101 protein-coding genes and 3 pseudogenes (2 of these 104 running past the window's edge) are annotated in these 115343 nt (G+C 60.4%); 57 read left to right on the forward strand and 47 right to left on the reverse strand.

The annotated features are described in order from the left end of the window. Positions 1–601: the 3' portion of a hypothetical protein gene (locus tag AC0L3O_RS19440; RefSeq protein ID WP_023799543.1), read on the forward strand. The gene continues 44 nt to the left of window position 1, outside the view; 601 of the gene's 645 nt are visible here — the last part of the coding sequence; the start codon falls outside the window, past its left edge; its stop codon occupies positions 599–601. A 144-nt stretch (positions 602–745) separates the two neighbouring features. Here the strand turns inward: AC0L3O_RS19440 and AC0L3O_RS19445 are convergent, their stop codons facing one another. After that, positions 746–1804 carry a LacI family DNA-binding transcriptional regulator gene (locus AC0L3O_RS19445; protein WP_128167811.1) on the reverse strand — a complete coding sequence of 353 codons (1059 nt, stop codon included), beginning with the start codon at positions 1802–1804 and terminating at the stop codon, positions 746–748. A gap of 211 nt (positions 1805–2015) precedes the next feature. On the opposite strand from AC0L3O_RS19445, the gene AC0L3O_RS19450 reads away from it, so the two are divergent. The 7 genes from AC0L3O_RS19450 to AC0L3O_RS19480 all read left to right on the forward strand — a co-directional run bounded on the left by AC0L3O_RS19450 (position 2016) and on the right by AC0L3O_RS19480 (position 9603). Then, on the forward strand, positions 2016–3005 hold the full coding sequence (locus tag AC0L3O_RS19450) for an autoinducer 2 ABC transporter substrate-binding protein (RefSeq protein ID WP_287341707.1): 990 nt from the start codon (positions 2016–2018) through the stop codon (positions 3003–3005). Positions 3006–3094: 89 nt separating this feature from the next. Next, positions 3095–4609, forward strand: coding sequence for a sugar ABC transporter ATP-binding protein (locus AC0L3O_RS19455; protein WP_473616322.1), 1515 nt, complete (start codon positions 3095–3097; stop codon positions 4607–4609). Next, positions 4602–5603, forward strand: coding sequence for an ABC transporter permease (locus AC0L3O_RS19460; RefSeq protein WP_128245285.1), 1002 nt, complete (start codon positions 4602–4604; stop codon positions 5601–5603). The genes AC0L3O_RS19455 and AC0L3O_RS19460 overlap by 8 nt, the downstream gene beginning before the upstream one ends. Then, positions 5600–6595 (forward strand): ABC transporter permease, encoded by a 996-nt coding sequence (locus tag AC0L3O_RS19465; protein WP_473616323.1) that lies wholly within the window; start codon positions 5600–5602, stop codon positions 6593–6595. Before AC0L3O_RS19460 ends, AC0L3O_RS19465 begins: the two co-directional genes overlap by 4 nt. Positions 6596–6600: 5 nt before the next feature. Then, a complete protein-coding gene (locus AC0L3O_RS19470; protein ID WP_473616325.1) occupies positions 6601–7449 on the forward strand; it encodes a sugar phosphate isomerase/epimerase family protein in 849 nt (282 codons plus the stop codon). A gap of 4 nt (positions 7450–7453) precedes the next feature. Continuing rightward, positions 7454–8914: an FGGY family carbohydrate kinase gene (locus tag AC0L3O_RS19475; RefSeq protein WP_473616327.1), complete on the forward strand. Its 1461-nt coding sequence runs from the start codon at positions 7454–7456 to the stop codon at positions 8912–8914. Beyond that, positions 8911–9603, forward strand: a complete 693-nt coding sequence (locus AC0L3O_RS19480; protein ID WP_287050189.1) for a class II aldolase/adducin family protein — start codon at positions 8911–8913, stop codon at positions 9601–9603. The genes AC0L3O_RS19475 and AC0L3O_RS19480 overlap by 4 nt, the downstream gene beginning before the upstream one ends. 74 nt (positions 9604–9677) lie before the next feature. Here the strand turns inward: AC0L3O_RS19480 and AC0L3O_RS19485 are convergent, their stop codons facing one another. Beyond that, positions 9678–10151 carry a phosphatidylglycerophosphatase A family protein gene (locus tag AC0L3O_RS19485; protein ID WP_473616328.1) on the reverse strand — a complete coding sequence of 158 codons (474 nt, stop codon included), beginning with the start codon at positions 10149–10151 and terminating at the stop codon, positions 9678–9680. Between the two features lie 325 nt (positions 10152–10476). Between AC0L3O_RS19485 and AC0L3O_RS19490 the strand changes: the two genes are divergently transcribed. Beyond that, a complete protein-coding gene (locus AC0L3O_RS19490; protein WP_353682297.1) occupies positions 10477–11103 on the forward strand; it encodes a CDP-alcohol phosphatidyltransferase family protein in 627 nt (208 codons plus the stop codon). A gap of 66 nt (positions 11104–11169) precedes the next feature. On the opposite strand, the gene AC0L3O_RS19495 is transcribed toward AC0L3O_RS19490, so the two are convergent. Further along, entirely contained in the window at positions 11170–11844 is a 675-nt protein-coding gene (locus AC0L3O_RS19495; RefSeq protein ID WP_473616329.1) for a protein-L-isoaspartate(D-aspartate) O-methyltransferase, read from the reverse strand. Positions 11845–12301: 457 nt separating this feature from the next. Between AC0L3O_RS19495 and AC0L3O_RS19500 the strand changes: the two genes are divergently transcribed. After that, on the forward strand, positions 12302–13294 hold the full coding sequence (locus tag AC0L3O_RS19500) for a glycosyltransferase family 2 protein (protein WP_287175325.1): 993 nt from the start codon (positions 12302–12304) through the stop codon (positions 13292–13294). 188 nt (positions 13295–13482) lie between these two features. Here the strand turns inward: AC0L3O_RS19500 and AC0L3O_RS19505 are convergent, their stop codons facing one another. Next, positions 13483–14757 (reverse strand): polysaccharide biosynthesis/export family protein, encoded by a 1275-nt coding sequence (locus tag AC0L3O_RS19505; RefSeq protein ID WP_473616331.1) that lies wholly within the window; start codon positions 14755–14757, stop codon positions 13483–13485. 135 nt (positions 14758–14892) lie between these two features. On the opposite strand from AC0L3O_RS19505, the pseudogene AC0L3O_RS19510 reads away from it, so the two are divergent. The 3 genes and pseudogenes from AC0L3O_RS19510 to AC0L3O_RS19520 form a co-directional block, all read left to right on the forward strand. Further along, a pseudogene (locus AC0L3O_RS19510) lies at positions 14893–15044 on the forward strand (molybdate ABC transporter permease subunit); the annotation flags it as partial. A 428-nt stretch (positions 15045–15472) separates the two neighbouring features. Continuing rightward, positions 15473–15688, forward strand: coding sequence for an exopolysaccharide production repressor protein (locus AC0L3O_RS19515; RefSeq protein WP_473533745.1), 216 nt, complete (start codon positions 15473–15475; stop codon positions 15686–15688). Positions 15689–16260: 572 nt separating this feature from the next. Further along, positions 16261–18129 (forward strand): Wzz/FepE/Etk N-terminal domain-containing protein, encoded by a 1869-nt coding sequence (locus AC0L3O_RS19520; protein WP_287175319.1) that lies wholly within the window; start codon positions 16261–16263, stop codon positions 18127–18129. 257 nt (positions 18130–18386) lie between these two features. On the opposite strand, the gene AC0L3O_RS19525 is transcribed toward AC0L3O_RS19520, so the two are convergent. The 5 genes from AC0L3O_RS19525 to AC0L3O_RS19545 form a co-directional block, all read right to left on the reverse strand. Then, a complete protein-coding gene (locus AC0L3O_RS19525; protein WP_473616332.1) occupies positions 18387–19490 on the reverse strand; it encodes a glycosyltransferase in 1104 nt (367 codons plus the stop codon). Between the two features lie 279 nt (positions 19491–19769). Then, entirely contained in the window at positions 19770–20735 is a 966-nt protein-coding gene (locus AC0L3O_RS19530; RefSeq protein WP_287175316.1) for a glycosyltransferase family 2 protein, read from the reverse strand. Further along, a complete protein-coding gene (locus tag AC0L3O_RS19535; RefSeq protein WP_287175314.1) occupies positions 20732–22012 on the reverse strand; it encodes an O-antigen ligase family protein in 1281 nt (426 codons plus the stop codon). Before AC0L3O_RS19535 ends, AC0L3O_RS19530 begins: the two co-directional genes overlap by 4 nt. Before the next feature lie 641 nt (positions 22013–22653). Continuing rightward, positions 22654–23355 carry a class I SAM-dependent methyltransferase gene (locus tag AC0L3O_RS19540; protein ID WP_287175312.1) on the reverse strand — a complete coding sequence of 234 codons (702 nt, stop codon included), beginning with the start codon at positions 23353–23355 and terminating at the stop codon, positions 22654–22656. 104 nt (positions 23356–23459) lie between these two features. After that, entirely contained in the window at positions 23460–25520 is a 2061-nt protein-coding gene (locus AC0L3O_RS19545; RefSeq protein ID WP_287175310.1) for a hypothetical protein, read from the reverse strand. Positions 25521–26183: 663 nt separating this feature from the next. On the opposite strand from AC0L3O_RS19545, the gene AC0L3O_RS19550 reads away from it, so the two are divergent. From AC0L3O_RS19550 to AC0L3O_RS19560, 3 genes and pseudogenes are all read left to right on the forward strand, one after another. After that, complete coding sequence (locus tag AC0L3O_RS19550) at positions 26184–27026, forward strand: hypothetical protein (protein WP_473533741.1); 843 nt, start codon at positions 26184–26186, stop codon at positions 27024–27026. A 105-nt stretch (positions 27027–27131) separates the two neighbouring features. Next, positions 27132–27818, forward strand: coding sequence for a class I SAM-dependent methyltransferase (locus AC0L3O_RS19555; RefSeq protein ID WP_473533740.1), 687 nt, complete (start codon positions 27132–27134; stop codon positions 27816–27818). Between the two features lie 406 nt (positions 27819–28224). After that, a pseudogene (locus AC0L3O_RS19560) lies at positions 28225–28368 on the forward strand (IS66 family transposase zinc-finger binding domain-containing protein); the annotation flags it as partial. A 442-nt stretch (positions 28369–28810) separates the two neighbouring features. Here AC0L3O_RS19560 and AC0L3O_RS19565 read toward each other — a convergent pair. The 6 genes from AC0L3O_RS19565 to AC0L3O_RS19590 all read right to left on the reverse strand — a co-directional run bounded on the left by AC0L3O_RS19565 (position 28811) and on the right by AC0L3O_RS19590 (position 35811). Further along, positions 28811–30076: a polysaccharide pyruvyl transferase family protein gene (locus tag AC0L3O_RS19565; RefSeq protein ID WP_473616333.1), complete on the reverse strand. Its 1266-nt coding sequence runs from the start codon at positions 30074–30076 to the stop codon at positions 28811–28813. 11 nt (positions 30077–30087) lie between these two features. After that, on the reverse strand, positions 30088–31674 hold the full coding sequence (locus tag AC0L3O_RS19570; protein WP_473533738.1) for a lipopolysaccharide biosynthesis protein: 1587 nt from the start codon (positions 31672–31674) through the stop codon (positions 30088–30090). A gap of 250 nt (positions 31675–31924) precedes the next feature. Next, complete coding sequence (locus tag AC0L3O_RS19575) at positions 31925–33175, reverse strand: glycosyltransferase (protein WP_473533737.1); 1251 nt, start codon at positions 33173–33175, stop codon at positions 31925–31927. Continuing rightward, positions 33172–33393: a hypothetical protein gene (locus AC0L3O_RS19580; protein ID WP_473616335.1), complete on the reverse strand. Its 222-nt coding sequence runs from the start codon at positions 33391–33393 to the stop codon at positions 33172–33174. The genes AC0L3O_RS19575 and AC0L3O_RS19580 overlap by 4 nt, the downstream gene beginning before the upstream one ends. A 13-nt stretch (positions 33394–33406) precedes the next feature. After that, complete coding sequence (locus AC0L3O_RS19585; RefSeq protein ID WP_473533735.1) at positions 33407–34654, reverse strand: glycosyltransferase; 1248 nt, start codon at positions 34652–34654, stop codon at positions 33407–33409. A 959-nt stretch (positions 34655–35613) separates the two neighbouring features. Further along, positions 35614–35811 carry a hypothetical protein gene (locus AC0L3O_RS19590; RefSeq protein ID WP_287177289.1) on the reverse strand — a complete coding sequence of 66 codons (198 nt, stop codon included), beginning with the start codon at positions 35809–35811 and terminating at the stop codon, positions 35614–35616. Between the two features lie 342 nt (positions 35812–36153). On the opposite strand from AC0L3O_RS19590, the gene AC0L3O_RS19595 reads away from it, so the two are divergent. The 5 genes from AC0L3O_RS19595 to AC0L3O_RS19615 all read left to right on the forward strand — a co-directional run bounded on the left by AC0L3O_RS19595 (position 36154) and on the right by AC0L3O_RS19615 (position 42294). Beyond that, positions 36154–38769: an SGNH/GDSL hydrolase family protein gene (locus AC0L3O_RS19595; RefSeq protein ID WP_473616336.1), complete on the forward strand. Its 2616-nt coding sequence runs from the start codon at positions 36154–36156 to the stop codon at positions 38767–38769. Next, the gene (locus AC0L3O_RS19600; protein WP_287177291.1) at positions 38766–39026 is read left to right on the forward strand and encodes an acyl carrier protein; all 261 of its coding nucleotides are present in this window, start codon (positions 38766–38768) and stop codon (positions 39024–39026) included. The genes AC0L3O_RS19595 and AC0L3O_RS19600 overlap by 4 nt, the downstream gene beginning before the upstream one ends. Before the next feature lie 8 nt (positions 39027–39034). Beyond that, positions 39035–40597: an amino acid adenylation domain-containing protein gene (locus AC0L3O_RS19605; protein WP_473616337.1), complete on the forward strand. Its 1563-nt coding sequence runs from the start codon at positions 39035–39037 to the stop codon at positions 40595–40597. Next, the gene (locus AC0L3O_RS19610; RefSeq protein WP_473533732.1) at positions 40597–41745 is read left to right on the forward strand and encodes an acyl-CoA dehydrogenase family protein; all 1149 of its coding nucleotides are present in this window, start codon (positions 40597–40599) and stop codon (positions 41743–41745) included. Before AC0L3O_RS19605 ends, AC0L3O_RS19610 begins: the two co-directional genes overlap by 1 nt. Before the next feature lie 126 nt (positions 41746–41871). Continuing rightward, complete coding sequence (locus AC0L3O_RS19615; protein ID WP_473616338.1) at positions 41872–42294, forward strand: polysaccharide pyruvyl transferase family protein; 423 nt, start codon at positions 41872–41874, stop codon at positions 42292–42294. Between the two features lie 169 nt (positions 42295–42463). Here AC0L3O_RS19615 and AC0L3O_RS19620 read toward each other — a convergent pair. Beyond that, positions 42464–42565 (reverse strand): annotated as a pseudogene (locus AC0L3O_RS19620) (IS5/IS1182 family transposase); the annotation flags it as partial. 91 nt (positions 42566–42656) lie between these two features. Between AC0L3O_RS19620 and AC0L3O_RS19625 the strand changes: the two are divergent. Continuing rightward, on the forward strand, positions 42657–43436 hold the full coding sequence (locus AC0L3O_RS19625) for a sulfotransferase family 2 domain-containing protein (RefSeq protein WP_353682324.1): 780 nt from the start codon (positions 42657–42659) through the stop codon (positions 43434–43436). A gap of 443 nt (positions 43437–43879) precedes the next feature. On the opposite strand, the gene AC0L3O_RS19630 is transcribed toward AC0L3O_RS19625, so the two are convergent. After that, positions 43880–45247: an exopolysaccharide biosynthesis polyprenyl glycosylphosphotransferase gene (locus AC0L3O_RS19630; protein ID WP_473533729.1), complete on the reverse strand. Its 1368-nt coding sequence runs from the start codon at positions 45245–45247 to the stop codon at positions 43880–43882. A gap of 391 nt (positions 45248–45638) precedes the next feature. Between AC0L3O_RS19630 and AC0L3O_RS19635 the strand changes: the two genes are divergently transcribed. The 4 genes from AC0L3O_RS19635 to AC0L3O_RS19650 all read left to right on the forward strand — a co-directional run bounded on the left by AC0L3O_RS19635 (position 45639) and on the right by AC0L3O_RS19650 (position 48192). Beyond that, complete coding sequence (locus AC0L3O_RS19635; RefSeq protein ID WP_287345894.1) at positions 45639–46361, forward strand: Crp/Fnr family transcriptional regulator; 723 nt, start codon at positions 45639–45641, stop codon at positions 46359–46361. A 313-nt stretch (positions 46362–46674) separates the two neighbouring features. Then, positions 46675–46968, forward strand: a complete 294-nt coding sequence (locus AC0L3O_RS19640) for a hypothetical protein (protein ID WP_287345895.1) — start codon at positions 46675–46677, stop codon at positions 46966–46968. A 253-nt stretch (positions 46969–47221) separates the two neighbouring features. Beyond that, on the forward strand, positions 47222–47551 hold the full coding sequence (locus tag AC0L3O_RS19645; RefSeq protein ID WP_353682553.1) for a Vgb family protein: 330 nt from the start codon (positions 47222–47224) through the stop codon (positions 47549–47551). Beyond that, a complete protein-coding gene (locus tag AC0L3O_RS19650) occupies positions 47491–48192 on the forward strand; it encodes a Vgb family protein (RefSeq protein WP_473616340.1) in 702 nt (233 codons plus the stop codon). Before AC0L3O_RS19645 ends, AC0L3O_RS19650 begins: the two co-directional genes overlap by 61 nt. A 174-nt stretch (positions 48193–48366) precedes the next feature. Here the strand turns inward: AC0L3O_RS19650 and AC0L3O_RS19655 are convergent, their stop codons facing one another. From AC0L3O_RS19655 to AC0L3O_RS19665, 3 genes are all read right to left on the reverse strand, one after another. Beyond that, positions 48367–50517, reverse strand: coding sequence for a GDSL-type esterase/lipase family protein (locus AC0L3O_RS19655; RefSeq protein WP_287345896.1), 2151 nt, complete (start codon positions 50515–50517; stop codon positions 48367–48369). Next, positions 50501–50902 carry a hypothetical protein gene (locus AC0L3O_RS19660; RefSeq protein ID WP_473616341.1) on the reverse strand — a complete coding sequence of 134 codons (402 nt, stop codon included), beginning with the start codon at positions 50900–50902 and terminating at the stop codon, positions 50501–50503. The genes AC0L3O_RS19655 and AC0L3O_RS19660 overlap by 17 nt, the downstream gene beginning before the upstream one ends. Before the next feature lie 535 nt (positions 50903–51437). Further along, a complete protein-coding gene (locus tag AC0L3O_RS19665) occupies positions 51438–52076 on the reverse strand; it encodes a hypothetical protein (RefSeq protein WP_128167800.1) in 639 nt (212 codons plus the stop codon). A gap of 54 nt (positions 52077–52130) precedes the next feature. On the opposite strand from AC0L3O_RS19665, the gene AC0L3O_RS19670 reads away from it, so the two are divergent. Together AC0L3O_RS19670 and AC0L3O_RS19675 are read left to right on the forward strand one after the other, a co-directional pair. Continuing rightward, positions 52131–53105 (forward strand): hypothetical protein, encoded by a 975-nt coding sequence (locus AC0L3O_RS19670; RefSeq protein WP_128167799.1) that lies wholly within the window; start codon positions 52131–52133, stop codon positions 53103–53105. A 142-nt stretch (positions 53106–53247) separates the two neighbouring features. Further along, positions 53248–54639: an SGNH/GDSL hydrolase family protein gene (locus AC0L3O_RS19675; protein ID WP_473616343.1), complete on the forward strand. Its 1392-nt coding sequence runs from the start codon at positions 53248–53250 to the stop codon at positions 54637–54639. 65 nt (positions 54640–54704) lie between these two features. Here the strand turns inward: AC0L3O_RS19675 and AC0L3O_RS19680 are convergent, their stop codons facing one another. Further along, positions 54705–55745: an EscU/YscU/HrcU family type III secretion system export apparatus switch protein gene (locus AC0L3O_RS19680; protein ID WP_473616344.1), complete on the reverse strand. Its 1041-nt coding sequence runs from the start codon at positions 55743–55745 to the stop codon at positions 54705–54707. Positions 55746–55829: 84 nt separating this feature from the next. On the opposite strand from AC0L3O_RS19680, the gene AC0L3O_RS19685 reads away from it, so the two are divergent. Continuing rightward, the gene (locus AC0L3O_RS19685; RefSeq protein ID WP_473616346.1) at positions 55830–56633 is read left to right on the forward strand and encodes a tetratricopeptide repeat protein; all 804 of its coding nucleotides are present in this window, start codon (positions 55830–55832) and stop codon (positions 56631–56633) included. A 239-nt stretch (positions 56634–56872) separates the two neighbouring features. Here the strand turns inward: AC0L3O_RS19685 and AC0L3O_RS19690 are convergent, their stop codons facing one another. The 7 genes from AC0L3O_RS19690 to AC0L3O_RS19720 all read right to left on the reverse strand — a co-directional run bounded on the left by AC0L3O_RS19690 (position 56873) and on the right by AC0L3O_RS19720 (position 62956). Continuing rightward, positions 56873–57322, reverse strand: a complete 450-nt coding sequence (locus AC0L3O_RS19690; protein WP_128245319.1) for a hypothetical protein — start codon at positions 57320–57322, stop codon at positions 56873–56875. Positions 57323–57335: 13 nt separating this feature from the next. Continuing rightward, on the reverse strand, positions 57336–58685 hold the full coding sequence (locus AC0L3O_RS19695) for a type II and III secretion system protein family protein (protein ID WP_473616347.1): 1350 nt from the start codon (positions 58683–58685) through the stop codon (positions 57336–57338). Positions 58686–58742: 57 nt separating this feature from the next. Further along, entirely contained in the window at positions 58743–60905 is a 2163-nt protein-coding gene (gene sctV / locus AC0L3O_RS19700) for a type III secretion system export apparatus subunit SctV (RefSeq protein ID WP_473616348.1), read from the reverse strand. Next, positions 60902–61213 (reverse strand): tetratricopeptide repeat protein, encoded by a 312-nt coding sequence (locus AC0L3O_RS19705; RefSeq protein WP_473616350.1) that lies wholly within the window; start codon positions 61211–61213, stop codon positions 60902–60904. The genes sctV and AC0L3O_RS19705 overlap by 4 nt, the downstream gene beginning before the upstream one ends. A gap of 23 nt (positions 61214–61236) precedes the next feature. Next, the gene (locus AC0L3O_RS19710) at positions 61237–61671 is read right to left on the reverse strand and encodes a hypothetical protein (RefSeq protein WP_287258403.1); all 435 of its coding nucleotides are present in this window, start codon (positions 61669–61671) and stop codon (positions 61237–61239) included. Beyond that, positions 61668–62657, reverse strand: coding sequence for a SctD/MshK family protein (locus tag AC0L3O_RS19715; protein ID WP_473616351.1), 990 nt, complete (start codon positions 62655–62657; stop codon positions 61668–61670). The genes AC0L3O_RS19710 and AC0L3O_RS19715 overlap by 4 nt, the downstream gene beginning before the upstream one ends. 119 nt (positions 62658–62776) lie before the next feature. Further along, on the reverse strand, positions 62777–62956 hold the full coding sequence (locus tag AC0L3O_RS19720) for a hypothetical protein (protein ID WP_023799517.1): 180 nt from the start codon (positions 62954–62956) through the stop codon (positions 62777–62779). Positions 62957–63170: 214 nt separating this feature from the next. Here AC0L3O_RS19720 and AC0L3O_RS19725 point away from each other — a divergent pair, with 214 nt between their 5' ends. Together AC0L3O_RS19725 and AC0L3O_RS19730 are read left to right on the forward strand one after the other, a co-directional pair. Continuing rightward, positions 63171–64031 carry a MurR/RpiR family transcriptional regulator gene (locus AC0L3O_RS19725; RefSeq protein ID WP_473616352.1) on the forward strand — a complete coding sequence of 287 codons (861 nt, stop codon included), beginning with the start codon at positions 63171–63173 and terminating at the stop codon, positions 64029–64031. A gap of 89 nt (positions 64032–64120) precedes the next feature. Beyond that, positions 64121–75796, forward strand: a complete 11676-nt coding sequence (locus AC0L3O_RS19730) for a LysM peptidoglycan-binding domain-containing protein (protein WP_473616354.1) — start codon at positions 64121–64123, stop codon at positions 75794–75796. Here AC0L3O_RS19730 and AC0L3O_RS19735 read toward each other — a convergent pair. Both AC0L3O_RS19735 and AC0L3O_RS19740 read right to left on the reverse strand, forming a co-directional pair. Continuing rightward, on the reverse strand, positions 75769–76746 hold the full coding sequence (locus AC0L3O_RS19735) for a LysR family transcriptional regulator (RefSeq protein ID WP_473616355.1): 978 nt from the start codon (positions 76744–76746) through the stop codon (positions 75769–75771). The two genes, AC0L3O_RS19730 and AC0L3O_RS19735, sit on opposite strands and share 28 nt — an antisense overlap. Positions 76747–76768: 22 nt before the next feature. Further along, the gene (locus AC0L3O_RS19740; RefSeq protein ID WP_473616356.1) at positions 76769–77488 is read right to left on the reverse strand and encodes a L,D-transpeptidase; all 720 of its coding nucleotides are present in this window, start codon (positions 77486–77488) and stop codon (positions 76769–76771) included. A gap of 220 nt (positions 77489–77708) precedes the next feature. Between AC0L3O_RS19740 and AC0L3O_RS19745 the strand changes: the two genes are divergently transcribed. The 17 genes from AC0L3O_RS19745 (at position 77709) to AC0L3O_RS19825 (ending at position 94790) form a co-directional block, all read left to right on the forward strand. After that, on the forward strand, positions 77709–78359 hold the full coding sequence (locus AC0L3O_RS19745; protein ID WP_287171955.1) for a type III secretion protein: 651 nt from the start codon (positions 77709–77711) through the stop codon (positions 78357–78359). Between the two features lie 20 nt (positions 78360–78379). Next, a complete protein-coding gene (locus AC0L3O_RS19750; RefSeq protein WP_473616358.1) occupies positions 78380–79042 on the forward strand; it encodes a hypothetical protein in 663 nt (220 codons plus the stop codon). 15 nt (positions 79043–79057) lie between these two features. Continuing rightward, positions 79058–79891: a type III secretion system inner membrane ring lipoprotein SctJ gene (sctJ, locus tag AC0L3O_RS19755; RefSeq protein ID WP_473616360.1), complete on the forward strand. Its 834-nt coding sequence runs from the start codon at positions 79058–79060 to the stop codon at positions 79889–79891. Between the two features lie 47 nt (positions 79892–79938). Next, the gene (locus AC0L3O_RS19760) at positions 79939–80511 is read left to right on the forward strand and encodes a SctK family type III secretion system sorting platform protein (RefSeq protein WP_473616362.1); all 573 of its coding nucleotides are present in this window, start codon (positions 79939–79941) and stop codon (positions 80509–80511) included. 5 nt (positions 80512–80516) lie between these two features. Next, a complete protein-coding gene (gene sctL / locus AC0L3O_RS19765) occupies positions 80517–81137 on the forward strand; it encodes a type III secretion system stator protein SctL (RefSeq protein WP_473607271.1) in 621 nt (206 codons plus the stop codon). Further along, on the forward strand, positions 81134–82492 hold the full coding sequence (locus tag AC0L3O_RS19770) for a FliI/YscN family ATPase (RefSeq protein WP_473616363.1): 1359 nt from the start codon (positions 81134–81136) through the stop codon (positions 82490–82492). The genes sctL and AC0L3O_RS19770 overlap by 4 nt, the downstream gene beginning before the upstream one ends. Positions 82493–82505: 13 nt before the next feature. Then, complete coding sequence (locus tag AC0L3O_RS19775; protein WP_473616364.1) at positions 82506–82967, forward strand: hypothetical protein; 462 nt, start codon at positions 82506–82508, stop codon at positions 82965–82967. Positions 82968–83118: 151 nt separating this feature from the next. After that, positions 83119–84093 carry a type III secretion system cytoplasmic ring protein SctQ gene (sctQ, locus tag AC0L3O_RS19780; protein ID WP_473616366.1) on the forward strand — a complete coding sequence of 325 codons (975 nt, stop codon included), beginning with the start codon at positions 83119–83121 and terminating at the stop codon, positions 84091–84093. Then, positions 84086–84739 (forward strand): type III secretion system export apparatus subunit SctR, encoded by a 654-nt coding sequence (sctR, locus tag AC0L3O_RS19785; protein ID WP_023799504.1) that lies wholly within the window; start codon positions 84086–84088, stop codon positions 84737–84739. Before sctQ ends, sctR begins: the two co-directional genes overlap by 8 nt. A gap of 18 nt (positions 84740–84757) precedes the next feature. Beyond that, the gene (locus AC0L3O_RS19790; protein WP_023799503.1) at positions 84758–85027 is read left to right on the forward strand and encodes an EscS/YscS/HrcS family type III secretion system export apparatus protein; all 270 of its coding nucleotides are present in this window, start codon (positions 84758–84760) and stop codon (positions 85025–85027) included. A 9-nt stretch (positions 85028–85036) separates the two neighbouring features. Then, positions 85037–85849 carry a type III secretion system export apparatus subunit SctT gene (sctT, locus tag AC0L3O_RS19795; RefSeq protein ID WP_128245332.1) on the forward strand — a complete coding sequence of 271 codons (813 nt, stop codon included), beginning with the start codon at positions 85037–85039 and terminating at the stop codon, positions 85847–85849. 161 nt (positions 85850–86010) lie between these two features. Beyond that, entirely contained in the window at positions 86011–86832 is an 822-nt protein-coding gene (locus AC0L3O_RS19800) for a D-glutamate cyclase family protein (RefSeq protein WP_128245333.1), read from the forward strand. Between the two features lie 267 nt (positions 86833–87099). Continuing rightward, on the forward strand, positions 87100–88491 hold the full coding sequence (gene eglC, locus AC0L3O_RS19805; protein WP_128172282.1) for an endo-1,3-1,4-beta-glycanase EglC: 1392 nt from the start codon (positions 87100–87102) through the stop codon (positions 88489–88491). Between the two features lie 84 nt (positions 88492–88575). After that, positions 88576–90330 (forward strand): type I secretion system permease/ATPase, encoded by a 1755-nt coding sequence (locus AC0L3O_RS19810; RefSeq protein WP_473616367.1) that lies wholly within the window; start codon positions 88576–88578, stop codon positions 90328–90330. Further along, on the forward strand, positions 90330–91640 hold the full coding sequence (locus AC0L3O_RS19815) for an HlyD family type I secretion periplasmic adaptor subunit (protein WP_128245334.1): 1311 nt from the start codon (positions 90330–90332) through the stop codon (positions 91638–91640). The genes AC0L3O_RS19810 and AC0L3O_RS19815 overlap by 1 nt, the downstream gene beginning before the upstream one ends. An 82-nt stretch (positions 91641–91722) precedes the next feature. Further along, a complete protein-coding gene (locus tag AC0L3O_RS19820; protein ID WP_128245335.1) occupies positions 91723–91992 on the forward strand; it encodes a hypothetical protein in 270 nt (89 codons plus the stop codon). Between the two features lie 251 nt (positions 91993–92243). Next, complete coding sequence (locus AC0L3O_RS19825) at positions 92244–94790, forward strand: NAD-dependent epimerase/dehydratase family protein (protein ID WP_473616369.1); 2547 nt, start codon at positions 92244–92246, stop codon at positions 94788–94790. 108 nt (positions 94791–94898) lie between these two features. On the opposite strand, the gene AC0L3O_RS19830 is transcribed toward AC0L3O_RS19825, so the two are convergent. Beyond that, on the reverse strand, positions 94899–95153 hold the full coding sequence (locus AC0L3O_RS19830; RefSeq protein WP_023799494.1) for a DUF982 domain-containing protein: 255 nt from the start codon (positions 95151–95153) through the stop codon (positions 94899–94901). A gap of 113 nt (positions 95154–95266) precedes the next feature. Here AC0L3O_RS19830 and AC0L3O_RS19835 point away from each other — a divergent pair, with 113 nt between their 5' ends. From AC0L3O_RS19835 to AC0L3O_RS19870, 8 genes are all read left to right on the forward strand, one after another. After that, positions 95267–95791, forward strand: a complete 525-nt coding sequence (locus AC0L3O_RS19835; protein WP_473616370.1) for a metallophosphoesterase family protein — start codon at positions 95267–95269, stop codon at positions 95789–95791. Positions 95792–96293: 502 nt separating this feature from the next. Continuing rightward, entirely contained in the window at positions 96294–97403 is a 1110-nt protein-coding gene (locus tag AC0L3O_RS19840; RefSeq protein ID WP_473616371.1) for a DUF3182 family protein, read from the forward strand. Between the two features lie 55 nt (positions 97404–97458). Continuing rightward, positions 97459–97863: a SpoIIAA family protein gene (locus tag AC0L3O_RS19845; protein ID WP_031255037.1), complete on the forward strand. Its 405-nt coding sequence runs from the start codon at positions 97459–97461 to the stop codon at positions 97861–97863. A gap of 20 nt (positions 97864–97883) precedes the next feature. Beyond that, positions 97884–98105, forward strand: a complete 222-nt coding sequence (locus tag AC0L3O_RS19850) for a hypothetical protein (protein WP_023799490.1) — start codon at positions 97884–97886, stop codon at positions 98103–98105. Between the two features lie 118 nt (positions 98106–98223). After that, a complete protein-coding gene (locus tag AC0L3O_RS19855; RefSeq protein ID WP_245277671.1) occupies positions 98224–98397 on the forward strand; it encodes a hypothetical protein in 174 nt (57 codons plus the stop codon). Between the two features lie 188 nt (positions 98398–98585). Then, a complete protein-coding gene (locus AC0L3O_RS19860) occupies positions 98586–99113 on the forward strand; it encodes a YciE/YciF ferroxidase family protein (protein WP_023799488.1) in 528 nt (175 codons plus the stop codon). Positions 99114–99388: 275 nt separating this feature from the next. Next, complete coding sequence (locus AC0L3O_RS19865) at positions 99389–99940, forward strand: hypothetical protein (RefSeq protein ID WP_245277670.1); 552 nt, start codon at positions 99389–99391, stop codon at positions 99938–99940. A gap of 143 nt (positions 99941–100083) precedes the next feature. Further along, on the forward strand, positions 100084–100647 hold the full coding sequence (locus AC0L3O_RS19870; RefSeq protein ID WP_473616373.1) for a sigma-70 family RNA polymerase sigma factor: 564 nt from the start codon (positions 100084–100086) through the stop codon (positions 100645–100647). Here AC0L3O_RS19870 and AC0L3O_RS19875 read toward each other — a convergent pair whose 3' ends face one another. After that, on the reverse strand, positions 100648–100830 hold the full coding sequence (locus AC0L3O_RS19875; protein ID WP_023801247.1) for a hypothetical protein: 183 nt from the start codon (positions 100828–100830) through the stop codon (positions 100648–100650). Positions 100831–101117: 287 nt separating this feature from the next. On the opposite strand from AC0L3O_RS19875, the gene AC0L3O_RS19880 reads away from it, so the two are divergent. After that, positions 101118–101333 carry a hypothetical protein gene (locus AC0L3O_RS19880; protein ID WP_027153519.1) on the forward strand — a complete coding sequence of 72 codons (216 nt, stop codon included), beginning with the start codon at positions 101118–101120 and terminating at the stop codon, positions 101331–101333. Here the strand turns inward: AC0L3O_RS19880 and AC0L3O_RS19885 are convergent. From AC0L3O_RS19885 to AC0L3O_RS19955, 15 genes are all read right to left on the reverse strand, one after another. Continuing rightward, on the reverse strand, positions 101330–102364 hold the full coding sequence (locus AC0L3O_RS19885; protein WP_128245341.1) for a class I SAM-dependent DNA methyltransferase: 1035 nt from the start codon (positions 102362–102364) through the stop codon (positions 101330–101332). The two genes, AC0L3O_RS19880 and AC0L3O_RS19885, sit on opposite strands and share 4 nt — an antisense overlap. Beyond that, positions 102361–103350 (reverse strand): GNAT family N-acetyltransferase, encoded by a 990-nt coding sequence (locus AC0L3O_RS19890; protein ID WP_128245342.1) that lies wholly within the window; start codon positions 103348–103350, stop codon positions 102361–102363. Before AC0L3O_RS19890 ends, AC0L3O_RS19885 begins: the two co-directional genes overlap by 4 nt. 9 nt (positions 103351–103359) lie before the next feature. Next, positions 103360–104424 (reverse strand): glycosyltransferase, encoded by a 1065-nt coding sequence (locus tag AC0L3O_RS19895; RefSeq protein ID WP_128245343.1) that lies wholly within the window; start codon positions 104422–104424, stop codon positions 103360–103362. Then, positions 104421–105272, reverse strand: coding sequence for a PIG-L deacetylase family protein (locus AC0L3O_RS19900; RefSeq protein WP_287237164.1), 852 nt, complete (start codon positions 105270–105272; stop codon positions 104421–104423). The genes AC0L3O_RS19895 and AC0L3O_RS19900 overlap by 4 nt, the downstream gene beginning before the upstream one ends. Positions 105273–105279: 7 nt before the next feature. Beyond that, positions 105280–106212 carry a glycoside hydrolase 5 family protein gene (locus AC0L3O_RS19905; protein ID WP_473616374.1) on the reverse strand — a complete coding sequence of 311 codons (933 nt, stop codon included), beginning with the start codon at positions 106210–106212 and terminating at the stop codon, positions 105280–105282. Next, entirely contained in the window at positions 106205–106966 is a 762-nt protein-coding gene (locus AC0L3O_RS19910; protein WP_473616376.1) for a TIGR04290 family methyltransferase, read from the reverse strand. Before AC0L3O_RS19910 ends, AC0L3O_RS19905 begins: the two co-directional genes overlap by 8 nt. A 2-nt stretch (positions 106967–106968) precedes the next feature. After that, positions 106969–107775: a sugar phosphate nucleotidyltransferase gene (locus tag AC0L3O_RS19915; RefSeq protein WP_027153514.1), complete on the reverse strand. Its 807-nt coding sequence runs from the start codon at positions 107773–107775 to the stop codon at positions 106969–106971. Further along, on the reverse strand, positions 107775–108890 hold the full coding sequence (locus AC0L3O_RS19920) for a CgeB family protein (protein ID WP_473616377.1): 1116 nt from the start codon (positions 108888–108890) through the stop codon (positions 107775–107777). The genes AC0L3O_RS19915 and AC0L3O_RS19920 overlap by 1 nt, the downstream gene beginning before the upstream one ends. 13 nt (positions 108891–108903) lie before the next feature. Beyond that, on the reverse strand, positions 108904–109500 hold the full coding sequence (locus tag AC0L3O_RS19925; RefSeq protein WP_473616378.1) for a histidine phosphatase family protein: 597 nt from the start codon (positions 109498–109500) through the stop codon (positions 108904–108906). Next, entirely contained in the window at positions 109497–110600 is a 1104-nt protein-coding gene (locus AC0L3O_RS19930) for an inositol-3-phosphate synthase (protein WP_091590805.1), read from the reverse strand. Before AC0L3O_RS19930 ends, AC0L3O_RS19925 begins: the two co-directional genes overlap by 4 nt. Before the next feature lie 163 nt (positions 110601–110763). Beyond that, positions 110764–110913, reverse strand: a complete 150-nt coding sequence (locus AC0L3O_RS19935; protein WP_202363653.1) for a hypothetical protein — start codon at positions 110911–110913, stop codon at positions 110764–110766. 159 nt (positions 110914–111072) lie between these two features. Beyond that, positions 111073–112119, reverse strand: coding sequence for a UDP-glucuronic acid decarboxylase family protein (locus AC0L3O_RS19940; RefSeq protein ID WP_473616379.1), 1047 nt, complete (start codon positions 112117–112119; stop codon positions 111073–111075). A gap of 23 nt (positions 112120–112142) precedes the next feature. After that, a complete protein-coding gene (locus AC0L3O_RS19945) occupies positions 112143–113252 on the reverse strand; it encodes a CgeB family protein (RefSeq protein WP_023801261.1) in 1110 nt (369 codons plus the stop codon). Beyond that, positions 113249–114343: a CgeB family protein gene (locus AC0L3O_RS19950; protein ID WP_236378475.1), complete on the reverse strand. Its 1095-nt coding sequence runs from the start codon at positions 114341–114343 to the stop codon at positions 113249–113251. Before AC0L3O_RS19950 ends, AC0L3O_RS19945 begins: the two co-directional genes overlap by 4 nt. Next, on the reverse strand, positions 114340–115343 hold the 3' portion of the coding sequence (locus AC0L3O_RS19955; RefSeq protein ID WP_473616381.1) for a CgeB family protein. The gene runs 127 nt beyond the window's last position; 1004 of the gene's 1131 nt are visible here — the last part of the coding sequence; its start codon lies off the right edge, out of view; its stop codon occupies positions 114340–114342. Before AC0L3O_RS19955 ends, AC0L3O_RS19950 begins: the two co-directional genes overlap by 4 nt.

Here is a 115343-nt window from a genome sequence, read left to right on the forward strand (position 1 = left end):
TTCAGTCAGTTCTGGACTCGCCGATGACAATTCTCCCTTTATCTATTTTGCGACCCAGGACCCTTTCGCAGACGGTTTGCCGACCAAGAATGATGTTTATGTCTTTGGTGGCGTCTTTGCGCACGGGGCCTTCGGGGACGCGATCAATGTTTTGGGTGCCGACTACACGGACAACTATATAATCGGAGCTGCATACGGTCGCGATTTCGTCGATATCGGCGCTGGCTTCGTTCTTGGTGGCGTCGCCGGCGCGGCCATAAGATTTGGCGAGGACGATGATACGACTGGCGAACTTTGGGCCGGAGCGCGACTGCGCCACCACGGCCTGGTCATTGGTGATTTGGCGATTGCGCCCGCACTGACTGCTGGATTCAGTGCCGTTACCGGCCCTACCGAGATCGAGCGCGAACGCGAAATCGTCCACGATGGCGATGCATCATTCCTCGGCTTCGTTGGTGCGGAGCTTTCGTTCAGAGTGAGGCAGGCTCCCAACGTCGAACTCGTCTACCAACTCCACCATAGATCCGGCGCCGATGGTACGTTTGGAGATATGACAGAGGGTTCCAATGCGAACGCCCTTGGAATCCGTTATCGCTTCTAACGCTCGGTGCTGTAGACCTTTTTACAGGCGCCTACGCACCCACCCAGTTGGCTCGTGCTGAGGACGGCGACACTCCCGTGAGAGTCGGCACGATGAACCACTGAAAATCTCAAGGCCGTGTCGCCCTATAGCGCCGGGTCACCCTCAGGCTATATCCTTCAGCGTATCCAGCGGCCCTTTCAATGCAGACCTGGGCTGGATCAACTCTGGCGCGATCAGGAAGGTCTGCGGTGCCGTCGGCGGTTCATCGATCAGCTCGAATGCCTTCGTGATCATCGCCTCAACATTTTGCCGCACCATGATCACGGGGAAGGGCAGGAAGGAGCCGAAGGGGTCATAGTCGTAGCAACCGACGACGAGTTCGCTGAACATTTCCGCCGGCCGGCCGGCCATGAAACGCAGCAGACCTTCCATATTGATCGACGAATTGATGAACAGCGCGCGCGGCAGCTTGCCACGGCATTGGTAAAACGCCTCGAAGGCACGCAAAGTTATATCAGGCGAATAGCCGGAGGACTGCACACCATCGTCAGGGTCGGCGCCCAGCAGCGCCTTCTTGGTCGCATGGAAAGCGGCGATGCGTTCGCGGCTGGCGTGGTCGTTGCGGCCGCCAAACAGAAACAGCTCGTCCGGCCGCAGAGGATCGTCGTTGCCGAAGTGGCGGATGATTGCTTCCGTCAGCATCCGCGCGCCCTGATAATTGTCGCTGATCACCGAATGCGCCTTCGCTCCCGGCAGGTCGATGTTGATATGCCTCAGCCCCGCCAGTTCGCAGACCTCGTGCACGCCATCGGGATCGGTGGCGCCGACGATGAAGAGCTGGTCGATTGAATAGGAGATCAGCGTCTCCGCGGTCCGCCGTTCCTCTTCGGGGTCGCGGCTGGCGCTAACCACGACCGGGCATTGGCCGCGGCTGCGCACATGCCCCTCAAACGTCTGCGCCATGGAGGAGAAGTAGCGATTGTCGTGGACGGGCAGCATCAGGCCGACCAGGCCCGATCGCGAGCGTCGCAAGCCTCGCGCTTGCAGATTGGTGGTGTATTGGTGGAGTTCGGCGAGACCGAGAATTGTTTGCGCCGTACTTTCCTTGATGCGGCGCTTGCGCCAAGTGCCGTTCAGGACGGCACTCACGGTCGACGGCGAACTGCCCGACAGCACGGACAGGTCATAGATCGTCGCCTTCTTCTTGACCCGCTGATCCATCTGGCGCCTCCGGCGCGTCTATTTAGAGCAATATCCCGCTTGACGAGAGCTTCTCGATGCACAATAGTTTCTGCACCATCGATTGTGCAAGCGAAAACCGGTGGATGATCGATGGGGAAGTGCCCCGTCTCTTTCGGGGAGGTTTCTAACGGCCGCCGTCGTTCGACGGCTCGAGTGTGTTCCCACTAGGAACGTTATGGGAGGAGTACAGATGAAAAAGCTCTTGATCGCGGCGCTTGCCGTGACCCTTATGATTGGCGGATCATTCGCTGCGATGGCACAGCAGGCCGGCAAGGTCGGCGTCGTCGTCAAGATCGGCGGCATTCCGTGGTTCAACGCAATGGAGGCGGGTATCAAGGAGCGCGGCGAGAAGCTCGGGATCGACGCATTCATGGTCGGCCCGACCAGCGCTGATCCAGCACTGCAAGTTCGCGCCATCGAGGATCTGATCGCGCAGGGCGTCAAGGTCATCGGCGTCGTGCCGAATGACGCGAAAGTGCTTGAACCGGTCCTGCAGAAGGCCAAGGACGCCGGCATCATCGTCATCACACATGAATCGCCTGGCCAGAAGGGCGCCGACTGGGATTTCGAACTCGCGTCCGCCACCGGCTTCGGCGAGGCTCACGCCAAGCTCCTGGCGGAGAAGATGGGCGGCAAGGGTGAGTATGCAGTGTTCGTCGGCTCGTTGACGGTGCCGCTGCACAATGCCTGGGCCGATGCGGCAATCGAGTATCTGAAGAAGAATAATCCCGACATGAAACTCGTCGGCGAACGTTATGGCGTCGCCGAGGATGTAGACAAGAGCCGCAGCACTGCGCTTGACCTGATCTCCGCAAATCCCGGCCTGAAGGGCTTCCTCGCCTTCGGCAGCCAAGGCCCGATCGGCGCTGGCCGCGCAATCGAAGAGCGCCGGAAGGTGGGCGAAATTTTCGTGCTCGGACCATTCTCGCCAGGCCAGGGCCGGAAGCTCATCAAAAGCGACGCGATCTCCGGCGGCTTCATGTGGAATCCGAAGCAGGCGGGCGAGGTTTTCGTCACGCTGGCCGACCATCTCATGAAGGGCAAAGAGATCAAGGACGGCGATACGATCGAAGGGCTAGGGGCAGTCAAGCCCGACTTCGAAAACCGTAACATCATCGTCGATCAGCTGGTCCCCATCAACAAGGACACTGTCGACGATCTCGCGGCGATGGGCTTGTAAAGCCTCCCAAGGCTAATGGCAGTCGGGCCCGGCCTCGAACCGGCCCGGCTGCAGGATTGCAAACGCGATTGGATCCAGGTTTCGACTCGATGGCTGATCAGGCACTCGATGGCGCCGCACCACGGCCGCTGCTGTCGCTCCGCAACGTCAACATGACGTTCGGCGGCGTGAAGGCGCTGAAGAATGTCAGCTTTGAGGTGCTGCCGGGCGAGGTGCATTGTCTTGCCGGCGAGAACGGCTCCGGCAAGAGCACGCTGATCAAGGTCATTACAGGCGTGTACAAGCCCGAGGCGGGCGCCGTGATCGACTATGATGGCCAGAGCTACTCCCATATGTCGCCGGTTACGGCGCAGGCCAGCGGAATTCAGGTCATCTGGCAGGATCTCGCCCTGTTTCCCGAGATGACTGTCGCCGAGAATATCGCGTTCCAGACCGTCATCGGCCGCTGGCCGCGGCTGGTGAACTATACCGAGATGCGCCGTATCGCGATCAACGCCTTGCAACGTCTTGGTGTTACCTTCGATGTCGATCTGGCACTCCACCACTTTCCCATCGCACAGCGGCAGATCGTAGCAATCGCCCGCGCCCTCGTCGGTGAGGCAAAGCTCGTCTTCATGGACGAGCCGACGGCGTCGCTCACCCAATCCGAAACCGACTATCTGCTGGACGTTGTGCGCAATCTGTCGGCGTCGGGTGTCGCCGTTGTGTTCGTCAGTCATCGCCTGGCGGAGGTTCTTGAAATCTCCAGCCGCGTCACCGTGCTGCGCGACGGCGCCCTGGTTGCCGTCTATCCAACCAAAGGCCTGACCCAGTCGCGCATCACCGAGTTGATGACGGGCAAGACCTTCGACTATTCCGTCCTGCATCGGGATTTGAGCAGGAGCCCAGTCATGCTTGAGGTCAAGGGACTGTCGCGGCCCGGCGAATTCGACGACGTGTCCTTGACAGTCCGGCGCGGCGAGACGCTCGGCATCACCGGGTTGCTCGGGGCAGGGCGCACCGAATTGGCGCTGACATTGTTTGGCATGCGCAAGCCGAAATCGGGCTCTGTCGTCCTGGATGGCAAACCCGTCCGCTTCGGTTCCAACCGTGACGCGATCGCCGCCGGCGTCGCCTATCTTTCGGAAGACCGGCTGTCGCTCGGTCTCATTCAGCCCCAGGCAATCGCCGACAACATGGTCATCGCCTCGCTGGACAAGATCCTTTCAGGCGGTTTCATTTCGAGCGATCGCAAGCGATCTCTGGTCAATCGCTGGATAAGGGATCTCGGGGTCAGGATCGGAAAGCAGGACGACGCGATCTCGACCCTGTCAGGGGGAAATCAGCAACGTGTCGCCATTGCAAAATGGCTGGCGACCGACCCGAAGCTGCTTATCCTCGACGCACCGACGGTCGGCGTCGATGTCGGCGCGCGCGCCGGCATTTTCGACATCGTTTCCAAGCTGGCGGACAGCGGCCTGGCCATTATCCTGATCTCGGACGAGGTGCCTGAAGTCTATTTCAACGCGGACCGTGTGCTGCACATGGCTCAGGGGCGCATTGTCGGCGAATTTACGCCGGGCGCTACGACCCTCCAGGCGATCGAGGGGGCGGTCTATGCGTAGGTTTGCCCGCTCCCACGCAACGGAACTGGCTTTGCTCGCCGTTATCGCAGTCATCTGCGTCTTCCTTTCGTTCGCGACAGACCGTTTCTTCACCCTCGGCAACGCGTTTGACCTTCTGAACACCAGCTCGGTCAACATCATCTTCGCCGTCGGCCTGCTGGTCGTGCTGATCGCCGGCGGCATTGACATTTCCTTCGCGGTTGCTGCCTCCGTTGTGCAATATCTGACCGCGACCGTCCTCGGCTGGATCGGCGGCGGGAATTGGATTGTCGGCTTCATCATCGCTGGCGCATTGGGCGTCGCGTTGGGCTGCATCAACGCCTTCCTGATCCACGGGTTCAGGATCATCTCGATCGTCGCCACGATTTCGACTTTCAACATTTTCTTCGGCTTGCTGATGTTTTTCACAGGCGGCGTGTCGATCTACAACCTGCCGGACTGGCTCACCACCCGCGTCGTGCTGTTCGAGCGAGAGATGGCTGACGGGACCTGGGCGGAGATCACCCTGCCTGTGCTCATTATGGCCATATGCGTGTTCGCTACCTGGGCGTTGATCACGCGCACCACCACTGGCCGCCAACTCTACGCATTTGGCGACAACCCGGAGGGCGCGCGCCGCTTCGGCATCAATATCGGTGCCATGCAATTTATCGCCTTCGGCTGGCTTGGCCTGATGGCGGGTATCGCCGGTCTCGTCCAGGCGCACTACGCGCAGGAGGTTGTGCCGAATGCCCTTTATGGGCGCGAACTCGACGTCCTGGCAGCGGTGGTCCTTGGCGGTGCGCGGCTCGGCGGCGGCAAGGGCAGCGTGCTCGGCTGCATTCTGGGCGTTCTGTTGGTCTCGATTACCCAGAACGGACTTAATTTGATGGGCGTGTCGCCTTTCGCGTTCAAGATGATCGTCGGCGCCATCATTCTTGCCGCAATCACGCTTTCGAATACCAGCATCGAACGCCTGCTGCCGTTCCTGAAAAGCCGACGGGTGCCTTCATGACGGTTTTGATTGAACGCGTCCGCAACGCGCTCGGCCCCGAACTTGCAGGTCCGTTTGCCGCGTTCGTAGCTGTCATGATCGTGTTCGGTTTTGCCGCGCCGAACTTTCTTTCCCGCGCTACCTTTGGATCCGTTGCCTTCCAGCTGCCGGAACTCGGCCTCCTCACACTCGCCATGCTGCTGCCGATCCTGACCGGCGGCCTGAACCTGGCCATCACCTTCACGGCCAACATGGCCGGCTTGACGCTGGCTTGGGTACTGCAAAGCCAGGGAGGCGTCGAAGCGGGCGTCGGCGCCTTTGTGCTTGGCTCGGTCCTTGCCTTCGCGGTCGGCGCACTGAGCGGGCTGATCATGGGGCTCGTCATCGCCTACACCAAGGCTCACCCGATCCTGGTCTCGCTGTCGATGATGATCTTCCTGCGCGGTCTCGGCGAATTCCTGACGCGCGGCGGCGACGTGTCCGGCATTCCCGGCTTCCTGGCGCCGATCGGCTACGGTTCGATTTTTGGCATCCCGGTGCCGTTGCTCATCTTCATCGCTTGCGTGCTGATGTGGCACGTCTTGCTGACGCGCATGAAGCTAGGCTTCAACACCTACATGATAGGCTCCAATATCGAGGCCACACGCTATTCCGGTATCAATACGCGCAAGGTGCAGGTTCTCGTCTACACATTGTCCGGCGCGATGTGCGCGGTCGCCGGCATCATCATGCTGGCGCGCTTCAATTCGGTGCGTGTCGGCCACGGCGAGTCTTACCTGCTGATCACCGTGCTTGCCTGCTTCCTTGGCGGGGTCAATCCGTTCGGCGGCTTCGGTCGGGTGATCCCGGTCTTCGTTGCGCTCGTCGTGCTCCAGCTTCTGTCCTCGGGACTCAATCTGATGGGCGCAAGCCAGCATCTTGCGACGGCAGTCTGGGGCATCCTGATGATCACGGTGATGATCCTGCGCTGGCTTGCCGGGCGCCTCAAATTCCTGAACACAAACAGAGGGTGAGTTAGATGCATGGTTTTGGGATCCACACCTCGATGTGGACGATGAACTGGGACCGGGCCGGCGCAGAGAAGGCGATCGCGGCTTCCGTCAAATACGGGATGGACTTTATCGAGATCGCGCTTCTGAACGCGCCGGCGGTCGATGCCGCACACACACGTGCCTTGCTCGAAAAGCACAATCTTCCTGCCGTTTGCTCACTTGGCCTGCCGGAGCGCGCCTGGGCCTCGGTGCGGCCGGATGCCGCCATCGAACATCTCGAAGTGGCGATCGACAAGACTGCTGAAATGGGCGCGCTGGCGCTTTCCGGCGTGATTTTTGGCGGTATCGGCGAACGCACCGGCCTGCCACCGACCGAAAAGGAATACGACAATATCGCCCACGTGCTGACCGTCGCCGCCAAGCACGCCAGGAAGCGCGGCATCGAGCTCGGAATCGAGGCGGTGAACCGCTACGAGAACCATTTGATCAACACCGGCGCGCAGGCCGTCTGGATGGTCGAGAAAGTCGGGGCCGACAACATTTTTGTTCATCTCGACACCTACCACATGAACATCGAGGAGAAAGGGGCCGCCAACGGCATTCTGGCTGCCCGCGACCACCTGAAGTACATCCACTTGTCTGAAAGTGATCGCGGCACACCAGGCACCGGCAACTGCCCCTGGGACGAGATTTACGCGACGCTGGCGGCGATCGGCTTCAAGGGCGGACTGGCCATGGAAAGCTTCATCAACATGCCGCCGGAAGTCTCCTACGGCCTCTCGGTCTGGCGGCCGGTTGCCAAGGACGAGGCCGAAGTGATGGGCAATGGCTTGCCGTTCCTGCGCAACAAGGCTCGCCAATACGGTCTGATCTGAGACGATGGGTGACGGGCAGAAGGCGGACGGCGCAAGGATCGCCGTCTTCGATGTCGGCAAGACCAACATAAAGCTCTCCGCAATGACGCTCGACGGCGTGCTCGTGGAGAGCCTCTCTGTCCGCAACGAAGTGCGGCCCGGTCCACCTTGGCGGCGGCACGATCTCAACGGCATTACCGACTGGCTGTTCGGCTCGCTCGCCACTTTGTGCCGACACCATCCGCTGGAAAAGCTGGTCGGCACCGGACATGGCTCCGCAGGGGTCTTGGTGAACGCAGATCCCGACGAGACTTGTGCCCTGCCGATGATTGACTACGAGCAGGATCTGCCGCCTGCAATTCGCGATGGCTACGCGCCGCTTTCGGGCGATTTCTTCGATCGCGGCAGCGCGATCATGCTGAAGGCTGCCCACCAGGCGCGTCAGCTGTACTGGATGCAGCAGGTTGATCCGGAGCGCGTCGCTCAGGCTCGTTGGTATCTGGGCTTGCCTCAATATTGGGCTTGGCGGCTGTCAGGCGTGCCATCGGCCGAAACGACGATCCTCTCGGCGCAATCCCATCTGTGGAACAATGTGCGCAAGCAGTGGTCGCCCATTGTGGCGGGGCAGGGATGGCAGCGCCTCATGCCACGATTCCATCCGGCCTGGGAGAGGCTGGGGCCAATCCGGCACGATCTGGCGCGCCGGCGCGGCATACCGGAAAAGCTGTCTGTCCTGACAGGCGGCCACGACAGCAGCCTGAACCTCTACCGCTACCAGGCGGCAGGCATGCGCGACGCCTGCGTGATCTCTACCGGAACCTGGATTGTCGGAATGTGCGCGGCGACACCTCTCGACCAACTCGATGAAAATCGCGGAATGGTGCTGAACAGCGACGTGACAGGACGCCCGGTCGGCGGCGTTTTGACCATGGGCGGACGTGAGTTCAGTCATGTAGCAGGGCAGGGGCAAGAAGGAACTGCGGCCGACGCTGCGCTGGTCAGCTTGCTGATTGAGCGCGGCACTTTCGCATTGCCGTCGTTCGGCGACGATGACGGCCTGTTTCCAGGCAGCGCTGGGCTCGGCCGGTTTGAAGGGCCGCCTGCAGAACCCCCTGCAGAGCGCAAGGCGCTCGCGGTGCTCTACGCCGCGCTGCTGACGGTAGAATGTATCGATGCGCTGAACGAAACCGGGCTGGTTGCATTGGATGGCACCTTCCTGCGAGACCCGCTCTACGCCACGCTGGTTGCGGCGCTGCGGCCAAACGCCGAAACGGTCTACAACCTCGACTCCTATGGCACCGCCTCGGGTGCGGCGCTACTTGGCGAACACGAAACGCGTGACACGCCGGCTCCGATCGCGCTCAGCCTGCCGACTGCCTTTGCCGGCGATCGTGAGACGCTCGCAGCCTATGCACAGCGGTGGCGCGACCTGGCGAAGCGAAACAACCTGCAACGGGCCAAGACCAGCAAAAGGAACGATCGATGACTGATGACAGCGCTCTGCGCCGCGAGATGGTGGATGCTTGCCGCCGGATGAACTCAAGCGGCATCAACCAGGGCAATGCCGGCAATTTGTCGGTGCGCTCTAGCGACGGTTTCCTGATCACGCCCTCGTCGCTGCCCTACGAAACGATGACGCCCGAAGACATCGTCGAGATGGGCTTTGACGGCACCTATGTCGGCCGACGGCCCTCCTCGGAGTGGCGCTTCCACCGTGACATTTTGAGGGAGCGGCAGGAGATCGACGTCGTGCTGCATTGCCACTCGCTCTACGCCACGACGCTGGCCTGCCATCACAAGACGATCCCGAGCTTCCACTATATGACGGGAGTGGCGGGCGGCACCACCATCCGCTGCGCGGAATACGCAACCTTTGGCACGCAGGCCTTGTCCGACAATGCCTTGGTTGCACTCAAGGATCGCCTCGCCTGCCTGCTCGGCCAGCACGGCCAGATTTCGCTTGGCAAGACCATGGAAGCGGCGTTGTGGCTGGCGAACGAGGTCGAAACCCTGTCGCGCATGTATGTCCAGGCGCTTAGCCTTGGCGAGCCGCCGGTCCTTTCCGACGAGGAGATGGCGCGGGTGATCGAGCAGATGAGGAAGATGAGCTATGGCCAAGCGCCGGACCCGGAGGGAACGAACGACCTGGCGCGGCCACGCGACGCTGCGGTCTAGCGCTGCTCCGGCAGATTTTAGTGAAGGAGGTCTTTCTTCGCGCTGGGTGGCAGGTGAAGACTGAGTTGTCCTCCTTACGGCAAACGGTGAATCAAATCGTTCAGCAAAAGCAGCGACGCACCGGCGAAGACAGCCGCAGCCGCGTCGTCCAGCATGATGCCGAGTCCACCCCTTACCTTCTCATGCACGATGCCGATGGGCCAAGGCTTGGCGACGTCGAAAAACCGGAAAACAAGGAAACCTGCTGCCCACCAGACCGGGTCTAGCGGCAGCATGGAAAGTGTTGCGGCGGTGCCGAAGGTCTCGTCAATGACGACGATCTGCGGATCCTCCGTCCTGGTATGGGAGACGACATGCGACGACGCCCATACTCCCACGGCGAATAAGCCCATATAGACTAGCACGATCAGCCAAGGCGATGCAGGTATCAGGACCGCGGCAACAGCCACTCCGACGCCTGCGCCGGCGGTGCCTGGCCATACCGGAGATAATCCCGCGCCGGCAGAGGTCGCGAGCAGGTAAGCAAACCTGGGCAGAAATCTACGCATGGCGTTTCGGACGGCTTCCCGGTGAATTGCGAATATGCGTTGTATCAGTCTTTCCGGTTACTGCCGCTAATGCATGTCGCGCAAAAGCAGGCCTGACCCGAGGGTGCGCATCGGTTTTGCGACAACGACGTGCGTAAAAACAAGAACTTGAAGCGCCTCGCATGAATCCATTCAGCCGCGACGCTTAGATCGCCAGTCGATTTGCGACAGCGGACACAGACGGACATTGCGCTGACCACCTCGATCGGCGCCGACCGGCTGGAACGAACCCTCAATTTGCCGGTTAAACGTCGCGGGGCGACATCATCGGAGGAGCCAAGTCATCATGATCGCCGGTCTCATGAAACGCCGTATCGACCCGCTATGGGAGCACGCCGCCTCTCCGCTGATCGGGATCGGCATGACCCCGAACCAGGTTACGTCAGGCGGGCTGGTGCTCGTCGCCCTGTCGTGCGCCGCCTATCTGTACCACCAGTCAAGCCTTGCCTTTGGCCTTTGCCTGGCGTTTGCGTTCACCTTCGACGCGCTCGACGGGGCGGTTGCTCGCCGCAGACATATGAGCACCAAGGCGGGTGGCTATTTCGACGCCATGGCCGACCGTTATCAGGAATTCGCCGTGTTTGCGGCAATAGGCTGGGTCGCCGATATGTGGGCAATCGCCATGATCGCGTTCGCCGGCGGACTCCTCACCAGCTACGCCAAGGCGCGGACTGCGATCGAAATCCCCATAGAAAACCAGGCATGGCCGGATTTCTTCGAACGGATGGAACGCCTGGTGTTCATTTGCGTGCTGTTGGTCGCCGACGGATTGGCGACCGCCATGGGCGCCGCTTCGCCCTGGATTCTGGCGGGCGGGTTCGCGCTGTACGCACTCGTGGCCAACGCGACAGCGCTGCAACGGATCAATCGCGCATTTGCGATGCTCAAACGAGCCGACGCGAAGCAGCCGTGAGACGGCGAAATCCCATAAGGATGAGGCGCCTGGCGCTCCCTGCGTGCCTGTTGTCCGCACCCCTCGTTAGACCGTTTCGAGCCGGCTGAACCGAACCGGGATGATTTTGCGGGTCTTCAGTTGTCCTGCCGAATCCTTGTCGATGACCGTCAGCAACTGCCCTTGTTCAGGGCCTACAGGCATAACCAGGCGGCCCCCCGGCTTGAGCTGCTCGAGCAAAGCCGGCGGCGCCCGCCCCGCCGCGACGCTGACCAGGATCTTGTCGAATGGAGCGTGCTCGGGCCAGCCGCGAGAGCCGTCCCCGACACGAATGCTGACATTGGATAGACCGAGGTCCTGCAGCAGAGCCTCGGCATGGCTTGCGAATTCCTCGATGATTTCGACGCTCCAAACCTGCCCGGCGAGTTCCGCGAGGATTGCGGTCTGGTAGCCCAGGCCGGTGCCGATCTCGAGCACCGCCTCGTGCGGTTGGAGAGCAAGGAGATCGGTCATGAGTGCGACGATGAACGGCTGCGAGACGGTTTTGTCGAAGCCGATCGGCAATGGCATGTCCTGGTAGGCATAAGGCGCGACCGAGCTTGGCACGAACAGATGGCGCGGCACCCGCTGCATCGATGCCATCACCCGTTCATCGAGCGCCGCCTTGCCGAGCTCTTCGCGTGCAAGGTCGGTATGGATTGCAATCATCTCGACCATGTGCCGGCGCAGCACTGCAAGATGCTCTTCGTTCATTGGCTTCATGACCGTCGGGCTTTCTTCAACCAGGCTTGCTGCCAGATACGCTTATATCCTGTTCGTCACAGCAACGCCCGTCATCGTTTCCAGTTGCGGGTGGCCCACGGCGACCGGAGGTAATTTTGGCGTTGCGTCTGGTCGATATCGGCGGCGGCCCTGGAGATCCGATGCCATGCCGCTATATCGGTATGTCCTGGATCGCGGTGATTGAAGGATGAACGGCTGGATCGCGTGCATGCGTGGGCAGCCGGCGATCTCGACGGGAGCGGTTCCTAAATATCCAGCTAAAGTCCGGAAGCCGCTACTTTATCGCTTCCAGGAGTGCTGAGTGGAACTCGCCGGGGCCTCTGCCTTGCCGCTCGGCCGCCGTGGTTGAATCCTCATCAGCTAAAGTAGTGAAATCTGATGGAACTACCGGCCCTGATGTGCCATTTTACCACGTCGTGAGAGAAGACGAAGGCAAATGAGCCAGCACAATGCCACTGTGATAGGCGTCGTGGTGCCCATGTTCAATGCCGAGAGAACCATTCTCCCGACGCTGACCAGCATCTGCCAGCAGAGCCACCAGGCGCTGGACATTATCGTAGTGGATGATGGGTCGACGGACCGGTCCGCGTCAATCGTGGCCGCCTATGCCGAGCAAGATCGGCGTATACGCCTTTTCAGGCAGCCGAACGCGGGTGTTGCGCACGCACGCAACAGCGGCGCCGCTGCCACCGATGCGGAGTTTTTAGCGTTCGTGGACGCGGATGATCTTTGGGCTCCATCCAAAATCACACTGCAACTGCGCGTCCTGCAGGAAGGAGGCTCGTCAGCTGGTCTGGCATATTGCTGGTTTGCGGAGATCGACGAGGACGGTCGGATATTTTCATTCAAACAGCCCGATGCCGATGGTCGCGTGCTGCAACGCATGTGCAGAAACAACTTTGTCGGTAACGGAAGTTCGATGCTTGTACGTCGCTCCGCATTCGAGCGGGCGGGACAGTTTGATCCTTCCCTGAGGGCGAGGAACGCACAAGGCTGCGAAGATCTTCTAATGTGCCTCAGAATAGCGGAGAATTACGAGTTTCGTGTCGTGCCCCAACATCTTGTGGGTTACCGGAGGACGATTGGCAACATGTCGAGCGATGTCATGCAGATGTTTCGTTCGTATGAAATTGTCCTAGCCGAGTTTCGCGAGAAATATCCGCAATTTGGGAGCGATCTCAATGCCCATCTGCTTGACACGATCAATGGGCTTGCCGTGAGGGCTTTGATTCAAGGGCGGCCTTCCGCAGCCTGGTACCTGTCGAAGAAGCTCTTTGTCCTGGAGCCGCGCACGGTCGTTTCACGTCTGCCTCACACGGTCGACGTCTACTGCCGGGGGCTGGTTCCTCGCTGGATCAAGGTTCGAGTGAACCGGATGCGAAACGCCGAGTCTCGGCCTCTTTATGAAAAGATTTATCTGGAGAGGTGAGCGCGTCCCTGTTCGGACGTACCGAGCCGGAGCTGTTGAAGCTAGATGCTTGATGCCGGGCTTTGGCGGCGCACGCGGCAATCACGTCACTGCCCGGAACCTGAGCGGCCACCAGAACGATTTGGCCCTGACCACATTTCCATAGGACACGTGCAATTACGCGCCGCCCCTATACAATATTTAATTGTTTAATTCGCGACCGCCGCTCCTAGTGGGACCTTCAGCGTAATTGTGATGGTGTCACCCGGAGAAAGCAGAGTATCTTCAGTCGCCTCGGTCGTCGCTGCCCGTCCGTCAGTGGAGCGGGTTACACCGATCGTAATGCGGTCCCCTTCGCCTACAAGGTCGCTGCGCATCTGCATCACGTAGGCGATTTGTTTGGTCAGGGAATCGATCTCAGCGCGCACTTGCGTCATCGCCGCGCGTTCAGTCTGCAAATTAGCCAACAGGTCGATTCGACCCTGGTCGATAAACTTGTCAAGACTGCGCTGCAAATCCCCTTGGTCGCGTTCAAGTTGAGCGATCTCAGCGTTGGTTTGCAAAGCGCGGGTCGCTGACAAGAGCACTGCGCGTTGAGCATTGTTGACGCTAGTGATCTGGATCAGACCTTTTTCGAAGAGCTTCTTGAGGCGAACAAGTTCCGCCGCATCTGCGGCTGCGCCCGCTTGATCCGCCTTCTGCTGGTCCTTCAGATAGCCCATTCGTTCCGCCGCCTTGGTTGCGGCCAACTTAATCGAAGCGCGCTCCTTCTCCTGATCCGCATAGACAGCTTCAAGATGCTTCCCCTCCTGCTGCAAAGCTTCGTCGCGACGAGGTTCGAGGCTCGGGTCACCTTCTGCGTCCGGGACCTCAATCACTCTGGCGCCGCTCAGCTGCGCCTCTATGCGAGCAGCTTTGATTTCGCTTTCCTGGTACTTGATGCGCAGAATGTGGAGGCGGCCGCCAAGGTCCGCTGCTGTCATTTCAGGGTTTTGAAGCTCACCGCGACCGAGCTGGTAGCCGCCGCCAGCCGCCACAGCTTGTCGGACAGTCATTCCTGGTCTGAAGGGCTGAATCCCAGGAGAGGCAATGTCCCCGTCAATATAGACGGGTCGGTATTCCTCAATATCAACTACAATCTGATCCGGGTAAAACCCAGTCCAAGTCTCAGTGCCGTCGGCGGATCGTTGCGGAAGAGATTTTGGTTTTAAAACCTCAATTACCTCCTTGCGAACATCCTCTATTGTCTTCCCGAGAACGTTTAGGGGGCCGAGGACCGGCAACACAATTACACCGCTTTGGTCGATCACAGCTCTCTTTTGCATCTCGGGATAGCCTATGACAGCGAAGCCGATCACGTCGCCAGTCTGCAGACGGTAATCGCCGACATTGTACTCCTCTGCTAGGGCAAGGCCATTCGACAGATTCGCATATGCGAACAACAAAAACATGCATGCGAGCGCAGCGCAGCTGCCTGCACGCATCCAGCGCACCGATCTATTCAACATTCGCGATCACCCCGCAATGCTCGAGCATGACATCGACGCAGACCTTTCTCACAACGCCATTCCTTTGAGGCGAATTTACGCTCTGAACAACGGCAACAAGGCAGACCATGTTCCGAGATCGCGCCACTCTGATCGTCATCCAGCTGGAAGAATACAACTATCCGGCGGCCACCGCGATCGCGGCGATCATGGTTTTGCTATCGTTCGCCATGCTCCTGGTCGTCAATCTGGTGCAGTCGCGGAGCCGCAAACGCTATGGCTGACGTCACCATCGTATCGCCGATCGGAAGCGACACCGCCGGCCAGCGAGCGGCCGGTCGCGCTACCTGCTGATGGCAGTCGCGTTCGTCTTCCTGGTGGCCTGAGCGGCATTGGCCCGTCTGAGGCGGGGCCGCCATGTCCGCCGCTCCGCTAAACACTGAAGCTGCGCGGCGGACACACCAACGTCGAAGCCATCCCATTTTGCTCAACTTGACGCACACAACTCGATTCAGCCTCTGCCTAAATCCACATCGCATGGCATGGCCGGTCCCGCCTGGAAGCAAGCCTCCTGGCACAGGTTGGGCGTATTTATTCGCATATTCTAATATATCGGTCGCTCTGACCCGTTCCGATATGTTATGATGGTTAACGCGCTGAGGCCTGGATAGCCAAGGAGCGCGTCACGTCAGCGGCTGCTAGTGGGACGGCGATGTCCTTTTTGCTTTTTTTGCGAGCCTTTATCATAGTATTGTTGGCATTCGCCATCAGTATATATTTGCTCACCGGCTCCGTCTGGGGCACGTTTGTCCAAACGTTAATTTGTGGGATCTTGATACAGATTGGGTACTTTGTTGCTGTCATGCTGCTAGTGTGGCGCTCGGTCTCCAAAGAATCGGTGACTCCGAAGTCACACATCGCGCGATGAGGCCGAAAGGGAGCAAATGCCGAGCCACTTAGTGAGGCGGGCCACTCTCCGCCTTTATAGGCTCTGGCTGCTAGAGCAGGACGATCAGCAAGATGACACCCCACACCACGAAACAAAATGAGACTGCAGCCTGTCTTATTCTGGCATCGGAGAGGCTTTCCGCGACACGCCAGACGCGCGCAGGACCCTTGCGGTGATCGTTATCGCGCGTCTGTGATCGACGAGCCATTCCAATCGACCTCCCTGTTTCCCGCGGGACAGGCTCAACCGGAGCCCGGGATCTCTTGCTCAGATGTTTTGACATTTGGCAATACGACTCAATTTCTTCTTTCAATTGGAGCTTACGACATGCAGCGGAATTGCGGCAGTCGGAGATGGGCCGCGTGAGGTTTCGTTTGTATCGAGGTTAGGAGTTGCGCCTTGGCGAAGAGCGGGCTGATGCCCGCCCCGAGCGGTGCGCCTGTGCTCCGCGGGCGTCGATACTGAATTTGCAGACATTTAGGCAGATAATGTGGTAGGGTGTTTGTCATTACCAATGCGCTGCCAGTCTCATCCCACGGGTTTGAAGGCTTATGCTCCGCGAAGTTGAAAAGCACCCGGATTCTGCCTTCAAATTCGGCGATCCTCAGTGGGGAACGATTGATCTCGAAACACTCGTGGCGGCAGCGCGACGGCAGTCGAGGTTCGTCCTTATATGCGCGCTCGCAGGTCTTGTGCTGGGGCTGGCGTATCTTTGGGCCGAGGTGCCCTTGTACCAGTCGACGGCCAGAATCCTGATCGACAAGAACCAGCCATCCATCGTAACGCAGTTAACAGAGAGCGGAAGCTCCGCACAGCTTGACCCGATGATGCTGAGTCAGGTCGAATTGTTGCGTTCCGACCGCATCGGGCTAAAGGTTGTTGACAGCCTCGGTCTTGCTACCGATCGCTCTTTCTTGTCGGCGCCATATTCATTGCTCAACAGTCTCACAGGATCGGTCGCTGGGTGGCCATTCATCGGCAGTTCCGAAGCAAGCGGAGCGCCGGTGAAATCGAGTGCCGCGCGAGGATCCGATCCTCGATGGCAGGCATTTGGCATTCTGGCTGAGAATATAACGGTAGCTCGTGTAGGGCTTTCTTACATTCTGGAAGTCCAATTTCGGTCGCCTAGCGCCGAAATGGCGCAAAAAATAGCCAGTAAGTATGCAGAAATCTATATTTCTGACCAAGTCGGAGCCAAAGACGAGTCGATTATCCGAGCTCGCAGCGCGCTGGCGGAAGAGGTCGAGACGGTGCGAAAGCGATCGGTCGATGCCGAACTCGCAATCCACAGGTTCCGAACAGACAATACGCTGACCAAGGAAACGCTGGTTACCTTGCGCCAGCTCGAACTTGAGGCGTCCTCTCTCAAGTCGCAATATGAACAGGTCCTGCAGCAGTACCAAGCGAGCCTGCAGAACCTTTCGATGGCGTTGACGGAGGCGCGGACTATCTCGGAGGCACCCTACCCCGGCAGACCGAGTTCTCCAAACAGCAGTCTTACGTTGGCGTTCTGCGTCGTGCTCGGCGGCATGGTTGGCGCCGGTGTGGGCGGAGTTCGGGAGTACCGGGAGCGCTTTTTCCGCACGACGGCTCAAGTGCGCGATGAGCTCGGACTTGAGACGCTCGGAATGATCCCTTTGCTGGACGGGAAGCCAATTCGCCGAGACACGCACGATCGTGCGGCCGGAGAGCCGTCATTCATCGAGGTGGAGAACAGCGCTTTCAACTGGGTAGAGCAACATCCGCGCTCGGAATTCGCTGAAGCGATGCGAACTGTGAAAGTCGCTGTTGATGTCGAGTTACCAAGGAAGAGCACCAAGGCGCTCGGCATCGTTTCTTGCCTTCCGGGAGAAGGGAAGTCGCTGGTCGCTGCTAATTTAGCGCTGGTTCTTGCTATGCAGCGTTGTAAGACGTTGTTGATCGATGCCGATATCCACAATCCGGGCTTGTCCCCTATGTTAGCCAACGGCTGGGAACGAGGCCTGGCCAACTTGTTGGCTGGAGAACTCAATCCGAGAGATTTGCTGGCCCATCAGTCATTGCCATTGAGGTTCCTGCCCGGCGTGAACCAGAGCCAACAAAAACCCGCAGACACCGTGCAGCCTATCGAGAAAATGGGCGACTTTCTGCTCAAGGTGGGCCCTATGTTCAATTACGTCGTCGTTGATTTGCCCCCGTTGGCTCCAGTCGCGGACGTGAGGTCCTTTGTCCAGTACCTCGACGGCCTTGTTCTGGTTGTTGAATGGGGTGTGACCGCTCGTACATTCGTGCGCGAAATTCTCGACAACAACCCGATCCTGGCGGATAAATGCATCGGCGTTCTGCTCAACAAGGTCGATATCAAAGGAATCAAGCGGTACCAAAAGTTCGGCAGCGCCGAATTTTACAGTGAACGTTATCATCAGTATTACCAGGCCTAGTTGTGGAGCAGTCATTGTTTTGTCTTGAGCAGATAGCCCAAGGAGGGCTTTGGCGAACAAACTCCGTCCGGGCCTATCCGCGCGAGACGCAGGAGATGGTGTTCGTCGGGAAGGACCGGCGATACATCGTCGCTTCCTCCAGCCGGTGGGCCGCACGCTGGCATCCAGGTCGAGAACCATGTCGGACAGGTGGGATGCCGAGCAGTCAGAATTCACGATTGGCCCGGCTAGCCTGGTCGCCAGTGCTTTGCCGGTCCTTACATTCCGCCACCCAACACCGCCGTAGCGCGGACACGCAAAGCATCCTGCGAATAGGCCTCCAGCATATCGTGTCGTGCCTGTATTCCGATCTCTCTGCGGAGCGTTTCATCGCCCGCGAGCAATAACACTTGGGTCACCGCCATCTCCGCTGAGGGCACAGTAAGCTTCAGCATGTTCTGTGCATGCTTCCCGTAATCCCGAATACCGCCGACGTCGGTCGCGATCACCGGAAGCCCGGCAAGCATCGCCTCGGCGACGACGATGCAGAACCCTTCCGTATCGGACAGATTGATGAACATGTCACGATCACAGGCCAGCTCGAACCAGCGTGCGACATATCCATGGAAATGCACGCGATCTCGAATGCCGAGCTCATCCGCCTTGCGCGAAAGCGCCTGCCGTTCCGGCCCGTCGCCGTAAAGATCGAGGCTCACCGAAACGCCGCGGTCTTGGAGCATTCGGATGGCCTCAATCAGGCGGTCAAAATTCTTTCGCGCCATAAGGCGTCCGGCTGCAGCAAGGCGCAAGGGTGTGTGAAGCGCGTAGTCGCGCTTGCGGGAGGAAGCCTCATCGGCACGAAACAGAGGCACCACATGCGACCGGCGCCTGCGGGGCAGGAAGTATGCTTGCGTCTCCTGCAGCGTATTTTCGCAATCACCCCAGATTTCGTCGACACGCCAGGACAGCGCCTTGAGCACAGGGCCATAAACGCCTTCGGCACGCCGGGAGCGGTAACGGGCGATGTGCTCGAATGAAACGCAGCGAAGCCGAGGAGCGAACATCGCAACTAGCCGTCCCAGGAGATTGGCCTGCTTGAGCGACAACACAACCATATCCGGCCGCCACTCCCGGATGAGGCGCAACATTACAAAGAACGTGCTCACGAAGGTGCGCAAGGAAGGCACTTCGCTCTGCGACGTCAGGATAAGATTGTGCTCTCCGATATTTGCGGCGATTTCATCGGCAAGAGCCTCGCGACCACGGCAACAGGCTAGAATCTTCAGCTCGTGGCCGCTGAAAAATCCTGCTTGCAGCAAGGTCAGCAGCCCATGCTCGGCGCCACCGGGATCGAATCCGTTGATGAAGTAAAGAATTCGCATGTGATAGTGAAGCGCTCCGATTCTCTTGCACCTCGTATTTACTGTCGCAACTAACGGCCCGATCTTGTGTGGAATTCTCCTGCGCTTGTGGTGAGGGCTCAGTGGTGGGGTCTGGAGACCTTTCAAGTTCTTACCCGCGTTAAGAGCGACTTGGCGACCGCGGAGAGCTCTGATTTCGCCTCCGTTATGGTCCTGTGTCGCGGTACAGAATAATCGCTACGGAAAGATTCCAGGGCTGCCGCATGAGATGCTCGAACTCTCGCCATTCCGCCAGCATCATTAAGAGCCGTCAGCAAAGTCTTTGCGCAAGGCGCGGTAGAACAATAGCTTGGCTGCACGGCGCACCTGCGGATCCATGCCCCTCGGCAGGGCGCAAAGAAAAAAGTAAACGTACACCCGCCATGACAATGGATCGTGCCACATCGCGCGAATGAGCAAGCGCGCTCCACGTTTCATTTCGCCTTGAGCCACGCAATCATTGCCCGCCTTTGCGTACAGACGCGCGTTGCGCCGACGCGCGAGGTGCGCAAGTTCCGGCCGTCCCATGGCCCATTCTCGCGTGAGGCCTTCGCCTACCGGCAGAAGCGCGTCGAGTCTGCGGGTTATGTTCGAGCCATGGCGCCGTTTATAGACGAGTGCTCCGGCCACATGTTGAAATGTCCAACGCTCGGCTGCGCGCATACAAAACTCTGTATCCTCTCCAGCCCTGAACGCCTCGTTGAATACCCCGATATCTTCGACCATCTCCCGCCGCATAACCATATTGGAAGGAACAATCGGCCCATCAAGCAGAAAATATGTCGGCAGCGTATCGCGTTGGTCCGCGCGATAGCGGCGCACGGCGACGTGTAGAGCATCGGACAGATCCGGAGCGGAAAAATCGACAAAATCGCCGTAGACAAGACCTGCCTTGCAGCCATTGCCCAAGACGGCTAATTGACGCTCAAGCTTGTCCTCGGCCCAGAAGTCATCGCCGTCGAGAATTGCAATAAGATCGCCGGCAGCATGTCTGATGGCAAGATTCCTCGCCGATGAAAGCCCGATACCCGCCGTCGTCAGGACATGTACGCGCGGCTCCCGATCGGCCAGCGACGCAATCAATTCCGTCGAGCCGTCCGTCGAGCCATCATTGACAATGATGATCTCTTTGATGTGGCTCGACGCGGTCTGATTGATCACGCTTTCCACTGCCTGCGCGATGAAGCGTTCTTCATTGTGGCATGTCATGATAACCGAAACACTCATCTCGTGTTTCCTGGCAAGGGGCTCGCGAGAAATCGAGGATGTCTCATGCCCCTGGGGTGGCTCCTCCGCGCCCTGTGCAATGATAGCCAAAGCCCGTGCCGGGTCAATTCCGGCAGGAGCGAGACAAGACTCAACGTGACGAATGCTCGTGTGCCGGAGGCTTCCGTTCCAACGTAAAGGGCGCAGGGAACAAGAAGCACGAGGGGCAGAAGCCGTGCCTGGGCCGCTCCGATCAATCCGTGGAAAAGTGCCCAGCTTAGGGCACGGCTTAATCGAAACCATGCAGCGAGCCATATGAGAACATAGAGGCTGAGCCCAATGATGCCGTTCTCGGTGAAGATGCGTTGAAACTCGCCATGTATCCCCAGCCGCAACTCGCCAGGAAGTCCGCTGAACTCCGTATCGATAATATTCTTGAATTTGTTCGTGCCCACGCCCACTAATGGATGTTCGGAGATAAGCTGTTTCGACAGAGTGAAGGCAAACGCGCGCTGGACATTGCTCGGCGTGTCACCAGGGGCATATTTCCCCGTCGCGGCCAAATGTTCGTGTTGCCCCATGCTCAACGGATTGACGATGGTCTGCAATTGCTTTTCGACATAGGCGTTGTCTACCATGATCGATAACATGAAAAGACCCACGAAGCCGGCGGCGATCGCTGGTACCATTGCAGCGACCCGTCCGCGCATCAGAAGCGCAGCGGTCAGAAAGAGATAGATCAAAAACGCCTTGCGTTCCCCGGATAGCAGGAGCAAAGGAAGTATCCCTGCCCATGCAAACCAAAGGGCGCGCCGCTTGCCCCGTTTGGCGAAGAGGAGGAGCCCCGCGAGCGCAATTGGAAGGAAGGTGAATACGAGCCTTGGGTCGGCCAAGTGCTTCCAGCCGACCGAGTAGCCATGAGCCACATGCCAGTTGATCGTATAGGCGAGAATCAGCACCATGCCGAAAAGCAAGATGTTGACGGCCTTCTGCGTCTCGAGCCATCTAGCCTCCTGTGCGATGGCGAACGCAAAGGCGCCCACGGTGGACATCTGCAACAGCTCGCGCAGGCCGTTCTCTGCGTCCACGCTGAAGGCCGAGACCATGTGCCAGCCCAAGAAGGGCAGGAGCAGTAGAAAACCGGCTGAAAAAGCCAAATTTCGCCAACGCCCCGTCGCCAGGCCAATGATGAGCGCCAGCAATACGATCACCTCGAACGGACGCAGCAATACAAGACCCGTCTCGAGCCTGATTGGCAGGAAGAGGCTCAGTATCGCGAATGTGAGGAGATAACGCATCACAGCCCCCTCGCGGCGAGATATTCTTTTAGCATGTTCTCTTTCCCGGATACAGAACTTGTTGGATGTATCAATGCCAGCCGCGGAGAAACACTTCACCCTGCTCCAGCCGACGACCCCATCGTTCCGCCCGCTGTGGCAATCGCATATCGAAGAGGTTTCCGCCTGTTGGGAAAGCTCACCCTCCTCGGCTGCGGGGAGGCTTACTGGTGGCAGAACTCATCAGCAGTCCGACGAGAGTGGTGCCGCATCCCGACGGCGTGCGGTCGATGCGGCCTAGCCGACGGTCTCGCTCTCCGGTGTCCAGGCTTCTGGCTGGTTGAGCACAGAGACCGCGCGAACATGGCAGCGAATCTTATGCCCGGTATCCCGCGAACTGAGCTCATAGCTTGTGCCGGTTTCGTCCACGATCGGAACGCCGTCACGATACCATAGACACTCTATTTGCGACGCAATCACGTTCGATACGACAGTCAGCTCTTGGATTGGTGAAGCCTCGCCCGAGAAGACCGGCAATGCGCTGAATTTTGGCGGGACATCGAGGGATGGGTCCGCGCAGGACTCAGTGGACTCCATTCAGTCCGCACAAACCATTGGAGAAAAGCAAGGGACATATCCGTGGCTGTGGTTCCAATCTCACCTCAGATACGATCGCTCGTGCTCATCGCCCGGAAGCACATAAAAGCCTGAGAGTTTAGGGCCGGGCCCAAGACCGGAAATGGAGAATATCCGATCGAGATCGGGGCGAAGCGGCAGGCGAGTCTCTGTCGAAGCACCCTGTAGTCAAACCCCTTGTGATCGAGATAGGCGCCGGACTTGCTCCGTGGGACCTGTTGCCAGAGAATTGCCGCACGGAATAGCTCCCAGGCGCTGTATCGCCATCGCGATTTGTTTATAAAAACTGCGTTGGGGTACTTGAGCAAGAGAATAGGCCCCACCATGATGGGCACGGAGATGATCAGAACGCCACCAACCCGCAGAGAGCGCTCACAGAACGAGATGAACTCCTCTAATACGTGGTCGTCGACATGCTCGAGGGTTTCAAAGGCCAGCACCGCGTCTAGTACCTCATCAGGTATCTCTCCCAGGCTCCCTACCGGCGTGAACAATGGGGCTTTTGGCGTCACATAGGGATCATAGCCGTAAAGCGGTCCTGTCCAGCCCCCGCCGGCCAGCGTGTTAAGAAAGTCGCCATTGTTGGATCCGTAGTCGAGGATAGCGCTGCTTGGAGAGAGATGTTGATTCACAAGTCGGATACCCCCTTCATGCCGGCTTCTCTGCGCAAACCGTGCAGCCGGGTTGGGGCTATTCACCGTCAAGCGGTCATAGGCGGACGGACTCATATGTTTCTCCCGGGGCGAAAAGGAACTAAGAGGAGACCCTGCCGCCTGTCCTTTTTGCACGGGCAGATAATGCCATATTCAAGCCGCGAAAGCTCATTGCACGATTACCTCTCTACGACGTCCGCTTCGGCTGTCCAGGCTTCCGGCTGATCAAGCAAAGAGAGCGCACGCACTTGGCATCGGATCCTGTGCCCAGCATCCCTTGCATTGAGCTTGTATGTTGCAGCAGTTTCGCCGATGATGGGAACTCCGTCACGATACCAAAGGTACTCCAGATGCGACGCTGGCACATTCGGCTGTACGCTCAGCGTGCTTCCGATTGAGGCAGAACTGGAAAGCTCTGGCAATCGCGCGAAGCCTGCAGGCACCTCCGCAAGGTCCGACTCCTTCTGGCGGACCCGAATATAGTCTATGGCCATGTCGTAAGTTTCGGATGGATCCGGCAAGACTCCGCCCCTGCCGGATCGAATGCCCAAATCGACCATGATGTATTTTTGCGCGGCAAGCTCCGGCGTCGTCGGGCAACGTGCCACTTCATAGCCATCAATCACGAAGTATGTGTAATTATCTTCGATCTGGGCGTACCACGTATGAAACTCGCCGTCATATATGTCTATCGCGTTGGGGAAGCCGTTTGACTGGTCGATCGGGTAGCCGGCGATCTTCCTGCGCACGTCAGCGGCGGCGATTTGGGGATCGAGATAGGCAAGCGCCGGCTTATGCACATGCTGGCTGATATTGATCCACGTTCCGTCCGTCCCCCCATATTCCCAAAAGTCAGTTTCCAGACGATTCCGCGTCCGCCAAAACAGGTGCTCCTTGCCATAGGCCCAGAAGGCAGGAAAGAAGTCCGGGCGCGGCGCGGAAAGCTTGGGGAACTTGGCGCGGATCTCGAATATTCCTTTTCCCCACCACCGACCTTGGCCGTTGTTGTTGACCGAAGAAAACGCTCCGGTCCTCCAAACCTTGTTGTGGACGAGACGGAGCGACAGCGTGTGGCTCTCGGCATCGTGAATGTATGAAGACGGCGTCCCGGAAATCCGCTGTGCCTTCGCATCCCCGCCGATATTGGTGAGATGCGTCGGCGCGAACCAGCCGCTGCTCTGTGAGCCTGTCAGATCGTCGACAATGGTGTTGGTCTCGAAATCGTCGAAGAACACCGTCGTATAGCCGCTGATATTGGGCGCCGCCTGACCGCGATGGGCTTGGTTCGTCCTTGTATCAACCGCCGCCCAACTTGCCCAAGCCTGCGAATCGAAGGCATAGCGCGCGGGATTGTCGCTGGCATCCACCGCCGAAGGCGGTCTCTTTCTATAGGGATGATCGTCTGGCAGGTCGGCTTGCCTGCCGGCGCGCCACATGGCCCAACCCACGAGCTTGTCGATCTGCGCATCATTGAGTTCGCTTTGCCCGATGATGACGCAATCGATCGCGACATCGGCCCTCATCGGCTTGTTCACATCGCCCATGAAGCTCTGCGATTTCATCAGGTTGGGTTTCAATGCATGGATCGCCTGGCCGGCCGTCTTGACCCCATTCACCACAGCCTGCATCACGAATCCGCGGCGGTACCCGACCATGACATTCCAGTCGTTAAAGTCGGTCGAGTACTGTCCTTCCTCGCTCTTGAGCTTGCCGTCATGGAGCCGCGAAACGAATCTGCCGGCCGGGGGCTTGAAACAGACCTGGGGCTGGCGATGCACCGGGCCGCCCTCCGCGCCATTGACGCAAAGAACGGAAACGTTATCCGCACCGGTGTTGTTCACCGAATGGCACCGGGCGATCACGAGCCACCACCGGTGGAGATAGGGGGCATCCTTATCGACTGGCCAGGTCAACGCCTGTTTCGTGCCCTTCTTGAAGAGGACGCCGCCGTCATTCGGAAGCTTTGTTGGGCGCAGGGAGGGCTCGGCTTGCACCGCAGCCACCGGCTTCACGCCGCCGGATTGCCACGAGGAGATTTCGCCTTCGGCCAGATCCTCCTGATACCAGGATTTCACAATCATTTCCGGGAACAGACCAGGACGCCAGGAGTCAGCTTCCGGCTGCGAGCCTTGCGCCGGGCCGGCGGCGCGAGCATCCCGTCCTGAGCGACCGGATGCCGTCAGCACAAGGGCGGCGCATGCGGCCAGCGCCAGATCCCGGCGAGAAATGCGGTTGGTCATTATCGTGTGCCTTACCTATCTCACATCGCGCCAATATCCGCTGGTTTCGAGCTAAGGCTGCACCACGGCGCCCGTTACCGATTATTGCGCTTCTCCTCGCAAAAACAATTCGCCGCTTTAGTCTGGCTTTTCAATGACGCCCTGCGGCGCGCCGAAGGGCAACAGAATCTTTCGAAACGGAGTGGTCTGCGAGCATCGAGATACTATGGAACGAGCCGTTATCGTCATTCGTTCGGTCGAGGGGGCTCGAACATACCGGTCAACATGATCGCTGCCTCTCTCTCGAAATAAGATGGCCGCAGACAAGTTCTGGCAATTCTGCTACAAGGAGCTTAGCTTGTTCCGAAGGTCTATCCGCGCGCCGGAACCCACTTGGTCAGGTTGTCTCCCGCGAGTTCAATGTGATGAACTTCGCCCGTCCTAGTACCTCCTTTCAGAAATCGGATTTCCCATGCGTTTTCGTGTGGTACGAGTAGCGCTTGCAGTGCTGTCCGGCACGCGGCGATGAAGCGGGCGCGCTCCTGACGATGGTCGACAACCAAAAACACGCGCGCTACGGGTACAGTGACACGAGCCTTTACGACGCGAGGGTTAGGAAATACTATCGCCCAGTACACTCAGACAGGTCAATAGCGCACCGAACCGCAATCCCTGGACCCCAGAATGGATCGAGCCATTGTCATAAATTCCTTCGGCCGCGGCGGGTCGAACATTCTGGCGAATATGATCGGCTCTTCGCCCGGCGTCCTCATGACCTTCGATGAGTTTTGGCAGTTCTACTACAACGGCGGCTGGAATCTTCCCCCAAAGGTCTATCGGCGTCTGGGAGTCCGGGCGGGCAAGCTGGCCTCCAGATCAGTGTTCTACGCGAAGCGATTTCAGAAGCGTCTGGAAAGAAGCATCCAAGCGTCGATCGCCGCTGACTACCAGCTGCGGAAGGAAAGGGGGCTCGATCTCGCGCTCGCGCGCCACGTCCTCTTCAAGGTGACTGAGTACGACATCTTCCTGAACTCTGAAATCGAGAAGCAGTTCGAAGAGACGATCTTCGTCGGGCTGGTGAGGAACGGCTACGGCCTTTGCGATTCATGGAACCGCCGAGGGGTGCCGGCCATGATGGCGGGTCGAGTCTACAGCCACATTGCCGGCAAGATGCTTGAGGAACAGGCTGCCAGAGACAACTACTTGCTTGTCAGGTTCGAGGATATGGTTGCCCATCCTCTCCGCTTTCTGGATCGCCTGTACGGGCGCCTGGCGCTGCCGCGGCCCCGTGAGGACGCCTATATTCACAAGCCAAAGAGCTATGGGCCCGGTCAGGAGGCCGCCGCGTCTGCAAGTCGCACCATGCGCATAGTGGACAAAAGCTACTGGGCGTCACTCCTGGCTGAGAACATTAATGCTGCTGCGATCGAGCGATTGACGAGCGACGACCTGAAGGACTTCAACAGGTACGGCTCCGGCGTCATGGAGTCCTTGTACGAGGTTCGGTGGAGCAGCCCGGGCCCCTGAATTCGCAGAGGGTGGAGCAAACGACGAGGCGAACGGTGCTAACGATGCGGGCCTGTGGCGACAGGCCCTCGCACACTGTAACTAGCGGATGGGGAATGCTCGCCGATGCGTCCGAATGAAGCCAAGCACGTTCAGACGATCTTGGCTTCGCTTCCGAGCGAAGCAATAAATCCCTGCCTGAATATCGGCTCCTCGACCGCCCACTTCCGGACGGTGGAACAGCCCCACGTCGACCTACTCGTGTTTCGGCCGCTTCGCGAGCGCGGGGTACGTGTCCTCAATATCGATATGAAGGAAGAGGAGGGAGTGGACTTGATTGGAGATGTACTGGATCTGGCCTTCCAGGAGCAACTGAGGGCGCTCCATCCCAGGCTCGTCATGTGCTGCAACCTACTCGAGCATCTGGTTGATCCGGGCGCATTTGCCGATGCCTGCGCCAGTATCGTGGAGCCTGAGGGTCTCCTGCTGGTCACCGGCCCGTACAGCTACCCCTATCACCTCGACCCCATCGATACGCTCTACCGGCCAGCCCCCGACGAAATCCGTCGCCTCTTTCCTGATTTCACCTGCCTGCAAGAGGCCGTCGTTTCGGACAGCACCTATCTGGACGATCTTCTGAGCCAGCATACATTACCGGAGCTGATCCGGCTGCTTACCCGGCATGTTCTAAGTTTTCCGTATCTCCTTCTTGCGGACTTTGAGCGTTTCAAGGCTCGCTATCATAGATACTTCTGGCTCTTTCGACCCTATTCGTCGACCGTGGTCTTACTGCGTCGCCCCGCTTACGGTTGATTTAGTATATGATTGCTATCACCACGTAGAAGACTCCTTCAATCTTAGAGGACGAAGATCGATGTTGAATATACAACGCGCTTGAATTCGGGATGACCACATCGGCAAAGTACTATAACAAGAAGAATGCCAACGGAAAAGCTTATATCGCCAGCGCGACTCAGACCCGTGACAAACCAGAGCTGCAACTCGCCTACATTGCATTAAGATGAATATTGTTCTCATTACAGAACCGACCTGCGCCCGACTGCGCGATGTCATCGGTAAAAAGCCTCCCGATCCCGCGAACGAAGCTATTCGGAAAGACTTCTGCTAGTCACTGCGTGACCGCCTCAAAGGTGTTTTCTAACTTGGTTTTTCCTGTCACACAGGATTGGAAACGACCGTGCGCAACGCCTTAAGTAGGCATGTGATCGGCGAGGAAACCTTGCAGGGGCTCGAGGTGATCCCGGCGCAGTACCGGGCGATGGTGACGCGCCGTCCCAAATATGCCTGCCGAGCCTGCGAGCAGGTGGTGGTGCAAATTCGCGCATCTCAGAGTCACATCGAGAAGCTGAGAGGAAGATCTTTGTATTCGCACGGTGAGGGCGCCTTGTCATCGCCGAGCGCTGAGTTTAGAGAACGCAAAGTGAGCATGCTGGGCGGCTGGAGGTCGAGACTGGATGCCGTCGCCGTTGGTCGATTGGAGCGAAGCTGCGGATTGTATCGGAGAGCCCGCATCGCGTCGCTGATCGAAACCTGGAAATTGGAAGGCGGCGATCCACGAGCCTACCTCGCCGACGTACTCACCAAGTTCGTCAACCTCTGGCCACCTCGAGTCTCGACGAGCTAATGCCCTGGGGGCGCCCGAGAACTCAAGCAATAAACTCGCGGGCTGACACCAGCTCCGATCCAACTACAAGACGCCGGCGCCGAGGCAAAAGAGCGCTCACTCAGGTCTTCTCGCCGATCACCTGCATAGGTGCCCGACAACAGGTGGACACGCGCCCAACCTATGCAAGCGCAAGGAACGGTGCGTACGCCACTTCTATCCTTCTCAGCTGTTGGGAAATTGCGTTTGCACCAGCCGACGAAATCGAAGATCGCTCCTCCGATAGACACCGTGCTAGCTTGGCAAGGACCCGATCAGACCAACCAGCCTGCTGCAATCTTTCAGTTTCGAGCGGATAATCAAATTGGCGAAAGATCGCTGATACTTTGAAGACCGACGGTTCGATGCTAACGACCGGGACACCCTCGCAAAGCGCCAAAATCGAAGCATGCAGGCGGCTGCTGATGACGGCATCGCATTTTCGGTATATGGACCGAAGCTGCTGATTTCGAGGCTGGTAGTTGATGACCGTGGATTTATCGATCATCCGACTCAAGCGTCTGGCGAAAGCCAAATCGCGATGGATTGCATTCGACACAAGAACGATGGGACGCCCGACCTTATTCAGACCTTCTGCCAGACGCGCCCATTCATCCACGCCCTGCATAGCCACCAAGCCATTAACTGCAAGCCCGATCGCCCCGCGGGGTATGGCGCTTGCAGCCTCCGGCACCGATATCTGTGAGGCCAGAAACACCATATCCGGTGCCTCATGAATAATCGAATTGCGCACGCCAAGATCTATCGCAACTTCAACCGATTTTGCGTCGCGCACGCTCAAATAGCACAGGTTCTTGTATACGTGAGCAATCAAGGCACCGAGAGCATTGTTCCCGATCTCGGGGTTGTGGTTGATTGCGACAGTCTTCTTTCCGCTTAACTGAGCGATTCGAAGCAACAGAAGCAACCGCATCACTTGATGAGGATCGCCGGTTGGACAAATTTCCCCTGCGGGATTCCAAACGACTAAATCAGAAGTACAACAAGCTGTCACAGCGGTTACAGGAACTGATCTCTCGATTAGTCCCATGCCGGCCAATTTCCTACGCAATGCCAGCTTATGCTTTACTCTTCGGAAGGGACCACGAAGCTCCTTTCCCGTCTCGTCAAGCTTGACCAAATTTAACTCAGCTTTCGCTGGCAAAGGCGCGTCCTCCCTGCGAAATCGCAATGTCAGCGCGTGAGCTAGTGCGTCAAACTCCTTGATCGAACCTCCACCGATGCCCCTCAGATCAAATTGTTCGAAAAAGCGTGGGTAACGATCAATAGCTCGAACATCCGCAGCAGGAAAACGGGATGTTACGTACCGTATGAACTCTGTAGAGATTCCCTCATTGCCCGCATTTTGCGTATGAAGACGCGTTATAAGAAAAACACGAGGTCTCATATTAGTCCCGATCACATGTAATAACGAGCCAACTGGCGAAAAGCAAACCTTAGCGACGGAAGCGTTCGAACTCCTTCTACATCAAACCACACCAAAGTTTTCTCTGGCAAGAAGTAGAGTAGCGCGAGCACTGAGTTCACAACAGCAAGAGCGCTGATTGCGACAATGACAATGCTCGACTGCCCAACAAGCATAGCCTTTGTACCTACGCCGATGGCAACAACCACCACGGCGAGAGACATTGGCATAACGTGAGCCCTAAGAATAGCACCGATACTCATTTCCATAACTCTGGAGACGAGTCGGACGGTGATCACAAAAGCAGCGCCGAAAGCCAGTAGCACCACCGTGCAAATGCTGGCGAGGCCATGATCGGAAGTCGTCAGGATGCCGAGTGCGAGTATAGCAACGACAGCGCAGTTATTCTTGATGATGAGATAGGGCTGCCCCAGCGCCTGAAGGACTGCGTAACTAACCCTGTTACCAAGTCGAAAATATAGGCTGGTCGCAAGAAGGGCAAAGGGCAAGACGGCCTCGTCCCATCGTGTACCAAGCATAATGTCGACAAGCTCTTGCGCGAAAACGATAGAAAATGCACTGGTCGGGATGGTGGCCAGAGCCGTTAAAGATAGGCCCTTCAAGTATCCGCTGCGCAGGCGTTCTCGGTCATTCTGAAGCTGAGCCATGGCAGGAAATGCAACAATTCGGACGATGCCGTTGAAGAGATGCCCTGCATTCTCGCTGAGGAAAGCCGCGCGCGTGAAAAGACCGAGCGCCTCGGCGCCCATGAGCCGTGCGATAAGAAACTTGGGGGTATTGTTCACCAGGTATCCGAAGGGCTGCGTGAGCGAGAACCCAAGGCTCATCGGCCACAATTCGCGAAACGCTCGAGCTGAAAAGCCGGGCAGCACGAGAAGCTTGCGAGCAGCAACTCCGAAGGCAAGCGCACCAACAGACACTTCTGCAATCTGCATGGCGACGAGCGACCAATAGCCGAATCCGGCGAACGCCATGGGAACAGCAACGACGAAGCCCGCTACGGAGAAGCTGAAGAGCGGGCGGAGAGAAACCGCCCTTATCCTCATGTTGCGCACAAGGAGCGCCTCGCAGATCAAGTTGAAGGCACCCAGCGGGGTCGTGAATGCGAGCAGTTTCACGACATCGGTTAGAGCTTCGATACGCATCAACGCTGCGACAAACGGCGCTGCGAGCCACAAGGCGGCACCGATCACGCAAGATAGAGTAAGAGAGACACCGAGCGCAGTTGCTATGTGATCTCGCTCGACGACCTTGCGCTGGATGAGCGCCTGGGCCAGGCCCAAACCATAGAGCATCGCCGCAAGCTCCACGGCGATGAGTGCGCCGCCGACGACGCCGTAATCCCGCGGCGAAAGCAGCCGCGCCAATATCGCAACCGAAATGAATTTCAGTCCCAGGCGCGCGATCGAGGTTACGCCGGACCAAGCAGCGCCCTTCAGCATGCGCTCTGTCAGTTTGCGCGGTTTAGTTGTCGAGTTGCTGTCCTCAGTGTTTGCCATGCACGATACGCCGTTTGGGTCACCGGTAGCGTCTCCGCCGTCGTTTGCTGATTCAGCCATGAATATAATCCTGTTGGCGCCATCGATGACCCTGCCATTCCAGCTTGATGAAGGTTGTCGCCAATACATCCCCCTTCCGTACGAAGAGCCTCTGCTTGACTGCATTTCTGCCGGGAGCCGCCTCGACCAACTCGCCACCGGCAGCATTCAAGCGACGCCGCACTAGGACGGAGTAAACCGCCCTTTCTGCTTTCCGTCCACTGGCCAAATATGAGCGTCTGTGCATTAGATCCTCGCCTGGCAAAAGCAGCTACCAGACGAATCTCCTCTTTGTACCGAGCATGTTACTCTCAGACGTCACATGCTGCCGCATGAGAGTGGAGTATAGCTCCATTTGGAGCAGGGCGACGCTCTCCATGCTGAACCGCGCGGCGATTGTCTGTACTGCGTGCTGCGCCATCTCATAGCGCTCGGCTTCCGATAGGCCGAGCGCGCGACGAAGAAGCCCGGAAAACTCGGCATGCGAGCGGGCCAGAAAGCCGCTGCGCTCATGTTCCACAATGTCGGACGCACCGCTGACATCGGTGATGATTGGGACCACGCCGCAGCTCATGGCCTCGAGCAGGGCGTTTGACATGCCTTCCGACGCCGAGGTGGAAAGATAGAAATCAGCCTCCCACAGAAAGGGAAACACATCTTCGACCGCCCCGGCGAATGTGACCTTGCCGGACAGGCCCAACCGGGCCGCCTGTTCCTCGAGCGCGGCGCGGCACTGGCCATCGCCCAGGATGGTGAGTTGCGCCTTTGCGTCGGCGGGAAGTGCCGCGAACGCATCGATCATGTGCTCGACGCATTTTTCCGGATCGAGACGGCCAAGGCAGATAAAGCGTTGGCTGCCATCGGCGCTCGGCTCGCGGCGCGGCTTGCGGGGCAGATCGATCCCATTCGGAATCATATGAATGCGATCCGCGCCGATGCCATGTCTCTTCAGATCACCAGCGATTTGGCGGCTATTGGCGATGAAGGCCGTGACGCGACGTTTAATCGAGGCGGACGCCCAGCGACCGATGATCTTCTTTTCACGCACAACGTCGAGATCGAAACACCGTCCGCCCCGGGCCAATTTTGCGAGAACCGGTTTGCGCAGGAGGGCTCCTGCCAATGCCGCCGGAACAGCGTGAAGTCGGGCATGGATGATATGTACGACATCGAATTCGTCGCGACGGCGCAGCATCCAGATCAAAACCTGGACACACCACGACAGGAACGACAGCATATGCCGCCCGCCCAAATACGGAGCCGCGCGCAAACGAAGGCGATGGATAGGCACCCCGTCGATGGCGGACCGTTTCGGGGTCGAGTGCCACAGTCTGGGTGCCAGAATGGTTGCGGAAACGCCGCTTTCAACCAGCGCCCGAGCAAATCGCCGCGCCTGTTGTTCGCCGCCGCCATATGACTCAGGAAAATAGGTTGGAAGCACGAGCAGAACACGTATGCTGGGAAGAGCTTCGGCTCGCGGGGTCTTCATCGGATAAGCGGAGGGGATTTTTGCTGCAATCATATCAGTCCGCCGGATAGCGTTCCTGGAGCCAAGGCGGCCACCAAGATTACAACCCCGTCCCATGCGCAAAAAAGAAGATGCCTCTTTGGCATCTCACTGCCTTTCAGCGCATCGATCCCCTTGTCGTCCAGATCGACGCACTCCACCTCATCCCCGAAATCGGCAAAGTTTGCACCGCTAATCAATCCGGCAAGCTGCCCGATCACCGTCAAACACATAGGCTGCACCCGTTCATCGCGGAAGAGCCACATTTCGGACAGGAGGTGTTGTTGATACTCCCGTGCTTGCCCGATGATGGTTAAGAGCCGCGCGGTAAATGGCATCGGTCCGCTTGCCCATCAGCTTGACGTCCCAGTTCGAAAGATCCGTCGCCGCGGCACTTTGGGCGAGGCAGGCCAGTCTTGCACGATCCTCCAGGAGGGCGGCAATGGCGTCGGCCATCGCTGCCAAATCATCCGCGGGTGTAATCACACCGTTGATACCAGGGCGGAGCACTTCGCGAAGACCTGGCAGATCGCAAGCGACGCAGGGCTTGCCACCGGCGAGATATTGCATGACCACGCGGGGCAATCCCTCCCGCATGGAACAGAGCAGGCAGAGATCCGCGAGCGCGATCAGCCGCTCGGGGTCGTCCCGATAACCGGTAAAGACCACTTGTCGCTCGAGCCCAAGCCGCCTAGCCTGCGATTCCACGGTCGAGCGAAGCGGCCCGTCGCCCGCGAGCACAAGCACCGCGTCGGGTAACCGGACGGCGACTTTGTTGAAAGCGTCCAGAAATTCCGCGTGTCGCTTGCGTGGCTCGAAAGCCGCGATCATCAAGAGCACGGACGGGCGCGGCGCGTCCGGGGTCAAGCGCAACAAATCGCGCCAACCGTCGGGCGGACCGGCGTTGCGAAAACGATCGAGATCGAATCCGGAATGGACGACATAATGTTTGTCTGGATGTCCCACTCCCGCGCTCAAGCATAAGTCGCGGATGCCCTCGCTCACACTGATGAACGCACTGGTGACTGGCGCTGCCAGCTTTTCCAAGGCGAGATAAGCAAACCGCTCGGCGACGCCGACATTGACAAAAGGCACGATATGCACGCCATGAACGATCGCTGGAACTCCCGCCGCCCATGCGGCGAGCCGCCCGAGAATGCCTGCCTTGCTGGTGTGCGTATGCACGATGTCGGCATGCAAGGCGCGGAACGTCCGCGTAAGCGCCAACAATGCCTTCACGTCGGAGACAGGCGAAATGGATCGGGTCAAGCCCGGGACCCCAATGAGTTCCACCCGCGGGTCCACTTTAGCTCTGATTTCCGGCTGGACCGTCTCGCCATGTAGCAGGGCAACATCATGCCCCCCTTGCGCGGCCCAATTGCAGGAATGGACAGTATTCTCATCAGCACCGCCATTGATGAGACGGGTGATGACATGAGCGATACGCAGTCGACGCCCCAAGTCAATCTTGCCTTCCGCGTCCTGTACTTTCATATCGCTGCACCGATCGCGCTGAATTTATCCGTTGGGTGCGTTCCCATGCCCAGCCGCGCTTTTGGTCCATGCTCCCCGATATCGGTGCTACTGCATTGGAGTAACATGCCACGCCTCGGTGGGTGCATGCCGTGAGATGAACCCCGAATCCTAAGTGTCCTTCTTGGGCCATGACACATGCAGTCCGTAAGGAGGGTTATTCCAACGGCTTCCAGTCGATCAGATCTAACTTGTTGGATGTAAACGTCTCAGAGAACTGCCGCTGTTACCCCGGGCACAGCGGAGTGATTATTTTGTGGTATACCTTGTACCAATACTTCTGCCTTATCGCGTTTTACGAAATCGGATCGGAACCGGACTCGTTAAAAAGTAGTGGAGGCAACGCTTTAAGGGACCAGGCGCTTTACCCGTCAGGGGACAGGAGCTATGGGAGGGGCCGGATCCGCAGCTTGCGGATTTTCGCGTGCTCCACGTTACTTATTATCGATGTGCGGCGGCAGCTGGTTGAGACGCGCGAGCGGGCAGTCGATCAAGACATTGTCCCTTCCCCGAGAGGCTAACTTGGTTCGATCGCTCTGCAAGCGCCAGCGGAGACTTACTCCTCGGTTACAAACGAGACCACTCATCAATCGGCCTGCGCGGCGACCTGGCAAATCTGATGGCAGTACCTGCCATAGGGCCGAGGGCGACGCATGCAATCAATCTCTCGCCTGCTCGAATTCGACCTACGTCACGAATTTCCCGTTCAACTCGACCATCGACCGCAAGATTGAGTGGGCAAGCCACGAGCCGAAGTGCCTCCGCGGCCAACAGGAATGCATTAGGAACAGCGCACCATCGACATAAATCTGGTTTCGTTGATTGCTTCCTCGCCAGGCCCTTGTGTCTGACGTGACAATGGCCAGGTTTGATATGGACTGTGAAAAGCCTCGCGCCCCGCCCTGCAGGGCGACATGTATTTAACGACCTTCCGACACCGAGGTCGAACGATAGAATTCAGCCTCCCACAGGAATGGAAAGACATTTTCGACCGCGCCAGCGAAAGTGACCCTGCTGGAAAGGCCCGACCGGGCGAGAGTGGCGCGGCATTGGCCATCGCCCAGGATGGTGAGTTGCGCCTCTGCCTCGGCGGGAAGTGCCGCGAACTCGTCGACCATGTGCTCGAGCGTTCCGGATTAAGATGGCCAACGCAAATAGAGCGTCGGCTGCCATCGGCGTTCGGCTCGCGGCGCGGATCGATCCCATTCGGAATCGGCTTCCAATCGGTCAGATTTAGCTTGTTGGATTTAAGCGTCTTAGAGACGGGTCGCTGTTACCCCGGGCACAGCGGAGCGATTTTTCTCTGATATACTTACGTACTTCTGCGTTTGCGCGGAACCGGACTCGTTCAAAGAAGTCAAGGCAACGCTCTAAGGACCGGGCGCTTTACCCGTCAGTGATGGGAGCCATGGGAGGGGACCAGCAGCTTGCGGATCTTTCGCGTGCCCAGAAGCTACTTCTTGTCGATGTCCGCTGGCAGCTGGTTGCGGCGCGCGAGCGTGCATTCGATCAAGACATTGTCTCTTCCCTGGTCGGCGGATCCTACGGGGACTGAGTCGAGAAGCATCCTGGCTTGGTTCGCCATAGCCGGCGAGATGGCCCTCTTCATCGCGCTGGTCTATCTCCTCAGGCTCGAGACTACTGCGCTTGTCCGCGTCCTGCTCGTTGCCCTCGCCGGCTGGTGCGTGCACTACTTCCTGCCACAGCGTTACCGGCTGCCGTTTTTCGTGCTGCTCTCGTTCGCGGCTATCGCCGCAGTTTTCGCGAACCTTGGGCCCAACTGGCACCACTGGAGATTTGAGGGCCTCATCGATGCCGCCTGGATCGTCGCCATTGGGCTCGTACTGATCGGAATTGTCCACCTACCGATCACTTTTGGATGGAGAGTGCTGGCGCTGGTTGGCGCCGGCTGCGGGCTCGCCGCCGCACGAATGGACTGGATTGCGATCCCGTGGACGCGCGCCGTCTGGCCCGTGCTCGCTTCAATGTTCATGTTCCGTCTCATTGTCTATGCGTACGAAATGCGGCGTGACCAGAGGATGGCGACGGTTTCGGAACGTCTCGCCTATTTTTTCATGTTGCCGAACGTGTGCTTCCCGCTCTTTCCGGTCGTAGATTTTAGAACTTTCCGTAGCAGCTACTACAATGCTGACCGGCATTATATCTATCAAACAGGTGTTGAGTGGATGTTTCGCGGCGCTATCCATTTAATATGCTACCGTATCGTGTACCAGCGGTTTGTGATCGATGCTGCGGATGTACACAATCAGATTGAGCTTTTGCAATTTATCATATGGCCATTTTTACTTTATCTGAAGGTTTCAGGAACTTTTCACATAATCACCGGGATTTTGCATTTATTTGGATTCAACCTTCCAGAAACCCACAATTTGTACTTTCTTTCCTCAAGTTTCACAGATTTCTGGCGTAGAATAAATATATACTGGAAGGATTTCATAATGAAAATTGTGTACTATCCATTGTATTTTCGTTTTCGACGCTGGGGAGAGAGCGTAGCGCTGGTCAGCGCGACCCTCCTCGCGTTCCTCGCGACTTGGCTGCTGCACAACTATCAGTGGTTCTGGTTACGTGGCACCTGGGTATTCACCTGGAACGACTTCCTCTTCTGGATGATCCTGGCCGTGCTTGTGACGATCAACGCCCACTATGAAATGCGGCACGGTCGCACGCGGCGCCTGCGTGGCGGGGCATTAAGCTGGAACGGTGCGCTGCAAACTGCTGGCCGGACCATCGGCGTGTTCGTCGTCATCTCGCTCCTTTGGTCGTTTTGGAGCGCGAGCTCGGTCCCGCAATGGTTCTCGGTCTTCGAAACCGTGGGTGTGGAAGGCCCTGGCAAAACAACGCCCGCCATCGTGCTGCTCACGATAGCAGCTATCATTGGCATTCCTGCCCTTGCGCTCGCGCGGGGCGCCGCCGACCGCCAATACAGTTTTCGGCGGTCGGTTGCGTCGGTCGGTGTCTGCGGGTTGATCGCGGTTTGCATCTCGCTCCCCGGGTTTCGCGATCGCCTCGGCGAGACTGTGAGTACCGCAATGGCCGACATTAGAGCGCCGAACCTCAATAGCCGCGACAACGAGAACCTGGAGCGCGGCTACTACGAGAATCTCGTCAATGTCAGCGCTTTTAACCCAGAACTGTGGATTGTCTACGGCCAACGACGAGACGAGCGATGGGTCAATTTACACAAGACGCCGCTGATTGAGTTTACGGGTGCGCTTCCTTCGATCTATCTGCGTCCACTCTCCCAAGCAGAATATAGGGGACACCGGGTCCACATCAACCGCTGGGGCATGCGAGACCAGGACTACGAAAAGCTTCCTTCTCCCGGCACCCTGCGAATTGCAGTCGTCGGCGCTTCGATCATCTTCGGCGCGGGCGTCGCAGATGACGAGACCTTCGAAGGCTTGTTGGAGCAGCGGATGAATGAGCAGGCGGCCGACAGCGGGTATCCACACTACGACGTGCTGAACTTTGGCGTTGGGGCTTATACTTCTGTGGACATGCTAGCCATCATCGAGGACCGGGTGATTGCATTCAAACCAAACTACATCTTTTACTTCGAGCACAGCGCGCTTATTACGCGAATGCTAGACCACCTCATCATAGCAATGCAGAATGGCTCCGCATATCGCTACGACTTCGTGCGCGACATTGTACGCGAGAGCGGGATAGATCACAGGGCCGACCCCGAGGTGCTCAAAAGAAAGCTCACGCCCTACGGAGAGAGACTTCTGCGTGCGATCTATTCTCGAATCGTGGAAACTGCGAAGCGAGAAGGTGTCGGGGCCTTTTGGATATATCTGCCCAGGGTAGACGAGAGGACCAGTCCCGAGGTGGAGAGGCGCCTCGCTGCCGAGGCTGGATTCGACGTTCTCGATCTTTCCGATGTGTATGACGGGTACGACTGGCGGACCCTTCTTGTAGCACCTTGGGATGATCACCCAAACGCCGCCGGCCATCGGCTTATCGCCGACAAGCTTTACGAGGTGCTGCGGCAACACCGGGATCTAATTCCCCTGAACCTTGCGGCTGCTCCACGAAAGGAGGGACAATGAACACGATCCAGATCAGGACGATGACCAGGGATTTCATATTGAAGGAGTTCCTGCCCGGTGAAAGGCCGGAGAATCTGACGGATTCAACGGAGCTTATAACTGGCGGCATTCTCGACTCGCTTGCGACGCTTAAGCTCGTTACGTACCTGGAAAAGTCCTGCGGCATCGAAATCGCCCCCGACGAACTCGTGCCGGAGAACCTGAACTCCATCGCCCATATTGCCAATTTCGTGCAATCGAAGCAGGCGTGCACGTAGAGCCCGTCATGCCGGTCGCTATCTTGCACGAGTACCTGGAACAGAGCGCGAGGCGGTATCCCGGGACGTGCGCCGCAGTCGAGGCGAGCTCCGGACGACAGATCACCTACGGCGAGCTCGACGCGCTGTCGGACCAAGTCCGCGACCATCTGCGTCGGATCGGCGTCCGGCTGGGGGACCGCGTCGGCATTTGCCTTCCAAAATCGATCGCCTCGCTCGCTGTTCTGTTCGGCATCTTAAAGGTGGGCGCGGCCTATGTGCCCGTCGACACTCTGGCACCGCCCGCGCGTAACGCGTTCATATTTAACGACTGCGGCGTGCGCGCGATTTTCGTGGAGGCGTCCCGAGCCGAAACTTTGCGCTGTGAGTTGGCGCGCTTGGCTGCGGAACCTTGTCTCTTGCCGCTCGACTGGTCCGACGGTGCCTCGCCGCTCGCGGCGTACCAGGCTGGCGTAGAGGCCGGCGACTTGGCGGTGGAGGACGAATCGGCGCGGCCGGACCCGGACAACCTCGCTTACGTGCTTTACACTTCGGGTTCGACCGGCCAGCCGAAGGGCGTGATGCTGACGCATCGCAATGGCTCGAGCTACGTGGACTGGTGCTCCGAGATCCTCGCCCCTGACGAGAATGACCGCTTTTCCTCCCATGCGCCCTTCCACTTCGACCTGTCTATCCTCGACGTCTTCGTACCGCTGAAGCACGGCGCGACCGTATTCCTGATCGGTGAGGAGCTCGGCAAGAATCCGCTTCGCATGGCGTCGGTTATCGCCGAGCGGCGATTGACCGTCTGGTATTCCACGCCCTCCGTACTCACGCTTCTGGTCGAGCACGGCAGCCTTGATGCTCGTGACGACCACGCTCTTCGGTTCATTCTATTTGCCGGCGAGGTTTTTCCGGTCAAGCATCTGCGCAGGCTAAAGGCCGTGGTCCCACGTGCACGCTACCTGAATCTCTATGGCCCAACCGAAACCAACGTTTGTACCTACTACGAAATCCCGCAGACGATCGCCGAAGACCGCTCGGCGCCGTTTCCGATCGGGCGCGCCTGCTCGCATGTAAAGGCACGCGTGATCGATGCGAATGGTCGCAACGTGCCGCGAGGCCAGGAAGGCGAGCTCGCAATCAGCGGTGCGCCCGTGATGCTGGGCTATTGGAACATGCCTGAGCGAACAAGCGCCGCTTTTCATGTCGATTCAAGCGGTCGCTGGTACCGCACCGGCGATGTAGTGATCGAAGGCGATGGCGGAGTCTACACCTTCCGCGGTCGACGCGACCGGATGGTGAAGAGACGGGGATATCGGATCGAACTCGGTGAGATCGAGACGGCGCTCTATCGCCATCCAGCGATCTCCGAGGTAGCGGCGATCGCTCGCTCGGAGGAGTCGGGCGTCTCCATAACGGTGTTCTATGCCTCGCGCGACGGCCATGCGCTGTCGCTCATCGAGCTGAAGCGGTTCTGCGCCCACAACTTGCCGGCCTACATGGCCCCGGACTGGTTCTCGCATCAGCAGTTACTTCCCAAGACATCGACAGATAAAATCGACTACCAGCATCTGATGAGGATGGAGTAGTGGATTTCGCGCTGAACGAGGAGCAGCGTATCCTGCGTGGCCAGATCCTTCGCTTCGCGCAAGATAAGCTCAATAAAGATATCAGGCAGCGCGACCGAGACCAAGTATTCCAGCGCGAGTTGTGGGGGGCTTGCGCTCAGATGGGCCTGACCGGCCTGCCAGTCCCCCAGGCCTACGGGGGACCCGGTCTCGATTCCCTGTCCACGGCCATTGCAATCGATGCGCTTGGCTACGGCTGCGAGGATTCCGGCTTGGTCTTCTCGATCTGCGCCCACCTTCTGGCCTGCGTGGTGCCGATTTGGAAGTTCGGCACTGAAGAGCAGAAGAATCGATATCTTCCGGGGCTCTGTGATGGCACCTTGATCGCAGCCAATGCGATGAGCGAACCGGAGTCGGGTTCCGATGCATTTGCGATGCAAACCCGGGCGGAGCCTCATGGCGACGGCTTTCTAATCAACGGCACGAAGACCTTCGTGAGCAACGGGCCGGTGGCAGATGTTGCCGTCGTCTTTGCTGTCACTGACCGCGCCAAGGGGTATTTCGGCGGCATCACGAGCTTCCTCGTGGACCGTGCGCTGCCCGGCTATCGGGTCGCGCAAAAGTTCGAAAAAATGGGACTGCGGACGTCTCCGATCGGGGAGCTTGTCTTCGAAAACGTATTTGTTTCGAAGGACGCTATTCTCGGTGGAGTGGGCGGCGGCTCCAGGCTGTTCGCTCATAGCATGGACTGGGAGCGGGCGTGCCTGTTCGCCAGTCATGTAGGCACCATGGAGCGGCTTCTGGAAAAGGCAGTGGACTATACGCGCACCCGACGTCAGTCCGGCCAGGCCATCTCCAAGCACCAGGCGGTCGCCCATAAGATTGCCGACATGAAGATGCAGGTGGAGGCGGCCCGACTGCTCGCCTACAAGGCGGCGTGGGGCCTTGAGCGATCCCAGTCCGTATCCCTCGACGCGGCCGTTTCGAAGCTCTTTGTGAGCGAATCGCTGGTTCGCACCACGCTCGATGTCGTCCAGGTCTTCGGCGGCTATGGTTTCTTGAGCGAATTCGACGTCGAACGTGCCGTGCGAGATGCCATCGGCAGCAAACTCTATTCCGGAACTTCTGAGATACAGCGCAACATTATTGCTGGCTGGCTGGGGCTTTGATGACGGCTGTGGTCAGAACCTGTCCGGTGAAGGGCGGCGTGTGCTGTCGCTGGGCCCGATGTCGTATGGACGACCTCCCGCAGAATTTCTGGAAGTAGATATGACAAAGGGCGCTCGCGTCTACGTGTGGGGCTCAACATCTACCTTGGTTCGTCCCGTCGGTCTCGGTTGGCAAAACGCATACCGCAGATTGTAACACGAATTCGCAAAGATATAGATTTCATTTTCTATGAAATCAATCCAAAGAAAGATGGATATTTCGGAGCGTTTTGCGCCAACCTGTCACAAGATAATTGCAGCAGCAAAATTTTAACTGACGTGGAAGATGCATGTGGCGAGGCGTCTTCGCTTGATCTGCTGATTACTACTCGACTGCACTTTGGCGTAATTGCAGTGAGCTACGGCGTGCCATGTATTGCATATTCGGGAGTGGAGAAAACAAGACTCTTGTACAAGCGTATCAACAGATCCTCTTTTTTCTGGGGTTTCTATTTCCAGGCGCCATACAAAAGATCATACGAGACGGTAGCGAGGCTATTAACCCCGTGATTGTAGAAAATGCGATGCAACACTACACACGACTGTCACGGTCGCTTGAGGGGGTACTCGGAGCTTCTTCCCGTTCCGTGCATCATCTGCAATAAGGCTCTTTGCCTCGAGCGCACCGATCATGTTGCTCGGGCGTTTTTCCGGATCGAGGCAGCGAAGGCAGATGAGCGTCGCTTGCGTAGCGGGCACAACGCCGCTCATAATGCGCATGGGTGATTTCAGTCCAGGCCATCGTGATCTCCATCGAATCTCGCAAATCCGACGGAATCACAACCTGCTGAAATCCACTCAATTCTTTTTGGAACAGATGGACATTTAGAGGACGAAGGTCCATGTTCAATAAACAACGCGCTGAACCTGGGATGACTATATCCGCAAAGTACTCTCACGAGAATCCCCTACGGGAGAGCGTTTATCTCACGCGCGATTCAGACCCCTGGCAAACCAGAGCGCAACTCGCTTACATTGCAGCAAGACGAATATTGTTCTCACTACAGAACCGACCTGTGCCCACTCTCGAAACTGACGTACTCGTTTCTCTCCGGCATGAGGCGATAGTCGTAACAATCCCCAAATCCGGCAGCAGATCGCTTATGGCAGCGTTTCTCGACCGTTGGTCCGAGCAGGAAGGCGTGTGGTCTGAGACAACTTCACTCCAGTCTCTCTTGCACAAGGACTCGATCAGAAGAAAATTTCGCGTGATGGCAGTCGTTCGCAATCCCTGGGACAGGGTCTACAGCTGTTATAGGGATAAGATTGCAAGACTGGACCGGGGACGTCGCCGGGCGCACCGAATCGCACGTTACCGGGGCCTTCGCCCATTCATGCCCTTCGATGACTTCGTTAGCTGGCTCGGCTCCGATGAGGGGACGGATGAATCTGCCGATCGCCACTGGGTATCTCAGAGCGCTTTCCTGCGCGTAAAGAACGAGTACAGATGCGATCACGTATTCAAACTTGAGCAGATTGCGGACGAGATCGATCGACTGCGTGACGTTCTCGGTGAACCAGATTTCCAGATGCCGCGAACGAACATATTCGGGAACACTCGTGCTCGTCACGACGTGTACAATAGCTACACGCGGGCAATAGTCGAGAAACGATACGAGGAAGACATCGACCGCTTCAGATATGCCTTCTAACAGCCGCATCGCGCGCGCAACCAACATTCTAGAGGAAATCAAGAGCCGGATGCCGTCGAGCGGAAGCTCATAGGACTGCACAATTTCTCGTGTTGAAGGCGGCTGCGCCGCCCAGCAAGCCTGCTTTCGTTCGCCGCAATGAGCCCGTGGTCCGTCCTGAACCGTTGTGTGGCAAGATCCGACTGCCCCCGGCTTTTTGCTGAGGTTCCGTCATGTGTTGCTCCGACCATCTCCCCGCGTCGCGTTGATTTTCGCATTTGAGCTAAATTTAGCCTGCGAGATGCGCCACTGTCCGGCGACTGAACGGGCGCGAACCCGATTGTGAGGCTCGATGTACTCGCTGGCGGCGGATCGCCCGAAGCATCAGAATCAAAATTGTCCGTTCAATCGGTCGGAGGATGGACTGCATAAATCCATTTAGCTTCCTGAGAAGCTGCTATACATCAATAGACATCACGATCCGAAAAGATCAGTAGAGCAGTTTTCCAAATTATCTTAACGTCGAGAAGCATGCTCCAGGATTTTATATACCAGAGGTCGTGCTCAACGCGTTTTTCCATCCTCCAGAGTTCCTTCGTTTCCCCTCGAAAGCCATTGATCTGAGCCCAGCCTGTCAAACCGGGTTTTACATGATGACGATAAGCATAGCTCGCAATGATCACACTATAGGTATCGTCATGAGCGATGGCGTGAGGTCGGGGCCCAACCAGAGACATCTCCCCTCGAAGCACGTTGAATAATTGCGGCAGCTCGTCGATGTTTGACCGGCGCAATATTCGGCCAAGTCGGGTAACCCGCGCATCATTACGCTGAGCCTGGCGAATTTGTGTACCGTTCTCCTGCACCGTCATCGATCGGAATTTGTAAATATTGAACGGCTTACCACCAAAACCTCGTCGCATCTGCCGGAACAGCACAGGGCGACCGTTCTCGAGCGCAATGGCACATGCGACCAAGGCCATCAACGGACACAGGAACAGCAGGAGCAGGGATGCAACAGCAATGTCGAACAACCGCTTGAGCAGGCGTTCGGCAGGCCTCAACGGCATACGCTGGACTTCGAAGGCTCGCTGCCAGCCGGTGTGCAGCGGGCATCCAGCCAGAATTCTATCTATGTAGGCGTCGGCGAAAAGATAGATCGGCAGTGGTAGGCGGGACATTTCCTCCAGGATGCGTTCGATCAACTTCCGCTGGTCCCAAGAGCAAAAGAGATAAACTGCCCCATACGAGCCATTACGGAACGCAGCCTGTGCAGCTGCGGCGGCGGCATGCACCGATCGTGCTGCGATCGTGCCATCATCGTTCTCGATGTTCGAAACACCACAAACCGCGATGCCCTGTTGCCCAAGCTTGTTGATTATCCCCTGTTCCTTTCCAGGAACGCCAGAGTAAAACAGATAAACTGTGCGCAACACGAGTTTCTCAGCCGCCAGAAGCCGTTTCAGCCCACGCGCTAGAACCGCGTGGCCAGGCAGCAGGATTGGGAATCCGACCGCAAACGCCAGCGTCAAGGAGCCGCGCGAGAACGTCGACGTCGTCTTCGTGAGAAAGGCGAGCCAGAGAATTGAAAAGAAAACAAACAGCCAGCCGCTAAAGAGTGTTTTGATCCTGCAGTGATCGTCCAGGATGCCACTAACCGTGTAGGCGCCCCTGGCGGTCATGAATGCGACCAACAATAGGCCGGCGGTAACACTTAGGCAGATCGAATCCCAGATATCCGGCGGCCTCACCTCGAAGGCCCTATGATAGAGCTCAATTGACGCAAGAAGTATTGTCTGTCCAAGGAGGAAATCAGCAGTTGCGAGAAACACGCAAACTGCTCCCACGGGGAGCCGTAGCGGCTCTACGCTCCGCTTCCAGAGCGCACGCGACGCCTCGGTTGGTGCATGCCGCATAAGACGACCCCCCGAATCCTGTTGCATCCCTTCTCCTCTTTGGGTCATGGCACACGCCAACCCATAAGGAGGGGATTATCCCAACGGCTTCCAGTCGGTTAGATTTGATTTAAATGTCTCAGAGACATGCCGCTGTTACCCCGGGCACAGACGAGTCGCTATTTTATCGTATCCTAATGTGCTAATATTTTCTGCCTTAACGCGTCTGCGCGAGAACGGACCGGAAATCGGACTCGTTCAAAGAGGTGGTCAAGGCAATGCTTGAGGGGACCGGGGCGCTTACCCTATCAGGGAGGGAGAGGGAGCCATGGCAGAAAATGGCGCTGAGGTTCGGGTCAAACAGCTGAACAAAATACGCTTATTTCGGCAATTTGGGCAAGATACTCTTAGTGAAATGGCGAAAGCAGCCATCCTAAGGAGGGTTCCAAAGAATAAAGTCTTAACTCACCTTGGGGACATACCGCGTTATATTTACTACATAATCCATGGAAAAGTTCGTCTTAGTGTTCCCCTCTCAGATGGCCGAGAATTCATCTATTCCGATCTCGGTCCGGGTGACACTTTCGACTTGACTAGATTGTTCATCGCGCGACACAGTAACATGAACGCTGCATCAGTTGTGGACAGCGACTTGCTCCAAATCGAAGCAGCTTTCATGGCTAGTGTCTTCGACAAGCACCCAGATCTCGCACTGAAGGTGATCCCGCACTTATGCCAAGCAACGCACGACGCGCAAGAGCGAGTGATCCACAGTGCGTCGAATGCCCTGTCCACTCGATTGGCGAGCACGCTCCTGCGATTGACTGAGACCCCGCACAGCACGGCTACCGTGAATGGAGCTCTGAGCATCCACATTTCGCAGACCGACCTCGCGGCAATGATCCCGGCGTCTCGAGCGAAAGTGAATCGTTGCCTGAGAGAATGGGAACGGCGGTATCTGACCCAATACGACCACGGCTCGCTGACGATTCTCAATCGCACCGCATTAGAGTCTGTTGCTCTTGGCTACTCGCGTTTGATCGTTCAATGATGCCTTTCCCGTGTGCTCGGGCATCTCCACGCCATCCTCCGGGAAGATAATGAACCGGAAGTGGTGCCGGTCGTGCTCGGATCTCACGGTAAAGTCCTTTACGTCGGCGTCGTAGGTCGCCGCACCGGACATGAGCGCCTTCGTAGGTAACGAGACACCGCTCACTGCCGTGCAGACTGCGTCGACTGCGCCCGAGATTGGACGATGGCACCAGGGCACCGCCTCTTTGCTGTGCTCGGCACGACTTTGCTGTTGGAGAATCCGGGACTACACTATCATCGGCTCCGCCCATGTACCTCACGTCGGGGGAAGAATGGATCTGCAAGCCTTCAGAAATTCGATTGCGAAATCGCAGCCGCCCGCCGGCTTGAGCCCTGCCCTGCAGGCGCTGTGGTGGGATGCGAAGGGCGATTGGGATAAGGCGCACGAGCGCGCACAGGTGCGCGACGATACGGCGGGTATGCGCGTGCATGCCTACCTGCATCGCAAGGAAGGCGATCAATCGAACGCGGAGTATTGGTATCGTCGCTGCGACGCCGTGCCGTCGACGTTGACGCTTGATGAGGAATGGCAAGAGTTGGCGCGGGAACTTTTGCGGCAAAGCTGACGCCTTCCGCACGCCAAGTCCAATTGCGAGCCGCGGTTGCGTCGTCGTAACGCAGGTTTCCCACGATGCTACCGCCTATCGACGATTCTGGGCTTGCAGGCCTAGGCGAGGGCAGGGGCTGCACTAGCTCCTGACTTTATCGGCAAGGGACACGGCGAGCCCGCCATCTGCGGCTCGGCCGCCGCAGTGGCGCGAAAAGGATACGTGGATCGCTCGCTGTGCAAATTGAAACGCGCGATGTGAGGAGTTCGCCATGTTTCGTACGATTGCGTCGGCGCTGTTCGCCGCGCTGCTCTGCTCGGTGGCCGCGCGTGCCGCCTCGGAGGAGGTCCGCTACTATCCCGTTCCGGAGGGCGCCGGCCCGCACGATGTCGCTCCGGCGCCGGATGGCTCCGTATGGTACACCGCCCAGGGACAGGGCGCGCTTGGGCGGCTCGATCCTGATACAGGCGCCGTCAGGCACATCACCCTTGGCGACGGCTCGGCGCCGCACGGCGTGATCGTCGGTCCCGACGGCGCCGCTTGGGTGACCGACGGCGGCTCAACGCCATCGTGCGCGTTGATGCCGAAACAGAAGCGGTGAAGGCCTTTCCACTCCCCGAGGGGCACGGCTACGCGAACCTCAACACCGGTTCCTTCGACAAACACGGGAGGCTCTGGTTCACCGGGCAGGAGGGCATCTACGGCAGGCTCGATCCGGCGAGCGGCAAGGTCGAGGTCTGGAACGCTCCGCGCGGTCGCGGCCCCTACGGGATCACAACCACGCCGTCCGGTGAGGTCTACTACGCCTCGCTCGCCGGCAACCATATCGCCAGGATCGATGTTTCGACCGGCGAGGCTTCCCCGATCGACCCGCCGACCGCGGATCAGGGCGCCCGCCGCGTCTGGTCGGATTCCAAAGGCCGCATCTGGGTCAGCGAATGGAACGCCGGCCAGGTTAGCGTCTTCGACCCGGCCGCAAATGACTGGCGCAGCTGGAAGCTGCCCGGAGACGAGCCCCAGGCCTATGCCGTCTATGTCGATGAACGCGACAAGGTCTGGCTCACCGATCTCAGCGCGAACGCCATCGTCCGCTTCGACCCGGAAACGCAGACCTTCGCGAGCTTCCCGTCCGACCGCGACAACGCCAACGTGCGCCAGCTCAGCGGGCGCTCCGGCGAGGTATGGGGTGCGGAGTCCGGTACCGACCGCCTTGTCTTGATCGAGACCGAAACGGGCGAATAAAGCAAAAGAGGTCTAATGCATGTCGCGTAAAGTGTGCAGCGGTTTTGCGATAACGACATGCATAAAAACAACAACCTAAAGCGCGTCGCATGAGGCCCGGCCAAACGCGACGCGCTTTAGCCAACGACGAAGGGCAATTTGCGCGAAGAGACCGCATGTCAGCGAGATGCCGCTCTATACGAAGAGAAAATCGCTGTTCGAGACGCTTGCGACGAGGACACCGTTTAGTGAAAGCGTGTCACTGTCGGAGAAGACGACCAGCGTGTCGCTCCCGACCTGCCGGAGTTCGCTATATCTTTGGTATCCTGAAATCTCCAGGAGATCATCGCCGGAAAGGTCGAAGTCGGTGATGGTGTCGTGGCCATGGCCGGCGGCGAAGACGAAGCTGTCGTTTCCCGTTCCGCCGGTGAGGATATCGGTGCCAAGACCACCGACGAGCCGGTCCGACCCGCCTCGGCCCTCCAGCCGATCTGCGCCGCCAAGGCCTTCGAGCGTGTTCGCTGCGCCGTTGCCCACCATGGTGTTGGCGAGTTCGTTGCCTTTTCCCGCCAGATTGGCAGCCGACCTCAGGAAGAGGTTTTCGACGTTGTCGGCCAGGGTCCAGTTTATATAAGCATGCGTCTCGTCGAAGCCGCCATTGTTCTCTTCGATGGTTTTGTCACCGGCATTGTCGACATGGAAGACGTCATCACCCGCGCCGCCGACAAGCGTGTCGGCGCCCGCTTTTCCGTTCAAGATATCGCTGCCGCCCATTCCATAAATGACGTCCCCACCGGGACCGCCGGTAAGCGTATTGTTGCCGTCGTTGCCTACGATTGACCGCGGCGGCGGCTCGTCGAGTGGATCGATCCAGACGAAATCCGAACTGCTCAAGGAGACGCTGGTCACGCCTTTGAGGAGAACAGTGTCGCTGTCGGAGAAGACGACCAGCGTGTCGCTCCCGACCTGCCGGAGTTCGCTATATCTTTGGTAGCCTGAAATCTCCAGGAGATCATCGCCGGAAAGGTCGAAGTCGGTGACGGTGTCGTGGCCATGGCCGGCGGCGAAGACGAAGCTGTCGTTTCCCGTTCCACCGATGAGGATATCGGCGCCAAGACCACCGACGAGCCGGTCCGACCCGCCGCGGCCCTCCAGCCGATCGTCGCCGCCGAGGCCTTCGAGCGTGTTCGCTGCGCCGTTGCCGACCATGGTGTTGGCGAGCCCGTTGCCTTTTGCCGCGAGATTGGCAGCCGACCTCAGGAAGAGGTTTTCGACGTTGTCGGCCAGGGTCCAGTTTGTATAAGCATGCGATTCGTCGACGCCGCCATTGGTCGCCTCGATGGTTTTGTCTCCGGCATTATCGACATAGTAGACGTCGTTACCCGTGCCGCCGACAAGCGTGTCGGCGCCGACCCCGCCGATGAGTTGGTCGGAGCCGCCGCGGCCCTCCAGCAAATCATCGCCAGCCAGCCCATCCAGCACATTGGCTCCCTCGTTTCCGCCGAGTTGGTCGGCAAAGGAAGAGCCAGTAAGATTTTCGATGCTGGTGAAGGTGTCGCGGTCGCTTCCGATACCGGTCCCGTCCAGGCCGAAATGTTGTTCCAGTGCGGCCATCCAATGTGAGGAGATTTTTGCATAGCCCCCGGCAGTCGGATGCAGCCCGCTGTCAAGCGGCGGCGCGGTGATGTCATCTGGTGTCAGATCACGCATGTCGACAAAGGCGATCTTGTGCCCCTGGGCGGCCAGTTCAGAGATCAGACCGGGCATTGCATCATTATACGCATCGACACGGTCTGCACGCGCTTGCGACTGTTGGCCGACGCGAACGGGAGGCAAGGAACCGACGAAGACGGTCAAGGCGGGATCGCTGGAGGTCAGGCTGAGCAAAAGACTGCGCAGATCCTGCAACATCGTTGGCACGCTATCGGTCGAGCTGTCATTTGTTCCGGCAATCAGCAGCACGGCATCCGGTTTCGTAGCGGCCACAACATCGTTGTCGATGCCGTTCAGTTGATTGAGCGTCCAGTTGCGGTGACCCTCGTGATCCCGATCGCCCATGCTGGCGGGTCCGTTGGACGAGGAACCGACGAAGTCGATCTTCACATTGAGTGCCGCCAACTGTTCCAGCATGAACTTCCGATACCCGCCGCTTTCGGTATCGGAAGAGCTCGCGATCACTCCATAGGTAATGGAATCGCCCAGCGGCAGTATCGACAGCAACTTGTAAGCATGGCCGGAAGCCAAATCGGCGATGACTCCACGGGGCGAAGCGCCGTAATTGACTGCGTCCGAACCGGCACCGCCGATGAAAGCGTCCGGACGGCTGCTGTCATAGAACACCGTCATAGTATTTTCTCCCCCTGGCAAAGCTGCTCACGGGCATGACCGCCTGGGCCGCAGCAGAAAGGCTCGAGATCGTCATGGCTGGTCGGCCGGTCGAAGTCGTAAGCAAGGAACCGCGGTGTCTGCCCGAACCAGCTGTTGGTGCCGCCGACCAGGCCGATCGTGTAATTCCACGATCTGCCGGCGTCCTTGTCCCGGATATTGCTGTTTGCGCGGCGTTCGAGCTGCCGATCATCCGTGTTGTGGCGTCCCATTCGAGGGCGAGAACACGACCTTTCCTCCGTCCGACGAACTGGTGCAAGAAAAAGGCTGAATCGAAACCAACGCCGATCGCGACGACACCATGGTGCTCGTCGGCAACCTGTTTGGCCCGGGTGTCGAGTACCATTGTCCATGGCCTCTTAAGCCACTGACCCTACACCTGACGCCGATGCGATCGGTTTTCTGCAGGTCAGCGAGACAAATTCAATGTTGCATCGCACTCTTAGGCACTGCAACATAATATTTGCCACTACTTTGGGTAGATTGGCAACATTTTTTTGAGCCTGCAATACCCTGGCTCGACACCGGGCACGGTGACGCGGGCGGCGATCGCTGTTGCTATTGTTGTACCAAATTGCGACAGGTCGGCAATTTAACGCGGGCATTTAGTCGGTAATTGGCACAAATTGTGCGCGCGCATTGAGCCAGAGACATCTTGAACTTTCGTCGTTGCCTGTGCGTTTAGGTTGTAGTACGCATCCTGTTGCAGTGCAGCAATATCCGGCGGCAACGTGCGGTTGCGTGAGGGCTCATCCCGTCCCCCGGAAGGTGAGCACCGAAAACCGAACAGGTGAGGCGAAAATTCCGGAAGACGGGAGAAGCATGGGATGAGCATCGGAGCGGGCAGCGCCCGGCGTTGGCCGTCAGTCGGCATCGACCGTTCACCCGTTGAGCGTTATGTCCTTGCAGCCTTTCTTTTTTTCCCGGTCCTGTGCGGGGTCGTTCCGATCCTGTTGTACGAGAAGGCGGCATCCCGCGTGGCGTGGCACGATCCTGCCCTCGCCATGGTCAGCGCCATCGGGTTGGCTCTGCTTTGCTGCCTTTTTGCATTCGTGCGCTATCCCGCCGAGGCGCGGGCTGCGCGCATCATCGTCGTCGGACTGTCGATAACGCTGGGGCTCTTCAGCTTCGGGCTTGGAGACGAACTCGGCATTGCCGACGCAGCTCGCGCCGACGCGTTGGGCAATGTACTCGTCTATTCTCGCCTGATCGCGCTTGTGGCGGCGCTTTTTTCGATCCTGCGGCCATCCTTCGCCATTTTCCCGATGGTCTATTTCGCCTTCCACAAGAACGTCACGCGGGCAGTTTCCGATGCTGCGGAACTGGGCCGCAACGACTATGCGCCCTTGATTGAGGTCGGTCTCTTCCTGGCCTGTGGCCTGTTGGCCCTTGGCCTGCTGCAGAGTTTGAGCCGGCTGAAGCTCTTCACCAGGAACCTGCCCAGCGTTGGCGAACTCGGAACCAGGGAGTTCGCGGCCCAGGCTGCCGGCATACTGCTGCTGGCTGGGATCGGCGCCCATTTTGGCAACTACTTCATATCCGGGATGGCCAAGGTCACGCTTGACGGAGGGCCGTTGAGCTGGATCCTCGAGAACCCGACCAGTTCCATCATGCTGGCCGGGTACGGGTTGGGCGCGGCCCCGCTGGGCTTTTCCGAATCGCTGCTCGCTCATGCTTATGAAGCGGTCAGGGCGGTCCAGGTTCCGATGAATGTCGTTATCCTTGCTGCGCAGCTTCTATGCTTTCTCGCTTTTTTGCGCAGGCGGTGGCTCATCGGGCTGACCGCGTTCTTCGATATCATGCATATCGGGATCTTCCTTCTGAGCGGCGCCCTTTTTCTGCACTGGATCATCTTGAACAGTCTGATCGTCGCGGCTCTGACGAGAATGAAGGAAAGTTCGTTTTCCACGACTGCCATCGTAACCGGGATTGTTGTCACCATATTCGGCGACGCGGTCTTTTATAACGCGCGGCTCGGCTGGTACGATTCAAGGCAAATCCGGCAAGCACATTTCGAGGCGCTGACGAAAGAAGGTGACTGGGTGCGGGTCGCACCGAGCTTTTTCCGCGACGCTTCCTATCTGCTCTATGCCCGTCACTTCGGCTATCAGGAATATCGTCGTGAATCCGGCCACGTTCCGACCTCAGCCTGGGGCCAGATCGGGATCAGGAAGGTGCAGCCAAAGTCGTCGGAAATTGCCTCGTCCAACTACGAGATCATGAAGCTTACGAACGAGTGCGCCTATCCAGTCGAACAGCCGATCACGCCGCCTGACTACGATGCGGCCCGCCCGGCGCCGTTTATTCTTGGCCAGCACAATCGCGCCGTGAACCTGGCGAGCTCGGCTGTTGCGGTCGGTTATAACTTCTATCCACACCATCATTATTCCATGCCGTTCCTGCACCGCGCTTTTGAGGCGCTGGAGCCTCGCGACATCGTGGCGTATCGATACCTGGTCGATACCGTCTGCCTCGATGTCGCGGATGGCAAGGTCGTGCGGCGGGTCATGACCCAGACATTGGGCCCCAGGATCGATGTCCGCCAGTGAATCCGGCGAGGGCGCAGCGGACGTTCAGCACGCGAGTTGACTATAAGGCAGCACCAGTTTCCACGCTCGCAAATCCTTGCTCCTGACGCTGGTCCAAAATTGCCACGGAAGTCGAATTTCATTCCCTAGGCAGCCCGTCATAATGAGCCCGGCGGCGGCATTACCAGCATGTCTCGAGGAGGAGATAAAAATGCGGCTCAACAGGCCTTTGGTTTTCACGGATAAGGTTTCATCGGAGCTTTCTACCGCCGCAGGGAGGAAACGGCGTCGACGTCAGATCATCCTGATATGTGCAGCTGCGGCGGCCGGTTCCGCGATTGCAGGTTTTTCGGCACAAGGCGCCGAAAAGGCAGCCTGGATCACCACTTGGGCTGCCACACCTGCTCCGCGCTGGTCGGATGATCTTCCTGCGCCTTTCGGAGTGCCGGAGGTATTGGAGAACCAGACCGTCCGCCAGGTCGCCCGCATCAGCGTTGGCGGCAATAGCGTGCGGGTCGTGCTGTCGAATGCTTTCGGCGAAAAGCCGCTGACCATCGGTGCCGGCAGCGTCGCAATAGCAGGCAAGGGCGGCAACGTCGATCAGGCGACCTTGAAGCCTCTGACCTGGGGCGGCAATAGTTCTGTGGTCGTTCCGCCGGGAGCTCCGATCCTCAGCGACCCCATCGCTCTCTCGGCAGAAGCGCTTTCCGAAATCTCGGTCAGCATTTTCCTGCCGAAGAAGACGGCGTTGTCGTCGGTGCATTGGGATGGCGTGCAAACCGCCTACATCTCCGGCCCGGGCAATTTCACAAACGAGGCTGCGTTCAAGGCTGACAGCACACTCCAATCGCGCCTGTTTCTGAGCGACATATGGGTTGACGCCGTGCCGGAATCCGAGGCGATCGTGTTTTTCGGGGATTCCATCACGGATGGGAATTGCTCGACCCCTGACGCCAATAATCGCTGGCCGGACCATATCGCCAAGCGATTGCAGGAGGCCAACCGCACGGTCGCGGTGGTCAACGAAGCCTTTTCGGGCAATCGCGTGTTGACCGACGGCATGGGTGTCAATGCCTTGGGACGTTTCGATTCTGATATACTGAGCCATCCCAAAGTCTCGACCGTCGTCCTTATGATGGGCATCAACGATATCGGCTGGCCCGGCGAAAATGCAATCACGCCGGACGACAAGGAACCGACGGCGCAAGACATCATCACCGGATACAAACAACTCATCGATCGCGCGCACGCCCATGGCATACGCATTGTCGGCGCGACGTTGACCCCCTTCGCCGAAACCTTCAAAGGACTTCCCACCGAGGGTTACTACACGCCCGAGAAAGAAAAGATTCGCGTCGCGGTGAACGAATGGATCCGCACCGGCGGCGGCTTCGATGGCGTGGTCGACTTCGACAAGGTGATGGAAGACCCGGCCAAGCCGGGGTATCTGCGCGACGACTACGACTGCGGCGATAACCTCCATCCCAACGACGCGGGATACAAGGCAATGGCAGACGCGGTCGATCTCGACGTCCTGTTGGGTTCAGCCAAGTAGTCGGCTGTCGCTGCTGACCTTGCCGCGCTGCTCAGGCATTGCGGCAAGGTCGGTTCGCGCATGGCTCAAGTGAGCCCGAGCCGGACAAGATGGCGTACGACCGGTGGGAACATCTCCTGGCCGATGTAAGCTCCGGTGTTCGTATTTTCGAAGAGTGGGCCGGCGACGGCCGCATCCTCGATCACCGGAATACCTGCCTGGCGTGCTTGAGCCGTCATCTCGTCAGCCGCTCGGCCCTGGCCCTTGCCGACGACCGTCGGCACCGGCGTTTCACCCCTGACGTAACGCAATGCCACTGAGCGGTCACCGGACACGAAAACGATGACCGCGTTTTTCACGCCCAGCTTCGCCGGTTGCATCACGGCCTCACGCCGCTGTCGCTGCTGTTCATGTCGAATCAACGGATCGCCTTCGAGGTCCTTGTTTTCGCGCTTGTATTCGGTTGTCGTCATGCGCATGTCGCGCAGGAACAGCCAGCGCTGAATAGGAACATCGATCACGCCGATGACGACAAAGGCCAGGGCGGCGGCAATTCCAAGCGGTGTCAGCACCGCTTCGATAATTGGCTCCAGGCATGACGGAGCGCATCCCGGTGCATCGAAGAGCGGCTGCAGCCACGCGATCAAAAGGAATGCGAACAGGCCGGCCAGCAACACCACCTTGGCCAGGCCTTTGGTGAACTCGACGACGTTGCGCAGCGACAGGATCTTCTGAAGACCCTTCGCCGGGTTTATGTGATCGAATTGCGGCTTGAGCGGCTCAAACGAGAAGACCGGCCCGAACGTTCCCAGCATGCCGAAGACCACGGCGAGAACGACAACGATTCCGACCAGCGGCAAGGTGGCAAGCATCAGCAATGACAACGAATGGCGGATAGCCTGCAGGCTGACTTCAACGAACGAATCGCCGGGGGTGGTCACGGTCTGCACGAGTTCCGAAAGGTGCCCGAACAGCATCGGCCAGGCGAAATAAAGACAGCCAAGCGCTGCGAAAAGCGTGAAGCCGGAGGCCAGGTCGCGGCTCTGCGAAACCTGGCCTTTGCGGCGAGCGTCGCGAAGCTTCTTGTCGGACGCCGGTAGTTTCTTTTCCTCAGCTTCTTCGGCCATGTTGCAATCTTATCGCACTGTTGTGGTTCCAGTCGGCCAGGGCCATGTGTAAGGTGCGGCGGGCTTGAATACGGAGAGGTGGATATGCGGCTGCACGTCGTGTTCTTGCCCGTCGTCGCCATGCTGGCGGTGACCGGTTGTCAGACGACCAAAACCGACACCGAGCAGGCAAAGGCACAGGGCCCGTCGTCGCAATCGGAGCGTCTGATCAAGCTTGCGGACGATATCCATGCGCAGGGAGACAGTGGCACCGCAATCGCGCTCTACCAGCGCGCGGCAGCGATGCCGGATGCCAAGCCGAGCGCCTTCGTCAAGGCGGGCGAGGCCTATATGCGAGCGGGCTATCCCGCCGAGGCGGCTAGAGCCTATCAGGCCGCGCTGGCAAAAGCGCCCAATGACGGAGGGGCAATGCTCGGGCTTGGCTCGGCGATGATGGAAACGGGCGATATCGATGCCGGCATGCGCGCGCTCGCGCAGGCCGCGCCGCTGGTCAACACCAGCAGCGCCTATATCAGGCTGGGCGTGGCGCAGACATTCGCCGGCCAGTCGGCGGAGGCGCAGACCACTTTTGCTCAGGCGTTGAAACTTGCGCCGGGGGATCTCGACGTCGAGAGCAACATGGCGTTGGCCGCGGCGCTCGAAGGCAATTCCGCCACAGCACTCCCGCTGGTCCAGAAGATCTCCGCCGCACCCAATGCGCAGTTGCATCACAAGCGCAACGTCGTGGTGGTCTACGGACTTCTTGGCCAGGCCGATCAGGTCAGGGCCTCGCCGCCGATCGGCCTGGCGACCAAGGAGGTGAATACCTTGCTTGCGCGTGCCAGAACCATCCGGTCGAAGGGCAGCACACAGGCAAGGGCGAAAGCGCTCGGCTCTATCCTCGGCTAGAGCAATTCCAGGAAAAGTGTGAAACGATTTTCCCGGGAAAAGCGCATAGCGCTTTCCCTTGGGAATTGCGCAAAAACAAGGAGATAGAGCGGTTCGGCGTTTCCGTGAAACGATGAACCGCTCTAGCGCATCGGTCCGGAAAGCGCAAAGCCAAGTCGGGTCGAGCCCGACGCGCAAACAACCGGACAAACTAATGCATGTCGCGCAAACGCGACGCGCTTTTGCAACGCCGCATCGGCTCACTCGACTGGCAGCGTTGTTTGCGGCGTCGGCGGCCCGCTGTTGGCTCCACCGATCGGCGCCTCTTCGCCATTGAGGTAGCGCCGCGCGGCATTTGCCGTCGGCGCGGCAGCCGCCGCCCCCATGCGCCGGCCCTCGACGAGGTCCCGCTGGCTTTCGGCCATGCGTTGAAGATTGTAGGCGTTGGCGCAGCCGGGCGGCAGGTGGGAGCCGACGCCGGTGACGATCGTCAGATTGGTCGCAGCGGCAGAACGGTCGTCATCGACCGGTTGGTTCAGACATGCATTGGGAGCAAGGATGGAGCCGCCGACGCCCTTCTGCGAGCCGCCGGTGTCGGTCGAAACATAGCTGTAGCCGGGAGAATATTCCTGCGGCTGCTGCCGGCCGTTCGCGCAGCCGACCAGAAGCAGCACCGGAAGAACAGAGCACAATGCGATGCGAAATGTCATGTCCGGTTCCCCGCTACTTGATGATCAGGCCCATCGCCGATGCGTCATTGGCGCGCTTCCTGTGGCGCTTGGCCGCCGGACGATCGAGCGGCGTGGCGAGGCTGTCGCGCACCGGCTCGACCAGATAGGGCGTGATCAGGATCACCAGTTCCGTCTCTTCGCGCTGGAAGCGCTGTGACTGAAAAAGCGGGCCAAGCACTGGCACATCGCCGAGGACCGGAAACTTTTCCAGATTACGCGAGGTCCGCTGCTGGAAAAGACCGGCGATCGCAAAGGTCTGGCCGCTCGCCACTTCGACCGTGGTGTCAGCCCTGCGCACGACGAAACTCGGCATGGCAAAGCCATTGGCGCTGACTGAGCCTGCTTCCGACAAGGAACTGACTTCCGGCTGAACATGGAGCGCAATGCGATCGCGGCCGATCAGCGTAGGGGTGAACCCGAGGGAAACGCCGAACGACTTGTATTGAACGGTAACGACGTCCGTTCCTTGCGGAATCGGAACCGGGATTTCGCCGCCGGCAAGAAAGCTCGCGGTCTGACCGGTCATCGCTGTCAGGTTCGGTTCGGCCAGTATCTTGACAACGCCGTTGCGTTGCAGCGCTTCGATGAGAATGTCGAAGTTGAGGCCCTGCGCCTGGTCCATGCTCAAACCAAGATTGCCGGTGCCGGAGGGCACGCCATTGTCCTGGAACATGTTGAACTCAAAACCGCCGCTCCTGTATCCGACAGACCAGTCGACGCCGTAGGACTGCAGCTCAGTGCGCGAGACTTCGGCGAAACGGACCCGGATATTGACCTGCTGCGACCCCTGCACGGTCATGTTGTTCAGCGGCGGCTGTTCCGGCGGCGAGAACGTGCGGGCGATATTGTCGACATCCGTTGCCTCCTCGACGCCTTGTGCCTCGCCGGTCGCAACAATGCGGGTCCCGAAAATCGAGAGATTTGTCGCCGAGTTCGGCTGCATTGCGTCTTTCGCTTCGTTGGCAGGCGTGACGTCGGGGGTGACGCGGAACTGGGCCGTTGCCTCGACCCGCTCATCGGCCGTGATTGCAATGAGGTTGGTCAGGCCGGGTTTTAGGCCGAAGACATAGACCATCCCCGGCGACACGACCTGAAGGTCCGCGATCGTGGTGTCGGCGATCAGGACGGATTCGACGGGTTCATTGAAGCGCAGCAGGCGTCCTTGCCCGACCGGCAGGTCGACCGTTGGCCGGCTCGGCAATGGCGACACATCCTGTGCCATAGCGTCGGTATATGTGAACAAAAACGCCAGCAAGACGGCAACCGTCGCGATAGCGAGCCAGCGCATCCGCCCGGCGAAAGTGGCGGATCGAACGCCTGCTGCGGTATCGTGAATTGTCATGCCGTTCCCCTCTTGAGCATGTAGTCCCCCCAATTGTCCCAATCCGCCCGGCTGGCATCATGAGGCTGCCTCTTGTCCGGCTTTCGCCTCAGCCGATGGCAGCGACCGAGAGACGTTGCGTGCCACGCCCGAGCGGCCGGATATCGTGGCCAATGGCTGGACGTTGAATTCCTGTGCGATTTCCCCGAAGGAAAGGACCGGAAGTTCGATGGCATTGTGCGTGAGCAGGCTTCGCATATGACGGCGTACATCCATCGCCGCGAGGACGACGGGTGAGACATCGGTGGCGTTCTGCGACAAGGCTCGTTCGATTTCGGCGATCAATGCCTGTGCATCGTCATCCGAAAGGTTCAAGAACGTGCCGGTCGATGTGCTTTGCACCGCGTTTCGCAGGATATCCTCGGCCGAGCGCTGCAGAACATAGGCTGCGATGATGTTGTTACGGCCAGCGAAGCGGAAGCTGATCTGGCGTTTCAAGGACGTGCGGATATATTCCGTAAGCAGAACGACGTCCTGTTCGCGTTGACCCCATTCGATCAGCGCTTCGAGGATCAGGCGCAGGTTGCGGATCGGCACGTTTTCGCCGACAAGTCGCCGAAGCACCTCGGCGATTTTCTGCAGCGGCACGATCTCCTGCACCTGTCTGACCAGATCCGCATAGTCCGGCTCCATGTCCGACAGCAGCCTGCGGGTCTCCTGGATCCCGACGAAATGGCCGGCATAGAGCCGAAGTGCATTTCCGGTCCATCTGGCCGCTGTTTGCGCCGGCGTGGAGAAGACGAATCCGGCTTCCTTCAACGCCGAAAGGTGGCGATCGTCGACCCACATGAATTTGCGCTGGCCGGCAATCGGAGAACCCTTTTCGTAAGTCACATCGAGCAGATCGAGATGCGTTGGGTCCGCTTCGACAAGAACGCGGCCGGCGGGGATTTCGGCATCCAGGATGGGTGCGCCCTCCAGATCGATGCGCATGCTTCTCGCTGAAAGCTTCTCGTCGACCTGCAGGCCGACAGCCGGAACGTCGACACCGAGATCGCCGAAAAGCTCGCGGCGCACGCCATCAGCAAGCGTGGCGAATTCGGGTTCCGGGACCGAGCGTCCGAGTTCGGTTCCGAAACGTACGACGATGCGGGATGAAGAAGGCAGTGCTGCGACGGGCGTTGAAGAAAGCGATGCCGGTTTTCCAGCTTGTTCGGCCATGGCGGTCTGGCCGAGGTCGTTGAATTCCGCTTCCCCCGCGGTGCGGCGATTGATGGCATAGGCGCCCGCGCCGAAGCAGGCACCAAGGATCAGGAACACAATGGACGGAAAGCCTGGCACTACGGCAAGGCCGACCATGATCACCGCGGCGAGTGCGAGCGCACGGGGGTCGCGTAGTAGCTGGCTGGTAATTTGCTTGCCAAGGTCGCTCGTGCCGTCCGAACCGCCGACGCGCGTCACCATCGTGCCGGCGGCCACGGCGACAAGCAGTGCCGGTATCTGCGCGATCAACCCGTCACCCACCGTGAGCAGTGAATAGGTCACGGCGGCGTCGCCCAGCGACATATCGTGCTGCAGCGTCCCGATCGCGAAACCACCGATCAGGTTGACCAGAATGATGACGATGCCGGCGATGACGTCGCCTTTGACGAATTTCATGGCGCCATCCATCGCGCCGAACAACTGGCTCTCACGCTCAAGCTGCTGGCGCAGCCTGCGTGCCTCCGCCTGATCGATGTCTCCGTTGCGCAACTCCGCATCGATGCTCATCTGCTTGCCGGGCAGCGCATCGAGCGTGAAGCGCGCGGCAACTTCGGCAACGCGTTCCGCACCCCGCGCAACCACGATGAACTGCGCAACGGTGATGATCAGGAAGATGACGAGGCCCACGGCAATACTGCCGCCGACGACGAAACTACCGAAGGCCGAAACGATCTCGCCTGCGTCGGCCTGGAGCAGGATCAGTCGCGTGGTCGTGATCGTGATCGCCAGCCGGAACAAGGTGGCGATGAGGATGACCGATGGCAGCGACGAGAACTGGAGCGGATGAGAAACGTAAAACGAAGCCAGCAGGATGAGCACGCTGACGGCGATATTGGCGGTGATGAGAATGTCGACGAGGAAGGTCGGCAATGGAATCAGCATCATCACCACTGCAACGAGCATCAGGATGGCGATGACCAGATCGCTGCGGCGTGACAGCTTGGCAAGAAAGTCCAGAAGGCGTTCCGATACCGTCATTCGGCGGCTCGATGCGACAGGAAGCTCCGCAAGGCATTGTGCGCCTCGGCCTTGCGGCCGGCCACAAGCAATGCTCGGCTCTTCAGCAACGCCAGCGTCGGGTGGTCCATTTCCTCCAGCGTCTCCAGCCTGGCTATGGTGGCAAGCGCCTTGTCCGCTTCGCCATCGAGTATGAGCAGATGCGCCAGCGTGCGCAGAACGCCGGCATTTCCCGGCGACAGCTGCGCCGCGATTAGCAGGTAGGCCGCGCCCCGCTTTGCCTGCCCGTGACACCCATAGAGATAACCCAGGACATGCAGCAGATGCACTGTTTCATGCGGATCAGTCAGGTTTAGATTCCTTCCTGTATCCGGGCAAGCAGATCGCGATGACGCTCGATTTCATCCTCCATCAGCGTTCTGGCAAGTGTCTTGAGTGGCTCGCCTCCCTCAAGGCCGGCAACCAGATGCGTTACAAAATGCTGGAGAATGGGTACCGAGCGACGCAGGATTGCAGGCTCGGGAATACCAGGCATGACGAAGTTGATGAGCGCCTCGTCGAGCGATTCGCTATTCGTGCCCCGAGAGGACTGGAATTCCGCGGTTCCTGGCTTTTCCGTACCAGCGGCCGATGTCGTCCCCTGGGCCCGGCTTGCGGCCTTGTCGACGCCGTTCATCCGCCGACGGTTGATTGCCTGACCACGCACGCCTTCCGCCTGCCGCACCTCGCGGCCAGTTGTATCCATCCTTGCCGTATCGAATCGCGGCCCTTCAAGCCGGCGGTTCACGGATATTTCAGCGCGACCGTGGCGCCGCCCTTCGTCAGGAGAAGTTCCGTCTCGCCAATGCGCTTGACGGTCCAGCCGTCATTGGTGAATGCGCCCTCATGATAGCGCGCGCCGTCGGTGGCGATGACATAGGGCCGCTCGCCATACCAGATCGCCTGCAGCCTCAGGCGCGGAGCCTGCTCGGCGTTGCCGATCATGACATTGGAGGCGAGGGAGATGTGCGCGCCGAACGCCTGGTCGAACCAGGATTGCGTTTCGGCCCAGGCAGCATTCTTGTCATTGGCGATCATGCCCGAAACCACGAGCCGTCCAGGTGATTGCTGAACGGTCAATGTGCTGATGCCGGATTGCTCGAGGCGCAGCTTGAGCTGGCGTTCCGCGTCGGCGGCGCTGGGGGCTTGTGTCGGCGATGGATCGTCCAGAACACTCTGCCCGGCCTCGCCAGCGAAGGCCAACGTGATCGGTTTATCGACTTGAGCGGATGACTTTTTGCCAATGTCGGGCTCGGCGAAGGAGAACCCATTGGCGGCGACGGAAACAGCGAAGACAGCAAAGAGAACGCTGCCCGCAACCAGCAGGGGGCGATTGGAAACAGACCAGCGATTCGGCGGGCGTTCCGGGTTGACCAGCCGGATATGGGCATCGCCGAGGCTTATCGACAGCGGCAGCTTGCAGCGGCGGCCCTGGCCTTCACGGATGACTTCGCCGGTGGCGAGCGTGACATCGCCGCCGACGGCTTCGATTTCAATCTGGCTGCCCTTGCGCCGCAACCTTGCGTGGACCGGCGCGATGCCGGCGTCCCTAAGGACTATTTCGGACTCCGTGCTGGAGCCGACCGTATACAGAGGCTCGACCAGACTAAGTTGGGCGCCCGCGTGAAATCCCTGCGTTACGCTGAGCGCAACGGAATGTCGCGATGCCGGGGTTCGGCCGATAGCCCAATCTTTGCCGTTAGCCCAATCTTTGCCGTTAGAATGAGCGGTCATGCCACTTCATCTCCCGCTGATGACAATTCAGACGCAGCCTGGCAACGGCATCGAAACGTTCGTGCCGTGGACGTGCGCCGCCGGGTGCTTGCGGCGGCGCATGGTTCGAGAATCCCGCCTTAGGCCTTTTCGGCCGACTGGCCGAGCGTCCTCGCGGTGCTCATCAGCATGTCATGTTGGGACTTCGCGATCTCTTTTGTGATCTCGAGGCTAAACATGCGCTCCTGATGCTTGATCATCTTGTCCAGGTTCTGTTCCGGCGACCCGGCAGCGCCGGACGTAATGGGAGGGGTAGCCATCGTTGTCTCCTTGAGGGACCATTCAAGTTACAAACTCCGGAATCACGTCGACGCGATCCGACAGGTTGCGAAAGCAGCTTAAGGCAGCGTGATCGAAAATGAAAGTCCACTTGGAATATATGAACCAGTTCGGTTCCAACTGTTGCATTGCCACCATTGGAGGAGTAACCTGCCATCGGGGTAAATGGGGTATGGCAGAATGGAACAAGGTCCTTTGGCGGAGCTGTTGGTCGAACGGTTCGAGAATATGCCGCCGCAGCTGCGGGTCGCCGCGCGTTTCGTGCTGGACCATCCTAAGGATGTCGCACTGATGTCGATGCGCGAGCAGGCGCATCAGGCCGGCGTTTCGCACAGCACGATGATGCGGTTGGCGCGATGGCTTGGCCTTGAAGGCTATGAGGATATGCGCAGCCTTTATGCGCGCGCGCTGCGTGAGACAGGCGCCGGTGAGCCGGTGCGACGGGGTGCCGACCAGGGTGGCGTTCCCGGATATTCGACTGCAGGGGTTGTCGCCGACACGCTCGCGGCGCAGGTTTCAAGTCTGGGTGAGTACGGCAATGCCTCGCAATTCATCGCCGCCGCAGACCTCCTTGCACGATCACGCAATCTGTTTGGTCTCGGCGCGCGCTCCGGTTATCCGGTCGCCAGCCACTTCGTTCACATCATGTCGTTTCTGGCTGGCGGCGACCGCAAGGTGACGCTTGTCGGCGAGATGGGCGGACATGGTCTGGATGCCTTGCAGGGCGCGGGACGCGGCGACGTGCTCCTTGCTGTGGGCATGTCGCCTTATGAACGAACGACGATCGACGTGGCGCGCCAGTCGGCCAGGCAGGGTGTCGGCGTGGTGGCAATCACCGACAGCAGCGTGTCGCCGCTGGCCCGGATCGCGCGGGAGACCATCATCGTTACGGCAAATTCGCAGTCGTTCTTTCGCAGCATGGCGCCGGCGTTCGCCGCCGTCGAGATTCTGGCGGCACTGACGGCTGTGCAGTCTGAAGTGAATGCTGCCGAACGAGTAAGACAGTCGGAAGAGCAACTCGCTGCTTTCGGCATTTATTGGAAGCCGCCCCGGTAAGCTTCTGGGGCTTCCACTGTCGGGCGCGGGGGCGTTGACGGCAGGCAGACTGCCTGAACCAGGACTGGACCGGCTCCGGAGGTTGTTTGATGATCCGCCCGATTAACACCGTCAAGCCGCCGCCGCCGCCCAAGGTCGATCCAAAGGCCAATGCCGAGCAGATTACGCGGCTGCAGGCGGAAGCCACGAAATTGCAAAATGAAATCCGGCTCGCCAACAAGATGGGCGAGGCCGGCGCGGCCGCGGGCGCCCGCCAGCGGCTGACGCAGGTCAAAGCGGATCTGACGACGGCGCAGCCGACTGCCCCGTCGCCACAGTCGACCGCCCCGGCGCAGCCAGGACCGGAGCTGCCTGCCGCGGTCATCAAGGCAAACGGCAATGGCGGCGCCACCGCCGCGCCGGCGCTTTTCACGCAGGATCTCGGCGGCGCGCCAAACCTCGTTGTTTCGCCGGAAGTCAAGGCGCCGGAAGTCAAAGCGCTGGAAGTCAAGGCGCCGAAAGTCGAGGCGCCGAACGCCAAGGCGAACGACATCCTCAAGGCGATCGATGGTGGCAAAAGCATCGACAACATCGCCGCCGAGCAGGGCGTGGCTCCCGAGGATGTGGTGGCGGCTCTGAATGCCGGCGGCATGACGGCGGTAGCGACCGAGCATGCCAACGGCGACACCCGCACGGTGGTGATCACCGCCGGAGACCGCACGATCACCGAAAACCAGGATTATCAGCACGGCGGCTACTACACCGAAGAGACCGGCCCCGACATGCAGGCGACGTCATCGCCGATCCGTGACGATCTCGGCCGCAAGGAAACCACCAGCGTCGACGCGCAGACGGGCGCGATCACGACCACGCTGGTGGACGATCTCGGCGACGGCGCGGTCACCGAACGCACGTCGAACCCGCAGACCGGCATCACCACCACCACCCACACGGCTGCCGACGGCACCGTCACGGTGGAGAAGGCCCTGCCGAACGGCGCAAAGGTTGAGACGGTAACGCCCAACAACAGCGTCGCCTTGCCGGTAACGACGGTCACGGGGCCGGATGGCGACGAAGTAATCCTGGCGCAGACCCAGACCGCCGACGGCTCGGGCGCGGCGTCGATCCAGGAGCAGCTTGCCGAGGGCATGAGCATCGAGGAGATCGCCGAGGCGAGCGATCTCACGCCCGAGCAGGTGATCGCCGAGCTGAACGCCGCCGGCCTCGAGGTGACGCAGGGCGGCGACCCGGGCGAAACCCTGCAGATCGTCGTCACGGATCCGGAGACCGGCAAGACGGTCACCTACAACAACGACTACCAACACGGTTCGACTTCGGTGACGACCATCGAGGGGAATACCGAGACGACCGATACGGTCGACGGCAATGGCAGGACCAGCCACACCGAGCGCAACACCGAGACCGGCGAGCAGACCACCACCATCGTCGACCCTAAGAACAACACCGAAACGACGATCGTCGTCGACAAGGACGGCCGGCGCACCGAGACCATTGTCGAGACGCTGGGGGATGGCGAGCCGATCGATTACGAGGTCCAACCCGGTGACAATCTGAGCGACATCGCCGAGGCGCATGGTGTGACGCTGGAGGATCTCGCCGAGAGCAATCCGGAGCTGTTCACCTCTCCGCGCGATCCCGACCTTATTCATCCCGGGGAAACCGTGGTGATCGAGGGCGGTACCAACACCACCGTCGAGGTGACGTTCAACGGCTATACAATGACCACGTCGCCGGACGGCAAGATCACGCTGACCAACGCAACGACCGGCGCCGTCACCGATATCGCGGCCGGCACCGCGCAACAGGCGCTCGCCGAGCTGCTGCTGGACATCAACCCGAACAGCAGTGACCCGCAACAGGCCAAGGAAGACCAGATACTCAAGACGATGCTGGACGGCATATTCGGCGGAGCGACGCCAGAGCTGACCACGGAGGCGCTTGAAAAGCAGCAGGCCGTGGTCGCTGCAATGGAATTGTATGGTCCGGGACAAGACGCAACCGGCGCGACTCTCGACGGTGGCCCCACGTCGGTTGGTCCCTACGGCAACCCACCGTCACCCACGGCTCCTTCGGGCGGGAAGTGGGTGCCATTGCTGGTCGACGGGAGCTGGAAATGGTTCGACCCGGAGGTGGCCAAGGCGATCGCAGCCGAGAACGTGGCGATTGCGAACTTCGGTGACGCAGAAGCAAAGGCTGCGCAGAGCGCGGCACAGCTCGACGTCTATGCGCTGGACCCTGAATTCAAGAACGCCATGGAGGGTGCCGAGTCAACGCTCGACAAGGCGTTGGCGCCTTATGGACTGGATTGGAAGCCGCCCGAGCCGAAGGGCACACTGGCAGATGCGCAAAGCCGGTTGATCCTCGCCAACAATGCGCTTGAAAGCGCCAGCACCGCCCGGGCCGAATACGAGCAGGGCCAGACGTCACTTCTCGAAGCGATCGACAAACAGGTAGACCTGCCGACGCTCAGCGATCCCAACCAGACGGCTGTCAGCAGCCCGGACGGCCCCAGTGCCGAGGAAACCAACCAACAAGGAAAGGCCGCGCACGCGGAGGTCGCCGAGCTCTTTACAAACGTTTCGCTACACACCGCCAACGGCAACAAGGCCACGATCGATCAAATGATCAGCTCGACCGAGCTGGAGCTGAAGCTTACCGATGCCAAGCCTGGAAGCCCAGAATACACGGCCATCGAAGAGCGGCTTGAAGGTCTGCAAACGCTCCAGGGGGCCGCGGCCAATCAGGTGACCCTGGCCGAGGCATATCAGGAGTATGGGGTTGCACAGGCAGAGGCGGCGGATCTTGCCGTAATCATGGAGCCTCTCAAGCAGCAATTGCTTGCGCAGGCACAGGAAAGGAACCCGCACCATTTCGATTGGGGAGGGTATACCAATGGACATGGTGACTTTACCGGCAAGCTAGAATCGCAGGACATAGTCGAGGAGAACGGTCAACTCTATGTCGTTACCGTCTATGAGAACTATACTTTCACCGACGAGAACGGGGATGACACCAATGTACATAAATCTGCCCTGACATATGACCTCAACGACGAGGGTATCAGGGAAGATTTCCGCAACGATCCGCTCAACAAGCAGTGGCAGGAGATGCTGGCCTCGACGCAAGACACATCGTCGGCGCCGGTATGCACAGCCAACGGAACGGGATCGCAATCGGCGCTGGACGCGGCCAAGTCGAAGGTTGTCGGCGTGCAGGTCGATCAGCTTGATGCCGGATTGAGAGATGCGAAAACGGCGCTCGTCGACGCGACGACGGCACGCGACCAGGCGATCACCGACTACGGGCCGGGAACCGTAGAGGCGCCCGCTGGCACGCTCAAGCCGGGCGAGACGGCGGTGAAGATCATGGTGAACGGCCGCGCCCTGTGGGTCGCGCCGGAGGTTGCCGCGGCATACGAAGAGCAGGGGCCGGGCGCAATCGGCGACAGCGGCAAGTGGGTCCAGATCGAAATAGACGGCCAGAAACTGTGGGTGCACCCCGAAGTTGCGGCCGCGGAAATCGATCGAGGCCAAGCGGAGACCGAAAAGAACCAATTGGAGGACTGGGAAGAAAACGTGCGGCCGGCGATGGTGGCTGGGCGCGACTGGTACGCTTTTTCCGCAAGCCACCCCAAGCTTCTCGAATACGGTTCCGCCGAGCATGAGGCGAAACTCAAGTACGAGTATTTTGAAGAACACAAGGACCAGGCGCTGGCTGGATATCAGGTCCAGTTCGAGAACCTCTACGAGGCCGGCTTCACCGGCGAATACGAGACATATACGCCGGACCAACTCAGCACTGCCGTTGGTCAGACCCTCGGGCTCGACGCGTCGAGTGAAGACGTCCAAAAGGTCACCGAAGAAATCACCGACCGCGGCGGCGACGACGCCGAGGTCAAGATCGTGCCGATCTTCTCCCTTGACCGCGGCAAGGAATCGACGACGGCTTTGTTCGCGATCAAGAGCGGCGGCGACGAAATCGGCTATGTCGACAGGGCGGGTAAATATTACAGCACCTTCGATGAATTCCAGCACGAGAATCGCCTCTTCGGCGAGAAGGGCAATCTGGTCATGGCCAAGGGCGGCGACATGTCGCTCGGCGAGGATGGTTTTTCGCTCGACGAACTGGAAGTGGCCGACGCCCGCAAAGTGGATTTCTGGGACAAGGCTACCGACATTGGTCTTGGCATCGTCGCCGGTGTCTCCACCATCGTCTCGTTCGTGCCGGGCGGCCAATGGGCGATTCCCATCGCGATCGGCTCCGGTTCAATCCTTGGCGGCAAGGCTCTGGTCAGGGAGGGTGAGCATCTTCTTCAAGGCGGCGACTTCGACAGCCAGTCGGGTTGGAATATCGCCACCGGCGTAACTGCGTTCCTGCCGGTGGGCGCGGGTGCCCTGCGCACATTCGGCTTGGCAAAGACAAGCCTGTCCAGATCCCAGGCTTTCGCGGGCGGCTTCGGGATGACCCGCATGAAGGATGCCAGCTGGGGAATCGGCCGATTCCAGGTGAACGTAGAGGAGGCCTCTTATGCTGGTAAGGTCACCGAATTTATGCAAAGCGGCAACAAGCTGACCAACGCTGCGTGGAGCCTCGATGCCGGCGCCGTGGTTGCCGGTGTTCCGTTGCTCGGCAAATCGGTGGAAGATCTGGCGGCGCATGGCGGCGAGATGTCCCTGCTCGAGCTCGCGAACGCAGTCGTGGGCATAGGCGTCGGCACTGTCGGCACGGGGCTGGGCGGCCGTTCGCTGTTGTCCAACATGCCTGGAACGGGCGGTACTCGGAGCGGAACTTTTCCGGATTCGGGGCCGCAACCGCGGGCCGTCTACGAGATGGGCGCTGACGGTGTCTACAGGCCGACCGGCGAGCAGGTCATGCCGGACCCGGATGAGATCATCATCGACGGCGATGTGGCCGGCGAAACATCCGGCCAGCAGGGAGCCGGTTTCAGCGCCCGGGACGGGTTTGACAACACGGGAGGGGCTAACGGTCCAACCGGTCCACGGGCGCTGCCGGCCGGCGAGTCCGACGGTCCGAACCCGCCGCCGCCCACGGGCGGCAAAGGTGATCCATCAGGCGACGGACAATCGTCGAGGCCGATGGTTGTGCATGAGCAAGGCACCGACGGCGTCCATCGCCCGACCGACAAGCTGGTCTTCCACGATCCCAGTCACCCCGTTATCGAGGGGACGGTTATCAACGTCCACGATGAAGGGCCGAGCGCCCCGGGTGAGCGCGGCGATCCCGAGAATGCCAGCGACCGAGACGCCCAGGGAGCGCGTGAGCAGAATGTGCGCGTCCCCGCCGACGGCGATCCGATTGTGGTTCCGCCGGTCCGCGGCGATGGAACGACGCGCCCGGCCGAGAGCGGCTTGCGGCTCGTCTGGGACCCGGCGACCAAGACGTTCACCGGCATGCCAAGCCCCAATCCCGCGGAATACGTCTACACCAGCGGCAAGGATCCGCAGCAGACGGGCTACCTCGACGGCGCACGCCCTTCCGACCCGGCCGTGCTGGCCACCCCGGACGAGGTCCTGCTCCAGTCCGAAACGGAAACACGCGGGGCGGAAGGCAGCCGCCCGTTGATGCGCTACACTCTCGGTAACCGCCATACCGGCGAGATGCTGGTCGATTTCAACCTGCCGGAAGGGCAGAGGATTGTCGCCATACCCGAACCCAAGGCGATCACGGCGGCGCCGGAGCCGGAGCCGGCTCCTGTCGAGCTCGACCCTTCCTTGCCGGTTCTTTATCTCGGCGCCGATGGCCGCTGGACAGCCGATAAGGCCCGCACCGAGCCACCGCCCGTGACGGACACCGAGCACCCCAGCCCGGTTCGGCCCGACGGCACGCCGATCATCAACAATCGCTCGTCAAACCCGTACAGCTTCGGCCAGACGTTCACTGCAGTCAAAGCCGGCCTGCGGCGCATCGGCACGCGTTACCTGAATACCGAGCCTCGCTATGATTATCCGAAGCTCGGCGAACTGGTCGACAGCATCTATCACCGGCCGGTTCCGCAGGACGGCGTCACCGCCGGACAGGACATCTATGTCGAGGCCGGCGGCGAATACCTGCCGGCCAAGGTCGTCGTCGCCGGCCCGCAGGCGAGCATGACCCGCGACATCGTCCCCGACATCGTCCCATTGGGCGAGCATGCGACGGATGCCGGCTACCTGGGTTCCGGCCCGACCGTCGAACGCGCCAAGCGCGGGTCGATAACCACGCCGAACGGCCAGCTCAGGGTCAACACCCCGGCACGGGAAGTCCATGCGTTCGATCCTGCCAAGAATCCTGAAGTCAGCCGTCGCTCGGCGCTCGGCGAAACCATGGCCACGACCTTGCCGGCGCTTCCCGACGATGCGGCAACGCCCGCGCCGATATGGACGCCCGAGCAGCTGCAACTCGTCGGCGATTACCTCAATTCTCTCGAACGCTCCAGCGATCCTGTCGTCCGCGATGCGGTGACCATGACCAGAGTGCAACTCGGGGGCAGGGCCTTGCCTCAGTCCGGCACGGACATGACGCCGGCCCAGCATCATGCGCTTGTCGAAATGCTCAACGCCGACCACAACAGCCCGTTCACCGGCTCCAAGCCGGCGGGCCAGCTTTCGATGAACGGCCTGACGACCCTCCAGGTGTTCAGCGCACAGGGCAAGCTGCCGCATCTGTCGCCGGGAGAAGTGATCGACCAACTCAGCCTGTCGTCCGACGCCAGGCTGCCCCGCGGGGAGCAGTTCCTTACCGCAGGGGCGCTGCCAAGAAAAGCCGGCTGGACCGATCCCGGCCGTGGCATCGTCGGCGATTACCTCAAGGCTGCATCAGGCTCCACCGATCCGAACCTTGCCGCCGCGGCAAATGCCGCCTCGCCGTTTTTCAAGGGGCGCGCCACCAAGCCCGGCAAGGCCGTGACTGCCGCGCAGCAGGATGCGCTCATGCAGGTCCTGGCGGCCGACAGTGGCAGCACGTGGGTTTTCGGTCCGAAGCTTCAGCCGGGCTCTTCGTTCAAACCCGCCGGCAAGCTTTCGCCGGAAGGCCGCTACAATGAGGAGGTCCTGTCCGGCCACGACACCTGGACGTCGTACCTTTGGCGAGAGATGCGCGGTTACGCCGCCAACCAGCAGAAATCTGCGGACCCCGCGGTCCAGTCGCTCGCGCACGCGCTGGAGAACGCGCTGCCCGCAAGCAAGCCCAGGGCCGGGACCGAGATCAACAGCGAGGTGCCCGTCCTGCTGGAGCGGTTGCTGGATGCCGACAAGGCGAGTTCGTGGCGCGCCCCGACATTCTTCACCGATGCACAAGGGGTCTGGCGGTCCGACCGCGCCACTGTCTCCTGGTTCCTGCAGGAACACGAAGCCAAGGTCCTGGGCGGCCCCGTGCTGAACGACGTGGTGACCAACGGCGCCTTGCTGGCTGCCGGGTGGATCCTCGGCCCCGGCGGCCGCACGATCACGCTCGGCGGATCGATGCTCGGCATCGGCCTCAAAGTGCCGCTGCCCAGCCGTCAGGTCTATGGCGAACTCAGCCTGAAGAACAACGGCCCCGACGGCGGCACAGGCTTCCTGCTCCCGGTCCATCCCAACGATGCGAAGGGCCAGAAACTCTTCGTCAATGGATACCGGCCGAATTTCGCTTATGATGAGGCGGCGGCTCCCTCCGCCCAGTGGGTCGCATCGGCGCCGATGCTGTCGAAGAACACGTTCCAGAACGAAAAAGCCGCTGGCGTTTCACTATCCATCTTTGGCTTCTCTCTGAGCGGGGCCTACGTCAATCGCACGCTGCGCTATCTCGGCGGCGAAGGCGGCCGGCCGGGATATACGCACAGGGAGCCTGGCCCGCTCAGTCAACGGGCAGCCTCTTTCTGGGAGGAGGCGGCGAGAGGTGGCGCCAGCCACTATAGCTCCGAAGGCAAGGTGCCGGGTTTCGAGGATCGTCTCCTCTACCGCAACTACAACGTCATGGCGCCCTTCGGAGGCGGCAAGGAACCCTGGCGCGGCACCCCCGCCTTCGAGGGCGTTCCGCGCGAGACGGGCGCCGGGCCGCTCAACCGCCTGGACCGCAAGGACCACGGCGCCGGTCTCGCCCTGAACTATGGGCCATTGCCGCTAACGACGGTGGAACTCGGCTCGGTGAGGAAGGATGTTGTCCCGCATGCCCGTACCGCCCGCGCGCATCCCGGATCCTCCGAAGGCGCGCAAAAGGTTTTCTCGGCGCTGGAGACTTCGGGGGGGCAACTGACGCCGGACGTTCTGCAGCATCTCGACGCCTATCTCGCCGAGGTTGCGGCATCGCCGCACGGCGATTTGAGGTTCGCTGGTCAGCGCGTGTTGGATGTGTTCCCGGAACTGGGCGTGGCGCCATATCCGGACCAACTCGCCGGCGGACGGCCAGGCGGCATGAGCCGGCCAGCATGGAAAGCGTTGCGGCAACAGCTGGACCAGCAGGCCCGCAGCGAGCTGACGCCCACGCAGGCGCATTACCTCAACCGGCTGCTCGAACAGGATGTGCTGCACAATTCGCCGCCGACCCCGCCGGCACTGGGCTCGGGACGGCCGGATGGAACCCCGCCGCCACTGGGCCTGGGGCCATCGGATGACACCCCGCCGGCACTGGGCCCGGGGTCGTCGGAAAAAACGGTTCGGATCGTGGACGAGAATGGCGAAACGGCCACCGTGAGGTATCTCGGGACGCCGCCCAAGAGCGCGGAGAACGTTTACGTGCCGCCTGCGGATGGTCCGCAACTCCGCGGCGACGACCCGACCTTGGCTCACCAGTCGCATATTCTGCATCGCGATCCGGAAACCGGCGAGCCGGTGGTGCTGCCCTGGATACGTGGTGCTTCCGATGACCATGTGCCGGGGAGCCTTCCCGACGAAGGCAATCTGCCCGTCGAAGGCGCCGGCGACCCGGCAAGGCCCTTGCGCGGCAATGTCGGCCCCTATGTTTTCCGCGCCGATACACGCGCGCCGACCGAGATCAGGGACGCCGGCGGCTTCTCGCCGCCGCCGCCGACCGGAATCTGGGTGGACAACCCGCAAGGCATTGTCCTGAGCAATTATGTGCTGGGCAATACCCATGGCCGTTTCGTCGGCACCAGCCAGTCGATCTCGGGCGCCAAGGCTTTCGTTTCGGAAGAGTCACGGGCCGCACGGCAGCAGGGCTATACCTATCTCTACACGCTCAATCCGAGTAGGCCGCGCCTCCACGTCCCGACCGAGTTCGAGGCGACGGGCCGGCCGGTCAGCGACAGCATGGCCCGCGTCGACGAGACCGCAATCGACGGCAGCATACCATGGAACGAGGTCCATGGCTGGCGGATGATGGATCCGGACGGCAATTTCGTCGGTGAGTTCACGCGCAATGAGGATGCCGTCGCGCCTGGCGGATCGACACAAAAAGGCCCGCAGGTGATCTTGCGGCCGGCCGACGAGTTCTGGGATGCGCCAGAACAGGCCGAAGCGCCGCCGCCGCCAGTGGCCGCGGTGGTCGGCCACGAAGCCCCGGCCGTGGCCGGCGAAACGCCGCCGACAGAGAATAGTGCTGCCGAAACGCCGACAGCCGCGACATGGCCGCCGGCGCCTGACCGGGGCAGGGCGGTTTTTGACCCCGTCAGCGGAAACATCATCAGCCTTGAGCTTCCGGCGAGTTTCGCCGCGGAGCCGGGATTTGCCGAACCTGTGCGGGCACCGACCGGGCCGGAGGTCAGAGCGCTTGCAGCCGATAAGATTGCCGGGCTGACCGGTCCGCAATTGCACGCCATCAAGCCGGAGAACATCGCCAAGCTGGCGCCTGAGCAGGTGGCTGCGCTGAGCCCCGAGCAGATCCGGCAGTTGACGTTCGATCAGCTTGCCGCGCTTCCACCGAAGCAGTTGCGGGCGCTGGGTGGCGAACAGCTCCAGGCGATCAGGCCAAGCAAATTGCAGGCTGTTGCCTCTGGCCGGATCACCGGCTTGCGGCCGGATCAGGTCGCGGCCTTCTCGCAAGAGCAACTCGCCGGATTGACCATCGAGCAGGTGCGCAAGCTGACGCCCGACCAGATCGCCAAGCTCAGTGACGAGCAGCGCAACGCCCTTACGCCGGAACAGGTCACCGCCATGCGGCCTGCCCAATTCAGCCATCTCAATGCCACCCAGTTTGCGGCGCTGGACCCAGCTCTCGTCGCGGCACGCAATCCTGCGACAATGGCAAAGCTGTCTCCACGCCACGTCTCGGCACTGACGCGGGAGCAGCTTGACGCGCTGACCATTCATCAGATCGAGGCGCTGACGAAACAGCAGATAGCGGCGCTGACGCCGAAGCAGCTTGGCGAGTTGAGCCCCGGCCAGTTGCGCAAGTTCACGCCCAGGCAATTTACTTGGATGTCGACGGAGCAAACGAACGCGCTTTCGGTGCTGCAGATGACCACTTATCGGGCGACCCACAAGAAGATCATGACGCCGGATCAAACTGCGGCCGTCGATCAGGCGCTGACCCTCGCCCGCATCAAGGAGAACGCGCAGTTGGTCGCGACCTTTGGTCCAATGGCCGGCTCCTCCTACACGGTATGGCAGATACTGCCACCGCATTGGGCCGCGACGGCTGCGGGCGTTGCGTTCGGCGTGCGCGGCGTCGTCTTCAGCGCGCAATCGGTCTTTCCGAACGCCACGGCAAATCACAAGCCGCTGGGACGCGCCCTCAATGCCGCGAGCGGGGCGTCGTTCATCTTCTCGTCTCCAGGCTCGGCCGCCGGGCTGCTGCGCGGCGACAATGTCTGGTTGAACGGCTCCTTCTCGCTGGGCAATGTGATCTACGGCACGAAATCCGCGCTGCAGTCGATCGCCGGACGGCCGGTGTTGCGGAACGTGGCCGAGCATCTGGCCGGTCCTGGTTATGTCTTCGGCTCCCTTCTCTACACGGCACAGAACCTGCACTCGCCGCTGGCCGCGACGGCGGGCGCCTTGTTCACCGTCGGCAGCGCCGAGTTCTGGGTGTCGGCCGCGCGCACCGATCTGCTCAATCGCCGGGCCGTGCCGAGGACGCCAGAGCAGATCGACGCCCGGGCAAAGTCCGACGCGCGCTGGGGGATCGCCGATCGCATCGCGCTTGGCGTGACCTTCGGCGTCGGCATGCTGCTGTTTGCCTGGGATACGCTGGACGACCAGCCATGGAACACCGGCAAGACGCCGCCGACCGACCCGACCGCGCCGGGCGACGCACCTTCCGGCGTCGATGGCGCGCTACCGGACGAACAGACCGCGCCGGGTAACGATCCTTCCGGTGTCGAGGGCGCGCCGCCGGACGAACAGACCGAGCAGCCTGATCCCGGGACGCAAACCCCGCCGCAGGACTTCCCGCAACTCGCCGTGCTGGCCGATGACGGCCTGAACTTGCGGACCCAGCCTGACGGAGATTCGACCGTGGTGACGGTTCTGCAACCCGGGAGCTTCGTCGAGCAGACCGCCGCGCCTTCGGCAGACGAGTCAGGGGAGGCCTGGATACCGGTCGAAGGTTTCGGGCCGGACGGCGAAATGCATAGTGGCTGGGTTTCCGGCGATCATGTCGAGGCGCATGCCGACGGCAGCAGCAACCCTGCGGGCCGCACCAATCCAACGCTGGAGCAAGACGGCTACCAGTGGGTCGAGGTCAAGAACGGCGACAGCATTCGCCTGATCGCCAGGACCCATTCTGCGGATGTGGCCGAGACGGTGGTGCTCAACATGGATCATATAATGAGCCCGGATGTGATCTTCTCAGGCGACCGCATCTACCTGCCGGCCACCTTGGTCGGCTGAGAAACCGCGGGCCTGAGCTTGTCGGTTCTCGCAGCATAGGCATGCGCAACGCAGCCGGCCAGCTTTGCCGCCCGCTCCGCTATCGGATTGGAGGGTTCGGAAGAGTAGGAGGCGGTGAACTGCAGGTCGGACGGGTGCCATTCGCATTCGACGATGCGCAGTTTTCCGCTTGCGAGATAGTCCTGGACGACGCCCTCGGGCAGCGAGGCTATGCCGATTCCGTTGAGCGTCATGGTGATGGAAGCGGCCAGCGAGTTGGCCGGAAAGATGCGCGGCGTCTCCTCGAATTCGCCGGTGAGCTTGCGGTAGAGTTCGCTATAGGGTCGCGTGGTGCGCGCGTAGCTGATGATGGGAAACTGCATCAGGTCGCTCAGCGTCACCTTGCGCCGGTGAGGCAATTCCAGCTGCGGCGAGCAGACCCAGACAAGCGGAAAGGACGGCATCTCGATATTCTCGATGCTGTACTCCAGGACAGGGCCCATCAGCACCGCAAGATCGAGCCGGTGTGACATGAGTTCGTTGCGAAGGGTCGTCGTCGCATCGACGACGATATCGGTATCGACAAGCGGAAAGTTTGCCTTCAGTGCCGTGAGGAAATCCGGCAGCCAGGTGTGCACGATCGTTTCGGCGACCCCAAGCCTCAGCACCCTCGTCGTCTCTGAAGTCTCTGAAAGAGAGCTGGCCATCAGTTGCAGCCGCTCTGCGACACGCAGAACCCGTTGGGCAGGCGGCAGCAGCCGTTGTCCCTCGGCGGTCAGCCTGACCGTGCTGCTCTGTCGCTCGAACAGCTTGGCGCCAAGCGCTTCCTCCAGCCCAGCAATTCGGGTGGACACCGCCGGCTGCGTGGTGTTCAGGCGTTCAGCCGCCCTGCGAAAGCTTCCGAACGTCGCCACCAGGAGAAAGGTTTCGAGCTGCTTGATATTGAAAGGTATCACGTGGGAATCACTCATTTGCGGCTTTCGGGAACGGCCATCAATGCCGCACAATGATCTGGCTGCCGATCTTCACGCGGTCATAAAGATCGATGACGTCGTCATTGGTCATGCGAATGCAACCGGAGGAGTTGGCCTGTCCGACGGTCCATGGCTGGTTGGTGCCGTGGACGCGATAAAGCGTGTTGCCGATATACAATGCGCGCGCGCCCAATGGATTGTTAGGTCCTCCCTCGACATGGGCAGGCAGGAAGCGGCCATTTGACGCTTCCCTGGATCGCATTTCGGCCGGCGGCCGCCAGTCCGGCCAGGTCTTCTTGCTCGAAATCGTGTCGCGGCCGGCCCACTCCAAGCCCTCCTTTCCAACGCCCACCGCGTATCGCAGCGCCCTTCCGTTGCCCAAAATGTAGTAAAGCCGCCGCTCCGTGGTGCTGATAACGATCGATCCCTTCGGTTGAGCCTCACTGAAATGCACGATCTCCCTGGGGGTTGCTGACCAGTCGCTCCGGGTTTCTCCATCGGAAGTCTGGTCGGGTGCGGAAGGGGAGACCAGCACATTTCTTGCCGGATCGTAAGTCCAGCTTCGTGGGTCATAACCGCTATTCGATTGGGCCTGCGCCGGCACCATCGCGGCAATCGATAGGGCAGCGATCAGAAATGCACGCAACCTCTGGTTAAGGCGCGGGGCGACCCGGGCTTTACGTCCCGCAACCGTGACGGGAACAGGCAGGTTCGCAAGCAGGATCATGATTGCCGCCAAGACCGATCTCTTCTGCATCCAGGCGTCCAGCTGACGATCACCTGATTCCAGCGCGCACCATATCGCTTTGCAGGCGGTTCGCAACATTTGGCACCAAATGCTCGTGCGCAATCCAATTGGACTTCCAATTCTGCAATGTGCACGATAGAGTGAATCGGCGGGTAAATCATGAAACCAGCGACGCGGGCCATCGCTCGTGCGTCCCTTTGCGATAGGACCAATGTTGACGGGACGCGACACCTGCCATGCGGATCGGTTCTCGGGAGCCAGGGCTGCTTTTGTCGCCTGCGGTCTTGCGATGATCCTGGCGTTCGGCCTTGCCTCGTCGCAGGCCAACGCCGCCGAACCGCGCTGGCCTGCCGGCCCGTACAAATACATCACCGTCGATCAGTCGGTAGCCGACGCGCTGGTTGAGCTAGGCCGCAACATGCGGGTGCCCATGCGAGTCAGCAAACTCGTAAAGGGGCGTTTAAGCGCCGGCATGCCGGTTGGAACGGCGCGCGAGTTCCTGCAGGAGATTTGCGATCGATACGGCTTGGTCTGGCATTTCGATGGCATCGTCATGAACGTCGCGACCGAAGCTGAGGTCCGGACGGAAATGATCGCGCTTGATGCCAACACGGCTGCCGGTGCGGAAGATCGGCTTTCGCGGCTGGGGGTCATCGACCCGAAGTTTCCGATCAAGGTGTCCAGGCAAGACGATGTTGTCTCGGTATCGGGGCCGCCGTCCTATGTTGAACTTGTCAGGAAAACACTGGGAGTTCCTGCGGCGCCGAGCGCGAAGCAGGATGTTGGCAAAGTTGTTCCGGTCCGCGTTTTCCGCGGCAGGCAGGCGGAGGCGCAGAATGTTCCCTCCGGCAAACCGAACTAAGCAAGCAGGAGGGCAGGTTCATGCAAATCGCGCCGATTGGAGCCCTGGAAGCCACGCTGACGAACTTGACCACCAGCATGGCTTCGCAGCAGCAGATCACCGCCGGCACGACAGCGCAGCCGGGTAACCGGATGGTGGGTGCCAATCAGGAAAAACATGATGCCGCGAAGGTCAGTATGCCTGAACGCGGTGATGTCGCCGCGCGGGCAGGCCAGCAGGTGGCGCAGTCGTCTTCGGGAGCCAATCCGGCGATGGCCGGACAATCGTCCAAACTGGAAAAGCCGGAGCCGATCGCCGAACACAAGCTGTTCGACTATCTGGCCGAGGTGGAGAAGGCTGGGGGCGGAGCGCTCACGGATCCGTCTGCATTGTTCGGTTCTGCGGTTCAGTCGCTGGAAGGGACCATGCAGCAGGTCCAGAGGGCCCTTGGCCAGGCAAATGCCCCCCAGGCAAATGCCACCGTGAGTGCTGAAACGGCCGCCATGCAGGATGGCGCCGGGAAGACCGTCCCGTCAGGCAAGGCCCCGTCAGGCAAGGAAGACGAAAACGCCACCGCAAAAAATGCCGAGCAATTGCTCGAACGATCCATTTCGGTGATGTGGGCAGCCGCCAATCTCGAAGTGGTCACGAGCAGCGTAACGGCCGTTACGTCGTCCACCAGCACGCTGATCAAGCAACAGTAAGCCTACGGAGTGTTCGTGCACACGACAACCTTGCCGCGGCGGTCGACACTATTGAATCGATTCGGCGTCCGGTGCCGCGTCGCGCTCGTTGTGGTGAGCATGCTTGTGCTCCAGGCGTGCTCGGTTGAGCTGTATTCCGACCTCAACCAGCGGCAGGCCAACGAGATCGTGGCCACGCTGATGCGTCATGGCATCCCGGCCCAACGCGAGGCGGGCAAGGACGGCAAAATGACGGTTTCCGTACAGAAGGACCGTTTCGCCGAAGCCATGGCGATTCTCGACGAAAGCGGGTTGCCCAAACAGGAATTCCAGACGCTCGGCGACGTGTTCAAGCGCGACGGGCTGGTATCCTCGCCGGTCGAAGAGCGTGCGACGATGATTTATGGCCTGAGCCAGGAACTGTCGCAGACGATTTCGGACATCGACGGCGTGCTTTCCGCGCGCGTTCATCTCGTCCTGCCCGAAAACGATCCGCTGAGACAGCGGCTGGTCCCATCGTCCGCTTCCGTTTTCATCCGGCATCGCGCATCCGTTCCGATGAATGAGCTGATCCCTCAGGTCAAGATGCTGGTGGCCAAAGGCATCGCCGGGCTGACTTATGACAATGTATCCGTCACGCTCATTCCGGTGACCGCGGCAGTTCCCGAGCACGCAACCGGCGAGCCAGGTTTCACGACGTTCCTCGGCCTCTGGCTGCATCCCGACAGCGTCGCCGCCGCGATGTGGCTGTTTTACGGCATGATGGCGGCTATAGCGGCGCTGGCTGCCCGCCTGGCTTACGTCCAGTGGTATCGACGACCCGGCGTTTATGCGCTCGACGCTTCGGCAATGCCGGTGAAGAAGACATGATCCAGGCCGGCTCGGAGCGGACTGCCAGCCCGGAATGGCAGACATTCATGTCCAATCCCGCAGGCTATGCGGATGCGGCCCGGCTGGCGCAGTGCTTTGACGGCACGATCGGCGAGGCTGCCTGCGAGCGTATGTTGCGGTCGCAGCGCCTGCATCAGCGATTGTCAGTGCTTCTGCTTGAGCGTTACGCCCTCAGCGGCGCCGTCTCCAACGAGCCAGCGGATGAGACAGACCTGGCGATTGCCTTGTCGTCGGGTGAGGAGTTGGAGGAACTTGCGCTTCGCGCCGGCGCGATCTACTGGGCCGGCAGTCTGGCCGCCGTCATTGATGGACGCCAGGCCGCTGCGTTGCAGGCAGCACTCGGCGCGGAAATCTGCGCTTTCGCAGTCGCCAACCGCGATCTGGCCGGCCCAATGCAGCCGTTGGAGCCCCTGGATGACATTGATCGTCGTGTCCATGCCGATGGCCTGCGTTGCCTTGGCGCCTGGTGTCAGGCGATGCCGGGCGAAACGAGCATGCGGGTCCGTCTCAAGCTGATGCCGCATGCGCTTGTTGACCAGCCGACAGCCGAACCATTTGCCGAAGCTGGTCCGGCGATCGTTCGACGGGCGATAGGTTAGGCGATATGGTCGAACCGGACAAAGTGACTACTGCCGTGCCGAGGCGCCCCGTCGCCCGCATCCTGCGCGCTGCCGAGGCACGCGCCTGGCAGGATGGGCACGCTTTTCTCGACGAAGCCAGGCGTGATGCGCAGCAGTTGCGTGACGCCGCTCGGCGAGCCTATGCGGCCGAATATGCGCAGGGTTATGAAGATGGCAAGGCGCGAGGCGACGCGGATGCCGCGCGTTTGGTGAGCGAGACCGCGGTCAAGGTGGATCGCTATCTCGGTGGGCTGGAAGCCGAAATCATCACTCTGGCTCTCGATGTGGTCAGGCGCGTGCTGGGAGAATTCGACGCGAGCATGCTGGTCGCCAAGGCGGCCGCGCAGGCCGTCACTGACATTCGCCGCGCCAAATATCTAAAAGTCCGACTTCATCCTGCTTCCGTTAACAGGGTTCGCGACGAACTGAACGCGGTCCTGCGCGAGAGTGACCTGGGCATGACGATCGAGATCGACGCCGACGATACGCTGGCGACGGACGCCTGCATCCTCTCGACCGACATTGCCGTCATCGACGCCAGCATCGAGGCACAGCTCAACGCCATTGCCGCAGCGATTTCATCAAAGGCCGAGGCGGCGGCATGACAAGTCCCGCCACCAGGCTCGAGAGCCGCCTCGCATCGATTGTGCCGAACCTGCGTTCTAGCCTGCGTGACGATGCCAGCCGGCCCAGGAAAGGGCGTGTACGGCGGGTCACCGGCACAGTCATTCACGCGACGGTGGAGGAGGTTCGGATCGGCGAGATCTGCGAACTCGTCGATCCCAGGACCGGCACGGCGACCAAGGCGGAAGTCGTTGGGCTCATGGACGAGATGGCGATCCTTGTGCCGCTTGGCGATCTCACCGGCCTTTCAAGCCTCACCGAGGTCATTGCGACCGGAAAGACCCAGACGGTGTCCGTCGGCCCCGGCCTGCTTGGTCGGGTGATCAGCGCGTTCGGCGAGCCATTGGATGGCAAGCCGCTTGCGCCGGATGGCATTACCGGCAGCTATCCGGTCAATGCCTATCCGCCGTCGCCGCTGGAGCGCAGTTTGATTTCCGAGCCTATCCAGCTCGGAATCCGCGCCCTCGATGGGCTTCTCACCTGCGCGCGTGGGCAGCGCGTCGGCATCTTCGGCGAGCCTGGCGTCGGCAAGTCGATCCTGCTTTCGGATATCGTCAGCGGCACCGACGCAGATGTTGCCGTGGTTGCGCTTGTCGGCGAACGCGGACGTGAAGTGCGCGAATTCATCGAGCATCAGCTTGGGCCGGAAGGGCTGGCGCGTGCAGTCATCGTTGTCGCGACGTCCGACCGGCCGGCGATCGAGCGCGTCAAGGCCGCCTATGTGGCAACCAGCATTGCCGAATATTTTCGCGACCAGGGCAAGCATGTGCTGCTGGCAATGGACAACATCACGCGGTTTGCCCGTGCGCAGCGCGAGATTGGCCTCGCTTCAGGCGAGCCGCCGACGCGTCGCGGTTTTCCGTCTTCGCTTTTTGCTGTTCTGCCCCGATTGCTCGAGCGCTCAGGGCCTGGCCGCGTCGGCTCCATTACCAGCCTCTACAGCGTCCTTCTGGAGGGCGATGGCACGCTGGATCCGGTTGCCGAAGAAATCCAGGCGCTTCTCGACGGCCACGTCTTTCTGTCGAACGAGCTTGCGCAGCGCAACCATTTCCCGGCCATCGACGTGCTGCGCAGCCGCAGCCGCCTCATGGACACGGTGGTGCCGGCTGAGCATCGGTCGGACGCCGGCCGCTTGCGGGAGCTGCTCGCCCGCTACGCCGACGTCGAATTGCTGCTGCGCGTCGGCGAATACGAAAAGGGCAGCGATGCGGTGGCGGACGAGGCGGTTGCGAAGATCGACACCATCAACGCCTTCCTGCGACAGCCGTCCGCCACCCACGAGACAATCGAGCAGACACGCGAACGCATGCGGGGGATCGTCAATGAAAGATCGTGACACGATCGCACGATTGCGCGACCTCAGGCGCCACGGTGAACAGCGCGCAAACGAATTGGTCATAAGGCGATACGCCGCTGCGCAGCGGGCCGCCGGGACGGTTCGGGAGGCAGCTGCCGCGGTCAGCGAACACCTGCAGCAGACAGCCGACGCAGAGGATGCAGCATTCGCTTCGCTTGTTGGACAACCGGTGAAGGCCGCCAGCCTTTACCGGCTTCAGGGACAGTTCGAGAACGCCGCGAGGCAAACCGAGCAGCTCCGGGAAAACGAGCAAATGGCCGGCGTCACCGAGCAACGACGCAAAACGGAGTTGTCGGCCGCCCGCAACGTTCATCGCGCCAGCATGAATGCGGTGACGAAGCTGGACGGGCTGTTGCAGCACCTGACCAAACGCACTGCGCGTCGCAGCCTCGCGCTTGCCGAGCTTTCCGAGGAAGACGAGCGCAGTCCAATGCGCTTGCCCGCAGAACGATAGTCCAATCCGTGATCGTGAATATGGAAGTGTGATGCCTCAGGCCTTGGCGTCGGCAAAAAAGAAAGCGCGCGCAGAGCCGGCGAGACGCACACGCTCGAGCGTTGGCGAGCCGCTGACATTGGAATCTGTTGAGGCTGGGGAGGTTGAGGCATTGAACGCCTTTTACCGCCGTCGTGCTGCCGCGCAGATCACGATTGCCGGGAAAACCATGGCGATCGCCGCCGTCTGGCCGGCGCCAAACCCTGTGGACCAGCCAATATGCACGATTGCGTTCACTCTCGGAGACATGGCGGGCAAATTGCGCTTGCCGTTATCTGTTGTCGAACGAGGCCTTGCCAAGGCTGACGAGCTGATCGACGTGAAACGACCGGCACCCGCTCACGCCGCACTGCTGCTGGAGTCCGAATTCGAAAAAGATCTCGAATGGATCGAGAGCAAGCTGGGCGAGACGATCGCTATTACGTCGATCGAACAAGAAGACAGCGTTCTGGACCAAACCGCGTTGGCTTTCGTCCTGGCCGGCAAGGACGAAACCATAGGTTGCGCCTTGCACACCGACAGCGTCGGTCTGGCGGTGCGGGCCGGGCGCTTTCTCGACGCGATCGGCAAAGCGAGGCCCCCGGTTCCTGCCGAATTCCCGTTGCCCGTCTGCCTTTGGCGTCACGCGCTTACAATCAGTCACGGTGATCTTGAAAGCCTGCAACCTGGCGATGTGGTGCTCTTCGATGACGAAGAGGAAGACGCGGCATTGGTCATTGCCGAGCGGCTTTATGCCCCGGCGGTGCTGACTGCCAGCGGGCCGCAACTGCTTGCCGCGCCGACTGCAATCGCTCGATCGAAATGGGAGTGGACCATGAACCAAGACACGCCGCCGCACGCCGATCAGGCATTGGAGGAGGCAACTCTGGACGAGCTGCCGGTTGCGCTTGCCTTCGAACTCGGCCGCACGGCGATGCCTCTCGGCGAGGTAAGGCAGCTTGCGCCCGGTGCCATCGTTCCGCTCGCCAATGTGACGAAGGAGACGGTCGAGATCATCGCCAACGGCAAACGCGTCGGCCGTGGCGAGATCGTCCGGATTGGGGAGAGCCTGGGCGTGCGGATCGCCCGTATGTTCGACAATGCTTGACAATTCGCCCAACCTGCTTGGGATCCTGATTGCCGTCGGCTTTGTCGGTCTGCTGCCGCTGGCAGTCGTCACCATGACCGGTTTCCTGAAGATCTCGGTCGTGCTGTTCCTCATCCGCAATGCGCTCGGCGTCCAGCAGATGCCGCCCAATCTGGTGCTCTACGGCATAGCGCTCGTGCTCACGGTCTATGTCACGACGCCGTTGCTGAGCGAGATGTCGGGACGGCTCCAGGAAGGGCAGGTTCAGTTCCAGACGACCGACGACCTCGCCAGGGCGACGCAACTGGTGAGGGAACCATTGCAGCAGCACCTGATCAAGTTCACCCAGCCGGAAGAGCGGCAGTTCTTTCTCGACGGAACGAACCGCCTGTGGCCGGAACAGGCACGACAAGATCTGAAGGACGACGATCTTTCGATACTTGTTCCTGCCTTTGTCGCGTCAGAGCTTACGCGGGCATTTGAAATCGGCTTTCTGCTTTATCTTCCCTTCCTCATCATCGACATCGTCGTTGCCAACATCCTGATGACGCTCGGCATGATCATGGTCTCGCCGGTCCTCATTTCGGTCCCGCTGAAACTGTTCCTTTTCGTCGCCATAGATGGCTGGTCGCGGCTGATGCACGGCCTGATCCTGAGTTACGTCTGACGCCGCTGGGAGGTTTGCATGAGCAATGACTTCATCCTGGCGAAGGTCCAGGGCGCGCTGCTGACGGTGCTGTTCGCGTCGGGCCCGGCGATCGTCGCGGCGCTGGCCGTTGGGATCCTGGTCGGGCTGGCCCAGGCGCTGACGCAAATTCAGGACCAGTCGCTGCCGCAGACGATCAAGCTTGTCGTGATCCTGCTGGTCATCATCGTCTTCGGCCCGCTGCTTGGCCAGCAGATCGCCGAGCAGGCCTCGACGGCGCTGGACGAATTCCCCGTCGTCACGCGTTGAGGCGCGCGGATGCCGGTCGAACCCTTCTTCGCGTCGGTCAAGGAGCTTCAGTTGTTTCTTCTGGCGGGAGCTTTCGCGCTCGCCCGCATGACCGGGTTCATGCTGCTGATGCCGCTCTTTTCGCGCGTGCCGCTGTCGGGCCTTCTGCGCAACGGCGTTGCCCTGGCGCTGGCGGTTCCGGTCTTTCCGATGATCGTCGACAAGCTGACAAACACCGACATCGCGACGACGATGATCGTCGCCTACATGCTCAAGGAGGTCGTCGTCGGGGTAACGCTCGGGCTGGCGATGGGCATTCCGTTCTGGGCGGCCGAGGCTGCCGGCGATATCCTGGACCTGCAGCGCGGCTCGACGATGGGCACGCTGATCGATCCGATGATGACCCATGAGACGAGCGCCACCGGCACCTTGCTCGCCGTCATCATGGTCACGGTCTACCTGGCCGCCGGCGGCCTCGAACTTTCCCTGACCAGCCTCTACGACAGCTATGGCCTGTGGCCGATCGACCAGCTTCTGCCGGTGTTCAGCAAGGATGCAGCCGGCATCTTCCTCGATCTCTTGAACCGCATTCTGATGATGGCATTGACCCTGGTTTTCCCGCTCATCATCAGCATGCTGTTGTCCGACCTTGTGCTGGCCTTTTTGGCGCGCGCCTCGCCGCACCTCAACGTTTTTGCGCTTTCGCTGATCGTGAAGACGCTGGTGTTTAGCCTCGTCTTTGTCCTCTATTCTGCTTTCCTGCTCTTCTACATGGAGCGGGACCTTGGCTTCCTGCGCGAGGCAGGCCGACAGATAGAAGCGATCGGCTGCCGCAGCTGTTAATGACACCAGGAAGGTTTGCGCAAGCGTCGTTCGTAAGATGAAGCAATCGTTGGCCGGCCAATAAATACAATTTATCGTTGAGGAAAGATTCTGACAATTTGACAAGCAGCCGAGCCGCCAACGATCTTACGCCCTCCCGACTTGTCTCTGAACCGGAAGCCATGGCTCGCCTGACCACTTCACCGATCTTCGAGGACCTGCGACTGGTCGATGCGGACAGGCTGCGCAGGCTTGTCAGAATGGGCGCCTATGAGGGGCATACGGGGGGGCTGGCGCACGGCAAGCTCCAGGCCAATGTTGTGATTGTGCCGCGCAGCTTTGCCAGCGATTTCCACCAGTTCTGCATCCGCAACCCGAAACCCTGTCCATTGGTCGGCGTTAATCGCGCCGGCAGCCCATTGATCCCAGCGCTGGGCGACATCGACATCCGCACCGATGCCCCCCAGTACAACATCTATCATTTCGGCGAGCTGACCCGTCGGAGGACGGACATCATCGACCTGTGGCAGGATGATTTTGCCGCTTTCGCGCTCGGCAGTTCGCTGACCGTCGAAGCTGCACTTGCCGAAAAGAAACTGAGCCGCATCGGCTGCGGCAAGGCCTCGCCCAAGTTTCGAACCAGGATTCAGACGTGCCGCGTCGGACCGTTTGGTGGCGAAATGGTCGTCTCGATGCGTCCGATAAGCCGTTGCGATGTCGACAGGGTTCGCGCTCTCACCGCACGCTTCCCGCATGCCCACGGCTCTCCCATCCATGTCGGAGATCCCACGGTCATCGGAATAGCCGATTTGATGGCTCCCGACTGGGGCGATGCGGTCAAAATCATCGACGGGGAGGTCCCTGTATTCTGGGCCAGCAGCATCACCGCACAGGATGCACTTGCTCGTGCCGAGCTGGCGACCTCGATCACGGTATCGCCGGGGCACATGCTGATCACCGATGTCGATGCACGAGCCGATGCGGGCGCTTTCAAAGTCTACTAGCAGTTCTTCATCACCGGTCAGCGTTAATGCTATTCGAGATGCGAAATGCGGTGAGAGTCGGTCTCGATCTGCCTCACCACATCTTCGATCATGTTGCAGTGGCCCAACCTTATGCACTCGAGGCAGTGAAGCTCCCCTGCAAGTGCTCCCACTACGTGATAACCATTTGGTAACCTTCCGAACTGGAAAGTGAAAAAGTACTGGCTACTTTTGCCCTCGATAGATGTTAGGGCTGGTATCGAGCGAGACAAAGGAGAAAGGACCGGGATGGCCACGGTACTGAACGCCAAAGGCGTTCCACTTCCCTACAGCGGATCCTCCGTAAAGTGGTATTCGGCGACGAATTCCGGCCCGACACTTTATGGCAGCACATACAACGACTCGATGTATGGCGACGCTGCCGTCACCGTCACAATGCGTGGCGGCAAGGGCGACGACATCTATTATCTGTATGCCGCGAAAAACAAGGCGGTCGAGCTGTCCGGCGAAGGGGTGGACACCATCTCGACCTGGATGAGCTACAAACTCCCGGCGAATTTCGAGAACCTGACGGTCACTGGCGACAAGCGCTATGCTTTCGGAAACGAGCTGAACAACATCGTTACCGGCGGCTCCGGCCAACAGACGCTCGACGGCTTGCAGGGCGATGACGTGCTCAAGGGCGGATCCGGGGCGGACATTTTCGTCGTCAACCCCGGCAACGGCAGTGACCTGATCCTGGACCTTGGCGCGACGGATACGGTTCGCGTCGGGAGCTACGGCTTCACCTCCTTCGAAGAGGTGCGCGCCAACATGGTCCAGTCGGGAGCCAACGTCCGCCTAAATCTGTCCGACGGCGAGTTTCTCGTCTTCGCCAACAAGACCATCGGCGATTTCACCGCAAGCCAGTTCAAGCTGGCCGTGGACAGGTCTGCCCTGGAACTGACCTTTTCGGACGAGTTCGATACGTTGGACCTGTGGAACGGCTCGAGCGGCACCTGGGATTCGAATTACTGGTGGGGGGCCGAGAACGGCAGCACGCTCACGAGCAACAATGATCTTCAATGGTACATCGACACCGACTACGCCCCGACACGCTCCGTCAATCCGTTCAGCATCGAGGACGGCGTTCTCACCATTACCGCCGCCCGGGCTCCTGAGGCGATCCGTCCCTATATAAATAACTACGAATACACGTCAGGGTTGCTGACGACCTACGAATCCTTCGCGCAGACCTACGGCTATTTTGAAATTCGCGCCGACATGCCCGAAACACAAGGGGCATGGCCGGCCTTCTGGCTTCTCCCGGCGGACGGCTCCTGGCCACCGGAACTGGACGTCATCGAGATGTTCGGTAAAGATCCAAACAAGCTCATCCTGACAGGCCACTCGAACGCGACGGGAACGCATACAACAGTAGGCACGACGGCCTATGCCGCGGATACCGAAGGGTTCCACACGTATGGCGTGCTTTGGACAGAAGACGAACTCGTCTGGTATTTCGACGACGTCGAAGTCGCTCGTGCCGCAACGCCTGCCGACATGCATGACCCGATGTATATGCTGGTGAATATGGGGATCGGTGGCCAGGCGGGAGAGCCCGCCGACGAGCTTGCGACGCCTGCCGAAATGCAGATCGACTACATCCATGCCTATGCGTTGCAAGACTGGGTTATCTGACATTTGACAGATGGACTCGGCACCGACACGTTCGTCATCATTTCGGGCGCGGCCATTGCCGCCTGAGACCGAACTGGAACTGATGTGAAGCCGACGTCGCATCCCATTCCACCCGAGCCGGCGCGAACGACACTCGCGGCGGTTTTGGCTTCCTTCCGGCGAGCGTTGGCCGGAATTGCGTTGATGAGCGGCGTCGTCAATGTCCTGGCGCTGACCGGCTCGTTCTTCATGCTGCAGGTCTATGATCGTGTCATACCCGGCCGCAGCGTGCCGACGCTCGTCGGGCTCGCCGTGTTTGCCGGCACACTTTTCGTTTTTCAGGGCGTTCTCGAACTCATCCGGTCGCGTTTGCTGGTGCGCATCGGGATGGCGCTGGACGCGCGCTTGAGCGGACAGGTCTATGCCGCCCTCATGCGTTTGCCGCTGCGAACCAAGCTCGCAGGCGACGGCCTTCAATCCTTGCGGGATCTTGACCAGGTGCGATCGTTCATGTCGAGTGCCGGTCCGACCGCGCTTTTCGACCTGCCGTGGGTGCCGCTCTATCTCGGAATCTGCTTCCTGTTCCACTTCTGGATCGGCATGACGGCGCTGGCCGGCGTGGTCATTCTGTTCAGCCTGGCATTGCTTGCCGAAATTCGCACGAGAGAGCCCGCCAAAAAGGCAAACAGTCAAGCGGCAGCGCGCAATACACTTGCCGAAGCGACACGTCGCAATGTCGAGGTTCTGCAGGCCATGGGCTTTGGCTCGCGCATCGCCGAGCGCTGGTCAGGGATCAATGCCGGCTATCTCGACACCAATGCAACGGCCAGCGACCTTGCCGGGACGCTCGCAACGATCGCGAAGATCCTGCGCATGATGCTGCAATCGGGCATCCTGGCGATCGGCGCTTATCTGGTCATCCATCAGGAGGCGACCGGCGGCATCATGATCGCAAGTTCGATCATGATGAGCCGGGCGCTCGCACCGATCGAACTGGCTATCGCCCACTGGAAGGGCTTCGTCACCGCCCGCCAGGCCTGGGCCCGGCTGACCCAGCTTTTGGTCCTGCTTCCCGAAACTGCGACAAGTGTCTCGCTGCCTGCTCCGAGATCTGCTCTTTCGGTCGAAAGTATCAGTGTCGCACCGCCGGGTGAGCGCCGTATGGTCGTGCAGGAAGCCACCTTTGCACTTGAAAAGGGCGTCGGCCTCGGCATCGTCGGGCCGAGCGCTTCGGGCAAGTCATCGCTCGTGCGCGCGATTGCCGGCATATGGCTCCCGGTTCGCGGCACCGTCAGGCTGGATGGCGCAACACTCGACCAATGGTCGCCGGAAGAACTGGGCAAGCATGTCGGCTATCTGCCGCAGGATGTGCAACTGTTCGACGGCACCATTGCCGAGAACATCGCGCGCTTCGAGCCGCAAGCGCCTTCCGACAAGATATTGGCGGCTGCGCGCGCGGCCGGCGTTCATGAACTCGTCATCCACCTGCCGGAAGGCTACGAGACGCGCATCGGCGAGGCCGGTTCGGCGCTTTCGGCTGGCCAGAGGCAGCGGGTGGCGCTTGCCCGGGCTCTCTACGGTGACCCGTTTCTGGTTGTTCTCGACGAGCCTAACTCCAACCTCGATGCGGAAGGCGAGGCCGCGTTGACGGTGGCGATTCAAGCTGTTCGCGCTCGAGGCGGTATTGCCATCGTGGTCGCACATCGGCCGAGCGCGCTGGCCAGCCTGGATCAGGTTCTTGTGATGGCGAACGGCCGTGTTCAGGCCTTTGGCCCAAAAAATGAGATCTTGAACAAGATAACCCGCCCAGCGGGCGTTCCCTTGAAAGTCGTTTCCGGACTAGAAGAGACGGCATCCTGATGGCGCAACGCATAGTATTCGCGGCCGATCGCACCATTCGACGCTATCTGCTTGGCGGTGTCGCAACCTGCATCCTGCTGGTTGGGGGGGCGGGGAGCTTGGCTGCCGTCACCGAGATTTCCGGAGCCGTCATCGCTTCGGGAAAGCTGGTTGTCGATTCCAGCGTTAAGAAGGTGCAGCATCCGACGGGTGGCGTTGTCGGTCAAATCTTCGTCCGGGAAGGCGATGCCGTGCAATCGGGCAAGGTCTTGATCCGCCTCGATGAGACCATCACCCGGGCCAATTTGGCGATCGTCTCAAAGAGCCTGGACGAATTCGAGGCGCGGCTGGCTCGCCTTGAGGCCGAGCGCGACGGCAAGGCAAGCATCGTCTTTCCAGCTTCGCTTGTGTCACGCCAGGATACCCCTGAGATTGGTCGGGCGATGGCCGGCGAGCAATCTCTGTTCGAATTTCGCCGACAGGCACGCGCCGGTCAGAAGGCTCAGTTGCAGGAGCGCATTGCGCAGCTTGCCGAAGAGGTTTCCGGCTTGACCGAGCAAAGAGATGCCAAGAGCCAGGAAATCAAGTTGATCGGCTTTGAGCTCGAAGGCATGCGCAGACTTTGGCAACGCAAGCTGGTTTCGATCGATCGTATTACTGCGCTTGAACGCGATGCCGTGCGGCTTAAAGGCGAGCATGGGCAACTGACTGCGGCCATAGCGCAATCGAGGGGTCGTACCTCCGAAATCCGTTTGCAGATCATCCAGATCGACCAGGATTTGCGCAGCGAAGTGGCAAGCGAACTGCGAGACGTCCAGGCAAAGATCTCCGAGTCCGTCGAGCGCAAGGTTTCGGCCGAAGATCAGCTCAAACGCATCGACATACGCAGTCCGCAGAACGGTGTCGTTCATCAGCTCGGCGTGCACACGGTCGGTGGCGTTATATCTCCAGGCGAGCTCATCATGCTGATTGTCCCGGTGACGGACGACCTGACCGTCGAGGCGCGCGTGGCTCCGCAAGACATCGATCAGTTGACGCCAGGGCAAGGCGCGACCCTGCGGCTGTCGGCATTCAATCAGCAAACGACGCCGGAACTGAATGGTGCGGTCAGCAAGATTTCCGCCGACCTCAATGTCGATGAGAAAACAGGCACCGGCTTTTACACCGTGCATGTTGCTTTACCGCGCACAGAGCTTAGCCGGCTCAAGGGCGTGGCCCTGGCGCCAGGCATGCCTGTCGAGGTGTTCTTTTCGACCGGCAACCGCACCATGCTGTCCTATCTCGTGAAACCTTTGGCGGATCAGATCCAGCGAGCTTTCAGGGAGCAGTAGGCTCTCTCTGCGAGCCGACGAGCTGAATTCCGGAACAAGGATGCGATTTTGCCGTTTCGCCTGAAACCGGAAGCGATCCCACATGTCCGAGTTGACGAATGAAGAGATCGAGGGTCGGCTCAATGCCCAGCGAGAGACTCTGGCGCTGATCGTCGCGCTGCTTGCCGGCCCCGACAAGACCTCCGAGCGAATATGGGCCGAACTGGAAGCCCGCTTTCAATTCCAGAACAATCAGGAAGACCCCGGCGCCGTGCCAAGCCGTGCATTCGCCATTGAGAGTGCGACGATGCGGGAGTTCAAGCTGATCTTCGAGGAAGCGCGGGCACGCAAGGCGGAATGGAATGCCGAATAGGCAGGCGGAACAGATCCGTCTCTCCGGATGGATAGCAACAATTTTCCCGACCTGACGCGGAAACATTTCCGCCATGCCGGTGTTACTCACTGAGTGGGGCGCGAGGCGCTTCCTTCTTTGAGGCAATGATGAGCTTCGACAAGACATTGCAGATCGCCCACATCCGGCTGAAAGGAACTGCGGCTAACCGTGATCCGGACCGGCAGGTTGCCGGGCTGAAGTCCAGACGGCTTGGCGAACAGGCCTGAGCTGTGGCGAGTAACGGCACGACCCTTCCGACGGTTCTTGTCACCGGCAGCAGCGGCTTCCTGGGGCAGGCGATCGCGCGAGGCTTGATTGACCGCTACCGCGTCATCGGCCTCGACGTCGCAAAACCCAAGTATGCCCCTGCCGGCATGGAGACGATCGAGATCGATCTCACCTCCGATGAGGGCGTGAGCAGGGCTGTGCAGGTGGCACGGCAGCGCAGCGGCGGCCGCATCGCTTCGGTCGTCCATCTTGCCGCCTATTATGACACGACCGGCGAGGACAACCCCAGATATGACGCCGTCACCGTGCAGGGCACGCGTCGGCTGCTGAAGGCGCTGACGGCGGTCGAGACTGATCAGTTCGTGTTTTCCAGCACGCTTCTCGTCCATGCGCCAAGCCCGGAGAAGGGCGCGAAAATCAATGAGGACTCGCCGCTTGACCCGGCTTGGGCCTACCCAAGATCGAAAGCCGAAACCGAGGCGCTGATTTCGAGGGAGCGCGGCCAGATCAAGACGGTGACCCTGCGGCTCGCCGGCGTCTATGACGAAGACTGCCGGGCGGCCTTTATTGCCCAGCAGATCTCCCGCATCTTCGAGCGCTTGCCGACCGCTTATCTGTTCGCCGGCGATATCACCGCCGGCCAGCCCTATCTGCACAAGGACGATCTCGTTGACGCGGTGGTGCGCACCGTCGACCGGCGTGCCGAACTTCCGGCCGAGACCGTGCTTCTGATCGGCGAAGAAGACACACCGTCATACGAGGAGATGCAGAAGCGCATCGGCCGGCTTATCCATGGCGAGGACTGGCGCACCCTGGCGCTGCCGAAGCAGCTGACGAAGCTGGGCGCGTGGGTGCAGACGGAGGTGCTCGACCAGGACACCGACATCAAACCGTGGATGATCGAGAACTCGGACGATCATTACGAGATCGACATCGCGCGGGCCAAAACCCTGCTGGGCTGGGCGCCCAAACACAATCTGCTGGACACATTGCCGGAGATGATCCGCCGGCTGAAACAGGACCCCACGGACTGGTACGCGACCAACAAGCTCGATCCGCCGGTTGTCGCGGCTTCTGACCCCGAGATCGAGCAGGCCGAAAGGCGCCTCAAGGGACCGCTCGAGCGAAGCAAGGAAGAGGTCGAAGCGGCGATAAAACGGCATCGGTCGAGGACGCTCTGGGCGCCGATGACCAACGCTGCGCTTGGGCTGTGGCTGGTCGCCTCGCCAATGACAATTGGCCTGTTCGATCCCGTCACAGCCGCAATGCCACCCGCTCTGGGGCACGCGGTTGCGGAGCCGCAATTGCGCAACGCAGGCCTCGGCGTCAGCGAGATCGTTTCCGGCCTGCTGGTGACGGCCTTTGCGTTGATGGGCATGTCCCGACGCCGGCGCTGGGTGCAGTGGATCACGGCGTCGCTCGGAGTTTGGGTGATGCTGGCGCCGTTGCTGTTTTGGACGACCAGCGCCGCCGCCTATGCCATCGACACGCTCGTCGGCATGCTGATCGTCGCCTTTGCGGTGATGATCCCGCCGACCCCTGGCATCAGCGGCCGCGCGCTGGCGGCCGACGACGACATTCCGCTGGGCTGGACCTATTCGCCATCGACCTTCACGCAGCGGATTCCGATCGTGGCGCTAGCCTTCGTCGGCCTGTTCGTCTCGCGCTATCTCGCCGCCTTCCAGATGGGCCACGCGGATGGGCTGTGGGATCCGTTCTTCGGCCCCGGTGGCGCGCCGGTGCGCAACGGCAGCGAGGCGGTGGTGACGTCATGGGTCTCGAAGGGTTTTCCAATCGCCGATGCCGGGCTCGGCGCCTTCGCCTATTGCCTCGATATCCTCGCCGGCGCGATCGGCGACCGACGGCGCTGGCGCACCATGCCGTGGATGGTGCTCCTGTTCGGCCTACTGATCGTTCCGCTTGGCGTGGTCAGTGTGTCCTTCATCATCATCCAGCCACCGCTGATTGGCGCGTTGTGCACGCTCTGCATTCTCCAGGCCGCCGTCACGGTGGTGCTGATCCCTTACTCCGTCGACGAGGTGCTGGCGACCATCCAGTATCTCTGGGGCGCGACGAGGGCAGGCGAGCCGTTCTGGCGTACCTTCTGGATGGGCGGACCGGCGCTGTCGGAGAACCAGACGCCCGGCGCCGACCTCGACCGTCCGGTTTTCGAGGTGCTGAAGGACTTTGTCACCGGCGGCGTCAACTTCCCGTGGACGCTGGCAGCAAGCACGCTGCTCGGCGCCTTGCTGATGACCACGCCATTGATCTTCGGCACGCAGCCACCGCTTTACTTCAGCGATCACGTCGTCGGCTGTCTCATTGTCATGGTCGCAGTCATGGCCATGGCCGAAGTGGTCCGGCCGGTGCGCTTCCTCAATGTCGTGCTTGGCGCATGGATCGCGGTGTCCCCCTTCGTGCTTGCCGGCGGTGAAACCCTGGCGATCGTGGCGGACGTTGCGATCGGTCTGGCGCTGATCGTGCTCAGCCTGCCGCGCGGCACGCGCAGCGACCAGCACTATGGCGGTTGGGATCGAGCGATTGTCTGACCGACTCGACTTCAGCACCTGGCGAAGCGAAGCGCGCCGAGTGCCAATCTGCAGGAGCAGGTCAAAGGAAGAGATCGAATGGCCTGAACGAGACTCTGCCTGACGGGGCTAGATTTGTTCGCCGAGCAGGATCCTCGCGTCCTTGGCCGCGACGATGAACGCCTGGCGCGCGACCCTTGGCGGCTTATCGCCGCGGATAACAGCAAGGCAGGCTGCGATTGCAGCCAGACGCGTCTTGGACGCTGGCGTCGGCCAGTCCTTCAGCAGCACTTCAGCCGCATCGGAGACAGACAAAACAACCCTGTCACGATCGATCCGACCGGGTTGAACGACAATTGGCTTTCTGAAACGTCTCGTGCGCACGATACTCTCCAAAGCGAGGAGTATGTTAGCCGCGTCTGATCTTGTTGGCCACCTCAAATGTTAATTGCGGGAAGGCGAGGTTCGGACAACGTCCGCAAAGGCTGTGAACGACCATGATCTATTTCACGGCCGACACACATTTCAGCGATCCCCGCATTCTGCGCATCGATCGCCGCCCGTTCGGCTCGCTGGCCGAACACGATCGAGCGCTGATTTCGCTCTGGAACGAAACGGTCAGCCCGGATGACCAGATCTGGCATCTCGGCGACTTTGCCAGGGGATCAGCCGAATTCGTTGCGTCGCTGCTGTCGTCTCTTCATGGCGAGAAGCATCTGATTGTCGGCAACAACGATGGCGCGGCGACCATAGAGGCTGCGGGTTGGGCCAGCACACAGCATTACAAGGAACTGACGATAGACGGCAGGTTGCTGATCCTTTGCCACTATCCTTTTCGCACCTGGAATCAGATCGGCAAGAAATCGATCAATCTGCATGGCCATTCCCACGGCAGGCTGAGCCCGGTCACGCGCCAGTACGACGCCGGCGTCGACAGCTGGGATTTTCGCCCGGTCACCCTTTCCGCCATCCTTGTAAGCCGACGGCGGCGAACGGTCAGCCGGGATATTCAACGCGAATGATTAAAACGCGGGTCATCCGGCTGTTGCCGTTCCAGTGGCAATTAGCCGAAGAATGCAGCGGCTCAGAATAAAAGCGCTCCGCAGCGATCCTTCGCGCCCCCCTCTGCCCTGCCGGACATCTCCCCCACGAGGGGGGAGATTGGCCTTCATCGCTGATTTCGCCAACCACCAACCGTGCAAAAAAGGGACGCTGTCCGCGAAGCTGCCGATCTCCCCCCGTGTGGGGGAGATGTCCGGCAGGACAGAGGGGGGCGCTGTCCCTCGGCGATCAAAGGTTTTTCTGCACCGCAGCGCGCTCCAAGGTACGGCTGGATACCAGCGTCTGCGCCCGCGCGGCGAGCCTGCCAATCCGGGCTGAACGTTCTGCCATCTAATGCGTTCTCCCGGGGCAGGGCGCGTCGGGACCGCAAACATCGCCGCCCAATGGCCATGACGAGGAAGCACCGGAACGAGCGAGATGACCGAGCACAGAGGCACTCAGAAGAGCCAGCCAAAAGGCACCGTGATCGCATTCTCCGCGCCGGGCTGCGAGCCTCTCTACGCTCACGAGCGGGAAGCCATAGCTGCCGTCGCCCGCACCATTGCCACGCTCAAGGGGCTTGCCTTCCGGCAGGGTCTAGGCCACAGCAGCGGCAATGGCGGGCGCTTGTACTTCGTGCCGGACGACAGCTTGCTTGCCAGCGATGCGGCGCGGCTGGGTATCAACGGGCCGCAAGACCTCTTCGGCGGCGTGGTGCCTTGGCGATTCGCGACCACTAAGGCGATAACCCACGAACTGGTCGACGACCTGGCCGAGCGACCGAAAGAATGGTCAACCGGCTTCGGCAGAACTGTCGCCGCCGCAGTATTGCCTGGCTACACCGTGTTTTCGCGGCACGATGCGCTGCGAGCAGCGCAACGCCTGCTGAGGCATGGGCTGGCCCGGCTCAAGCCACCGCTTGCCTCGCGAGGCCAGGACCAGCACATCGTTCGCACGGTCGCTGACGTCGAGAGACTGCTCGAGCAATACCGCTCCCCCGACTTGGACGAGTGCGGTCTGGTGCTCGAAGCCGACCTTCGTGACGTCGTCACATTGAGTGTTGGCAGAACGGAGATCGACGAAATCATGGTCGCCTACTACGGCACTCAAACGACGACGACCGACAATGCGGGACAATCCGTTTATGGCGGGTCTGATCTCATCGTCGTGCGCGGCGGATGGGAAGCTCTCGAAGACCTTCAGCTTCCCCGCGCACTAGCTTTGGCAATTGCGCAGGCGAGGGCCTATGACGCGGCGATGGCCGAGTGTCCTGGATTTTTCGCCTCGCGGCGCAACTACGATATCGGCCAGGGTGTCGATTCGTCGGGTATCTGGCGATCCGGTGTGCTCGAGGCCAGCTGGCGCATTGGCGGCAGCAGCACTGCCGAGCTTGCGGCAATAAAAATCATGAAGCAGGACCCGGACATCCAACTGGTGCGTGCGTCCGCAGTCAAGACGTTCGGCAATACCAGCCGGCCGCCTGACAACGCGGACGTTCACTTTCAAGGAGAAGACCCCGATGAGGGTCCGATCACGCGCTATACCGTCGTCACGCATGCGACCCGGGAGCCGCCAAAGAAAGCGGCGGATTAGTGTCTAAAAACCCTTAGGACCAGGGAACATCCGTCGGCGGCTTGAGTTGTTCGGCATGATCCCGAAAACCAATCCGAAGGAGGAAAAAGTGATCGAGGTTATTTCTGCTCCTGGGAATGTCGCCGCATTTCGCGTTGCCGGTACCGTGACAGCGGAGGACTACGACAAGATCATCCCGACCATCGAAGAGAAATTGAGCGAACATGAAGAGATCGGCATCCTGGCCGACCTTACCGATCTGGAGGACATGACGGGCGACGCGTTGCGCCGCGATCTGCAGTACGGCTTGAGCAAACTTGGCGAACTCCACCGCTTCCAGCGTGCCGCAGTGGTGTCCGAAAAACAGTGGATCAAGGCAGCTACCGAAATGACGGGCGCACTGTTCCCGCAGATCGAGGCGCGGGTGTTCCCGGCGGACGAAAAGACCCAGGCTCTGGCGTGGGTAGCACGCGTTCAATAGCGGTATCAAGGGGAGCGGCCATGCCAACCATCTACAACAAACGACAGAATTCGGACGGCCTGTGGGAAGTCTATGACGACGAGAGCGAGGAAGCCGTCGTGGTTGACGGCATGCCGCTTTCCGGCCTCGATGAACTCGAAGCCAATGAGGCCATTCGAAAACTCAAGCGGGGTGAGGTGACTTCCGACAACATTCCGCCGACTGCCCAGTCTGGCTGGCCTCCGACCAAAGACGGCATATAATCAATGCAAGCGTCCTGCCCCGGCGCGAGCAGGTTGCAGGGGCCACGTTTCCAGTGCATTCTTGCTGTCGTCGATGACCACACAGTATCTTAACCACCAGTTGGAATGCCCTTATTGCTTGACGATAAGGCTGAGGATTCCGGCCGACGCCGGTCCTGACGACCGGATCCTTTGCGACGACTGTGGCGAATTCCTCGGGACCTGGGACGATCTGCTTACCGATTTTGAGAGGCAGGGCGGCCAGGATGGAGTGTTCCGTCTCGACAAGGGTCGTATCAAGCGGATCGATTGAGCCGATTGCTGGCGAAGCCATTTGCTCGCACCGCCGTCTCGCCAGCGTAAGCCTTGCAGCACCTGCGTGGCCTGAGGCGAAAAATTTCCAGCGGCTCGAATCATCAGGGAACTTGTTGCCGGCCGGCGGGGTTATCGGTCGCCTTCCCAGTTAGGGAGGCTAGCTCCAAACCTCAGCGGGAGACGACCATGGCAACTGCGAAAAAAGCTGCGAAAGCGACAACCAAGGGCCTTGAGGACCTGTTCCTCGACGGGCTGAAAGATCTTTACTACGCCGAAAAGAAAATACTGAGGGCGCTGCCGAAAATGGCCAAAAGCGCGGAGTCGGAAAAAGTGACTGCTGCCTTCGAAAAACATCGCATGGAGACGGAAGTTCACGTCGACCGGCTCGAGGAGGTGTTCGAGAAATTTGGCAAGGCGGCACGCGGCAAGACCTGCCCGGCGATCGACGGCATCATTGAAGAAGGCTCCGAGATCCTCGAAGACTATGACGGTGCTCCTGCGCTCGATGCCGGACTGGTCGCAGCGGCGCAAGCCGTCGAACATTACGAGATCGCCCGGTACGGCACTCTTGTCGCCTGGGCGGAACAGATGGGAAAGGCCGATGTCGCCGCCCTTCTCAAGGCAACGCTCAAGGAAGAGGTCGCGACAGACGAAGCGCTGACCGGGTTGGGCGAGGGTGGTGTCAACCAACGTGCCCTCCAAGCCGCCGCCTGATTCCTGGTGGTGACAGGCTTGCGGAGCCGAGGCGAAGATCGCCAGGCTCCGCTCGCAAGATGCAGGTAGTGCCTTGCCGTCCGGGATTCTTGAACCGGCGTGGCCGACTGCCATTACCAGGCTTGAATTAGCTTGAGCCGGAATCTTCAAGAAGACCAATGGGTTAAAAGACATTACGCAAATGTCAGGTGAGAGAGCCCGCTATCGTTGGCGTTGGCGTTCGGCATGGCGTTGAGTGGCCGAGCGACCCGTTTAGCGAGCCCGGTCGCGGGTGATTGGAACATCTGCCGACCAACGCCGTTGATATGCTCGGCAGGCGAAAGGGGCTGCATATGTCAAAACTTCAGGCGGTGACTCCAGAGCATCTGCAGCGGCTCAAGCTCGAGGCGTCTGCTTATTTTGGTCCGAAAGTGCTCCACGAAGCATTGTTGCGTCTTTGCCAGGCTTGCGGACGCGATAGCCTTGACCGGTTCGAGAAGACCATGGTCGATAAGATCGAGGCAATGCGCGATGAGAAGGCCGATTTCGAGACAATGAAGGAATTTGCCATCGAACAGCTTTACGCCTGCGTTCGCGAGGTCAGTAGTTCGCCTGACATGAAACAGCCGCTGGAGGGAGCAGAAGCCCGAAGGACGCCTGGTCGGTCGGAAGAGCCGAAGACCCTGGAAGACCAGTTGCAGGCCGGGCTCGAGGATTCTTTTCCCGCGAGCGACCCGCCGGCGGTGGTGTCCACAGCGATATCCGGCGGGGCGAAAAAGCTGGTCGGGACTGACGAAGTCCTGAAAAAGCAGCGGGAAGAGGCGGCCAAGAACAACGACCGGTCATAGACGGCCGCCCGCCCAATCCGAGATTTTCCAGAACCTTATTTCGATGTCCGGAACGATCCAAACCTTCATGCATTTAGCTAGGGTCTGCGTTCATCAACTCTTTCTTGCTGGGAGCTGGACCATTGTCCTCCAGGGGCTACCCCTTGGCCAACCAGGAAACGGATGACGTTTCCATCGTTGACCTGATACCTGCCTTGCGAGCCTTCGCCCGCACCTTCTGCCGGGTTCCCGACGATGCCGACGACCTGGTCCAGGAGACATTGACCAAAGGGCTCGCCAACATCGAGAAGTTCGAGCCCGGAACGCGTATGAAGTCATGGCTCTTCACCATCATGCGCAATAGCTATTATACGCGCATCAAGGCCGCCGACAGGGAAAAGCCGGGCCTGCTTGACTGCGCCTCCGCAATCCCGATTACGGAAGCGACGCAGGAGTGGTCCGTTCAGAGCAAGGAAGTCGCCAACGCGGTCCAGAGGTTGCCGGAGCATCAGCGCGAGGTCTTGATGCTGATCGGGGTCCTTGGCGTCAGCTATGAAGAAACTGCCGAAATATGCGGTTGCGCGGTTGGAACGGTAAAAAGCCGCCTTAACCGAGCGCGTGCCAGCGTGCTGGAATACCTCGGCGAAAGTTCCTTGCAGACATTGGTGGAACGACGCAATCACCTGTCAGCAGCACAGGGAAACTTCGCAGTCGACAGGCGCCGATAGCTAGTCCTGTTTCTTTGCTTTGCATCGACGCTTCTCGACAAGCGCATTCTGCAATTGAACCGCAAGGTCGGTCAGCTGGTCGGGGACCTTTTCCTGCTCGATAGCAGTCAGCAGAGATGCAATCTTCCGGTCTATTGCCAGCCGGAGTTTCGGGCTGATGCTATCGTCGCTCGAGCGAGACATAGTGTTCTCTTAACGAATCAGTCCCTTCACCAGTGTGGTGACGGCAATCAGAGTTTGCAAGGATTCGCGCGTCCTCACAGTCAGCGCCGTCCCTTGCACAGCCCGTCCCTTGCACAGCCCGTCCCTTGCACAGCATTGTGTATCGAAGCTGCTGGTCTCGTCGGGGAAGCCTATGCTTTCCCCTCGGGTCCTCCCGGCGCTGTTGCCGGGTGCGCTCGACATTTCGACTCTCGTGACCTCGACTGGCCACTGGTCATGATTGGCGTTTGCGGTTGCAGCAGTCAGTCTTGGGAGAGACGATCTGCGGCGTGATACTGATCGGAGTTGATCCGATTGCCATCGAGCCGGCGTTGCTCGGTGTGCTGCTTCCCAGGCTCTGCTGGACAAAGCAAAGCCGCGTTTCCTTGACCTTGTCCTTGGCCAAATCGGTCATCGCGCCGGCCGCCGGAGCCTTTATCTTGACGGCAGAGGTGATGTCTATCTTGCCGCCGGATGCCTTCTAGTCCTCCTTCGGATTGTCGGCACTCACAGGTGCCCTGTCTGTGTGGTGCGCCTGTCTCTTTGACGCCCTCGTCTCTTTGACGCCCGAACAATCATTGCGCCGTAATGTTCCCTCGGATGCCACAAGAAGAAAGGCATTGCCGTCCCACAGCCGGAACGGCTTCGCGCCGTCAGCCACGACCTGCATGCCATGGGCTTCGGCGAGGCGGTGAACATCGGCACGATCCAGCGCCGTCGATCCGCGATAGGAGTAATTCAGAAGTGCTGCCACGCCTGACGGTTTCAGAACACGCGCAATTTCCTCGAAATACCGCTCCGCCAGGCCAGCCAGCACCAGGTAGGGGAAGCTGTCGACAGCCAGCACGCAATCGAAGCTTGCGTTGGTAAAATCGGCGAGATCGAGACCAAAGGTCGGCCGCAGATCCACATTGCGCAGCCCGGCACATCGCCGACGAGCGACCGAAATCATCTCCAGGGATATGTCGATGCCGACGATCCGGTGCGCGGCATCCGAGAGTGCGCTTTCGAAGCGGCCGATGCCACAACCAATGTCCAGTATGTCCTGGTCGGGGCCGCTGAAGCCTTGCCGCTGCAACCATGCGACGATCTCGTCGGTGGCGGCGGTGAGTTTCTCCTCGTCTCCCAGCGAAGACAGTTGAACGCTCGCCGCCTGGGAAATCGTCGCCGCGGCATCAAAGCCGGCGGCCAGCCGCCTGACGACCGCGGCGTCAGTTTCCCATTCATCGCGTTCGTGGCGGACGGCGGCACCTGTTTGGCGCAGCGTGGTGAAGATGTCAGGCCTGTGACGAAGCAGATCGGCGATCCGCTCCAGTCTGTCGCGTTTTCGCAGGTCGGCTGAACGCATCTCCAGCGCCACATCGGCCAATTCTGCGGCATCGACCCCGGTCTCGAAGCGCAGCGCCAGTCTGGCAATGATGGCGTCGACGCAGGCGCCGTCGGCCAGGCACTCCTCGATCAGCATTTTTGCGGTCGATGCCGCCTGGGGCGATGGCTTTCGTCCGGTGGCGCTCATCGAGCCATGCTCCGCGTCCAGACCTTTCGCATTGTCCATTGGTCGACGGCCCCCCAGCCATACTTGTAGCTCTCCTGGCCGCGCAGAAAATCGAACTCCCGCGCCCCTTCACGAGCCGCTTCGGCAATCGCGTGACCGATCAGGATTGCGCCGGGACTTTCCTCGGCATAGGCCGGATCAAAACCGCCAAGGTAGGCGTAGGCGCGGTGGCGATGATGAAATCCGTAATAGGCGCCGACGACCGCATCGTCGATGGCAACAAGCCAGCATCGGACAAGACCCTGTGCGGCAAGCATGGGAAGCGCCTGCCGATGGAATTCTTCTGCAGCCGGATCGGCCAGGACGCCGTCGCCGCGCCCGGCCCAACGCGCGCCGTGAAGGCGGATCAGGTGATCGAAAAACGCTTTGAAATCGGCCTGCGCCGGTATGATGGAGACGCAGCCGCGCCGGCGTGCGGCATTGTGCGCGCGGCGCAACTGTCGTCTTCGCCGCGCCGGAATGCAGACCGCGAGCGCATCGTCGCCAGCGATCGGCAGCACGGGACAAGCGGCGTGGTCGACGAGTTGATCCGCCTCCAGCGCAGGGTGCGCGATAGTGAGACCGGCAGCACCGGCCGGCAGGTCCGGTAAGATCCATTGCGACCAATTGATCGCCAGAACCCGGTCGGCGATGACGGCGGCGACAGCCGCTTCGATGCCGGGGCAACACAGGACATCCAGGTAGTCGCTCAACGAAATCCCAACCGGAAGCAGTCTCGACCCGCAAGTTGCGTGTTCCAGGTAAAGCGGTGCCAATCCCACCAGATCGTCGCCTCGCCAGACGGCGATCGTCGCCAGCTCTCCGGGCGCGAATGCGCGCCACCACGGCACCAGCCAGGCGGGGCTTTGGAACGGCGTCGCTGTCCGGCTGTGCGCCCACAGCTCCCGCCAGCGCGGCGCCAGCGCCTCAAAGGCGGCCGGATCGTCGATGATCTCGGAGCGGAGCATGAAAGCCGCTCACTGCACCGCCGCCAGGCGCCTGCGGCCGGCACCAAGCCCTGCCAGCGCCTGGTAGGCGTCCATGTAAGACGAAATCATTTGGTCGAGCGAAAAGCGCCGCCGCGCCTCGGCCCGGCATGTCTCGGCATTCAGGCCGGAGGCTGCGACGATGGCCTCCGCCATCTCATGGATGTCGTTGACCAGAAAGCCCGTCTTGCCGTGTTCGACCACATCCGGCAGCGCACCGTTTGGAAAGGCGACGACCGGCGTGCCGCAGGCGAGAGCCTCCATCGCGACAAGCGAGCTGGTTTCCGCGGCAAGGCTGGGAATGACCAGGCAGCGGGCGGCGTTGAGAAAGTGCCGCTTCGCGACGAAGCCGAGCGGACCGAGGAAGCGGCGGCGCTGGTCGAGGCGCGGCTGGACTTCGTCACGAAAGTACAGCGTGTGCGTTTCGTAAGGGTAGACCTTGCCGCCGATGATCAGCCGCACGCCAGCCTGTTTGGCCGCGTCCAGTGCCAGGTGGATGCCCTTTTCCGGGCAAATGCGGCTGAGCACCAGCGCGAAGTTGCGCTTGAACTGCCGACCGCTCAGCGCAGCGATATCCACGCCGTTTGGAATGGGTGCCAGCAGCCTGGCACCCGGCGGCGCGGTCCTCTGTTGGGCCATCGAGACGGCGTGAAGCCATAGATCGTCGCGGACCGTGCGCAAGGCATCGGCGGGATACCAGTCGAGCGGCAGGTGCAGGCTTACCAGGGTCGGGCCATCATCAGGCAGATAGGCATCAAAATCGATGCCGTGCAGATGAACCACGTCGATCGGCCAACGGGCGCGTGCGACTTCTATCGCGGTGCGGTGAGAGCGCTGTGCCCGTTTCTTCGCCGCATCGTCGAGCACACCTGGTTCAGCAGGCGTCTCGATGAGCACGCCCGCCGCTTTCGAGCCCTGGCAACCGATCACGATGGAAGCGTGTCCCGCGCGCACGAGTGCCTGGTCGAGCATCGACAGCACCTGCTCGGCACCGCCAACCGCATCCGGGCCGACTGGCGCGAGAGGGTAGGCGACGTTCAGGACGGTGAGGGTCATGGCCGGTCGAGCCCAAGCTCCTCATGCGCAGCGGCCGCGGCGTGAAGCCAAACCGCCGGCTCGAAGCCGAGCGGCAGCGCCTCGTAATAAAGCCTGCCGCTGTTCGGCAGCGCCAGGAAATCATAGGCAGGCGCCACCCGGAAACGTTCGATGCGCGCCGTGAACGGCGCCAGCGTCCGTTGCTGTGTCCGGTGGCAGGCCAGCATGCACTGCTTCCGTTCGAAAGCCGCTTCCGTAAGGTGCAATTCGATGCGCTCGCTGCCGGAATGACTGTTGAAATCCTGAAGGACCGCACCCTCAGGCCCGGCCGAATAGAACGCCATTTCGATGATGGCCGGTGCCTGGCGTCCGTCGCGGCGCAGCAAATGGCAGGCCGCATGGACGGCAAAGGCGGTCGCGTCATGATCGGGGTGACCACCTTCATAAGGATGCGTGCAGACGAAGCTGACATCGCGCTCGGCCAAAAGGCCGGTCAGTTCCCGTGCGAGCGAGCCAAGATTTCCGGCGGCCTGCTTGTCGGGATAACCGAGGCTGATCAGGGCCGTCGATGGCAATCCCGCTGCCGCCAGCACCGCCTCCAACTCCCGATGGCGGGCCTCGGCATAGTCCTGCCACGTCTCGAAGCCGTATGCTCGCGCGTCTTCAAGGTCTCGCGGCGCGCCATCGGTGACATGAACGACGCGAGATCCGCGCAAGCCGGCAAGATGCCCGCCGATGCCGATGGTTTCGTCGTCCGGATGCGCGACAACGATCATGATCTCAGCACCGTCTGAGCGGTGCGGAGCAGCACCTAGCAACAAGGCCGCGAATTCGGCAAGCGGTCCGGACCTGTCAGCTGCGTGTTGCATAACACACTCATGCTGCCGAAGCCCGCACCGCTCTGACCGGCGAGGCAGCGATGGCGGGAGCATAGCGGCGGGTCATCGTCGCGCAAAACTCCGCAAATTCCTCCGGCACCAGCGGCGGACTGGTGTGATGCGGCATCACTCCGCGGTGCTCCGGCGTGAAGCAGAAGGTGATGGTCACGTCGAAATCGGCAAGTGCTTCCATCTGCCGGTCGTACCAATCCAGCGCATTCGGCCTGAAACTGTCGGCCCAGGAAAGCCCGGTGCGCAGATTGGTGACGCCCAGCCGTTTCATCCAGGCGACGGCGTCGTCCAGCCGGGGATCTTCAAAGTGGAACCATTGCACCAGCCCCATCCCGGGTAAGTAACGCAGGAATTCTTCGAGCGCGGGTTTGGGCGTGCCATCTTCGCGGAGCAGGCCCATGTAGAAGTGGCGATAGTAGGAGGAGCCTTCGGCCTCGCGATGACGCGTCGTTGCCCCCCATTCGCGCGGAAGATCGTAGAGGCTGTACCATTGCACGCGCGAGGCATTGCCGAGCAGCAGTTCGGCGCTCCGACGCAAACCCCAGAGCTGCACCTCCTCCGCCCCGAAGCTCGACACGCCAACTTCGCTGACCCATACGGGAAGATCGGTAACGGTCGAAATCTCGCCGATCTTCTGCGGCCATTCCTGAATCTGCCAGAGATTCCAGTCGAGTGGGAAACCATGCACACCGACGGCATCGACATGATCGAGCACCCCGTATTGCTTCATGAGCGCCATGAAATCGGCATCGATCGGCGAAATGCCGCCCAGTATCCTGGTCACGGCCGGGTTTGCCGATGCGATCGCATCGGCGGCCAGTATTGCCATGTTGGCGAAGCGGCCCCAGTCGGGGTCGAGTTCGGGATCCCAATGGGATTTGTTGTTCGGCTCGTTCCAGATCATCGCGGCTTCAATCATGAAGTGGTCCTTTCGACGGGTAGACGGCGCCGCCGCAGGCCGGCTCACCGGCGGCGCGGCAGAAATAAACCTCTTGCTCCGGGTGCAGCACGATCTCGAAGCCGGCGCTGCGCAGCATCGCCTCTGTGCAGGCGCGATTGGGAATCCACCAGTTGGTCGGGTCGTCGGCATAGCGATGCTCGACGAAATGCAGCTTCGGAAACTCCGGCCGGTCGAACAGATCGTGGGTCCAGAAAGGATAATTCTCATCGAGTACAGGCAGTTCGATGCTGCCGCGCTGCATGGACTGGAAGATCATCAGGTCGCCGGCAACGTGCTCCCGGATCAGATCGAGAGCGAGCAGCGGGTGGCGCAGGTGATAAAGCACGCCCATGAACAGGACGATGTCGAATTTCTCCCGCAGGGCGCCAACGTCGTAGACCGAAAGCTGCTGGAATTCGATGTCGCAGTCAGCGATTTCGGCGGCGAAGCGCGCCTGCGCCAGATAGGCTTCATCGAAGTCGATGCCGAGGACGCGGCCGGCGCCGCGTCGCTTCATTTCGATCGAGTAGAAGCCGGCGTTGCAGCCTATGTCGAGCACGGCCTTGCCGGACAGATCGGCAGGAATGGCGTCGGCGAACTTGCGCCATTTGATCAGCGGATAATTGCCGAGGAAATGGTCGGGGGCCGTTTCGACGCCCGCCAGTTCCATGTTGTGGAACCACGGGCCAAGGGCATCGATGCGGCGGCGGATTTCGGCGTTCGAATGCAGCATGGCTAGCCTCCTTCGCCTGGATGGCTTGGTATCTGCGCTTGCCCCGGCAGCACGAACATGAGGTTTTTCGTGTCCTCCAACGTAGTGTCGTTGTTCTCGAGCAGCCGAAGTGCGGTGCGGTAGCCGTTGAACGTGCCGACGTCGACATAGGCGGTGCCTGCCTTGACGCCGCAAGCCTCACCGCCGGCCGCCAGATAGGCGTTGATAAGGGTGCCGACATATTCGTCGCTTTGATCCCGCTCGCGCCAAAGCGCGGCAAGCTGGTGAAGTATGCGGCCCGGCATCTTGAACGCCCCCCAGATCCAGTTCGATGCAGCGCCTTGTTGCTTGACCTGGATCTCCTTCACCCGGTCATCCCCGTCGAGAACGACGGCATCGAAGAGTTCCGGGTGATCCACCGGGAAGAGCAAAAACGACAGCCGGTCGTCCGGCAGGCGGCAAAAGCCATCTTCCGGAAACCAGATCGTGTCGGGCAGGCCGACCAGAACCGTCTCGTCCGGCGCGACCAGCGGCGCGGCGCGGAAGATCGCGTCGCAAAGACCGACGGGGTTGGGCTGCACGACAAACAATGCGGCGGCGTCGCCGTAGCCGGCGGCGTAGTATTCGAGAATGTCTGATTTTCCCGATCCGATGACGAAGCAGATCTTGTCGACACCGTTGCGCACCATGCGACGCACCAGATACTCGCTCACCGCGCAAGGACGCTCGGTCTGGCCGTCGATGCGGCTGCCGACCGGCAGGAGCTCCTTTGAGAAGCCGAGCGGTTGAATGCGGCTGCCGCGGCCGGCGGCGGGCACGATGCCCAACATCAGATTGCTTCCTTCAACGGCTCGCCCCCCGCCAAGCCCTGTCCCAAGCCCGGCAATGAATCGGACAGGAGGCGGTCCAGTTCCCTGGCGCGCTGCGCAGAGGTGTGTTCGTCCAACACCCGCTCGCGCGCCCGGCGCCGGATGGCGTCGACTTCGCTGTCAGGCAAGCCGACTGCCGCGACCACGTCGTCGGTGCTGTCCGCCAGGATGATCTCGCTGCCGGGCTGGAAAAAACTGCTCAGCCCGGGCCAGGTGTCGCTCACGATCGCCGCGCCGCAGGCTGCCGCCTCGAACAGCCTGCCCGAAGGACACCAGCCCCTCTTGGCCATCGCCTCGCGCGTCACGTTCAGCGTCAGGCGCGATGAGCAGAAGAAGGCCGGATGATCCGCAGGCGGAAGGTGCCTGACAAAGAAGATGTTTTCGCCCCACGGAAATTCATGCGGATATTGGGCGCCGCCGATGACGAAACGGCGGTCCGGCAGGCGCGCTGCCGTGCGGACCAGCAGCTTTTCGACGCCGGCCTGGCGATCGGCCGCATACGTTCCGAGATAGGACAAATCCCCGGCGAATTCAGCCCGGGGCCGGGCCGGCCGGTGTCGGTCGGGATCGACATGGCCGTAGAGAGGCAAGACTCGGCGGGCGCCCAGCAGCGTTTTCAGCGCATCGATTGCGGTTCCCCCCGTATAACTGAGGGCGAGGTCGAAATCGTGAAGGCCATCGGGCCCGTAATAGGCCGGTCGTAGACCTTGTTCTATCCGGGCGAGCGTGACGGGAGTGTCGAGATCGTAGAAAACCTTCAGCCCGCGACAGGCCTGCTGCGCCAGGCGCGATGCCTCCACGGCGTCGGGGCAATAGGACGTGACGATGACGACGTCGGATTCCCCGATAGCCTGTTCCGCGACATGGCGAATGTCCTCCCACTCCGGATAGAGAACGACATTGCCGCCATCGAGATGGTCAAGATCGCGTGCGCCGGCATAGTACGGGGTATTGCGTTCGAAAAAGCTGACCGACCAGCCCAGGCGACCGAGCGCACGGATCAGCCCGCGCCACAGCGTCGCGTGTCCGTTTCCCCACGAGGAGGTGACGGTGAGACCGAAAATGACCATACGCATCCGGCAGTCCTCGTCAGGCGGCTTCGTTCAGTCGGATCAGCTTGGAGCCCCAGTCACCGGACACGACCGTGGTGATCGAAGCGGGGTCGATATCGAAGCGAAAACAGTCTCCCAGCGGCAAGCCGAGCACCTTGCAGACGGCGGCTTTGATCACGTCGGCATGGCTGACCAGTGCCACGGACTGGTTCTGGTAGCGTTTGCGGAGCTGCTGCATCAGCGAGACGACACGTTGCTGGACGTCCAGCATTGTCTCGCCGCCGGGCGTCCTCGCCTGTTGGCGTTGACTGTTCCACGTCAGCCAGTCGGCGTCCTGGCTCAACTCTTCGAAGGTCTTGCCCGACCAGGCGCCGAAGTCGATCTCATCGAGTTCCTGGCGGATTGTAATCTTCTCGCGATTGCAGGCGATTGCGATCGGTTTTGCGGTTTCCAGTGTTCGTTCGCGCGGGCTGCAACAGATGGCCGCCAGCGGCCGCGGCGCCATGTGGCTGGCAAGGCGCGAGGCTTGTGCCCTGCCGGCTTCGCCGAGGCAAACTCCAGCCATGCGTCCGGCAAGATAGTCGCCGACATTGTCGTGCGCCGCATGGCGGATCAAGAAGAACGTCGTCGTCATTCCGCGGCATCAAGCATCGGCTCGTCCCTCCCGGCGATGAAAGACAGCGTGCGCAGGCGTGCCTCGGCATCGGTGAACTGCTCGGGCGGCGACTTCATGAAATAGCTGCAAGGGCCGGTCAGCGCCCCCGCGATGCCGCGGTCAAGCGCCAGTTTGGCGCAGCGGACAGCGTCGATAACGACCCCGGCCGAGTTGGGCGAATCCCATACTTCCAGTTTGAGCTCTGCATTCAGCGGCACGCCGCCGAACGTCGTGCCTTCAACGCGGATGTAGGCCCATTTTCGATCGGTAAGCCAGGGCACATGGTCGCTGGGGCCGACATGGATGTTGCCGGCCTCCAGGGGGACGTCGAACTGGCTGGCTACGGATTGTGTCTTGGAGATTTTCTTCGATTCCAGCCGCTCGCGTTCCAGCATGTTGAGGAAATCGGTGTTGCCGCCGAAATTCAGCTGGTAGGTGCGGTCGATGCGGACGCCGCGCTCGCGGAACAGATTGGCGAGCAACCGGTGCACGATCGTCGCGCCGACCTGGCTTTTGATATCGTCGCCGACCAGCGGCAGACCGCGCTGCTCAAAGCGCCGGCGCCATTCCGGCCGCGATGCGATAAAAACCGGTATGCAGTTGACGAAGGCGCAGCCGGCCTCGAGCGCGCACTCTGCATAAAAACGCGTGGCTTCTTCCGAGCCGACCGGCAGATATGAGACCAGTACGTCGGCGCCGCTTTCCCGAAGCAGCGCGCTGACATTCGCGACCGGTTCTTCTGCCTCCTCGATCTCATCGCGCAGATATTTGCCGATGCCGTCAAGTGTCGGTCCGCGCTCGACGCGAACGCCGGTTGCCGCAACATCGGCAAAGCGGAAGGTATTGTTGGGCGCATTGTAAATGGCTTCCGCCACATCGCGCCCGACTTTGCCCTTGGCGACGTCGAAAGCACAAACCACCTCGATGTCGCCGACATGATAGCCGCCGAGATCAGCATGCATCAGGCCCGGTATCGGCTCATTGCCGCTGGCGTCCCGATAGTATGAGAGGCCCTGGACAAGGGAAGACGCGCAATTGCCGACGCCGGCTATTCCAATCCGTACCTTTTTTGATCCCACGAAACTGCCGCCATCGCTGTTGAAGGTAAGTTCCTCGCGCCGAACTGTCAGCTGCCAGGAATGTTCCTTGCGACCTGGAAAAATCACCAACCTCTATTCGGATCAAAGCTGCGCCCTGTATTTTGCGTTGCCTGGGCCGATCGAAGCCTGAGCGACGCGAGCCTCAATCGAGCGTTCGCAGCATATCCGCTTCTTTTTCCAGGATGGAGGCCACTTCCTCGCGCTCAAGATGCGTCATCATCAGGCTCACACAGCATTCGAGGTAGGTGATCGAGGCACGTCTCAGAAAGGCAGCCGCTTCCCGTTCTGCCATTTGCTCGATGTCCCTGGCGGATCGTTTTCGATGCACGGGTCCGTTCTCCCTGCCGATATTCGCCCAACGGCGAGCTAGACCGGATGTTCCCACAATGAGAAAAAGTGAAGACGCCTGTCGGGAGTCTCACCATGCCCGAGGGCATAGCTCTCCCCGACTTCAGGCCGGCAGGTTTTGCAGTCGGCCTGAAACGGACCTCACGCTTGTCGCCATTGGGGAGACTCGATCCTCGTTACGGCTGGTCTCGAGCTCCATGAAATAGCTGATCGTCTGCATCAGGCCTTGCTTGAGTGGCACCTTTGGCGACCAGTCGAGAAGGGCTTTTGCACGGGAAATGTCCGGTTGCCTCCGGCGAGGATCGTCTTGCGGCAGTGGCAGGAATTTGAAGGCCGAGTTGCTGTGGGTCATATCCCTCACCAATCCGGCCAGTTGAAGAACGGTGAATTCCCCGGGATTGCCCAAATTGACCGGTTGGCTCGGATTGGGATCGACATCCATGAGGCGGACCAGACCCTCGACCAGATCGGAGACGTAGCAGAACGACCTGGTCTGCAGCCCGTCGCCGAAAATCGTCAGCGGTCTCTTCTCGAGCGCCTGCATCACCAGGTTCGAGACGATCCGGCCGTCGGCAGGATCCATCCGCGGACCATAGGTGTTGAAGATGCGCGCGACCCGGATGTCGGCCGTTTCGGTTCTCAAATAGTCGAAGCACAAGGTTTCGGCGGTTCGCTTGCCCTCGTCATAGCAGGCACGAGGACCGGTGCAGTTCACGTGACCCACATAGTCTTCCGTTTGCGGGTGCTGTTCCGGATCGCCATACACTTCGCTTGTCGATGCCTGCAGGAGGCGCGCATTGTTTCGGGCGGCAAGCTCAAGTAGATTGAGGGTTCCGATCACGCAGGTCCGCGTGGTGTGAATCGGGTCAGCCTGGTAGCGCGGCGGCGATGCGGCGCACGCCAGGTTGAAAATGCGGTCGACCGGCTCAGCAAGGTCCAATGGTCGGCAAATATCCTGCTCGATCAGCCGGAAACGAGGACTGTCCAGCATCGAGACGATGTTTTCCATCCGACCGGTAAGAAAATTGTCGACACAGATCACACGGCACCCGGCCTGAAGCAGTGTCTCGCAAAGATGCGAACCGAGGAAACCCGCGCCGCCGGCGACAAGCGCCGTTCTGGTCCGTTGTGTCCTTCTTGATTGCCGCATCTCTATTTTCTCCTGTCTGCCAGTCATGCTGCACTTTCGATGTTCAGATCGAGCGCTGGACGTGCCGATCTTGGCCGCGCCAGCAGCGAAACGAATTCGCGGGCTCTCGCGGCGCTTGTATGTGCCGCCAGGATCGTTGCACGCGCTCGCTTGGCCAAAGCAAGCCTGACGCGGTCGGATTGGCTGGACAGGATATCGATCACGTCTTCGGCTTGGCCCGCCGTGTTGATCGTGGCTGTCGGAAAGAAGCTGTCCAGACCGGTCCAGCGATCGCTGATGATCGCTGTGCCACAGGCAGCCGCCTCGAAGAGGCGTACGCTGGGAGACCACCCAGCCGCTATCATGGAGCTGCGCGTGACGTTCAACGTATAGCGCTGGCGGCTGTAGAACGAGGCGTGGTCCGCCGGCGGCAGGTGCTCGATGCGATCGACGTTGCTTGGCCAGACGGTCTCGGACGGGAATTGCGAGCCGGCCACGACGAAGCGACGGTCCGGCATGCGTCTTGCCGGTTCAAGCAGGAGAGCATCCAGCGTCGCCTGCCGGTCCGAGCTGTAAGTGCCGAGATAGCCAAGGTCCCAGCAGATCGGATCGGCCGTTCGGCGATGCCGCTCCGGGTCGACGGAGCAGTAGAGCGGCTCGGCGCACCGTGCACCGAAGTCCGCCGCCAATCGGGCGAGTGTTGGCCCGCCGGTGAACGAGAAATAGACGTCGAAATACGGGATCTGCCGCCGGCATAGGTAGTCGCAATCATCCGCGGCGAACTTGGCCAGCGTGACCGGCGTGTCGATGTCGTAGAAGCAGAACTGGCCCGTGCACAGGGACGCGACGATGTCGATGACGGCTCGCCCCTCCGGAACGAACGACCCGACCACTACGACATCGGCCTGTTGCAGACAGCCGGCATAGGTCCGACGAAGATCGTTCGTCGTTTCGTAGTAGCGCAACGTGCAGAAATCCGGGTCGCGCAGATCGCGATGGTTTGCATACCACGGCACGTCCCGCTCCAGGAAGGTGACGCGATGGCCGAGCTCGTGCAGGCCCTTCAGCAACCCCCTAAAGGTCGTGGCATGGCCGTTTCCCCATGAAGAGGACAACGACAGGCCAAGAAAGACGATGTCGAGCCGCTGGGTCATTCCGCTGCCTCGACGGTGGGGCGCTCGAAATGACGCCTGAAGACAGCGTCGGCGACAGCGGCCCTTAACGCATAGGTATGCTCGGCGAGAACACGCCGAAGCGCAGATGCGCCAATCGCCCTTGCCCGCTGGGGGGTGAGGGTGCGCAAGATCTCAGTGACATCATTGCCATCGCGCGCCACCAGGATCTCTTCCCCGGGGGCCAGGAACAATTCGACGCCGAGCCAGGCATCGGTGATGAGGCATGCGCCGGCACCGGCAGCCTCGAAGACGCGCGTGGCAGGCGAAAAGCCGTTGGCGGCCATGCTGTCGCGGCTGATGTTCAGCACCGCCTTGGGGGTGACGTTGAACGCATTATGGTCCCGCGTCCCGACGTGGCCGAGCCATGCGACATTTGCCGGCAGCTGCTTGTCACCCCAACCAGATCCGCCGAGCAGGAAACGCTGATCGCCCGAACGGTTGGCCGGATCGAGGAAGAAGGCTTCGACGCGTGCTTCACGGTCCGGCAGTCGGTTGCCGAGAAAGGCGAGGTCGCAGGCGAAACGCTTGTCCTTCGCGACCGGATGGTGCGTTTCGGGATCGAGCGCGTTGTAGATCGGCACGCATTCGGCAGCCCCCAGCGCACGATAGGCCCAGACGACCGGATCGCCGCCGCCATAGGTGAGGACAAGGTCGATCTCCCGCAACGCGCGGTGCAGGGGGTGATCCGGCTCGTCGCGCAATTGGCCCAGAGTGGCCGGTGCGTCGACATCCCAGAACACTGTCAGCGCATCCGTCCGGGCGTGGTCGAGTACGGCGCGCAGCAGCGCCTCGTCTTCGAAGCCGACTCCGCTGGCCTTGACGACGATATCAGCTTCGCCTGCGCTTGCTGCCACCTGCATCAGCGCATGCGGGGTCGCCTCGTAGATGACGACGTTGCACCAGTCCGGTGCCTCGATATCGCGGTTCTTCTGCCGGTCGTAGACGTCCGGTTCATAGAACGTGATCTCGTAGCCAAGTTGAGAAAGAGCCTTCAGCAATCCACGGTAATAAGTCGCCGCGCCGTTCCAATAGGACGACAGCAGGCTCGATCCATAAAATGCAATCTTCATGCGACTGTCTCCTCTTTGGCGATGCGATCGATGGCTTGGCGGTTGCCGCATTCGGCGAGCACGTCGAACAGCTCGTCCGCCCGGTGCCGGCAAGTGTGTCGCCTCCCGATGGTTTCGAGGCCGGATCTCACCAGAGAGGCGGCCAGGTCAGCATCGTCCAGCACGTCGCGAAGATGGCGGCACATCTCGGAACCGTCGCGCGCGAAAAGAAAGTCGATGCCTGGCCTGAAGAGTTGTTCGACATCGGCCCAAGGCGCCGAAACGAGCGGGATGCCACAGGCGAGCGCCTCGAACATGCGGATCGTCGGGATGCCGGGCAGGGTCTCCCGATATGGGCGCCGCGGGATGTGGACGGTAACGCGGTGGGCCGCGAATGCCTTGGGCACGTCGGCATTGGCAATCCAGCCTTCGTAACTCAGGCCGGCGGCGGCAAGATCGGCGAGCGCTTCGCGTGGATAGCGCACGCCATGAACAGTGCCACGCAGGCCAAGTTCTTCGACTGGATCGATCAGGAATTCCTTGATTTCGGCACTGCGCTCGTCATCGCCCCAGTTGCCGATCCAGATCAGGTCGGCTGTAGGGTCGATCCCCGGGTGCGGCCTGAACAGGCGCTCATCCGCCGCCTCGTGCCAGGTGAAAGCACGTTTGCCCCAGCCGGCGCGCAAATAGCTTTCCCGCAACGCCTCGCCGAAAGCCAGCACGCCGTCATATTGCTCCAGCCGCAGAGCCGAGATCGCCTGCGTCGCCGAGACGGCGCGATGGTGGGTGTCATGGAACAGAAGCGTGAAACCGCCTCCATTCGCCCTGGCCCTGCCGATGCGCGCGACAAGGTCCGGGTCGGTCCATTCGTGGACGATCACCACATCGGCGTCGGCAATCCAGCCTTCATGGTCGAAGGACGCGTCGTAGGTCACCGACATCAGCTCCGGAAAATCTTTTCTGAAGCGCTCGACCGCGTAGGGCCCTTTCTCTGCCAGCAGGTTCGAACGGCTCCAGCCGT

This window comes from Mesorhizobium sp. WSM4810 (assembly GCF_055811235.1).

What these genes read in the sequence shown, in the direction of transcription:
- AC0L3O_RS19445 (WP_128167811.1), bottom strand. Translation starts at nt 1,804, where the DNA reads ATGGATCAGCGGGTCAAGAAGAAGGCGACGATCTATGACCTGTCCGTG.
- AC0L3O_RS19450 (WP_287341707.1), top strand. Translation starts at nt 2,016, where the DNA reads ATGAAAAAGCTCTTGATCGCGGCGCTTGCCGTGACCCTTATGATTGGC.
- AC0L3O_RS19455 (WP_473616322.1), top strand. Translation starts at nt 3,095, where the DNA reads ATGGCTGATCAGGCACTCGATGGCGCCGCACCACGGCCGCTGCTGTCG.
- AC0L3O_RS19460 (WP_128245285.1), top strand. Translation starts at nt 4,602, where the DNA reads ATGCGTAGGTTTGCCCGCTCCCACGCAACGGAACTGGCTTTGCTCGCC.
- AC0L3O_RS19465 (WP_473616323.1), top strand. Translation starts at nt 5,600, where the DNA reads ATGACGGTTTTGATTGAACGCGTCCGCAACGCGCTCGGCCCCGAACTT.
- AC0L3O_RS19470 (WP_473616325.1), top strand. Translation starts at nt 6,601, where the DNA reads ATGCATGGTTTTGGGATCCACACCTCGATGTGGACGATGAACTGGGAC.
- AC0L3O_RS19475 (WP_473616327.1), top strand. Translation starts at nt 7,454, where the DNA reads ATGGGTGACGGGCAGAAGGCGGACGGCGCAAGGATCGCCGTCTTCGAT.
- AC0L3O_RS19480 (WP_287050189.1), top strand. Translation starts at nt 8,911, where the DNA reads ATGACTGATGACAGCGCTCTGCGCCGCGAGATGGTGGATGCTTGCCGC.
- AC0L3O_RS19485 (WP_473616328.1), bottom strand. Translation starts at nt 10,151, where the DNA reads ATGCGTAGATTTCTGCCCAGGTTTGCTTACCTGCTCGCGACCTCTGCC.
- AC0L3O_RS19490 (WP_353682297.1), top strand. Translation starts at nt 10,477, where the DNA reads ATGATCGCCGGTCTCATGAAACGCCGTATCGACCCGCTATGGGAGCAC.
- AC0L3O_RS19495 (WP_473616329.1), bottom strand. Translation starts at nt 11,844, where the DNA reads ATGAAGCCAATGAACGAAGAGCATCTTGCAGTGCTGCGCCGGCACATG.
- AC0L3O_RS19500 (WP_287175325.1), top strand. Translation starts at nt 12,302, where the DNA reads ATGAGCCAGCACAATGCCACTGTGATAGGCGTCGTGGTGCCCATGTTC.
- AC0L3O_RS19505 (WP_473616331.1), bottom strand. Translation starts at nt 14,757, where the DNA reads ATGCGTGCAGGCAGCTGCGCTGCGCTCGCATGCATGTTTTTGTTGTTC.
- AC0L3O_RS19515 (WP_473533745.1), top strand. Translation starts at nt 15,473, where the DNA reads ATGTCCTTTTTGCTTTTTTTGCGAGCCTTTATCATAGTATTGTTGGCA.
- AC0L3O_RS19520 (WP_287175319.1), top strand. Translation starts at nt 16,261, where the DNA reads ATGCTCCGCGAAGTTGAAAAGCACCCGGATTCTGCCTTCAAATTCGGC.
- AC0L3O_RS19525 (WP_473616332.1), bottom strand. Translation starts at nt 19,490, where the DNA reads ATGCGAATTCTTTACTTCATCAACGGATTCGATCCCGGTGGCGCCGAG.
- AC0L3O_RS19530 (WP_287175316.1), bottom strand. Translation starts at nt 20,735, where the DNA reads ATGAGTGTTTCGGTTATCATGACATGCCACAATGAAGAACGCTTCATC.
- AC0L3O_RS19535 (WP_287175314.1), bottom strand. Translation starts at nt 22,012, where the DNA reads ATGCGTTATCTCCTCACATTCGCGATACTGAGCCTCTTCCTGCCAATC.
- AC0L3O_RS19540 (WP_287175312.1), bottom strand. Translation starts at nt 23,355, where the DNA reads ATGAGTCCGTCCGCCTATGACCGCTTGACGGTGAATAGCCCCAACCCG.
- AC0L3O_RS19545 (WP_287175310.1), bottom strand. Translation starts at nt 25,520, where the DNA reads ATGACCAACCGCATTTCTCGCCGGGATCTGGCGCTGGCCGCATGCGCC.
- AC0L3O_RS19550 (WP_473533741.1), top strand. Translation starts at nt 26,184, where the DNA reads ATGGATCGAGCCATTGTCATAAATTCCTTCGGCCGCGGCGGGTCGAAC.
- AC0L3O_RS19555 (WP_473533740.1), top strand. Translation starts at nt 27,132, where the DNA reads ATGCGTCCGAATGAAGCCAAGCACGTTCAGACGATCTTGGCTTCGCTT.
- AC0L3O_RS19565 (WP_473616333.1), bottom strand. Translation starts at nt 30,076, where the DNA reads ATGAGACCTCGTGTTTTTCTTATAACGCGTCTTCATACGCAAAATGCG.
- AC0L3O_RS19570 (WP_473533738.1), bottom strand. Translation starts at nt 31,674, where the DNA reads ATGGCTGAATCAGCAAACGACGGCGGAGACGCTACCGGTGACCCAAAC.
- AC0L3O_RS19575 (WP_473533737.1), bottom strand. Translation starts at nt 33,175, where the DNA reads ATGATTGCAGCAAAAATCCCCTCCGCTTATCCGATGAAGACCCCGCGA.
- AC0L3O_RS19580 (WP_473616335.1), bottom strand. Translation starts at nt 33,393, where the DNA reads ATGTGTTTGACGGTGATCGGGCAGCTTGCCGGATTGATTAGCGGTGCA.
- AC0L3O_RS19585 (WP_473533735.1), bottom strand. Translation starts at nt 34,654, where the DNA reads ATGAAAGTACAGGACGCGGAAGGCAAGATTGACTTGGGGCGTCGACTG.
- AC0L3O_RS19590 (WP_287177289.1), bottom strand. Translation starts at nt 35,811, where the DNA reads ATGGTCGACGAGTTCGCGGCACTTCCCGCCGAGGCAGAGGCGCAACTC.
- AC0L3O_RS19600 (WP_287177291.1), top strand. Translation starts at nt 38,766, where the DNA reads ATGAACACGATCCAGATCAGGACGATGACCAGGGATTTCATATTGAAG.
- AC0L3O_RS19605 (WP_473616337.1), top strand. Translation starts at nt 39,035, where the DNA reads ATGCCGGTCGCTATCTTGCACGAGTACCTGGAACAGAGCGCGAGGCGG.
- AC0L3O_RS19625 (WP_353682324.1), top strand. Translation starts at nt 42,657, where the DNA reads ATGACTATATCCGCAAAGTACTCTCACGAGAATCCCCTACGGGAGAGC.
- AC0L3O_RS19635 (WP_287345894.1), top strand. Translation starts at nt 45,639, where the DNA reads ATGGCAGAAAATGGCGCTGAGGTTCGGGTCAAACAGCTGAACAAAATA.
- AC0L3O_RS19640 (WP_287345895.1), top strand. Translation starts at nt 46,675, where the DNA reads ATGGATCTGCAAGCCTTCAGAAATTCGATTGCGAAATCGCAGCCGCCC.
- AC0L3O_RS19645 (WP_353682553.1), top strand. Translation starts at nt 47,222, where the DNA reads ATGTTTCGTACGATTGCGTCGGCGCTGTTCGCCGCGCTGCTCTGCTCG.
- AC0L3O_RS19655 (WP_287345896.1), bottom strand. Translation starts at nt 50,517, where the DNA reads ATGACGGTGTTCTATGACAGCAGCCGTCCGGACGCTTTCATCGGCGGT.
- AC0L3O_RS19660 (WP_473616341.1), bottom strand. Translation starts at nt 50,902, where the DNA reads ATGGTACTCGACACCCGGGCCAAACAGGTTGCCGACGAGCACCATGGT.
- AC0L3O_RS19665 (WP_128167800.1), bottom strand. Translation starts at nt 52,076, where the DNA reads ATGGGCGCCGATCCCAGCCAGCAGCAGTATGCCGGCAGCCTGGGCCGC.
- AC0L3O_RS19675 (WP_473616343.1), top strand. Translation starts at nt 53,248, where the DNA reads ATGAGCCCGGCGGCGGCATTACCAGCATGTCTCGAGGAGGAGATAAAA.
- AC0L3O_RS19680 (WP_473616344.1), bottom strand. Translation starts at nt 55,745, where the DNA reads ATGGCCGAAGAAGCTGAGGAAAAGAAACTACCGGCGTCCGACAAGAAG.
- AC0L3O_RS19685 (WP_473616346.1), top strand. Translation starts at nt 55,830, where the DNA reads ATGCGGCTGCACGTCGTGTTCTTGCCCGTCGTCGCCATGCTGGCGGTG.
- AC0L3O_RS19690 (WP_128245319.1), bottom strand. Translation starts at nt 57,322, where the DNA reads ATGACATTTCGCATCGCATTGTGCTCTGTTCTTCCGGTGCTGCTTCTG.
- AC0L3O_RS19695 (WP_473616347.1), bottom strand. Translation starts at nt 58,685, where the DNA reads ATGACAATTCACGATACCGCAGCAGGCGTTCGATCCGCCACTTTCGCC.
- sctV (WP_473616348.1), bottom strand. Translation starts at nt 60,905, where the DNA reads ATGACGGTATCGGAACGCCTTCTGGACTTTCTTGCCAAGCTGTCACGC.
- AC0L3O_RS19715 (WP_473616351.1), bottom strand. Translation starts at nt 62,657, where the DNA reads ATGACCGCTCATTCTAACGGCAAAGATTGGGCTAACGGCAAAGATTGG.
- AC0L3O_RS19720 (WP_023799517.1), bottom strand. Translation starts at nt 62,956, where the DNA reads ATGGCTACCCCTCCCATTACGTCCGGCGCTGCCGGGTCGCCGGAACAG.
- AC0L3O_RS19730 (WP_473616354.1), top strand. Translation starts at nt 64,121, where the DNA reads ATGATCCGCCCGATTAACACCGTCAAGCCGCCGCCGCCGCCCAAGGTC.
- AC0L3O_RS19735 (WP_473616355.1), bottom strand. Translation starts at nt 76,746, where the DNA reads ATGAGTGATTCCCACGTGATACCTTTCAATATCAAGCAGCTCGAAACC.
- AC0L3O_RS19745 (WP_287171955.1), top strand. Translation starts at nt 77,709, where the DNA reads ATGTTGACGGGACGCGACACCTGCCATGCGGATCGGTTCTCGGGAGCC.
- AC0L3O_RS19750 (WP_473616358.1), top strand. Translation starts at nt 78,380, where the DNA reads ATGCAAATCGCGCCGATTGGAGCCCTGGAAGCCACGCTGACGAACTTG.
- AC0L3O_RS19760 (WP_473616362.1), top strand. Translation starts at nt 79,939, where the DNA reads ATGTCCAATCCCGCAGGCTATGCGGATGCGGCCCGGCTGGCGCAGTGC.
- sctL (WP_473607271.1), top strand. Translation starts at nt 80,517, where the DNA reads ATGGTCGAACCGGACAAAGTGACTACTGCCGTGCCGAGGCGCCCCGTC.
- AC0L3O_RS19770 (WP_473616363.1), top strand. Translation starts at nt 81,134, where the DNA reads ATGACAAGTCCCGCCACCAGGCTCGAGAGCCGCCTCGCATCGATTGTG.
- sctR (WP_023799504.1), top strand. Translation starts at nt 84,086, where the DNA reads ATGCTTGACAATTCGCCCAACCTGCTTGGGATCCTGATTGCCGTCGGC.
- AC0L3O_RS19790 (WP_023799503.1), top strand. Translation starts at nt 84,758, where the DNA reads ATGAGCAATGACTTCATCCTGGCGAAGGTCCAGGGCGCGCTGCTGACG.
- sctT (WP_128245332.1), top strand. Translation starts at nt 85,037, where the DNA reads ATGCCGGTCGAACCCTTCTTCGCGTCGGTCAAGGAGCTTCAGTTGTTT.
- AC0L3O_RS19800 (WP_128245333.1), top strand. Translation starts at nt 86,011, where the DNA reads ATGGCTCGCCTGACCACTTCACCGATCTTCGAGGACCTGCGACTGGTC.
- eglC (WP_128172282.1), top strand. Translation starts at nt 87,100, where the DNA reads ATGGCCACGGTACTGAACGCCAAAGGCGTTCCACTTCCCTACAGCGGA.
- AC0L3O_RS19815 (WP_128245334.1), top strand. Translation starts at nt 90,330, where the DNA reads ATGGCGCAACGCATAGTATTCGCGGCCGATCGCACCATTCGACGCTAT.
- AC0L3O_RS19820 (WP_128245335.1), top strand. Translation starts at nt 91,723, where the DNA reads ATGTCCGAGTTGACGAATGAAGAGATCGAGGGTCGGCTCAATGCCCAG.
- AC0L3O_RS19835 (WP_473616370.1), top strand. Translation starts at nt 95,267, where the DNA reads ATGATCTATTTCACGGCCGACACACATTTCAGCGATCCCCGCATTCTG.
- AC0L3O_RS19845 (WP_031255037.1), top strand. Translation starts at nt 97,459, where the DNA reads ATGATCCCGAAAACCAATCCGAAGGAGGAAAAAGTGATCGAGGTTATT.
- AC0L3O_RS19850 (WP_023799490.1), top strand. Translation starts at nt 97,884, where the DNA reads ATGCCAACCATCTACAACAAACGACAGAATTCGGACGGCCTGTGGGAA.
- AC0L3O_RS19860 (WP_023799488.1), top strand. Translation starts at nt 98,586, where the DNA reads ATGGCAACTGCGAAAAAAGCTGCGAAAGCGACAACCAAGGGCCTTGAG.
- AC0L3O_RS19875 (WP_023801247.1), bottom strand. Translation starts at nt 100,830, where the DNA reads ATGTCTCGCTCGAGCGACGATAGCATCAGCCCGAAACTCCGGCTGGCA.
- AC0L3O_RS19885 (WP_128245341.1), bottom strand. Translation starts at nt 102,364, where the DNA reads ATGAGCGCCACCGGACGAAAGCCATCGCCCCAGGCGGCATCGACCGCA.
- AC0L3O_RS19890 (WP_128245342.1), bottom strand. Translation starts at nt 103,350, where the DNA reads ATGCTCCGCTCCGAGATCATCGACGATCCGGCCGCCTTTGAGGCGCTG.
- AC0L3O_RS19895 (WP_128245343.1), bottom strand. Translation starts at nt 104,424, where the DNA reads ATGACCCTCACCGTCCTGAACGTCGCCTACCCTCTCGCGCCAGTCGGC.
- AC0L3O_RS19900 (WP_287237164.1), bottom strand. Translation starts at nt 105,272, where the DNA reads ATGCAACACGCAGCTGACAGGTCCGGACCGCTTGCCGAATTCGCGGCC.
- AC0L3O_RS19905 (WP_473616374.1), bottom strand. Translation starts at nt 106,212, where the DNA reads ATGATTGAAGCCGCGATGATCTGGAACGAGCCGAACAACAAATCCCAT.
- AC0L3O_RS19910 (WP_473616376.1), bottom strand. Translation starts at nt 106,966, where the DNA reads ATGCTGCATTCGAACGCCGAAATCCGCCGCCGCATCGATGCCCTTGGC.
- AC0L3O_RS19915 (WP_027153514.1), bottom strand. Translation starts at nt 107,775, where the DNA reads ATGTTGGGCATCGTGCCCGCCGCCGGCCGCGGCAGCCGCATTCAACCG.
- AC0L3O_RS19920 (WP_473616377.1), bottom strand. Translation starts at nt 108,890, where the DNA reads ATGCGTATGGTCATTTTCGGTCTCACCGTCACCTCCTCGTGGGGAAAC.
- AC0L3O_RS19925 (WP_473616378.1), bottom strand. Translation starts at nt 109,500, where the DNA reads ATGACGACGACGTTCTTCTTGATCCGCCATGCGGCGCACGACAATGTC.
- AC0L3O_RS19935 (WP_202363653.1), bottom strand. Translation starts at nt 110,913, where the DNA reads ATGGCAGAACGGGAAGCGGCTGCCTTTCTGAGACGTGCCTCGATCACC.
- AC0L3O_RS19940 (WP_473616379.1), bottom strand. Translation starts at nt 112,119, where the DNA reads ATGCGGCAATCAAGAAGGACACAACGGACCAGAACGGCGCTTGTCGCC.
- AC0L3O_RS19945 (WP_023801261.1), bottom strand. Translation starts at nt 113,252, where the DNA reads ATGACCCAGCGGCTCGACATCGTCTTTCTTGGCCTGTCGTTGTCCTCT.
- AC0L3O_RS19950 (WP_236378475.1), bottom strand. Translation starts at nt 114,343, where the DNA reads ATGAAGATTGCATTTTATGGATCGAGCCTGCTGTCGTCCTATTGGAAC.